Source organism: Vibrio sp. NH-UV-68 (assembly GCF_042940635.1).
Taxonomy (GTDB): Bacteria; Pseudomonadota; Gammaproteobacteria; order Enterobacterales; family Vibrionaceae; genus Vibrio; species Vibrio pacinii.
In genome coordinates this window covers 2,018,505-2,133,847 of record NZ_CP134975.1, presented here as the reverse complement: position 1 = coordinate 2,133,847, position 115,343 = coordinate 2,018,505, and the positions used below count along the sequence as shown (strand labels likewise).

Annotated in this window: 102 protein-coding genes and 1 other RNA gene (2 of these 103 cut by a window edge); 76 read left to right on the top strand and 27 right to left on the bottom strand. The window is 45.4% G+C overall.

Translation table 11 applies throughout. The annotated features are described in order from the left end of the window. The 9 genes from ViNHUV68_RS09640 to pyrF all read left to right on the top strand — a co-directional run. Positions 1 to 263: the 3' portion of an HU family DNA-binding protein gene (locus ViNHUV68_RS09640; RefSeq protein ID WP_038172935.1), read on the top strand. It extends 10 nt beyond the left edge of the window; 263 of the gene's 273 nt are visible here — the last part of the coding sequence; the start codon falls outside the window, past its left edge; its stop codon occupies positions 261 to 263. Between the two features lie 177 nt (positions 264 to 440). Then, on the top strand, positions 441 to 2,297 hold the full coding sequence (gene ppiD, locus ViNHUV68_RS09635; protein WP_391087728.1) for a peptidylprolyl isomerase: 1,857 nt from the start codon (positions 441 to 443) through the stop codon (positions 2,295 to 2,297). A gap of 139 nt (positions 2,298 to 2,436) precedes the next feature. Next, a complete protein-coding gene (locus ViNHUV68_RS09630; RefSeq protein ID WP_391087725.1) occupies positions 2,437 to 2,730 on the top strand; it encodes a helix-hairpin-helix domain-containing protein in 294 nt (97 codons plus the stop codon). Positions 2,731 to 2,871: 141 nt separating this feature from the next. Further along, the gene (gene cmk, locus ViNHUV68_RS09625) at positions 2,872 to 3,552 is read left to right on the top strand and encodes a (d)CMP kinase (RefSeq protein WP_038172932.1); all 681 of its coding nucleotides are present in this window, start codon (positions 2,872 to 2,874) and stop codon (positions 3,550 to 3,552) included. Positions 3,553 to 3,654: 102 nt separating this feature from the next. After that, positions 3,655 to 5,325 (top strand): 30S ribosomal protein S1, encoded by a 1,671-nt coding sequence (gene rpsA, locus ViNHUV68_RS09620; protein ID WP_038172931.1) that lies wholly within the window; start codon positions 3,655 to 3,657, stop codon positions 5,323 to 5,325. Positions 5,326 to 5,536: 211 nt separating this feature from the next. After that, entirely contained in the window at positions 5,537 to 5,818 is a 282-nt protein-coding gene (gene ihfB, locus ViNHUV68_RS09615) for an integration host factor subunit beta (protein WP_038172930.1), read from the top strand. Positions 5,819 to 5,960: 142 nt separating this feature from the next. Next, positions 5,961 to 6,239, top strand: a complete 279-nt coding sequence (locus tag ViNHUV68_RS09610; RefSeq protein WP_100752013.1) for a LapA family protein — start codon at positions 5,961 to 5,963, stop codon at positions 6,237 to 6,239. Between the two features lie 28 nt (positions 6,240 to 6,267). Further along, positions 6,268 to 7,437: a lipopolysaccharide assembly protein LapB gene (lapB, locus tag ViNHUV68_RS09605; protein WP_038172928.1), complete on the top strand. Its 1,170-nt coding sequence runs from the start codon at positions 6,268 to 6,270 to the stop codon at positions 7,435 to 7,437. 87 nt (positions 7,438 to 7,524) lie between these two features. Further along, complete coding sequence (gene pyrF / locus ViNHUV68_RS09600) at positions 7,525 to 8,220, top strand: orotidine-5'-phosphate decarboxylase (RefSeq protein WP_391087720.1); 696 nt, start codon at positions 7,525 to 7,527, stop codon at positions 8,218 to 8,220. A 53-nt stretch (positions 8,221 to 8,273) separates the two neighbouring features. Here pyrF and ViNHUV68_RS09595 read toward each other — a convergent pair whose 3' ends face one another. Together ViNHUV68_RS09595 and ViNHUV68_RS09590 are read right to left on the bottom strand one after the other, a co-directional pair. After that, positions 8,274 to 9,044 carry a tRNA isopentenyl-2-thiomethyl-A-37 hydroxylase MiaE gene (locus tag ViNHUV68_RS09595; RefSeq protein WP_391087717.1) on the bottom strand — a complete coding sequence of 257 codons (771 nt, stop codon included), beginning with the start codon at positions 9,042 to 9,044 and terminating at the stop codon, positions 8,274 to 8,276. Positions 9,045 to 9,119: 75 nt separating this feature from the next. Further along, positions 9,120 to 9,884, bottom strand: a complete 765-nt coding sequence (locus tag ViNHUV68_RS09590) for a hypothetical protein (RefSeq protein WP_038172922.1) — start codon at positions 9,882 to 9,884, stop codon at positions 9,120 to 9,122. A gap of 297 nt (positions 9,885 to 10,181) precedes the next feature. On the opposite strand from ViNHUV68_RS09590, the gene cysB reads away from it, so the two are divergent. The 6 genes from cysB (at position 10,182) to ViNHUV68_RS09560 (ending at position 17,056) form a co-directional block, all read left to right on the top strand. Further along, positions 10,182 to 11,156, top strand: coding sequence for an HTH-type transcriptional regulator CysB (gene cysB / locus ViNHUV68_RS09585; protein WP_038172921.1), 975 nt, complete (start codon positions 10,182 to 10,184; stop codon positions 11,154 to 11,156). 53 nt (positions 11,157 to 11,209) lie between these two features. Beyond that, positions 11,210 to 12,403: a methyltransferase gene (locus ViNHUV68_RS09580; protein ID WP_391087713.1), complete on the top strand. Its 1,194-nt coding sequence runs from the start codon at positions 11,210 to 11,212 to the stop codon at positions 12,401 to 12,403. 295 nt (positions 12,404 to 12,698) lie between these two features. Then, positions 12,699 to 13,664, top strand: a complete 966-nt coding sequence (locus ViNHUV68_RS09575) for an ABC transporter substrate binding protein (protein WP_391087711.1) — start codon at positions 12,699 to 12,701, stop codon at positions 13,662 to 13,664. 65 nt (positions 13,665 to 13,729) lie between these two features. Continuing rightward, a complete protein-coding gene (locus ViNHUV68_RS09570) occupies positions 13,730 to 14,674 on the top strand; it encodes an ABC transporter permease (RefSeq protein ID WP_391087708.1) in 945 nt (314 codons plus the stop codon). Then, on the top strand, positions 14,671 to 15,465 hold the full coding sequence (locus ViNHUV68_RS09565) for an ABC transporter ATP-binding protein (protein WP_038172917.1): 795 nt from the start codon (positions 14,671 to 14,673) through the stop codon (positions 15,463 to 15,465). Before ViNHUV68_RS09570 ends, ViNHUV68_RS09565 begins: the two co-directional genes overlap by 4 nt. Before the next feature lie 127 nt (positions 15,466 to 15,592). Next, a complete protein-coding gene (locus ViNHUV68_RS09560; protein WP_038172916.1) occupies positions 15,593 to 17,056 on the top strand; it encodes a sensor domain-containing diguanylate cyclase in 1,464 nt (487 codons plus the stop codon). Here the strand turns inward: ViNHUV68_RS09560 and dusC are convergent. Beyond that, positions 17,053 to 18,006, bottom strand: coding sequence for a tRNA dihydrouridine(16) synthase DusC (dusC, locus tag ViNHUV68_RS09555; protein WP_391087703.1), 954 nt, complete (start codon positions 18,004 to 18,006; stop codon positions 17,053 to 17,055). The genes ViNHUV68_RS09560 and dusC overlap by 4 nt on opposite strands. A gap of 204 nt (positions 18,007 to 18,210) precedes the next feature. Between dusC and ViNHUV68_RS09550 the strand changes: the two genes are divergently transcribed. From ViNHUV68_RS09550 to ViNHUV68_RS09525, 6 genes are all read left to right on the top strand, one after another. Beyond that, positions 18,211 to 18,825, top strand: a complete 615-nt coding sequence (locus ViNHUV68_RS09550; RefSeq protein WP_038172914.1) for an SEC-C metal-binding domain-containing protein — start codon at positions 18,211 to 18,213, stop codon at positions 18,823 to 18,825. Positions 18,826 to 18,920: 95 nt separating this feature from the next. Beyond that, positions 18,921 to 19,517, top strand: coding sequence for an outer membrane lipoprotein chaperone LolA (gene lolA / locus ViNHUV68_RS09545; RefSeq protein WP_038172913.1), 597 nt, complete (start codon positions 18,921 to 18,923; stop codon positions 19,515 to 19,517). A gap of 2 nt (positions 19,518 to 19,519) precedes the next feature. Next, positions 19,520 to 20,866: an AAA family ATPase gene (locus tag ViNHUV68_RS09540; RefSeq protein ID WP_391087699.1), complete on the top strand. Its 1,347-nt coding sequence runs from the start codon at positions 19,520 to 19,522 to the stop codon at positions 20,864 to 20,866. Positions 20,867 to 21,086: 220 nt separating this feature from the next. Then, positions 21,087 to 22,394, top strand: coding sequence for a serine--tRNA ligase (gene serS / locus ViNHUV68_RS09535; RefSeq protein ID WP_038172911.1), 1,308 nt, complete (start codon positions 21,087 to 21,089; stop codon positions 22,392 to 22,394). Positions 22,395 to 22,599: 205 nt separating this feature from the next. Further along, on the top strand, positions 22,600 to 24,036 hold the full coding sequence (locus ViNHUV68_RS09530; RefSeq protein WP_391087696.1) for a pre-peptidase C-terminal domain-containing protein: 1,437 nt from the start codon (positions 22,600 to 22,602) through the stop codon (positions 24,034 to 24,036). 219 nt (positions 24,037 to 24,255) lie between these two features. Continuing rightward, positions 24,256 to 25,743 carry a M20/M25/M40 family metallo-hydrolase gene (locus ViNHUV68_RS09525; RefSeq protein ID WP_391090307.1) on the top strand — a complete coding sequence of 496 codons (1,488 nt, stop codon included), beginning with the start codon at positions 24,256 to 24,258 and terminating at the stop codon, positions 25,741 to 25,743. A 44-nt stretch (positions 25,744 to 25,787) separates the two neighbouring features. Here the strand turns inward: ViNHUV68_RS09525 and ViNHUV68_RS09520 are convergent, their stop codons facing one another. From ViNHUV68_RS09520 to sppA, 3 genes are all read right to left on the bottom strand, one after another. After that, entirely contained in the window at positions 25,788 to 26,663 is an 876-nt protein-coding gene (locus ViNHUV68_RS09520) for an NAD(P)-dependent oxidoreductase (protein ID WP_038172908.1), read from the bottom strand. Between the two features lie 100 nt (positions 26,664 to 26,763). Continuing rightward, the gene (gene ansA, locus ViNHUV68_RS09515; RefSeq protein WP_038172907.1) at positions 26,764 to 27,780 is read right to left on the bottom strand and encodes an asparaginase; all 1,017 of its coding nucleotides are present in this window, start codon (positions 27,778 to 27,780) and stop codon (positions 26,764 to 26,766) included. A 139-nt stretch (positions 27,781 to 27,919) separates the two neighbouring features. Continuing rightward, positions 27,920 to 29,770, bottom strand: coding sequence for a signal peptide peptidase SppA (sppA, locus tag ViNHUV68_RS09510; protein ID WP_391087692.1), 1,851 nt, complete (start codon positions 29,768 to 29,770; stop codon positions 27,920 to 27,922). A gap of 200 nt (positions 29,771 to 29,970) precedes the next feature. On the opposite strand from sppA, the gene ViNHUV68_RS09505 reads away from it, so the two are divergent. Further along, positions 29,971 to 31,983: an FAD-dependent oxidoreductase gene (locus ViNHUV68_RS09505; RefSeq protein ID WP_391087688.1), complete on the top strand. Its 2,013-nt coding sequence runs from the start codon at positions 29,971 to 29,973 to the stop codon at positions 31,981 to 31,983. Between the two features lie 53 nt (positions 31,984 to 32,036). On the opposite strand, the gene purU is transcribed toward ViNHUV68_RS09505, so the two are convergent. Then, positions 32,037 to 32,870 (bottom strand): formyltetrahydrofolate deformylase, encoded by an 834-nt coding sequence (purU, locus tag ViNHUV68_RS09500; RefSeq protein ID WP_038172904.1) that lies wholly within the window; start codon positions 32,868 to 32,870, stop codon positions 32,037 to 32,039. A 198-nt stretch (positions 32,871 to 33,068) separates the two neighbouring features. Here purU and ViNHUV68_RS09495 point away from each other — a divergent pair, with 198 nt between their 5' ends. The 8 genes from ViNHUV68_RS09495 to rnd all read left to right on the top strand — a co-directional run bounded on the left by ViNHUV68_RS09495 (position 33,069) and on the right by rnd (position 40,797). Next, positions 33,069 to 33,272 (top strand): hypothetical protein, encoded by a 204-nt coding sequence (locus ViNHUV68_RS09495; RefSeq protein ID WP_038172902.1) that lies wholly within the window; start codon positions 33,069 to 33,071, stop codon positions 33,270 to 33,272. Between the two features lie 94 nt (positions 33,273 to 33,366). After that, the gene (locus tag ViNHUV68_RS09490) at positions 33,367 to 35,292 is read left to right on the top strand and encodes an ATP-dependent DNA helicase (RefSeq protein ID WP_038172901.1); all 1,926 of its coding nucleotides are present in this window, start codon (positions 33,367 to 33,369) and stop codon (positions 35,290 to 35,292) included. Positions 35,293 to 35,300: 8 nt separating this feature from the next. Further along, positions 35,301 to 36,002 carry a tRNA (adenosine(37)-N6)-threonylcarbamoyltransferase complex dimerization subunit type 1 TsaB gene (gene tsaB / locus ViNHUV68_RS09485; RefSeq protein ID WP_038172900.1) on the top strand — a complete coding sequence of 234 codons (702 nt, stop codon included), beginning with the start codon at positions 35,301 to 35,303 and terminating at the stop codon, positions 36,000 to 36,002. A gap of 34 nt (positions 36,003 to 36,036) precedes the next feature. After that, complete coding sequence (locus ViNHUV68_RS09480) at positions 36,037 to 36,339, top strand: chromosome partitioning protein ParA (RefSeq protein WP_391087683.1); 303 nt, start codon at positions 36,037 to 36,039, stop codon at positions 36,337 to 36,339. 25 nt (positions 36,340 to 36,364) lie between these two features. Further along, entirely contained in the window at positions 36,365 to 36,919 is a 555-nt protein-coding gene (locus tag ViNHUV68_RS09475) for a Slp family lipoprotein (protein ID WP_038172897.1), read from the top strand. After that, the gene (locus tag ViNHUV68_RS09470) at positions 36,919 to 37,773 is read left to right on the top strand and encodes an alpha/beta fold hydrolase (RefSeq protein WP_391087681.1); all 855 of its coding nucleotides are present in this window, start codon (positions 36,919 to 36,921) and stop codon (positions 37,771 to 37,773) included. The genes ViNHUV68_RS09475 and ViNHUV68_RS09470 overlap by 1 nt, the downstream gene beginning before the upstream one ends. A gap of 112 nt (positions 37,774 to 37,885) precedes the next feature. Then, positions 37,886 to 39,580: a long-chain-fatty-acid--CoA ligase FadD gene (gene fadD / locus ViNHUV68_RS09465; protein ID WP_038172894.1), complete on the top strand. Its 1,695-nt coding sequence runs from the start codon at positions 37,886 to 37,888 to the stop codon at positions 39,578 to 39,580. Positions 39,581 to 39,681: 101 nt separating this feature from the next. Continuing rightward, positions 39,682 to 40,797, top strand: coding sequence for a ribonuclease D (rnd, locus tag ViNHUV68_RS09460; protein WP_038173069.1), 1,116 nt, complete (start codon positions 39,682 to 39,684; stop codon positions 40,795 to 40,797). Positions 40,798 to 40,857: 60 nt separating this feature from the next. Here rnd and ViNHUV68_RS09455 read toward each other — a convergent pair whose 3' ends face one another. After that, positions 40,858 to 42,417 carry a SulP family inorganic anion transporter gene (locus ViNHUV68_RS09455; protein ID WP_391087677.1) on the bottom strand — a complete coding sequence of 520 codons (1,560 nt, stop codon included), beginning with the start codon at positions 42,415 to 42,417 and terminating at the stop codon, positions 40,858 to 40,860. A gap of 309 nt (positions 42,418 to 42,726) precedes the next feature. Next, a complete protein-coding gene (rne, locus tag ViNHUV68_RS09450; RefSeq protein WP_391087674.1) occupies positions 42,727 to 45,762 on the bottom strand; it encodes a ribonuclease E in 3,036 nt (1,011 codons plus the stop codon). A gap of 574 nt (positions 45,763 to 46,336) precedes the next feature. Between rne and rluC the strand changes: the two genes are divergently transcribed. After that, complete coding sequence (rluC, locus tag ViNHUV68_RS09445) at positions 46,337 to 47,281, top strand: 23S rRNA pseudouridine(955/2504/2580) synthase RluC (RefSeq protein WP_038172890.1); 945 nt, start codon at positions 46,337 to 46,339, stop codon at positions 47,279 to 47,281. Positions 47,282 to 47,378: 97 nt separating this feature from the next. Here rluC and ViNHUV68_RS09440 read toward each other — a convergent pair whose 3' ends face one another. After that, entirely contained in the window at positions 47,379 to 47,960 is a 582-nt protein-coding gene (locus ViNHUV68_RS09440; RefSeq protein ID WP_038172888.1) for a nucleoside triphosphate pyrophosphatase, read from the bottom strand. Positions 47,961 to 48,108: 148 nt separating this feature from the next. Between ViNHUV68_RS09440 and yceD the strand changes: the two genes are divergently transcribed. From yceD to ViNHUV68_RS09360, 16 genes are all read left to right on the top strand, one after another. Further along, positions 48,109 to 48,636: a 23S rRNA accumulation protein YceD gene (gene yceD, locus ViNHUV68_RS09435; RefSeq protein ID WP_038172887.1), complete on the top strand. Its 528-nt coding sequence runs from the start codon at positions 48,109 to 48,111 to the stop codon at positions 48,634 to 48,636. A gap of 31 nt (positions 48,637 to 48,667) precedes the next feature. Continuing rightward, a complete protein-coding gene (gene rpmF, locus ViNHUV68_RS09430; protein WP_004414666.1) occupies positions 48,668 to 48,838 on the top strand; it encodes a 50S ribosomal protein L32 in 171 nt (56 codons plus the stop codon). 9 nt (positions 48,839 to 48,847) lie between these two features. Next, entirely contained in the window at positions 48,848 to 49,873 is a 1,026-nt protein-coding gene (gene plsX / locus ViNHUV68_RS09425; RefSeq protein ID WP_038172885.1) for a phosphate acyltransferase PlsX, read from the top strand. Between the two features lie 5 nt (positions 49,874 to 49,878). After that, a complete protein-coding gene (locus tag ViNHUV68_RS09420; protein ID WP_038172884.1) occupies positions 49,879 to 50,829 on the top strand; it encodes a beta-ketoacyl-ACP synthase III in 951 nt (316 codons plus the stop codon). 91 nt (positions 50,830 to 50,920) lie between these two features. Beyond that, positions 50,921 to 51,844 carry an ACP S-malonyltransferase gene (fabD, locus tag ViNHUV68_RS09415; protein ID WP_038172883.1) on the top strand — a complete coding sequence of 308 codons (924 nt, stop codon included), beginning with the start codon at positions 50,921 to 50,923 and terminating at the stop codon, positions 51,842 to 51,844. A 28-nt stretch (positions 51,845 to 51,872) separates the two neighbouring features. Continuing rightward, positions 51,873 to 52,607: a 3-oxoacyl-ACP reductase FabG gene (gene fabG, locus ViNHUV68_RS09410; protein WP_391090305.1), complete on the top strand. Its 735-nt coding sequence runs from the start codon at positions 51,873 to 51,875 to the stop codon at positions 52,605 to 52,607. 304 nt (positions 52,608 to 52,911) lie between these two features. Next, a complete protein-coding gene (acpP, locus tag ViNHUV68_RS09405; protein ID WP_004406112.1) occupies positions 52,912 to 53,145 on the top strand; it encodes an acyl carrier protein in 234 nt (77 codons plus the stop codon). A 90-nt stretch (positions 53,146 to 53,235) separates the two neighbouring features. Beyond that, positions 53,236 to 54,477 carry a beta-ketoacyl-ACP synthase II gene (fabF, locus tag ViNHUV68_RS09400; RefSeq protein ID WP_038172881.1) on the top strand — a complete coding sequence of 414 codons (1,242 nt, stop codon included), beginning with the start codon at positions 53,236 to 53,238 and terminating at the stop codon, positions 54,475 to 54,477. 108 nt (positions 54,478 to 54,585) lie between these two features. Beyond that, positions 54,586 to 55,386: an aminodeoxychorismate lyase gene (gene pabC / locus ViNHUV68_RS09395; RefSeq protein ID WP_391087664.1), complete on the top strand. Its 801-nt coding sequence runs from the start codon at positions 54,586 to 54,588 to the stop codon at positions 55,384 to 55,386. Next, positions 55,383 to 56,399 (top strand): endolytic transglycosylase MltG, encoded by a 1,017-nt coding sequence (mltG, locus tag ViNHUV68_RS09390; RefSeq protein ID WP_391087661.1) that lies wholly within the window; start codon positions 55,383 to 55,385, stop codon positions 56,397 to 56,399. Before pabC ends, mltG begins: the two co-directional genes overlap by 4 nt. Further along, positions 56,396 to 57,025, top strand: coding sequence for a dTMP kinase (tmk, locus tag ViNHUV68_RS09385; protein WP_038172877.1), 630 nt, complete (start codon positions 56,396 to 56,398; stop codon positions 57,023 to 57,025). The genes mltG and tmk overlap by 4 nt, the downstream gene beginning before the upstream one ends. A gap of 3 nt (positions 57,026 to 57,028) precedes the next feature. After that, entirely contained in the window at positions 57,029 to 57,991 is a 963-nt protein-coding gene (locus ViNHUV68_RS09380; protein ID WP_038172876.1) for a DNA polymerase III subunit delta', read from the top strand. Continuing rightward, a complete protein-coding gene (locus tag ViNHUV68_RS09375) occupies positions 57,982 to 58,749 on the top strand; it encodes a YchF/TatD family DNA exonuclease (RefSeq protein ID WP_391087658.1) in 768 nt (255 codons plus the stop codon). The genes ViNHUV68_RS09380 and ViNHUV68_RS09375 overlap by 10 nt, the downstream gene beginning before the upstream one ends. 443 nt (positions 58,750 to 59,192) lie before the next feature. Further along, positions 59,193 to 60,623 carry a PTS glucose transporter subunit IIBC gene (gene ptsG, locus ViNHUV68_RS09370; RefSeq protein ID WP_391087655.1) on the top strand — a complete coding sequence of 477 codons (1,431 nt, stop codon included), beginning with the start codon at positions 59,193 to 59,195 and terminating at the stop codon, positions 60,621 to 60,623. Positions 60,624 to 60,874: 251 nt separating this feature from the next. Then, positions 60,875 to 60,967, top strand: coding sequence for a YnhF family membrane protein (locus ViNHUV68_RS09365; RefSeq protein ID WP_157631111.1), 93 nt, complete (start codon positions 60,875 to 60,877; stop codon positions 60,965 to 60,967). An 8-nt stretch (positions 60,968 to 60,975) separates the two neighbouring features. Further along, positions 60,976 to 62,124, top strand: a complete 1,149-nt coding sequence (locus tag ViNHUV68_RS09360; RefSeq protein WP_391087652.1) for a patatin-like phospholipase family protein — start codon at positions 60,976 to 60,978, stop codon at positions 62,122 to 62,124. Positions 62,125 to 62,191: 67 nt separating this feature from the next. Here the strand turns inward: ViNHUV68_RS09360 and pyk are convergent, their stop codons facing one another. Then, positions 62,192 to 63,634 carry a pyruvate kinase gene (gene pyk, locus ViNHUV68_RS09355; protein WP_038172870.1) on the bottom strand — a complete coding sequence of 481 codons (1,443 nt, stop codon included), beginning with the start codon at positions 63,632 to 63,634 and terminating at the stop codon, positions 62,192 to 62,194. Between the two features lie 342 nt (positions 63,635 to 63,976). Here pyk and ViNHUV68_RS09350 point away from each other — a divergent pair, with 342 nt between their 5' ends. After that, on the top strand, positions 63,977 to 65,194 hold the full coding sequence (locus ViNHUV68_RS09350) for an ROK family protein (protein WP_391087649.1): 1,218 nt from the start codon (positions 63,977 to 63,979) through the stop codon (positions 65,192 to 65,194). Positions 65,195 to 65,324: 130 nt separating this feature from the next. Continuing rightward, complete coding sequence (locus ViNHUV68_RS09345; protein WP_038172867.1) at positions 65,325 to 66,272, top strand: chemotaxis protein CheV; 948 nt, start codon at positions 65,325 to 65,327, stop codon at positions 66,270 to 66,272. A 122-nt stretch (positions 66,273 to 66,394) separates the two neighbouring features. On the opposite strand, the gene ViNHUV68_RS09340 is transcribed toward ViNHUV68_RS09345, so the two are convergent. Beyond that, a complete protein-coding gene (locus tag ViNHUV68_RS09340) occupies positions 66,395 to 67,135 on the bottom strand; it encodes a YciK family oxidoreductase (RefSeq protein WP_038172866.1) in 741 nt (246 codons plus the stop codon). An 87-nt stretch (positions 67,136 to 67,222) separates the two neighbouring features. Here ViNHUV68_RS09340 and sohB point away from each other — a divergent pair, with 87 nt between their 5' ends. Next, positions 67,223 to 68,284 (top strand): protease SohB, encoded by a 1,062-nt coding sequence (gene sohB / locus ViNHUV68_RS09335; RefSeq protein ID WP_391087646.1) that lies wholly within the window; start codon positions 67,223 to 67,225, stop codon positions 68,282 to 68,284. 78 nt (positions 68,285 to 68,362) lie between these two features. Here the strand turns inward: sohB and ViNHUV68_RS09330 are convergent, their stop codons facing one another. Further along, positions 68,363 to 69,760: a DEAD/DEAH box helicase gene (locus tag ViNHUV68_RS09330; RefSeq protein ID WP_391087643.1), complete on the bottom strand. Its 1,398-nt coding sequence runs from the start codon at positions 69,758 to 69,760 to the stop codon at positions 68,363 to 68,365. 102 nt (positions 69,761 to 69,862) lie between these two features. Next, positions 69,863 to 70,429: a rhombosortase gene (rrtA, locus tag ViNHUV68_RS09325; protein WP_391087640.1), complete on the bottom strand. Its 567-nt coding sequence runs from the start codon at positions 70,427 to 70,429 to the stop codon at positions 69,863 to 69,865. Positions 70,430 to 70,432: 3 nt separating this feature from the next. On the opposite strand from rrtA, the gene ViNHUV68_RS09320 reads away from it, so the two are divergent. From ViNHUV68_RS09320 to ViNHUV68_RS09305, 4 genes are all read left to right on the top strand, one after another. After that, positions 70,433 to 71,044 (top strand): DTW domain-containing protein, encoded by a 612-nt coding sequence (locus ViNHUV68_RS09320; protein WP_391087637.1) that lies wholly within the window; start codon positions 70,433 to 70,435, stop codon positions 71,042 to 71,044. Between the two features lie 213 nt (positions 71,045 to 71,257). After that, positions 71,258 to 72,829 carry a ricin-type beta-trefoil lectin domain protein gene (locus tag ViNHUV68_RS09315; RefSeq protein ID WP_391087635.1) on the top strand — a complete coding sequence of 524 codons (1,572 nt, stop codon included), beginning with the start codon at positions 71,258 to 71,260 and terminating at the stop codon, positions 72,827 to 72,829. Between the two features lie 191 nt (positions 72,830 to 73,020). Beyond that, positions 73,021 to 74,034 carry an adenosine deaminase gene (locus ViNHUV68_RS09310; protein ID WP_391087632.1) on the top strand — a complete coding sequence of 338 codons (1,014 nt, stop codon included), beginning with the start codon at positions 73,021 to 73,023 and terminating at the stop codon, positions 74,032 to 74,034. A 117-nt stretch (positions 74,035 to 74,151) separates the two neighbouring features. Beyond that, positions 74,152 to 75,522 carry an HD domain-containing phosphohydrolase gene (locus tag ViNHUV68_RS09305; RefSeq protein ID WP_391087629.1) on the top strand — a complete coding sequence of 457 codons (1,371 nt, stop codon included), beginning with the start codon at positions 74,152 to 74,154 and terminating at the stop codon, positions 75,520 to 75,522. Between the two features lie 13 nt (positions 75,523 to 75,535). Here the strand turns inward: ViNHUV68_RS09305 and ViNHUV68_RS09300 are convergent, their stop codons facing one another. From ViNHUV68_RS09300 to ViNHUV68_RS09290, 3 genes are all read right to left on the bottom strand, one after another. Then, positions 75,536 to 76,852 (bottom strand): anti-phage deoxyguanosine triphosphatase, encoded by a 1,317-nt coding sequence (locus tag ViNHUV68_RS09300; RefSeq protein WP_391087626.1) that lies wholly within the window; start codon positions 76,850 to 76,852, stop codon positions 75,536 to 75,538. A 66-nt stretch (positions 76,853 to 76,918) separates the two neighbouring features. Beyond that, the gene (gene yfbR, locus ViNHUV68_RS09295) at positions 76,919 to 77,518 is read right to left on the bottom strand and encodes a 5'-deoxynucleotidase (protein WP_038172853.1); all 600 of its coding nucleotides are present in this window, start codon (positions 77,516 to 77,518) and stop codon (positions 76,919 to 76,921) included. A 77-nt stretch (positions 77,519 to 77,595) separates the two neighbouring features. Continuing rightward, entirely contained in the window at positions 77,596 to 78,810 is a 1,215-nt protein-coding gene (locus tag ViNHUV68_RS09290; protein ID WP_038172851.1) for a pyridoxal phosphate-dependent aminotransferase, read from the bottom strand. A 219-nt stretch (positions 78,811 to 79,029) separates the two neighbouring features. On the opposite strand from ViNHUV68_RS09290, the gene ViNHUV68_RS09285 reads away from it, so the two are divergent. The 8 genes from ViNHUV68_RS09285 to ViNHUV68_RS09250 all read left to right on the top strand — a co-directional run bounded on the left by ViNHUV68_RS09285 (position 79,030) and on the right by ViNHUV68_RS09250 (position 89,223). Further along, positions 79,030 to 80,337, top strand: a complete 1,308-nt coding sequence (locus tag ViNHUV68_RS09285; protein ID WP_391087623.1) for an isochorismate synthase — start codon at positions 79,030 to 79,032, stop codon at positions 80,335 to 80,337. Next, complete coding sequence (gene menD / locus ViNHUV68_RS09280) at positions 80,338 to 82,062, top strand: 2-succinyl-5-enolpyruvyl-6-hydroxy-3-cyclohexene-1-carboxylic-acid synthase (RefSeq protein WP_391087621.1); 1,725 nt, start codon at positions 80,338 to 80,340, stop codon at positions 82,060 to 82,062. Beyond that, a complete protein-coding gene (gene menH / locus ViNHUV68_RS09275; protein WP_391087618.1) occupies positions 82,052 to 82,840 on the top strand; it encodes a 2-succinyl-6-hydroxy-2,4-cyclohexadiene-1-carboxylate synthase in 789 nt (262 codons plus the stop codon). The genes menD and menH overlap by 11 nt, the downstream gene beginning before the upstream one ends. A 28-nt stretch (positions 82,841 to 82,868) precedes the next feature. Beyond that, positions 82,869 to 83,735 (top strand): 1,4-dihydroxy-2-naphthoyl-CoA synthase, encoded by an 867-nt coding sequence (menB, locus tag ViNHUV68_RS09270; protein ID WP_038172846.1) that lies wholly within the window; start codon positions 82,869 to 82,871, stop codon positions 83,733 to 83,735. A gap of 185 nt (positions 83,736 to 83,920) precedes the next feature. Further along, positions 83,921 to 84,907 (top strand): o-succinylbenzoate synthase, encoded by a 987-nt coding sequence (gene menC, locus ViNHUV68_RS09265; RefSeq protein WP_038172845.1) that lies wholly within the window; start codon positions 83,921 to 83,923, stop codon positions 84,905 to 84,907. Beyond that, positions 84,904 to 86,343, top strand: coding sequence for an o-succinylbenzoate--CoA ligase (menE, locus tag ViNHUV68_RS09260; protein WP_391087614.1), 1,440 nt, complete (start codon positions 84,904 to 84,906; stop codon positions 86,341 to 86,343). Before menC ends, menE begins: the two co-directional genes overlap by 4 nt. Positions 86,344 to 86,477: 134 nt before the next feature. Beyond that, positions 86,478 to 88,952, top strand: a complete 2,475-nt coding sequence (locus ViNHUV68_RS09255) for an EAL domain-containing protein (protein WP_391087611.1) — start codon at positions 86,478 to 86,480, stop codon at positions 88,950 to 88,952. Between the two features lie 94 nt (positions 88,953 to 89,046). Further along, complete coding sequence (locus ViNHUV68_RS09250) at positions 89,047 to 89,223, top strand: hypothetical protein (RefSeq protein WP_169738996.1); 177 nt, start codon at positions 89,047 to 89,049, stop codon at positions 89,221 to 89,223. Here ViNHUV68_RS09250 and ViNHUV68_RS09245 read toward each other — a convergent pair. From ViNHUV68_RS09245 to ViNHUV68_RS09235, 3 genes are all read right to left on the bottom strand, one after another. Next, complete coding sequence (locus ViNHUV68_RS09245; RefSeq protein ID WP_391087609.1) at positions 89,220 to 90,143, bottom strand: putative sulfate exporter family transporter; 924 nt, start codon at positions 90,141 to 90,143, stop codon at positions 89,220 to 89,222. The genes ViNHUV68_RS09250 and ViNHUV68_RS09245 overlap by 4 nt on opposite strands. A gap of 121 nt (positions 90,144 to 90,264) precedes the next feature. Further along, positions 90,265 to 92,136 (bottom strand): MFS transporter, encoded by a 1,872-nt coding sequence (locus tag ViNHUV68_RS09240; protein ID WP_391087606.1) that lies wholly within the window; start codon positions 92,134 to 92,136, stop codon positions 90,265 to 90,267. Positions 92,137 to 92,158: 22 nt separating this feature from the next. Next, positions 92,159 to 92,749: a TetR/AcrR family transcriptional regulator gene (locus ViNHUV68_RS09235; RefSeq protein WP_038172838.1), complete on the bottom strand. Its 591-nt coding sequence runs from the start codon at positions 92,747 to 92,749 to the stop codon at positions 92,159 to 92,161. A 189-nt stretch (positions 92,750 to 92,938) separates the two neighbouring features. Here ViNHUV68_RS09235 and ViNHUV68_RS09230 point away from each other — a divergent pair, with 189 nt between their 5' ends. Then, complete coding sequence (locus tag ViNHUV68_RS09230; protein WP_038172836.1) at positions 92,939 to 93,814, top strand: Tim44 domain-containing protein; 876 nt, start codon at positions 92,939 to 92,941, stop codon at positions 93,812 to 93,814. A gap of 115 nt (positions 93,815 to 93,929) precedes the next feature. Continuing rightward, positions 93,930 to 94,250: a DUF1244 domain-containing protein gene (locus tag ViNHUV68_RS09225; RefSeq protein WP_038172834.1), complete on the top strand. Its 321-nt coding sequence runs from the start codon at positions 93,930 to 93,932 to the stop codon at positions 94,248 to 94,250. Between the two features lie 57 nt (positions 94,251 to 94,307). Here ViNHUV68_RS09225 and ViNHUV68_RS09220 read toward each other — a convergent pair whose 3' ends face one another. Continuing rightward, positions 94,308 to 95,378, bottom strand: coding sequence for a PLP-dependent cysteine synthase family protein (locus ViNHUV68_RS09220; RefSeq protein WP_038172832.1), 1,071 nt, complete (start codon positions 95,376 to 95,378; stop codon positions 94,308 to 94,310). A 116-nt stretch (positions 95,379 to 95,494) separates the two neighbouring features. Here ViNHUV68_RS09220 and ViNHUV68_RS09215 point away from each other — a divergent pair, with 116 nt between their 5' ends. After that, the gene (locus ViNHUV68_RS09215) at positions 95,495 to 95,977 is read left to right on the top strand and encodes an Lrp/AsnC family transcriptional regulator (RefSeq protein WP_211252979.1); all 483 of its coding nucleotides are present in this window, start codon (positions 95,495 to 95,497) and stop codon (positions 95,975 to 95,977) included. Between the two features lie 58 nt (positions 95,978 to 96,035). Here ViNHUV68_RS09215 and tesB read toward each other — a convergent pair whose 3' ends face one another. Further along, entirely contained in the window at positions 96,036 to 96,896 is an 861-nt protein-coding gene (gene tesB, locus ViNHUV68_RS09210; protein WP_038172830.1) for an acyl-CoA thioesterase II, read from the bottom strand. 190 nt (positions 96,897 to 97,086) lie between these two features. Here tesB and ViNHUV68_RS09205 point away from each other — a divergent pair, with 190 nt between their 5' ends. After that, positions 97,087 to 97,515, top strand: coding sequence for a YbaY family lipoprotein (locus ViNHUV68_RS09205; protein WP_038172829.1), 429 nt, complete (start codon positions 97,087 to 97,089; stop codon positions 97,513 to 97,515). Positions 97,516 to 97,535: 20 nt separating this feature from the next. On the opposite strand, the gene ViNHUV68_RS09200 is transcribed toward ViNHUV68_RS09205, so the two are convergent. Beyond that, positions 97,536 to 97,838 (bottom strand): DNA base-flipping protein, encoded by a 303-nt coding sequence (locus ViNHUV68_RS09200; protein ID WP_391087598.1) that lies wholly within the window; start codon positions 97,836 to 97,838, stop codon positions 97,536 to 97,538. A gap of 49 nt (positions 97,839 to 97,887) precedes the next feature. Here ViNHUV68_RS09200 and ViNHUV68_RS09195 point away from each other — a divergent pair, with 49 nt between their 5' ends. The 3 genes from ViNHUV68_RS09195 (at position 97,888) to ffs (ending at position 101,016) form a co-directional block, all read left to right on the top strand. Next, positions 97,888 to 98,628, top strand: coding sequence for a hypothetical protein (locus ViNHUV68_RS09195; protein ID WP_391087596.1), 741 nt, complete (start codon positions 97,888 to 97,890; stop codon positions 98,626 to 98,628). 154 nt (positions 98,629 to 98,782) lie between these two features. Beyond that, positions 98,783 to 100,792 (top strand): diguanylate cyclase domain-containing protein, encoded by a 2,010-nt coding sequence (locus ViNHUV68_RS09190; protein WP_391087594.1) that lies wholly within the window; start codon positions 98,783 to 98,785, stop codon positions 100,790 to 100,792. Positions 100,793 to 100,919: 127 nt separating this feature from the next. Continuing rightward, an RNA gene (gene ffs / locus ViNHUV68_RS09185) (signal recognition particle sRNA small type) lies at positions 100,920 to 101,016 on the top strand. Positions 101,017 to 101,896: 880 nt separating this feature from the next. Here the strand turns inward: ffs and ViNHUV68_RS09180 are convergent. Beyond that, a complete protein-coding gene (locus ViNHUV68_RS09180) occupies positions 101,897 to 103,525 on the bottom strand; it encodes a P-loop NTPase fold protein (RefSeq protein WP_391087592.1) in 1,629 nt (542 codons plus the stop codon). 179 nt (positions 103,526 to 103,704) lie between these two features. Between ViNHUV68_RS09180 and ViNHUV68_RS09175 the strand changes: the two genes are divergently transcribed. From ViNHUV68_RS09175 to ViNHUV68_RS09165, 3 genes are all read left to right on the top strand, one after another. Further along, positions 103,705 to 104,676, top strand: a complete 972-nt coding sequence (locus ViNHUV68_RS09175) for a hypothetical protein (protein ID WP_391087590.1) — start codon at positions 103,705 to 103,707, stop codon at positions 104,674 to 104,676. A 79-nt stretch (positions 104,677 to 104,755) separates the two neighbouring features. Further along, the gene (locus tag ViNHUV68_RS09170; RefSeq protein ID WP_391087587.1) at positions 104,756 to 105,595 is read left to right on the top strand and encodes an REP-associated tyrosine transposase; all 840 of its coding nucleotides are present in this window, start codon (positions 104,756 to 104,758) and stop codon (positions 105,593 to 105,595) included. Between the two features lie 64 nt (positions 105,596 to 105,659). After that, a complete protein-coding gene (locus tag ViNHUV68_RS09165; RefSeq protein WP_391087585.1) occupies positions 105,660 to 105,959 on the top strand; it encodes a Fis family transcriptional regulator in 300 nt (99 codons plus the stop codon). A 154-nt stretch (positions 105,960 to 106,113) separates the two neighbouring features. On the opposite strand, the gene ViNHUV68_RS09160 is transcribed toward ViNHUV68_RS09165, so the two are convergent. The 3 genes from ViNHUV68_RS09160 to ViNHUV68_RS09150 form a co-directional block, all read right to left on the bottom strand. Then, positions 106,114 to 108,846: a nitrate- and nitrite sensing domain-containing protein gene (locus ViNHUV68_RS09160; RefSeq protein ID WP_391087582.1), complete on the bottom strand. Its 2,733-nt coding sequence runs from the start codon at positions 108,844 to 108,846 to the stop codon at positions 106,114 to 106,116. Positions 108,847 to 109,207: 361 nt separating this feature from the next. Continuing rightward, a complete protein-coding gene (locus ViNHUV68_RS09155) occupies positions 109,208 to 110,683 on the bottom strand; it encodes a Na+/H+ antiporter NhaC family protein (RefSeq protein WP_038172815.1) in 1,476 nt (491 codons plus the stop codon). Between the two features lie 18 nt (positions 110,684 to 110,701). After that, the gene (locus ViNHUV68_RS09150) at positions 110,702 to 112,045 is read right to left on the bottom strand and encodes a glutamine synthetase family protein (protein ID WP_391087579.1); all 1,344 of its coding nucleotides are present in this window, start codon (positions 112,043 to 112,045) and stop codon (positions 110,702 to 110,704) included. Positions 112,046 to 112,384: 339 nt separating this feature from the next. On the opposite strand from ViNHUV68_RS09150, the gene ViNHUV68_RS09145 reads away from it, so the two are divergent. The 4 genes in view from ViNHUV68_RS09145 to ViNHUV68_RS09130 are tightly spaced (at most 37 nt apart) and all read left to right on the top strand, a layout consistent with a single transcriptional unit that may run on beyond the window. Beyond that, positions 112,385 to 113,131 carry a gamma-glutamyl-gamma-aminobutyrate hydrolase family protein gene (locus tag ViNHUV68_RS09145; RefSeq protein WP_391087576.1) on the top strand — a complete coding sequence of 249 codons (747 nt, stop codon included), beginning with the start codon at positions 112,385 to 112,387 and terminating at the stop codon, positions 113,129 to 113,131. A 17-nt stretch (positions 113,132 to 113,148) separates the two neighbouring features. Continuing rightward, a complete protein-coding gene (puuR, locus tag ViNHUV68_RS09140; protein WP_038172809.1) occupies positions 113,149 to 113,706 on the top strand; it encodes an HTH-type transcriptional regulator PuuR in 558 nt (185 codons plus the stop codon). A 35-nt stretch (positions 113,707 to 113,741) separates the two neighbouring features. Further along, entirely contained in the window at positions 113,742 to 115,226 is a 1,485-nt protein-coding gene (locus ViNHUV68_RS09135) for an aldehyde dehydrogenase family protein (protein WP_391087572.1), read from the top strand. Between the two features lie 37 nt (positions 115,227 to 115,263). Further along, on the top strand, positions 115,264 to 115,343 hold the start of the coding sequence (locus tag ViNHUV68_RS09130; RefSeq protein WP_038172806.1) for an FAD-binding oxidoreductase. It continues 1,198 nt past the right edge of the window; the window shows 80 of its 1,278 coding nt (coding positions 1-80); it begins with the start codon at positions 115,264 to 115,266; the stop codon falls past the right edge of the window.

Below are 115,343 nucleotides of genomic sequence, written 5' to 3'. Positions count from 1 at the left end.
CACAATTAGTAGAAAAAATCGCAGAAAATGCAGATCTATCTAAAGCTTCTGCAGGTCGTGCTCTAGACGCATTCATCGAAGCAGTTGGCGAAACTCTGCAATCAGGTGACCAAGTTGCTCTAGTTGGCTTTGGTACATTCAGCGTTCGCACTCGTGCTGCACGCACAGGTCGTAATCCAAAGACTGGTGAAGAGATCCAAATCGCTGAAGCAAAAGTACCAGCATTTAAAGCGGGTAAAGCTCTAAAAGATTCTTGCAATTAATCAAAAAATCGTCATTTAGACGTATTTTTTCGAACCTTTTTAAATTATGCGCATCATACTGATGCGCATTTCTTTTTCTGATATTATCGCGCTATCCAGATTTTTAATTTAGTAATGTACGTCGCACTGGCTAAAGCAGCATTTGAGTGCGTTGTATAAGCGGAGAGTAGTTTAAGTATGATGGACCGATTACGCGAAGGCGTTAATAGCATCGCGGTTAAAATTATCTTAGGGCTTATCATCCTGTCTTTTGTGTTCGCGGGAGTTGGTAGCTACATTATCGGTGGCTCTAACAATGCAGCAGCAAAAGTAGGTAATGTTGAGATTGGTCGTGGTGAGTTTGAGCAAGCTTATCAAAATGAACGTAATCGTATGCAGGCTCAGCTTGGTGATTACTTCTCTAACCTGCTTGCCGATCCAAGTTATGTTGAGTCTTTCCGCAAGTCTGTTCTTGATCGTATGGTTGACGATTTGTTGCTAGAACAGCACGCAGAGTCATTAGGTTTACGTGTGAGTGACTCTCAGGTAAGAACGCTGATCTTAGAGATGCCTCAATTCCAAGTCGACGGCCAGTTTGACCAAGACATCTACCAAACCGCGCTGCGTCGTGCTGGGTTCTCTCCTGAGAGCTTTGCTGAGTACCTTCGTCGTGATTTGGTACGCAATCAACTGCTAACGGCTATCCAAGCTAGTGACTTTTCACTGCCTGGCGAAGTGGAAGCGCAAAGTAAATTACTGACTCAAACTCGTGACATTAAGAAAATTACTTTATCACGTGCAGATTTTGCCGCTAAAGCTGAGCTGTCTGAGCAAGAAATTGAACAGTACTATCAACAAAACGCTGAGCGTTATACTCGTCCGGAACAAGCCAAAGTTGCTTACATCGAACTTTCTGCGCAGCAGTTGAAACAAGCGTTCGAAGTGTCTGACGAAGAAGCTAAGCAATACTACCAAGAGCATCTAGACAAATATTCGTCTGAAGAGCAGCGTAGTGTCAGCCATATTCTGATTGAAGGTGATGACCAAGCAAAAGCGCAAGCTATCTTAGATGAGTTAAACGCGGGTGCCGATTTTGCAGCTTTGGCTGAAGAGAAATCCGATGACTTTGGCAGTTCGTCACAAGGTGGATCGCTAGGTTGGATTGAGCGTGATGTCATGGACCCTACGTTTGAAGAGGCCGCATTTGGTCTACAAAATGTTGGTGATACGACGGGCTTGGTTAAATCGAGCTTTGGTTACCACATCATTAAGCTTGACGAGTTGAAAGATTCAGTGGCTAAGCCTTACCAAGACGTAGCCTCAGACATCAAGCAAGAGCTTAAGGATCAGCGCGCTGTTGATAAGTTCTACGAACTGCAAAGTGAACTTGAGCGCATTGCTTTTGAATATCCAGACTCTCTCGACGATGCAGCAATTGCGATTGATGCTAAGATCCAAACGACGGACTTTATCTCTGAATCTGATGCCCCTGAGCTATTGAAAGCGCCAGCGGTTATGCAGGCGATTCTAAGCCCAGAAGTCAAAGAAGATGGATTAAACTCTGAAGTGATTGAAGTTGCACCAGAGCACGTGATCGTCTTGCGTGTAGAAGAGAGTCGTGATGAAACCGTGCTTCCACTCGAAGAGGTTCGTTCACAGGTGACTGAATCACTGGCGAACATCAAAGGTGAACAGGCTGCGATGGAATTAGCGCAAACGGTGATTGAAGACCTTAAGCAAGGTGAGCAGGCTTCTCTTGTTGAGAACGATTTGGTGTTCAGCGAGACTGAAACCCTTGATCGCAGCTCTCCGTTAGCCGATGTTATCTTCTCTATGGCGAAACCTGCAGAGGGACAAGCTGAGTTCGCGTCAGCCAAAGATCTTAATGGTGACATCGTTATCGTTGAGCTAACTAAGGTTGCTGCTGACTTTGATCCGCAGTATAACCAGCAAATTGGCGCTCAGATCACTCAGGTCAACTCTCAGCAAGATTTATCGGGTCTAGTGAGTATTTTACGTAAGACCATCGATATCGAGTACTACGTTGTGAACTGATCGCAACAGATAATGTAATTGATACATCGATAAAAAACGGACTGCTTCGGCAGTCCGTTTTATTTTGTCTCTCAGGCGTGTTGCTTTTTCATCAATCAGGATAGTCTCAACGGACTTCACACCAAAGAGGAATACCCAAATGATGAAAACCGTTTTGCTGGCTTTTGTTTTGTTCTGTGTCAGCCCGTTAAGCTTCTCGCAGCAGCAGGATGTAGACCCAAAATATGATGGTATTGAAATCACGGTCAACATTAATCAAGCCAGTGCGCAAGAGTTAGCGGATCTGTTAAAGGGGATTGGACTGAAAAAAGCGCAAGCGATTATCGACTATCGTCAGCACAATGGTGACTTTACCAGTGCTGATGCACTCACGGCGATAAAAGGGATCGGTCCATCCATTGTTGAAAAAAATCGCGACCGGATTGAGCTATAACTGTTCGTAAGAGCGCGAGGGCGCTCTTTTTTTTAATTCACTTCGATCCTGCCTAGAACCTACACTCGTTTACCTCTATAATTTCACGCCGAACAGGGTCTCAGCATTAAGCTTTGACGCGCAACCAACATGGAGTAAAACATGTCGTCTCATACACCGGTGGTCACCGTTGATGGACCGAGCGGTGCCGGTAAAGGTACGCTTTGTATGCTACTAGCCAAACAGCTAGGTTTTCACTTACTAGATTCTGGTGCGATCTACCGCGTACTTGCGCTTGCAGCCATTCACCATGGTGTCGATTTAGAGTCTGAAGATGCCCTGGTTCCTCTTGCGACCCATTTAGATGTTCAATTCATTGCTGAAGGTGACTTGGTAAAAGTGATCCTTGAAGGTGAAGATGTCTCGGGTGAATTGCGTAAAGAAGTCACCGGTATGGCGGCATCAAAAGTGGCGGCGCTACCACGTGTAAGAGAAGCGCTACTGCGCCGTCAACGAGCGTTTGCTGACGGCAGAGGTTTGGTCGCGGATGGACGCGACATGGGCACGGTGGTTTTTCCACAAGCAGAAGTAAAGATTTTCCTTGATGCGAGTGCGCAAGAGCGCGCGAGTCGTCGCCTTAAACAGTTGCAAGGCAAAGGGTTAGATGTTAGATTTGACGACCTTTTGAGCGAGATCCAAGAGCGTGACGATCGAGATCGTAACCGCCCAGTAGCGCCATTACGCCCTGCTGAGGATGCGCTTTTGCTTGATTCTACTACGATGAGTATCGACGAAGTGGTAGAAAAAGCACTACAATATATCGAATCGAAGCTAGTAGCATAGGCTGCTAGGTAAGAGCGTTGGTCGCAAGGATGATGACTGGCGAATTTAATAACCCCACGCGGTAGGATACCCGTGGACGTTTAATTTATTGAAGATTAAATAATGACTGAATCTTTTGCTCAACTCTTTGAAGAGTTTCTAAACGAAACCGAATTCCAACAAGGCAGTATCGTTAAAGGTACTGTAGTAGCTATCGAGAACGGTTTCGTTCTTGTTGATGCTGGTCTTAAGTCTGAATCTGCTATCCCTGCTGAACAGTTCAAGAACGCTGCTGGCGAACTTGAAGTTGAAGTTGGCGCTGAAGTAGACGTAGCTCTAGACGCTGTTGAAGATGGTTTCGGTGAAACTCAACTTTCTCGTGAGAAAGCGAAGCGTCACGAAGCTTGGATCGTACTTGAGAAAGCTTGTGAAGAAGCTGAAACTGTTGTTGGTATCATCAACGGTAAAGTTAAAGGCGGTTTCACTGTTGAACTAAACGGTATCCGTGCTTTCCTTCCTGGTTCTCTAGTAGACGTTCGCCCAATCCGCGACACTGCTCACCTAGAAAACAAAGAGCTAGAGTTCAAAGTTATCAAACTTGACCAGAAGCGTAACAACGTAGTTGTTTCTCGTCGTGCAGTAATCGAGTCTGAGAACAGTGTTGAGCGTGATGAGCTTCTAGAAACTCTACAAGAAGGCGCAGAAGTTAAAGGTATCGTTAAGAACCTTACTGACTACGGTGCATTCGTAGACCTAGGCGGCGTTGACGGCCTGCTACACATCACTGACATGGCTTGGAAGCGCGTTAAGCACCCTTCTGAGATCGTTAACGTTGGTGACGAGATCCAAGTTAAAGTTCTTAAGTTCGATCGTGAGCGTACTCGCGTATCACTAGGTCTTAAGCAACTAGGCGAAGATCCATGGGTAGCAATCGCTAAGCGTTACCCAGAAGGTCACAAACTATCTGGTCGCGTTACTAACCTAACTGACTACGGCTGTTTCGTTGAAATCGAAGAAGGCGTTGAAGGTCTAGTACACGTTTCTGAAATGGATTGGACTAACAAGAACATTCACCCATCTAAAGTTGTTAATGTTGGCGACGAAGTTGAAGTTATGGTTCTTGAAATCGACGAAGAACGTCGTCGTATCTCTCTAGGTCTGAAACAGTGTAAAGCTAACCCATGGCAGTCATTCGCTGAAGCGCAAGCTAAAGGCGATAAAGTAACTGGTAAGATCAAGTCTATCACTGACTTTGGTATCTTTATCGGTCTAGACGGCGGCATCGATGGTCTAGTTCACCTATCTGACATTTCTTGGAATGTTGCTGGTGAAGAAGCGGTACGTGAGTACAAGAAAGGCGACGAAATCTCTGCAGTTGTTCTAGCAGTAGACGCTGAGCGTGAGCGCATTTCTCTAGGCGTTAAGCAAATGGAAAATGACCCATTCAATGCTTACGTTGCAGACAACAAGAAAGGTGCTCTAGTTAACGGTACTGTTACAGCAGTAGACGCTAAAGGTGCAACTATCGAGCTTGAAGAAGGCGTAGAAGGTTACATCCGCGCTTCTGAAGTTGCTCGTGACCGCATCGAAGACGCTTCTCTAATCTTGAGTGTTGGTGACAGTGTTGAAGCGAAGTTCACAGGTGTAGACCGTAAGAACCGCGTAATCAACCTATCTATCAAAGCTAAAGACGAAGCTGACGAGCAAGAAGCAATGGCTTCACTGAACAAAGCAGATGATGCTTCATTCGGTAACGCTATGGCTGACGCTTTCAAAGCAGCTAAAGGCGAATAATTGTTTCGCTTTTAAGTTAAAGGAGCCGTAAGGCTCCTTTTTTATATTTTAATTTTGAATAGTGGTAATACCAATCTCTACAAGTCGCTCAAGAAAAAGCACTTTTTCTTTGCACACATTGCTCAAATATTGTCTAAAATGTAAGGCAAGTGTTTGTTGGAACTGGTATTGCTTACTATAATAAGTGATAAATTACTCTATGAGGACAACTATGACTAAGTCTGAATTGATCGAAAGACTCTGTGCTGAACAGACGCACCTGTCTGCAAAAGAGATAGAGGATGCTGTAAAAGATATTTTAGAGCATATGGCGTCAACGTTAGAAGCCGGTGACAGAATCGAGATTCGTGGTTTCGGCAGCTTTTCTTTGCATTACCGAGAACCGCGTGTTGGGCGCAATCCGAAAACGGGTGAAAAGGTTGAGTTAGAAGGTAAGTTCGTTCCTCACTTTAAGCCTGGTAAAGAATTGCGTGAACGCGTAAATCTTGATTAAAGAGCAGTAACATACTGATTTGAGAGCGGCATACATAGTGTATGCCGCTTTTTTATCCTTCGAATTAGCAGAGATAACCATGGTTTGTTTGGCGCTTTTCCTGCATAATCGTAACGGCGGAATTTATCTTAGGTGATGGACTATGAAAATTATAAAAATCGTTCTCGTACTGGCCCTATTTTTAATTGCACTGGCACTCGGCTCCCAGAACCAAGTGGTGGTGACTTTTAACTACCTACTTGCACAGGGTGATTTTCATCTTTCAACATTGTTAGGTGTCGTGTTTGTCGTTGGCTTTGCGTTAGCATGGTTGGTCTTTGGTAGCTTACATCTAAAGTCTCAGCTTCAAGTGCGCAAGTTGAGGAAAAAACTCAATAAACTTTCTCCAGCTACAAGTGAACCATCTCAAGGTAAAGCTTAGCAGTCGTATTTAGGTAGGCTATTACTCGATGTTAGAAATTCTCTTCTTGCTATTGCCAATCGCCGCCGCATACGGCTGGTATATGGGCAACCGAAGTGCTCAGCAAGACAAGCAGAAACAATCCCATCAGATTTCTCGACAATATGTAACGGGCTTAAACCTGTTGCTATCGGATCAGTCTGATAAAGCGGTTGATCACTTTATCGAGCTTCTTCAGGTCGACAATGAGACCATCGATACCCATCTCGCTCTCGGCAATCTTTTCCGCTCCCGGGGTGAAGTTGATCGCGCCATCCGTATCCACCAAAACCTTATCTCTCGTTCCGGTTTGACTATCGACCAGAAAAACATCGCGTTACAACAACTAGCAAAAGATTATATGGTTTCCGGCTTTTTGGATCGTGCCGAGAAGATTTTTGAACAGTTAGTTGAAGAGCCTGATCACAAAGAGGCCGCGCTGCAGCAATTAGTCGCTATTTATCAGCAAACGCGTGAATGGAGCAAAGCCATCCATTATGCCAATTTGTTGGTTAAAATGGGTCGTAAGCGCATGCGGACCAGCATTGGTCATTTCTGGTGTGAATTGGCAATGCAAGAGAAGTCTGATGGTAACGACACTATGGCTATTCAGCACTTTAAACGTGCCTTAACGGAAGATCCTAAGTGTGTCCGGGCGAGTATTGCGCTCGGTAAGTTATACCTTGAGTCAGAAGACTATAAAAATACCATCAAGTACATGGAGCGTGTGCTTGAGCAAGACAGTGACTTTATTAGTGAAGTACTACCAACACTGGCTGAGTGTTATCACCACATTGGTCAAGAAGATGAATTACTTGGCTTCTTACGCGAGTGCATCGTCAGCAAAGCGGGGGTTTCGGCAGAGCTAATGCTCGCGCAGCTTGTTGCTCAACATGATGGGGTGGGTGCGGCACAAGAGCTGTTAACTCGACAACTCGTTAAGAACCCAACCATGAAAGGCTTCTATCGTTTGATGGATTATCATTTAGCAGAGGCTGAAGAAGGCCGTGCTAAAGCCAGTCTCGGTACACTGCAAAAACTGGTGGGTGAACAATTAAAAACGAAGCCTCACTATCGCTGTCGTAAATGCGGATTTTCTACCCACTCAATGTACTGGCATTGTCCTTCATGCAAAGGGTGGGGAACCATCAAGCCAATTCGAGGACTTGATGGTGAATAGGCAAATCATTGGGTCTATCCCAGAATAAAATGGCAGTGGTGATCCCGCTGCTTTTTTTCGATTTTTATAAATATGTTAGGAGATGAGATGATCGACCAAAAAGTAATTGTTGCCCTTGATTATGATAACCAAGCCGACGCACTCGCTTTTGTGGATAGAATTGACCCACGCTCGTGCCGCCTTAAAGTGGGCAAAGAGATGTTTACGCTATTTGGTCCTGATTTCGTCAAACAGTTACACCAACGTGGTTTCTCGGTATTTTTGGATCTCAAATTTCACGATATTCCCAATACGTGTTCAAAAGCGGTGCGTGCGGCTGCTGAGATGGGCGTGTGGATGGTTAATGTTCACGCCAGTGGTGGTGAACGTATGATGACGGCTTCACGTGAAATACTCGAGCCATATGGCAAAGATCGCCCGCTATTGATTGGTGTTACAGTCCTGACCAGTATGGAGCAGAGCGACTTGGCAGGAATAGGTTTAGACATTGAACCGCAACAGCAAGTCGTTCGCTTGGCTAACTTGAGTAAAAACGCAGGGCTAGATGGCGTGGTATGCTCAGCGCAAGAAGCGTCAACGTTAAAACAACAGTTAGGCCAAGAATTTAAGCTTGTTACTCCAGGCATTCGACCTGCTGGCGCTGATGTTGGCGATCAGAAACGTATCATGACGCCGTTTGATGCCATTCAAGCCGGGTCGGATTACTTAGTGATTGGCCGCCCGATCACGCAAGCCGTCAACCCTGATCAAGTGCTTGTCGATATCAACGCTTCACTTGCGTGATGTCAAAGTACAGCTTTGGATAAAAAACAAGGTCAGCTCAGGCTGACCTTTTGTTAGGCAGGAATACCACTGTGGAATTTAAAATCCGAATCTGGCGATGAGATGAGCTCTGCTTCTAAGCGGCCAAAGTAGGCGATACGCTCATCAATATTATGACCTGCAATGGCTTCGGCAAGAGCCAAATAGTCTTGATAATGGCGTGCTTCTGAACGCAGTAACGAGATATAAAACTTCGCGATATCCTCATCCATATGCGGTGCCAATTTGGCAAAGCGCTCACACGATCGCGCTTCTATATAAGCACCAATAATGAGTTTATCGATCAAGGTTTGTGGCTCGTGGGTGGTCATATGACTTATTAAGCCTTTGGCATAACGACTTGCTGGAATCGGTTCATAAGCAATATCACGTGCTTGCATAATCTCTAACACTTGGTAAAAATGATGCAACTCTTCTTTAATCAGCAGTACCATCTTATCGATTAAGTCCTGGCTGTATGGCGAGTCAGACTTTGCCATGATGGCTTTGGAGATATGACTTTTGCCTTTTAGAGTTTGCAGACTACCGACTTTGCGATAGGCGAAATCTTCGTAAGGCTTAAACCAATCGAGTAGATTAGACGCACTAGATGTGTCGACGGCATATTTACGGATTAAATACATCGCAGACTGTCCAGCTTTCAGCTCACACAGTAGGTGATCGGTAAGAATCACCTTTAAATTTTCAGCTTTGGCTGCTTCGGTGACCCACTGCTGTGGGGTTGGGCAATAAAGGAAGTCATTTATCGGCGCGAGCAGCGCTTGATATTGGTTCAATTCAATCATCTTGGTCTTACAACTTAAATTAAAAAGAAAAGGTCGCAACAGCGACCTTTTCGAATTTGGTTTGCGGCGATTATATTACCACTTTTTCTTTTCACCAAAGAGGGCGTCCATATCATCGGAGCGCTGGTCTTCTGTATGCTGATGAAGATCTTCGGCGTTCTTAGTTTGACGTTTAGACTCCAACTCATCATACATGGTTTGTAGCCTTTCTCTGGCTTGATTGGAGTAGGCGTCATTTTTGGTACTCAGAGCATCGAGACCTTTTTTCAACAACTGAATTGCGGTTCCAGGTTGACCACGTACGATGGCATCATTTGAGCGCTTAATGACATTTTCTATATTGATACGAATTTGGATTGTTTCTAGACGCGCATTCTCAGCAACATAAGCTTGGGTTTCAAAGCGGCCTTTATTGTGCTCGCTACGAACCGTATCACGTAAACGTTTAACCAGCTTAAGCATGACGATGGCTTGCTTATCACTGCTCGGAACTTTAAATGGAGTACTCTCGGCGCCCTGATGATTTTCGCTAAGATGCTTGATCTGCTGTTTCATGTTCTCAACGCGTTGCTCAAGTTGTTTGTTTCGAGGATCGAGTTCAGACATGTTTTGTAGCGCATCTAAAATGCGGTTATTTAAACATAGCAACAAGTCTTTGCTGTAAGGCATGTGGTGTGCGTGACCGATTAACTCTTCGGTCGCGTCAATAATTTGTAGATAGCGAGAGCTTTCCTGCTTTCGAGCAGTTTCAGCTTTAACTTTATACTGAAGCATAATGTTATAGCCAAGAACCAAGACGAGTAAGATGGCGACTAAAGCTATGATTAACCCAATATTCATAAATTCCGTATCTTAATATTTTCTAATGGTTAGCAGGTTAGCATACACGAATAGTAAAAGTCCCTGCACCTACTTTGTATTATCGCCTAACCAGGCCATTTTATTAATCAAAAACGTCAACCCAACGCTCATTCTGAGTAATTGATTGCAAAACGGGCAGCGAATACCAAAGTGTCTCGCTTTTCTAAGCCTTAAATGCGATTGGGCTACCAATTTGATCACAGAGACGTTATAACTAAATATTATAAACTATGTCTGCTCATTGTGGGGCGCCGATAAGGGATTACGAGGTCAAGAATGAAATTACAACAATTGAAGTATATTGTTGAGGTCGTCAACCATAATTTGAATGTTTCAGCGACGGCAGAGAGTTTGTATACTTCGCAGCCCGGCATTAGTAAACAAGTGCGCCTTCTTGAAGATGAGCTTGGTATTCAAATTTTTGAGCGTAGCGGCAAACACTTGACTCAAGTCACCGGTGCTGGCAAAGATATTATTCGAATTTCTCAAGAAATTCTTGCCCGGGTAGAAAGTATTAAAGCGGTTGCGGGTGAGCATACTCATCCTGAAATGGGTACCTTGAATATATCAACCACCCATACCCAAGCGCGTTATGCATTACCAGATGTAATCAAAGGGTTTACCGCGCGTTACCCTAAAGTATCACTGCATATGCACCAAGGTACTCCATCGCAAATGTCCGAGGCGATTGCCAAAGGCACGGCAAATTTTGCCATTGCGACTGAAGCCCTGCATCTATACCAAGATGCAATTATGTTGCCTTGTTATCATTGGAATCGTTCGATTGTTGTGCCTAAAAATCACCCATTGGCGCAGAAAGAAACAGTGTCGATCCAAGATTTGGCTTCTTACTCCTTGGTCACTTATGTGTTTGGTTTTACTGGGCGCTCTGAGCTCGATACTGCATTTAATAAATACGGACTGACCCCGAGGGTCGTCTTTACTGCCACCGATGCTGACGTGATTAAGACTTACGTACGTATGGGGATTGGTGTTGGTGTTATTGCCAGTATGGCAATTGATCAAGAGTTGGACACTGATCTTGTCGCGATTGATGCCAGCCATATCTTTGGTGCCAGCACGACCAGCATTGGTTTCCGCCGCGGTACTTTCTTGCGTTCATACATGTATGACTTCATGGAACGTTTTGCGCCGCATTTAACTAAGCCAGTGGTCGAACAGGCACTATCGCTTAAATCGAATGCTGAAATCGACGCGATGTTTAAAGATATCGACCTACCTATACGTTAAACGCTATCATCTCTTTTTACTTCCCTCTAAACTACGCTTTCTAGGGGGAAGTCATGCAACACCAATTTCAATCACTTGATCAATTTCTACTCGACAATCAATCGTATTGGCGCTTTGAGCCATTTTTTTCGAGCGTACACCCCTCGCTACCTTGGTTAAAAGAGAACCCTCAGCTTTGTCAATGGCTCAACAATCTTAACGCCTCGGATATTGAGTGGTATAAGCAAAATAGCGTTGAGCTAATAACGGTTATGCAAGCCTTTGTGCCTGCACTTGCAATGCTCAGTCGCACCACGCGGTTAAACCCTAGTAACAAACGTTCATTGTGCTTACCACGTGGCATTGATAGCGGCATTCCCGGTCGAAAGTTAACTCAAATTCGCGCCATAGGCGAAGCCTTGCTGTGTGATCATCATGGTCAGGAGTGGTTAGAATGGTGCTCAGGCAAAGGCTATTTAGGCCGAATCTTGGCCAGTCAAACACAGCAGCCTGTCACCAGTTTTGAGTTTCAGGCCGAGTTATGTGCAACAGGCCAACACGACGCTGATAAGCAAGGCCTACCGATGCGCTTTGTCCAAGGCGATGCGTTTTCTTCGGCGGCAAAAAATGTGTTTAACGCTCGACAGCATGCGGTTGCGCTGCACGCTTGCGGCGATCTCCACGTCACGCTGATTAAACATGCGTCACAGTACCAATTACCAGCCATTACTTTTTCTCCTTGTTGTTACCATCTAATCAACAGTGACCACTATCAGCCGTTGTCTGAGGTGGCGATTGACTCTCAACTGGTACTATCAAAAAATGAATTGAGAATTCCTCTGCAAGAAACGGTCACGGGTGGCGAGCGCGTCAAACGACATCGGATGGAAGAGATGTCCTATCGACTTGGTTTCGATATTTTACTGCGTGAGGAGTTAGGACATTCACAATATGCACCAGTACCTAGCATCAAAAAGTCTCAGTTAGCCGAAGGTTTCGCTGCGTTTTGTTTGTGGGCAAGTGACAAAAAATCGCTGACGTTGCCCAAGCTTGATTTTGACCACTACCATCAGCTCGGCATCGAGCGATACTGGCACATGGAACGTATCAGTCTTGTTCAACAACCGTTTAGGCGTGCACTTGAGCTATGGCTTGTGCTCGATAAAGTACTCTATCTACAACAGGCTGGTTACCGAGTTTCTCTTTCAGAATTCTGCCCACGTGAAGCAACACCGCGAAACATACTGATCCATGCTGTTAAAGAGTAAATACTCACCAGTCTCTCTTTTTGTTATCTTGATGTTAAAACCTGCTTTTCTTTTGTACAGCTTACTGGTAATAATATTTGCTATGTACACGGAATGTGTAGATAAAACGATAAATTAAACACAACATACAATTGCTTATACCAGACCAAGAGTTGCCAGCGCTTTATGCACAACACAGTCGCGCTGTCAGCTCAATGACGTTGCTTGCTTAATCATAAATGTCTACTGAGTTTTTATCATAGGGCGTTGTGACCGGGGCTTCTCAATGGAATGGATATTACATCAAGGAGTTAAGATGAAAGCAGGAAAAGTCATTGCGACCGCTGTACTTGCAGGTGCCGCGTTACTCTCTTCAACCTCTATTATGGCTAAAACAGCCAAGGTAGCGGTGTCACAAATTGTTGAGCATCCGGCGCTAGATGCAACCCGCCAAGGTTTGATCGATGGCCTAAAAGCTAAAGGTTATGAGCAAGGTAAAAATTTAGATTTTGATTTTAAAACCGCGCAAGGAAATCCTGCCATAGCGGTTCAAATCGCGCGTCAATTTGTTGGTGAAAAGCCTGATGTTTTGGTCGGTATTGCAACGCCAACTGCGCAAGCGCTGGTTTCTGCAACGCGTTCAATTCCGGTTGTCTTTACCGCCGTTACGGATCCAGTCGGTGCAAAGTTGGTTAAAACGATGATACAACCAGGCAAGAATGTCACGGGTCTGTCTGACCTATCACCCGTCAATCAACATGTTGCGTTGATTAAAGAGATCATGCCTAACGTCAAGTCCATTGGTGTGGTGTTTAATCCGGGCGAAGCCAATGCGGTTACCTTGGTTGAACTGCTTAAACAAAGTGCGAGTGAGCATGGGATTAAAGTTGTCGAAGCCACGGCACTCAAGAGTGCTGATGTTCAATCGGCGACCCAAGCAATTGTTGCCAAATCAGACGTGATTTACGCACCGACAGACAATACCGTTGCCAGCGCAATCGAAGGCATGATTGTCGCGGCGAACCAAGCTAAAACGCCAGTGTTTGGCGGCGCTACCTCATATGTTGAAAAAGGCGCCATTGCGAGTGTCGGTTTTGATTACTACCAAGTTGGTGTGCAAACCGCCGATTACGTTGCGGCAATTATCGAAGGAGCAGAACCGGGTTCACTGGATGTAAAAGTGGCTAAAGGTTCTGATTTAGTCGTCAGTAGCAGTGTGGCGATGAAACTCGGCATAACCATTCCTCAATCTGTTCTTGACCGCGCAACTAGCGTCAAATAATCCACCGCCCCAAAGGCCAGTTGATGGGATTTGGGGCTGCTTTTTTTAGCACAGAGGGAGTGGATATGTCTGCTTTTGCTTTTTTTGGCGCACTGGAGATCGGGTTGCTTTACGGACTCGTTGCTCTAGGTGTGTATATCACCTTCCGGGTACTTGATTTTCCAGACTTGAGTGTCGATGGCAGTTTTCCTATGGGAGCGGCAGTCGCGGCAACGGCAATTGTGGCAGGCATTAACCCGTGGATTGCAACCATGATGGCGGTGGTCGCTGGCGCAGCAACCGGCTGGGTGACGGCGTTTCTCGCTGTGCGCTGTGGGATCTTACATTTACTGGCTTCAATACTGACTATGATCGCGGCGTTTTCGATCAATATTCGCATTATGGGGCGGCCCAATATGGCATTGCTCGGTGAAGAAACGATTTTAACGCCGTTTGAAACCCTCGGCGATCCGATGCTCGTTCGTCCTTTGATTGTTGGGCTGCTGGTTTTAGTCGCTGCATGGTTAGTCGTGCGTTTATTGAATAGTGACTTTGGACTCGGACTTCGTGCAACCGGCGTGAACGCGCGAATGGTCTCGGCGCAAGGTGCAAGCACGGCTTTTTACACCTATTTTGGCTTGGCGCTCTCGAACGGTTTTGTCGGTTTTTCTGGTGCGTTATTCGCTCAAACCAACAGCTTTGCCGATGTCACATCAGGGGTAGGGACGATAGTAGTTGGTTTAGCCGCCGTTATTTTAGGTCAAACGCTGATTCCTGGCCGCAAAATTTGGGTTGCAGTATTGGCAGTGATCGTCGGGTCTGTGTTGTATCGTTTAGCGGTCGCGTTTGCCCTCAGTACGGGTATGTTTGGTCTGCAAGCCTCTGACCTTAATTTAGTGACTGCGGTTTTGGTTGCTATTGCACTAATAGCCCCCAAGATAAAAGGAAACTTAAAAGCAAAAAAGCGTGATGCTCCTGCTCCAAGTAAAGCAGCGCTAAAGCGAGCCAATGAGTCAGGAGAAACCACATGATCCATTTAGAAGATATTCAAGTGACATTCAATCCCGGTACCATTCTCGAAAACCGCGCCTTGAGAGGCGTGACGTTAGAGGTTCCAGAACACCAATTTTTAACCGTAATTGGTTCCAATGGTGCCGGTAAGTCGACACTGCTTGGCGCCGTAACGGGTGAAACTCCTATGGTGGGTGGCAAGGTGATTATCGACGACCTTGACGTCACTAAGCAGACGGTCGACCAACGAGCAAAGCAGTGTGCTCGAGTGTTCCAAGATCCGTTAGCCGGAACGTGTGGCGATCTCACGATAGAAGAGAACATGGCTTTGGCTTATATGCGCGGTAAATCGCGCGGGTGGAGTCTATCTTTGTCGGCTAAGCGGAGAAAACTGTTTCAAGAGCGAATTAGTATTTTGGGATTGGGTTTAGAGGACCGCTTAGGCGACAGCATTGGTTTGCTCTCGGGTGGGCAACGCCAGGCGGTAAGCTTGGTAATGGCGACATTGTCTGACAGCAAACTGCTGTTACTTGATGAGCATACCGCTGCACTTGATCCACGCATGGCTGCATTTATTATTAGTTTGACCAAAAAAATTGTCGCGGAGTTTAACCTTACCGTGATGATGGTGACTCATTCAATGAAAGACGCCCTCGCATGTGGTGATCGCACGGTTATGCTCCATCAAGGTGAAATTGTTCTTGATGTCGCAGGAGATCAGCGAGCCAATATGCAAGTTCCAGATTTGCTTGAAATGTTCTCTAAAGTGCGTGGCGAAGAGCTTGCTGATGACAGCTTACTGTTAAATTAGTGACTTACTGAGTTATTGTGGCCATACAAACCATATTGGTTTGTGACATAATCAACACAATGACATCGGCTAAACCTATCCATTACAACTACAGTATGGGTAGGTTTATTATTTTTTGAGGAATGGGATGCAAGTTAACAGACAGCGGCACTTTAGTTTAGCGTTCGTTTTTCTTGTGCCTTTGATTGTGCCGTTGGCGATTATCGCATTGACGATTAAAAATTATTACGATTCGGTTAATGGCCAAATTAATGATGAATATCAACGAATACATAGTGCTTTATCACGTGCTACTAAAGTATTGTCGGCGATCGATTACAGCTTCTCAAACTATTCGAAATCAAATTTTATTTGGCTAGTGGATCATAATCGTCAAGTTGTCGATGGTTTATGCCAAATGTGGCCCATTGATGCGTTATTACGGGCGGAAGGTCGCGGCGAAATCCCAGCGATAGACATTAACTATATGTTAGTGGGTGACAAAGTAATGTGTGACCCAAACAGTGCACAGTACAAAAGAGTGTCAGGGCAAGTATCTTTAGCTCCAGTACTCTCTTTTCTACATGATATTGATGACTTCTTACTCGGCATTCATTACATCGATCGCGAGGGCTACATCATGTCTTCGCCCGATACTTACGCCAAAAATATTACCAGTGAGATCATAAACACCATCAAGACGCGACCTTTTTGGCAGGTGACGGCTAGAAACCGAGACTTGATTACTATCTCTGGCCCAGCACCAGTGCTCTCATACAGTCAATTAGTGATGAGTCTATCGATGCCTGTATTCAATCAAGATGTTCATCAAGGAATGCTATCGCTTGATATTGCCTACAACACTTTGCTTAGTTCCCAACAACGTTTAGCGGGTGAATTGGGTTTGTATAATAGTGCCCATCGAGCACTGCCGAATGATGCCGTGAGGATTGAATCTGTCAAGATCGATGGTGTCGCGGTGAATTATACTCTCTACTACCAATATGATTGGAAAGCCGAGATTCGCCACTTAGTTGATCGTCAGCGTTATGGTTTATTATTGGCCGTTTTCACCTATGTTTTTTCCGTGATAGCGTTGTTCTTCATAAATATTCGGGTAGAGCACAATTACTTCAAACAGCTTGCAGCTAGAGACCCGTTGACGGGGTTGTTAAATCGACGTGGATTAGAAGTTTATTTGGCGACAGCGCAACGTGAAAATTATCTAGCTTTAGCGGTGTTTGATATCGACAATTTCAAGTCAATTAATGATACCTTCGGCCATGATGTCGGTGACCAAGTGATCATCTATATGGCTAAAAAAATAACCGCTAATATCCGAAGCCATGATGCAGCGGCCCGTGTTGGAGGTGAGGAGTTTGTCGTTTTCATGACGGGTAACGAAATCGAACCATTGAAAGTGAGTATGCAAAGAGTGCAAAAAGCGGTGCGTGATGGGGCGCAGCAGGTATTATCCGATGGATTTACGATTTCAGGTGGGGTAGAAGTCGTATCTGCTGAGACGGACAGCAGCTTTGAAGTGTTATTCAAAGCTGCCGATACCAAATTGTACCAAGCAAAAACGACGGGTAAAGATAAGTTGGTGTTCTAGTTGGTCGCCATTTCGTCACGATAACGAGTCAGATAATCAACAATAGGCGCGGCTTTGTTGAAGATGCGTATCTCGCGGAAAAGTTCGGCAGCTTGTGGGTATTGCTGACGCAAGTAAGAAAACCATTGTTTAACGCGGTTAGGGTAGTAGAGGCCTTTATCCCCTTTCATCTCATATTGAGAGTAGACTAACAGCAGTTCAACCACCTCAGCCCAAGGCATAACCGAGTGATTGTGTTTGACCACGTTACCTAGGTTTGGCACATTGAACGCGCCGCGACACACCATTAAAGAATCTACGCCAGTCGTTTCAATACACGCTTGGCCGTCTTGATAACTCCATATTTCACCATTGGCAATCAATGGGATCGTGAATTTCTGGCGTATTTGATTGATGTAGTCCCACTTAATTTCACTGGCTTTGTAACCCCCGGTCTTAGTTCGAGCATGGACAGTCAGTTCGTCTGCACCTGCCGATTGAATGGCATCGACGATTTCAAAACAATCCTCTGGATTATCCCAACCGAGACGAATCTTGGCGCTGACGGGCGTTGCTTCGGGTACGGCTTCACGACACGCTTTGACCACATTGTGAATTAGTTCAGGATGCTGAAGCAGCGCGGCGCCGCCCTTACTTTTATTCACTAGCTTCGCTGGGCAGCCAAAGTTGAGATCGATGCCTTGAGCGCCAAGTTGGGCGGCACGACTTGCGTTTTGCGCCATCCAGTGCGGGTCTTGTCCCAATAATTGGACGTGGACGGGGACGCCTGACTGAGTTTTTGAGCCCTGTAATAGTTCTGGGCATAAACGATAGAACACGTGGTCAGGCAATAGCTGATCAACGACGCGTACAAACTCAGTGACACATAAATCGTAGTCATTGATGTCGGTTAAGATCTCACGCATCAAATGGTCTAGCACACCCTCCATCGGGCCCAAAACAACTCGCATAATAAAACGTCTCCAATTCGGGAGGCGTGATTTTAGAAGCTTGAAGGGTAAATGTCATCCTCAATCGTCGATATCATTTAATCACAGGAAAATGCAAGGTAGTTGATGGCGAATTGATGGGAGGTGAATAAAGTCTCGAAGTGACCCGGCGGCATGCATCGGGTTATAATGGCCCCAAGTCCTCGCTAACACTAGAAGTAGATCATGAACTACCGATTACTGACACTTGCCGATACTATTACTGAAGAGTCACCTTTGTACCTTGAGGGCGCGACCCTTGCCGCCAATCTAGCGACCAAACCGCTTGCGCCAGAAACTTGGTTGCCAACCTTATTGGGTGAGCAATCCGGGGCGGCGAAAGCAGACATTGAGAATCATATTAATCAACAGTACGGCTATTTAAAGCGTAACGAATATTCAGTGCTCGCATTACTCGGTGAAGATCGTCAACAAGAACAATTGGCTGATTTTGCCGAAGGCTTTATGACTTTATGGCCAACGATTGAACAGCAGTGGATGGAAACCAGTATTGGTGACGGTACCTTGCGCATGTTGCAAGCGATGTTAACGACATTCATGCTAGCGGTTGATGAAGCGCAAACCCAGGCGCAAATGAAAGCGTCTGGTATTGAACAGCCGCCAGTGCTTAGCGATCTTATGCCACAACTCGACTTAATGATTGCTGAAGTGGCACAAGCGGCTGACGAGGCCATGATTGGCGCTAAATCCCAAAGTGTTAACCCTTATAAAAGCATCGGACGTAATGATCAGTGTCCATGCGGCAGTAGTAAAAAATTCAAGCAGTGCTGCGGTCAATAGTGGTTTATATCGAAAAAAGTTAACCTTTTTCGGTCAAAGCGAATAGCGAAGCAAGCTATAAATAACCGAATAGCGACGAATTTAGGAAAAATGAAATGAAGAGATTGGCGATACTGTTACTGATGAGCTTTACAGCCGTCGCAGCCCCTAAAGATGATTTGAGCCAAAGATTGCAGATAAACGAGGGCTTTAGCGCCGACTTTACTCAGCAATTAGTCAGCCCCGAAGGCGATGTGGTCATGGAAGGTGAAGGGAAAGTAGACATTGCCAGACCGAGCCTGTTTCGTTGGTCAACCACTACGCCGGACGAAAACGTACTGGTATCAGACGGCGAAAGCTTGTGGTATTACAGCCCTTTTATTGAGCAAGTGAGTATTTACTCACAAGAACAAGCAACAGAACAAACTCCCTTTGTATTGTTAACACGTAACCGAGCCAGTGACTGGGATAACTACCGTGTTGAACAGCAAGGGGATGTGTTTACCCTCACACCGACGGCTGTTGACAGTAATCAGGGCCAATTTAAGTTAGAAATTGATACCAAGGGTGCAGTCCAAGGTTTTAGCGTTGTCGAGCAAGATGGTCAGCAGAGCAATTTCACATTTAACAATATCGATCTGACCAAGCCGAGTGCCGAGCGATTTAAGTTTGTCATTCCAGAGGGCGTTGAGGTTGATGACCAAAGGAACTAACTGTGAGTAACTACTCGTTAGACTTTTCCGGTGAAGAAGACTTTCGTCCTTTGGCCGCGAGAATGCGGCCTCAAACGCTAGATCAATACATTGGACAGCAGCATATTCTCGGCCACGGTAAGCCACTGAGGCGCGCTTTAGAGGCCGGTCATATTCACTCGATGATCCTGTGGGGGCCTCCCGGCACCGGAAAAACTACTCTTGCAGAAGTGGCGGCCAACTACGCCAATGCCGAAGTGGAGCGTGTTTCTGCGGTGACATCGGGTGTCAAAGAAATCCGCGCGGCGATTGAAAAAGCTCGTGAAAACAAATTGGCCGGCCGCCGAACTATTTTGTTTGTTGATGAGGTGCATCGTTTCAATAAGTCTCAACAAGATGCGTTTTTGCCCCATATCGAAGATGGAACGGTGACTTTTATTGGCGCCACCACGGAAAATCCATCATTTGAACTTAACAATGCACTCTTATCGCGCGCTCGGGTATACAAGTTAACCTCACTAGCAAAGCAAGATATTCGTTTGGCACTGGACCAAGCGATAGCAGACAAAGATCGTGGGCTTGGCCTTGTGACCGTCGCCTTCATCGACAATGTATTGGATCGCCTAGCCGAGTTGGTCAATGGCGATGCGCGAATGTCACTCAACTACCTTGAGCTTCTTTATGATATGGCCCAAGAAGATGAGCAGGGCATTAAACAAGTGACGTTGCAGTTACTGGCTGAAGTCGCTGGTGAGAAGGTGTCACGCTTTGATAACAAGGGTGATATTTGGTACGACCTGATTTCTGCTGTACACAAATCGATTCGTGGTTCAAACCCAGATGCGGCGCTGTATTGGTCAGCGAGAATGATTGCCGCAGGGTGTGACCCGCTCTATATAGCCAGACGTTTACTGGCGATCGCTTCAGAAGATATTGGCAATGCGGACCCTCGAGCCATGCAAATTGCGCTTTCAGCCTGGGATTGTTTTACTCGTGTTGGGCCGGCAGAAGGTGAGCGAGCCATTGCTCAGGCGATTGTCTACCTCGCTTGTGCGCCAAAGAGTAATGCGGTGTATACTGCGTGGAAACAAGCTTTGGCCGATGCGCATAATTTATCAGAGTATGAAGTTCCGCCTCATTTACGTAATGCGCCAACTCATTTGATGAAAGATCTCGGTTACGGCGCTGAATATCGCTATGCCCATGATGAGCCCGGTGCCTACGCCGCTGGTGAACGTTATCTACCACCTGAAATGGCGGATAAACGTTACTACCAACCGACAAACCGAGGTTTAGAAACTAAAATTGGCGAAAAGTTAGATTACTTGGCTAGTTTAGACGCAAAAAGCCCACAAAAGCGCTATGAATAAGCGTCTATTTTAGATACATTTATCCAATTATCCCTTCATACTTGAAGCCGCAGCTTTGTTAACTGCACAAATTCACCCTAATCACATAGAACTCCTATGCTCATAGGGCTGAATTGGTTTGTTGCCGCGCTGCAACTCCAATTATTTTGGGAAAAATTTTTTAGCGTTTGAGCATGATGTTTGGGCGCGATTTCACAACTAAAAAAGCATAGGATTAACAATGCTGGATTCTAAATTACTTCGTACAGAGCTGGATGAAACAGCTGCAAAACTCGCACGTCGTGGCTTTAAGCTCGATGTAGAAACAATCCGTACACTTGAAGAGCAACGTAAGTCGATTCAAGTCGAAGTTGAAAATTTACAATCCACGCGTAACTCCATCTCCAAGCAAATCGGCCAGAAAATGGCAGCAGGCGATAAAGAAGGCGCAGAAGAGATCAAGAAGCAAATCGGTACTCTTGGTAGCGATTTAGACGCGAAAAAGGTAGAACTTGACGCGGTAATGGCGCAACTTGATGAGATCACTCTGTCTGTTCCTAACCTGCCTGCTGACGATGTGCCAGACGGTAAAGATGAAAACGACAATGTAGAAATCTCTCGTTGGGGTGAGCCAAAAACTTACGACTTCGAACTTAAAGATCACGTTGACCTAGGCGAAATGGGTGGCGGTCTTGATTTCGCAAGTGCAACTAAGATCACTGGTGCACGTTTTATCGTAATGAAGGGCCAATTTGCTCGTCTACACCGTGCCATTGCTCAGTTCATGCTAGATCTTCATACCGAAGAGCACGGCTACACTGAAATGTACGTGCCATACCTTGTGAACTCTGACAGCCTATTTGGTACTGGCCAGTTGCCTAAATTTGGTAAAGACCTATTCCACACTGAGCCGCTTGAAGAGAAAGTGAACGACGAAGAGCCGCGTAAACTGTCGCTTATCCCAACAGCAGAAGTACCAGTGACCAACATGGTCCGTGACACCATTTCTGATGAAGCAGATCTGCCACTTAAGATGACAGCGCATACACCATGTTTCCGCTCTGAAGCGGGTTCTTATGGTCGCGATACTCGCGGTCTCATTCGTATGCACCAATTTGATAAAGTTGAGCTAGTACAAATCACTAAGCCAGAAGATTCAATGGATGCGCTCGAAGAGCTAACTGGCCACGCTGAGAAAGTGCTTAAGTTGTTAGAACTGCCTTATCGTAAAGTTGTACTGTGTACAGGTGACATGGGCTTTGGTTCTCGTAAAACCTACGATCTTGAAGTGTGGGTTCCAGCTCAAGAGACTTACCGCGAAATCTCATCATGTTCAAACATGTGGGACTTCCAAGCTCGTCGTATGCAAGCGCGTTTTCGTCGTAAAGGTGAGAAGAAGCCTGAGCTTGTTCATACACTCAATGGTTCTGGTCTTGCCGTTGGTCGTACTATGGTTGCAATTCTCGAAAATAATCAACAAGCCGATGGTCGCATCGAAATCCCAACAGTGCTTCAGAAGTACATGGGTGGCGTGACGCACATCGGTTAAGTTAAGGTTGAAACAATGCAAAGCGGCTCAGTGAGCCGCTTTTTTTGTACCTTAATTTTGTAGTAAGAAATATAAACAATTGATTTTTATAATTTAAATTTTAACGTCAACAATAGTTTACTCAAACGATAATAGGCAACTGGTTGCTTATTATCGTTTAGCGATTATGTTTGTAGTGAAACCACAACACTGAAAGGGAACATCAATGAACAACATAATACGCAATGTCACTCTGGCTTACTCTTGTCTCATTTCTTCGCTGGCGTACGCGCAAACAGAATTACCTGTGATTGCAGAAGAAATACCGTTGGCGTTATCTTCTCATCAATCAGAATCGACGGTCATGGAAATACAACATCATGGTGCAGAGTTCATAAAAATTCACTTCAAGAATTTGATATTACCTCGGGGCAGTTTGATTCGATTAATGTCCAGTGATGGCTCGGAAACGGTTGAATATACCGAAAGTCAACAAGAGTGGTTTGCGCAATCACTATTTGGTGATTCGGTGAAGATTGAATTAGTGCCTAATGCCGAAGGACAACTGGGGCAGTATGATATTGATTATTTTATGGCAGGTAATGAAAAGGCGATAGCTTTCGAGCCGAGCAGTACTATGCTATCGACGTGTGGAGTGAATGAACGCAAAGACGTTGCTTGTTGGCAAGATACGCATCCAGAGCAAGTGGCATGGTCTAATCCTGTAGCACGGCTGCTGATCAATGGCCGTAGCCTTTGTACGGCTTGGCGGGTTGGGCCAGATAATAAACTCTTTACCAATAACCATTGTGTTGGCAGTGAGTCTGAGCTTAGAAACACCGAGGTATGGTTTAACTATCAACGTAATACATGTGGTGGAGCATTGTCGACAACGGTAAAAGTGATGGGTAACGAGCTATTTAGTACCGATTATACCTTGGACTATACCTTGTTCTCTGTTGATGATTTTAGCAAGATTGAATCATTTGGTTACTTAGGCTTAGATGCGTCTGAACCAGTATATGGCAACGGTATCTATATTCCTCAGCATGGTGCCGGAAACCCCAAAGAGCTTGCAATAGAAAGTGATCAAAATGGCTCGGGTTTATGCCAAGTCGATATTGCTTCTACCAACGGGCGTGGTGCGGGGACAGATACTGGCTACTTCTGCGACACGATCGGTGGTTCATCCGGCTCTCCAGTGTTGAACTCTTCAGACAATAAAGCGATTGCACTTCATCACTTTGGTGGTTGTGAAAACCAAGGGGTCAAGATCAGCAAAATTTGGCCTAAGGTCGCGACATTCTTTAATAATACCTTACCTGAAGGCTCTGTTGGTCAATCGGTGCCTAGCGTTGAAGAGCTTATTCCAGGCACACCCATTTCAGCAATAGCCTTGTCGAAAGGGGAACAACGTATGTTGGTCGTTAAGGCCAAAAATAGAACCTCGCCACTGACTATTAGTATCAGTTCAGGTACAGGAGACGCCGATTTGTATGTGCGTTCAGGTAGCGAACCTACCACTGGTGCTTACGATTGTAGACCGTATCGATCTGGCAATAATGAAACGTGTTCTGTTTCATCGTCTGATGAGGATCTCTATATCATGCTAAAAGCATTCAACAGTTTTTCTGGTGTTGTATTACGCGCAACTGAAAACTAGTGTTTCGGAGCTAGGGAGAGAGTGTCGGCTCTCTAGCTCAATTGTTTTTAAGTTTATGATTTATAATAATATTTATCTTTATTGATGATTCAGTGACAAACCTAGCTTACACCTTAAGAGAAAACGAACAGTTCTCGTTACTAGTATAATTACCCTAACTTTAAAGGGCTTTAAAAATCCATGGAGAGGATAATGAAATACACAAAAACGTTGTTGGCAATGGCTTTAATGTCGGCATATTGCAATGCCTATGCTGAAGATAAAGTATGGATCTCGATTGGCGCAGATGCTGCAGATACCGTCATGCACTCGGGGGCTCAATCACTGTTGCCACATTCACTCGCAAGCAGTGGAAAGGTTTGGGTTGGTGAAGTGGCCACCGAAGAGTTAGCCGAGTTATCGCACAATATGCATGAAGAGCATAACCGTTGCGGTGGTTACATGGTGCATGCATCCGCGCAAAGTGCGATGGCTGCAAGCGCGATGCCGCAAACCTTGGCGAATTTTGTTGTGCCTACACCATCACAGCAAACCACAGTCAATGCTTGGTTACCCCAGATAAGTGCCAGTCAAATAACCAATACCATTAGTTCGTTAACCAGCTTCAATAACCGTTTCTATACCACCACATCAGGTGCGCAAGCGTCCGATTGGATTGCTAGTGAATGGCGTGCGTTGACCTCGCAGCTCTCTAGTGTCAATGTCGAGCAAGTCACTCATTCAGGATACAATCAAAAATCGGTGGTGTTAACTATCCTAGGTAGCGAAACTCCCGATGAATGGATCGTGGTCGGTGGGCATTTAGATTCAACCGTAGGCGCCCGTACCAACGAGCAATCTATCGCCCCAGGAGCCGATGATGATGCGTCGGGTATCGCCAGTGTCAGTGAAATCATTCGTGTACTCAGTGAGAACAACTTCCAACCGAAGCGTTCAGTCGCCTTTATGGCGTATGCGGCGGAAGAAGTGGGGCTAAGAGGGTCTCAGGATATTGCCAATGCATATAAGGCTCAGGGAAAGAACGTCGTTTCTGTACTGCAATTGGATATGACGAACTATCAAGGGTCTCAACAAGATATTGTTTTTATCACTGACTACACCGATAGTAATTTGACCCAATTTCTTGCCAACTTGATTGATGAATATATCCCTAGTCTAACCTATGGCTACGATCGTTGTGGTTATGCATGTTCAGATCATGCTTCTTGGACGAATGTCGGTTATTCTGCCGCAATGCCGTTTGAGTCGAAGTTTAATGATTACAATCCCAAGATTCACACCGCACAAGACACGCTAGCCAACTCAGATCCAACAGGAGAGCATGCAGAAAAGTTCGCTAAACTGGGTTTATCGTATATTGTCGAAATGGCTAATGCCGACTCAAAACCGCAACCCGATGACACTGTGCTAATCGATGGCGTAGAAAAAACTAACCTGAGCGGCTCGCGCTCAAGTCAAAAGCGCTACACCTTTGAGCTAAAGGGGCAGCAGAGTCTAAACATTCAAACTACAGGGGGCACGGGTGATGTTGATTTATACGTTAACTATGACTCTGAGGTATCGACGTCGAATTGGGATTGTCGCCCTTATCGTAGTGGCAACCAAGAAACGTGTACGTTTACCCAAGCTCAACCGGGTGCGTACCATGTGATGTTAGACGGTTACAGAGCTTACAGCGGCGTATCACTCAAGGCATCCACTCAATAAGCACCAATCACAGAGGCGAGTAATTCGCCTCTGTGGCTTGCTGATTATTTGTTTTGATACGCCTTAATAAGTACCGATGTATCCATTCGTCCCAATCCTTGTGCTTGCAGTGATTGATACATTGCATCGACTTGTTGAGTCATAGTCAAATCTAGATTGTTTTTCTCGGCTTCATTGAGACATATCCCTAAGTCTTTACGCATCCAATCAATCGCAAAGCCAAAATCAAACTCGCCACGTGACATAGTCACGGCGCGGTTTTCCATCTGCCAAGAACCAGCAGCACCATGTTTAAGCACGTTAACAACCTGCTCTACATCAAGATTTGCTGATTGAGCAAGTTGAAGTGCTTCGCTCAAACCCTGTAAGATCCCGGCAATGCAGATTTGATTGACCATTTTGCAGCGTTGACCTTGGCCATTAGCACCAAGCAGCACCGCTTGTTTGCCATAAGCATCGAAGAGTGAAGAGAGGGCTGCAAATACGCTAGGTTCGCCACCGCACATAATGGTTAGCGCACCATTTTCGGCGCCCGCTTGACCGCCAGAGACAGGAGCATCGACAAAATGAACCCCTTTCTCTGCACAAGCTTGCGCGATCTCTTGCGCCAGTTCGGCAGAGGTGGTGGTATGATCAACAAGGATTGAACCTGCTTTCATCCCCGCAAGAACGCCCTCTTGGCCGAAAACAACGCTACGAACATCGTCGTCATTGCCAACGCAGATAGCAACCGCATCGCACTCCTTTGCTGCCGCATGTGGGGTGTTTGCAGACTTACCACCGAATTCATTTGTCCATTGAATTGCTTTGGACTCAGTGCGGTTATAAACGCGAGTATCAAATCCCGCTTTCGCTAAGTGGCCCGCCATTGGGTACCCCATAACACCTAAGCCAATAAAAGCGACATTGTTAATTTCCATCATTGCTCTCCCTAAATAATGATTGCCAATCCTCTGATCAACAACCTTTTACGTCAAGTGTAAAAAAACCGGCCTGAGCCGGTTTGTATATCATTGTCTGTTAAATTGTCATCTCGCCGCGCAGCACTTGCTGCATTTTGACTTTGACTTGCTCGTAGCTTAGACCTTGACTCAATAGGTAGTGAAGTTTCGCCAGTGCCGCTTCTGGCGTCATATCATAGCCACTGATCACTCCGGCTTCAGCCAACGCACAACCTGTCGCGTAGCCACCCATATTGACTTTTCCTGCGAGACATTGAGTTAAGTTAACCACGATAACACCGCGCTGTGAGGCATCTTTAAGGTGCGCCAGCAGTTCTGGGTTTTGCGGTGCATTACCGACACCAAAGGTGAGTAAAATCATGGCGTTAACCGGTTGAAGTAGAGTGTTACGAATCACTTCATGGGAAATGCCTGGATACATGGTGATCACACCGATTGGCTGTGGCGTGATGTCATGCACGGTAAAGTCACCATCGGGTTTTGCATCCACTTTAATATCATTGCTGATTTGAATGTTAATCCCGGCTTCCAGCAACGGCGGCAAGTTTGGAGAAGTGAAAGCATTAAAACCATCGGCGTGCGATTTGGTGCTGCGGTTACCGCGCATTAGCTTATTATTGAAAAACAGAGTGACTTCATTGATTGGGTAATTCGCGGCGATATGCAAAGCATTAAGTAAGTTGGCTTGGCCGTCAGAGCGCAGTTCCGCAAGGGGAATTTGCGAGCCAGTGACAATAACTGGTTTCGCGAGGTTCTCTAACATAAATGATAAAGCAGAGGCGGTGTACGCCATGGTGTCGGTACCATGCAAAATTACAAAGCCATCGTATTTATCGTAGTTATGACGAATATCATCAGCGATTTGCTGCCAATCTGCCGGAGTCATGTCAGATGAATCAATCAGCGGTTCGTACTCGTGAATAGTGAACTCTGGCATTTCAGGGCGATGAAACTCAGGCATGCTTGCGAGTTGTTTTTCCATGAAGCCTGCTACTGGCACATAGCCGTGGTCATGGGATTTTTGCATGCCAATGGTACCGCCAGTGTAAGCGATATAAATATGTTTTCTAGCCATTGCTTGAAACCGGTTATTTTGTAGGGGAACAGAGCGACGAATTATAACGTAATCGAGGCCAATAAAAAGGGGGATTTCGCACAGGAATCCCCCTTAATTATTGACTGCTCAGCAGTGCAGTGATGTTTGTCGACTAGTGTTATTGAATCTGACAGTTAAGGCAGAATGCGTAGTGACCTTTAGGGTCATTGAAGCTTTGTAGCATATCGGCATCTTGTAACACTTGAGTGGCGATCGGCTGTAGCGCTGCTGGTAGATAGCTATTTACATCAAAACCAAATTTAACCTGAACTTGATTGATGAAGTCTTGGATAAACTGCTGTGCGGGTGACAGAGGCTCTTCAACCCAGTACAGGTTGTATTGTTCAACATCGGCAAGTTGAGCGGCTAACGCAACCGCATCATCAAAATCACCGATTTTATCGATTAAGCCTAATTTAAGCGCATCTTGGCCAGTCCATACACGACCTTGCGCGATATCGTCTACTTGTTGCAGCGGGATGTCTCGTGATTGACTCACTAAGCCAATAAAGCGGCTGTAGCCATGCTCGATGCCCATTTGGAAAGCCTCGGCTGCCCCTGCAGATAATCCGGTGGTAATACCGACATCTGAGAATGGAGAGGTGCCGATACCATCAGTATAGATACCGAGTTTGTTTAAGCCTTTTTCAAAGGTAGTGATAACACTGAAGATACCAATCGAGCCAGTCAATGTTGTTGGTTGAGCGACAATGCTGTCTGCACTCATGGAAATCCAGTAACCGCCCGATGCCGCGAGACTAGACATTGACACCACAACCGGTTTTCCGGCCTCTTTTAATGCATCGACTTCGTTACGTATTACCTCTGAAGCAAAAGCGCTCCCGCCCGGGCTATCAACGCGCAATACCACGGCTTTGACTTTGTCATCCGTACGAGCTTGGCGTAGCAGTGCCGCGACAGTATCTCCACCAACCGTACCACGTGGTTGAGAGCCATCCATGATCGCGCCACTTGCCACCACCACTGCAATATCATCGTTGGCGAGGTTAAAATCAGGTGTCATTGTGGTGAGGTATTGGTAGTAATCGACATGGTTATAGCTGTCTTCACCATTGCTACCAAACACTTCCATTAGCGCTTTACGAACTTGTTGGCGAGTGGCAAGGGTATCGACCAATCCTACGTTCAGCGACAGAGCAGCTAAATCTCCGTTGTTTTGCTTGAGTAAGGCTAAAAATTTGTCCATGTCAGGAGTTAAGGCGTCAGGGGCAAGTTGACGGTTAGAAGCGACATCATCAATGTAGGAACCCCACAGTTGACCTAACCAATTAGAAGCGGACTCTTTGGCCGCTTCTGACATGTTATCGCGCACAAAAGGTTCAATTGCCGACTTGTAGGTGCCAACTCGGAAAACGTGAGTGTTAACGTCGAGGTTCTCTAACAAGGTTTTGTAATACATCGAATAGGCGCTGTAACCTTTAAGCATGACCGCGCCATCGGGTGCCAGGTAGATCTTATCAGCGTAACTGGCCAAATAATATTGGCTCTGATTATACATATCCCCAACCGCGTAAATCGGTTTGCCAGAGGCTTTGAACTCGTTCAGTGCTTTAGCAATGTAGCGCAGTTTGGTTAAATTCGTTTCTGGCATGTCGCTCAGTGCTAATACGATGCCGCTGACCTTATTGTCATCTTTGGCGTGGCGAATCGTATCGACTATCTCGAACAGCACATTCTCTCTAGGTAGGTCTTGACCGAACAAAGAGCCAGTTACAGAGTCCATTGGGTTAACATAACTTGATTGTTCAACAATCGGCCCAGAAATATTAAGAATCAACGCTGATTTAGTCGGTACGGTAGGAACCGGCGTTTCAGCGCTAGTGTAAAGGAAATAGATAGCGCCGATACTGGCTAGGAAAACCAGATTGACGAGAGCAATACGTACAAAGGAGAGTAGTTTCCACACCCCTTTAAAAAGCATGCCAATAAACTTAAAAATATTTTTCATTATGTCTCCGCTGCGTATTGCGCAGTTTAAGGCTTATTCGCTGTAAGACCTTATAAAATCAGATAAGTTACATCCTACTCAAACTCGTATAGCCAAACAACTGTTAGATTGATCGGTGTTACAAAAATGTAAACGAATGTTTGATTTTTAATTACGATGATTTTATTGTGGTCAGACCACAATAAGAAAAGAGTTAAGTGATGTCTGCCATGTACCCAAATCTACTTAAGCCATTAGACCTTGGATTTACTCAACTACGTAATCGAGTGCTGATGGGCTCAATGCACACTGGTCTCGAAGAGCACAAAGAGGGGCTAGGTAAGCTGGCTGCTTTCTATGCAGAGCGCGCGAAAGGCGGCGTTGGCCTTATTGTTACTGGTGGTTTTTCACCTAATTTACGTGGGCGACTGCATCCGTTCAGCGCTGAGTTCAGTAAACCAAAGCATGCTAAGGCACATAAGGTAGTCACTCAAGCTGTGCACGAGCACGGTGGCAAAATCGCATTGCAATTACTGCATGCTGGTCGTTATGCGATGCACCCTTTCGCCCAAAGCGCTTCTGCGATTAAAGCGCCGATTGCCCGTTTTGCGCCAAGCGAAATGAGCAGTCGTCAAATTAGGAGTACGATTGACGCTTTTGCTAACAGCGCTTCGCTCGCTCAGTTGGCCGGTTACGATGGCGTCGAAGTCATGGGCTCAGAAGGCTACTTGCTCAACCAGTTTATCTGTAAACGCACCAACATGCGTTACGACGATTGGGGCGGCAGCTATGAAAATCGCATCCGCTTTCCACTCGAAGTGGTCAAAGCCATTCGTCAGGCGGCTGGCGATGACTTTATCATCATCTTCCGCCTCTCTATGCTAGATTTAGTCGAAGAGGGCAGTACATTTGATGAAGTCGTTACACTGGCAAAAGAGTTAGAAAAAGCAGGTGTTACCATCATTAATACCGGCATTGGTTGGCATGAAGCACGTATTCCTACTATTGCCACTCAAGTTCCGCGCGGTGCGTTTACTTGGGTAACAGAAAAAGTGCGACCACATGTTAAGGTGCCGATTGTGACCTGTAATCGAATCAATACGCCAGAAGAGGCTGAAAACATTCTGGCCAGCGGTCATGCCGATATGGTATCGATGGCGCGTCCGTTCCTAGCTGATCCACATTTTGTCATCAAAGCTGAACAGAACCAATCGCCACTGATCAACACCTGTATTGGTTGTAACCAAGCGTGTCTTGATAATGTCTTCAAAGGCAAACGAGCAGGGTGTTTAGTCAATCCGTTGGCTTGTCGAGAGACGGAACTTGTCGTCACCGAGGCCGCGACCAAGAAAAATATTGCCGTTGTAGGCGCAGGTCCAGCGGGGCTAGCCTGCGCGACCACGTTAGCCGAGCGTGGCCATCAGGTCGATTTGTTTGAGCGCAATGACCGTATCGGAGGCCAATTCCGTTTGGCAATGCAAATTCCAGGTAAAGAAGAATTCAGAGAAACGATTCGCTATTTTGCCAATCGTATTGACCAAACCGGAGTTAAATTGCACCTTGAAACCGAAGCGGATTATGACCTACTGGCAGAGTATGATGAAGTGGTGATGGCGTCTGGGGTTGAGCCGCGTAAAGTCAATATTCAAGGTTTAGATACCCCGGATAAAGTGGTTGATTATCAAACGCTGATCAAAGAGAAAACCTTTGTCGGTAACAAGGTTGCGATTGTTGGCGCTGGTGGAATTGGTGTTGATGTCGCGACAATGTTGACTGAGCCAGTCGGGCATAATTTGGACGATTGGCTGCACGACTGGGGAATCGACAAAGAGATAGCTTACCCAGGAGGACTTTACCCTTACCCAGATTCAGTCAGCGAAAAAACCGTCTGGGTGCTGCAGCGTCGTAAAGGGCGTGTCGGTAAAGGGCCAGGCAAAACCACAGGCTGGATCCACAAACGTACGTTGGAAAAACGCGGCGTCAACCTATTGGGTGGCGTGAGCTATGACCAAATAGACGAGCAGGGACTGCATATTACTATTGATGATAAGCCACAACTGCTTGATGCCGATAAAGTGGTTATTTGTGCAGGGCAAGAATCTGTGCGCCCATTTGAAAGTCAATGGCCCCTGCTAGGTGATAAGTTACACGTGATTGGCGGTGCCGATTATGCGGGTGAATTAGACGCGGTGCGCGCGATCAAGCAAGGCGTTGAACTCGCAGTTAAACTGTAATTGCAAATCAATGACAAAGGCTTCCGAGCGGAAGCCTTTGTTTTTTGGAGGCGTTACAAAATGACGGTTTTATTGCCGTAGACAAAGACATGGTCATTAAGCACTTTATTGAGTGCTTTACTTAGGACATTTTTTTCGACGTCACGGCCTGCTTGGGCCATATCTTGAGCGCTAAAGTTATGATCGACCGGAATGACGTCTTGTTTGATGATCGGGCCTTCATCAAGATCATTGGTCACGAAGTGCGCGGTTGCACCAATGATCTTTACGCCACGCTCATACGCTTGTTGATAAGGTTTCGCCCCGATAAACGCAGGTAAAAAGCTGTGGTGAATGTTGATGATTTTATGATGATACTTTTCAACAAAAGAGGGGGTGAGGACACGCATATACTTGGCCAAGACTAAGTAATTCGGTTGATACTGTTCAACCACTGCCAGCAGTTTCTTCTCGTGCTCTTCACGATTTAAGCCTTGATGCGAAACATGATGGTAAGGAATGTCGAAGCGCTCAGTGAGGCTCTGTAATTTGTCGTAGTTGCCGACGACTGCCGCGATTTCTACATCAAGGCTCCCATCGTAATTCTTCATTAAAATATCACCTAAGCAGTGTGCTTCTTTGGTGACGAGAATAACGATGCGTTTACGGTCTGAACCAATCAGTTGACGCTTAGTTCCTTGTGGCAGTGCTTGATCAAGATCGGCCAGAAAGGTGGTATCGTTAAAATAGCCTTCAAGCTCAGTGCGCATGAAAAAGTGCCCACTGGTATTATCGACAAATTCGTTGTTGTGTACGATATTGAGTTGGTGTTTGTAACAGATATTGGTGATCTTAGCGATAAGACCGGGCGCGTCTGTACAGTGCGTCAGTAGTGTTTTCTTTTCCATTTGGTCAGAACTTCCGTGAATTATTTTTTTCGACTTGTGAATTTTTACAGGGGACTCGAACGGTGAGCTCTCCCTCATTATTGAAGCTACAATTAAACTAATATCGAAAAGGTTTCAACAAATAATCTAAGTTAACCGTTTGGCTTAGTGTTTTGTTTGAATTTTTTGCTCTGTTTAGCGTGTTTCTAGGTGGTATTTATGGATAAAGAGCTATTAGCCCGTAAGCTTTATTCTGAGCGTGTCAGTGCTCTAACTGGCGGAAAAGAATTAGACGAAGAAATTCTCGATCAAATGTGGGAAAATAAAACATCCCCAAGTGAGGCGGCACGCGCAATGACAGAAGTAGAGCCAGGTGGCTTTTCTGGTCCTGCGTGGCTAAGTCGTTACCTTAATAAACGTTAACCTTGTCAAATTGCTCGGGCGTGAAAATCTCATTCGCGCCTTGGTATGAAAGCTGCCATAATTACCCACCTCTTGTTCAACCTCATACTGTTTCATGATTTCAAAGACCTTCTCGGCGCAGGGAGCGCTAGGTAAAGCGATTCCGGGCTTTCAACCGCGTCAGGCGCAAGTCGATATGGCCGAATCGGTTGCCAAGGCGATTAAAGAGCAGACCCAAGTGGTGGTCGAAGCTGGAACAGGTACAGGCAAAACCTTTGCTTATGTGGTTCCTGCATTGCTGAGTGGCAAGAAAGTCATTATCAGTACAGGTTCGAAAAATCTCCAAGAGCAACTTTTCCATCGTGACTTGCCGTTAATGATCGACGCATTAGGCTTTTATGGCCAAGTGGCGTTATTAAAAGGGCGTGCGAACTACTTGTGTCTTGATCGTTTAAGTCGCCAGATGGTCGAAAGTCACAATCAAACCTCCGATCCAACATTGCTTAGCCAGTTGGTCAAAGTTCGCAGTTGGGTCTCAGAAACCAAAAGTGGCGATTTGGGTGATTGCGATGCGATTGCTGAAGATAGCCCAATTATTCCCACCATTACCTCAACTAACGATAATTGCTTAGGTAAAGAGTGCCCAAGTTACCAAGATTGCTTTGTGCTTAAAGCGCGCAAACGGGCGTTAGACGCCGACGTGGTTGTGGTCAATCACCACCTGTTTTTGGCCGATTTGGCGATCAAGGAAACGGGTTTTGGTGAACTGATCCCTGAAGCAGAAGTGTTTATCTTTGATGAAGCCCATCAGTTACCTGATATTGCCAGCCATTACTTTGGTCAATCCTTGTCGAGTCGTCAAATTCAAGATCTGAGTAAAGATATCGAAATTGCGTATCGTACTGAAGCTAAGGATATGCGTCAGTTACAGAAGGCGGGTGAAAAACTGTTGCAAACCGCCATGGACTTAAGAATTGTATTGGGTGAACCGGGTTTTCGTGGTAACTGGCGTGAAGCACTGGCTTCACCCTCGATCGGCCGCGAGTTAAGGCGGTTGGAAGAGACGCTAGAGTTTGTCATCGAAGTGCTTAAATTAGCGCTCGGTCGCAGCCAATTACTCGATAGTGCCTTTGAACGTGCTAATACAATTAAGGCACGTCTTGACCGAGTTTGTGACGTATCGATTACCGGTTACTCATATTGGTATGACACCACCCCTCGGCATTTCAGTTTACACATTACGCCGCTCAGTGTGGCCGATAAGTTTCATGAACAGATCGAGATGAAACAAGGCGCGTGGATTTTTACTTCAGCGACATTGGCGGTTAATAATGATTTTGGCCATTTTACTTCCCGGTTAGGTTTGAAACCTCAAGCGCAGATGTCATTACCAAGCCCATTTGATTACCAAAGTCAGGCGCGCTTGTGTGTTCCTCGCTATCTACCTGAGCCCAATAGTCCTGGAATGGCTGAAAAGTTAGTGACGATGTTGAGCCCGGTGATTGAACAAAACCAAGGACGATGTTTTTTCTTATGTACCTCTCACAGTATGATGAAAGAGCTGGGAGAACGCTTTAGGCAAACCTTGACTGTGCCGGTGCTGATGCAAGGCGAAACCAGTAAACAGAAAACCCTCGCTGAGTTTATGGAGCTTGGTAATGCGTTACTGGTCGCCACAGGTGCATTTTGGGAGGGGATCGATGTTAGAGGTGATGCCCTTAGCTGTGTTATCATCGACAAATTGCCGTTTACCGCCCCCGACGATCCTTTGCTTAAAGCACGTATCGAAGATTGCCAATTAAAAGGCGGTGACCCTTTTGCTCAAGTTCAGATCCCCGATGCGGTGATCACTTTAAAGCAAGGGGTTGGACGACTGATACGCGACAAAAAAGATAAAGGCGCGCTGATTATTTGCGATAATCGCTTAGTCACTCGCGACTACGGTGGAGTATTTATTGCGAGCCTACCGCCGATACCACGCACAAGAGATTTGGCTGTGGTACAAGACTTTCTTGAACATCAATCACACATCAATAATTAGAGATATCAATGAGTGTAAAGATCCTTGCTCTAGATACAGCAACTGAAAACTGTTCGGTTGCTCTTTTAGTCGACGACAAAGTATATGTGCGCAGTGAAATTGCACCGCGCGATCATACAAAGAAAATCCTACCTATGGTCGATGAGGTGCTGAAAGAAGCCGGTTTGACCTTGACTGATCTCGATGCATTGGCATTTGGACGTGGACCTGGCAGCTTCACTGGAGTACGGATTGGCATTGGTATTGCACAAGGTTTATCATTTGGCGCTGATTTACCCATGATAGGTATTTCAACGTTAGCAGCTATGGCACAAGGCGCTTACCGTAAACATGGCGCAGAGCAGGTTGCAACAGCGATTGATGCGCGCATGAGTGAAGTGTATTGGGCACGCTATCTTCGTCAAGAAGATGGCACTTGGTTGGCAGTGGATGAAGAGGCTGTGCTCCCGCCTCAGTTAGTGGCACAAAACAGTCACTCTGATGAGCATCAATGGTATAGCGCAGGAACAGGTTGGCAGGCATACTCAGAGGTACTTGGCCAAGTCAAGTTTGCCACTCAACAGAGCGAGGTGCTGTTTCCTGATGCGGAAGATATTGTTCAACTGGCAAAGTTTGAGCTAGCGAAAGGCAATACCATCGATGCAGAGCAGGCGAGCCCAGTTTATCTTCGTGATACTGTTGCATGGAAGAAGTTGCCTGGCAGAGAGTAACTGAGTCATACGACTCTTAAGATAAGCGGATAGTATGGTATTAATTAACGGATTACCTCCTTCGATTCCTGGCCCCAACCGAGCGAATAAGGCCAACAAAAAGAATGAGGCAAATAAGTCGCAAAACCAGTCACCAGTTAGTCAACCTAGTAAGGTGGCAAACGCGGTGGCCCATTCTATCCGTCACGTTAACGAGTCTGATATTCATAAAGCGCAAGTACAATATGATCTGCCTGAAGGGCGAGGTCGCAAAGCCATGCAAGAGTACCTTAACGTGTTGAATCAGAACAAGCGCGAGGAACTTTCTCAGATGCTTGGTGTCGATATTTATATCTAAACCGCTACGTAAGTTTAAGTTTTCGATGAATAAATACACATCCCAGCTACTGATCGCCTTTTTGGGCCTGTTTACCCTCAGTGCCTGCAGTACGCTTCCAGATAGCCTTAAATCAGATAACCCTAATATCATCTCTGACTACCAAACTTGGCAAGCGAACCCTGACTCATCAAGTCAAGTGCGCTTGGGTGGTGTCATTGCCAAAGTGACTAACCTTGAGCAGAAAACTCGAATTGAAGTCGTCAACCTACCAATAAGTTCTGCGGGCAAGCCGGATATTAATCAAGAGCCGCAAGGGCGTTTTGTGGCCTATGTTGAAGGTTTTGCTGATCCTGTTACCTTGTCAGAAGGTCGTCTCATCTCGCTGATTGGTGAGAGCAAAGGGCGCGAAAAAGGCTTGGTTGGAGAGTATCAATATGACTTTCCAGTGATGAAAGTCAATGGTCTCCATCTTTGGCGAGTGGAAGAACGGGTTATAGTTCATGAGATAAACAGCTATTTAGATCCCTGTTTTGGTCTCTACTGTCGAGACTCAAATTTTAGCAGCGGATATGGCAAAGTGATCAAAGAAGTGAAGTAATGCGGGTAGAAAGATGTCACAGCATCGATGCCGTGCAGATAGCAACGATAGAATATGGCGAGAGCTCTAACGCGGATGTTTCGTTGCTATTCATCCATGGCTGGTTAGATAACGCCGCCAGTTTTGAGACAGTGATGTCTGAGTTACATGCACTTCAACCCTCATTGCATCTTTGCGCAATCGATTTACCTGGGCACGGCCTGTCGAGCCACAAAGATAGCCACAATTTCTACCCATTTCATGACTATATAGATGATGTTTACCGACTATTGGCTAAGTTATCACCAAACAGACTGGTGTTAGTAGGTCATTCTCTTGGTGCTTTGATTGCAAGTTGCTATAGTGCCGCCTTTCCTGAGCAAATTAGCGGATTAGTTCAGATAGAAGGAAATGGGCCTTTAGCCGAAGAACCTCATTTAAGCGTGTCACGTCTACGCGATGGGGTACTGAGCCGACAACGAATTCGTCGTAAACCCGTTCGCACTTTAACATCGCCGCAACAAGCGATACAAAGACGAGCGAGAGTGAATGACATCGACAGCGATTTAATTGCCCCTGTTGTGTATCGCGGTATACGTCAATGTGATTCTGGTTGGCAGTGGCGGCACGATAGTAAGCTGCAAAGTCAGTCACTGTATCGAATGTCATTCCAACACGCTGACACCTTTCGTCAGCATGTCTTGTGCTCACAATTGATTATTCTCGGTGAGCAGGGTTTTGAATCTTTGCAATCAATATCAATCGATGCTCGCGCCTCCACGCAAATAGAGTGGATTCACGGCGGCCATCATTGTCATCTGCAAGCTCCTTCTAGAGTAGCTAGTCTAATTTTTGGCTTAGTTAACAAAATTTAAACAAGTGTTTGAGTGTTTCGTGCCCAAACCGCCGCCCTGTGCTGTAATAGTCGAGTTTGAAAATAGAGCTTTTCACATTGATGACAGCCAGTTAATTTCGAGGAGTTTTACCGTGGATAAACCTTGGTTATCGCGTTATCCAAGTGATGTGCCAGAGCACATCAACCCAGATCAATACCCATCTTTAGTCGAGATGTTTGAACAGTCAGTACAAAAGTTCGCTGACCAGCCTGCATTTATGAATATGGGCTCGGTAATGACTTTCCGTAAGTTAGAAGAGCGCAGCCGTGCCTTTGCAGCCTACTTGCAAAATGATCTTAAATTAAAGAAAGGTGACCGTGTTGCCTTGATGATGCCCAACCTGCTCCAGTACCCAGTGGCGCTGTTTGGTGTGCTGCGCGCTGGCCTGATCGCGGTCAATGTCAACCCACTTTATACGCCTCGAGAGCTAGAACATCAGCTTAATGATGCGGGGGCAACGACTATAGTGATCGTATCAAACTTTGCCAATACGTTAGAGCAAATCGTTGATAAAACACCCGTTAAACATGTTGTCCTGACCAGTCTTGGTCAAATGTTACCCCGAGCGAAAGGTACGTTAGTCGATTTCGTGGTTAAGTACGTCAAAGGCATGGTGCCAAAATATGACTTGCCGGGTGCAATCTCAATGCGTCAGGCGCTGCATAAAGGGCGTCGTCTCCAGTACGTTAAGCCGTTTATGTCGGGCGAAGATATCGCTTTCCTACAATATACTGGCGGAACGACCGGTGTTGCCAAGGGAGCGATTCTTACTCACCGTAATATGATTGCGAACGTTTTACAGGCTAAAGGCGCTTATGGTCCGGTGTTGTCTGAAGGGCGTGAACTGGTTGTGACGGCACTGCCGCTTTATCACGTGTTTGCACTAACGGTGAACTGCTTACTGTTTATTGAAATGGGTGGACAAAACTTACTGATCACCAACCCACGTGATATCCCAGGTTTTGTTAAAGAGCTACAGAAATATCCGTTTACCGCGATTACTGGTGTCAACACGCTATTTAATGCCTTGGTCAACAACGAAGACTTCCATGAACTTAACTTTAGCAAACTCAAGCTAGCGGTAGGTGGCGGTATGGCGGTTCAGCGAGCAGTTGCAGAGCAGTGGAAGAAAACCACAGGTATTCACCTACTAGAAGGTTATGGTCTGACAGAGTGTTCGCCATTAGTTGCTGGCAACCCTTACGATCTTGTCGACTACACTGGCGCGATTGGTTTGCCAGTGCCATCAACAGAAGTGCGTATTGTCGATGATGAAGGTAATCCGCTGGCGATGACAGAAGTGGGTGAGTTGCAAGTCCGTGGTCCTCAGGTGATGCAAGGTTACTGGCAGCGCCCTGAAGCGACTAAGGAAGTGATCAATACTGAAGGTTGGTTGTCTACTGGCGATATCGTTAAATTCGATGACGAAGGGTTGCTGTACATCGTCGACCGCAAAAAGGACATGATTCTTGTCTCTGGCTTCAATGTTTATCCAAATGAGATAGAAGATGTGATCGCTCTACATGGCAAAGTGCTTGAAGTTGCGGCGATTGGTCAGCCTCATGAGGTCTCAGGCGAATTGGTTAAAGTTTATGTGGTCAAGCGCGATCCGAGTTTAACCAAAGAAGAGATCATTGCGCACTGTCGTCAGCATTTAACCGGTTATAAAATACCGAAATTAGTTGAGTTCAGAGAAGACTTACCAAAAACCAATGTAGGTAAGATTCTACGCCGCGTACTGCGTGAAGAAAACGATGCTAAGCTTGCTCAATCTTCCCAAGAGTAACTCAGTTACCTGAGCAAGATAATCTGTTTGATGGTAGAATGCCGACTCATGTAGTCGGCATTTTTTGTTCGCCGCCAAAGACCGCTAATAGTGAGAAGTTAGTGAAATATCAGATTATTACCAAATCCGAACACCTCGACATCGTGATTAATCGTGCACGCGAAGCTGATGTCGTGATGCTAGATACCGAGTTTGTCCGTACCCGCACTTATTATCCGCAATTAGGCTTAATACAGCTGTTTGATGGTCAAGAGCTATCCTTGATAGATCCGACTGTTATCGATGATATGAGCGCTTTTATTCAACTGTTGCAAGATACCTCTGTGTTGAAAGTTCTCCATGCGTGTGGGGAAGATTTGGAAGTGTTTCACAATAGCTTTGGCTGTTTGCCATACCCAATGGTAGACACTCAATTGATGGCTGCTTTCTTAGGCCATGGCTTATCGACAGGCTTTGCCGCACTAGTCGCCGAGTACTTAAACGTTGACCTTGATAAAAGCGAGTCTCGAACGGATTGGCTTGCCAGACCTCTAACCCAGAAGCAATTAGAGTATGCAGCCGCTGACGTCTACTACCTTGAGCCACTATATCAACAACTGTTTGAGAAAATTACCCAAGCAGGCTGGTGGCAAGCGGTGCAGCAAGAAAGCGACTTACTCGCCAGTAAGCGCATTAAGAACCCGAATCCAGAGATGGCCTATCTCGATATCAAAGGGGCGTGGCAGTTAAAGCCGAGTGAGTTAGCGGTGTTGAAGCCATTAGCAACTTGGCGGCTAACCGAAGCGATTCGCCGCGATTTAGCGCTCAACTTTGTCTTTAAAGAAAACGATTTGCTGACCATTGCTCGAAAAGGCGTTCAAAGTCGCCAATTGATGGAGCAAGAGGGGATGGATATGCGCGCTGTGCAGCGTCATAGTGCACGTCTAATCTCATTAGTTAAATCAGCTAAGATGACAACGGCCGATGACTACCCAGAGCCAATAGAGCGCCTGATGGATGCTCAAGGCTATAAACAGACGTTCAAAATCCTTAAAGATGAAGTGAAGAAAGCTTCTCAAACCAGTGGATTGGCGACCGAGTTTTTAGCGTCAAAGAAACAGCTTAATCAGTTCATTAGTTGGGTATGGAAACAAGAACGTAATCCAGCGAAACTGCCTGATGTGATGCAAGGTTGGCGTCTTGAACTCTTTGGTAACAAGCTTAATAAATTGCTTTAAGCGACAGTAACTTGATACAAAAAGGGCTTCCAACTGGAAGCCCTTTTTTAGGTCTAGTGGTTAGCCTGCCAGTACGTCAGTGGCAACCTTGTAACTTGGATCTTCTTTCACGTTGATCTCGACTAAGCTGCCAGCTTTATCGAGTAGCTTACGACAGTCTTGACTCAAGTGACGTAAATGCAACGTTTTACCTTGCGCTGTGTAACGTTCAGCCAATGTCTCAATCGCTTCTATAGCCGAGTGATCGGTCACGCGCGAGTCAGCGAAGTCAACAATAACGTCTGCGGGGTCGCCGTGCGCATCAAAGATTTCGAGGAAGTTTGCCACTGAACCGAAGAAAACAGGGCCGTGGATTTTATACTCTTTCGAGCCTTCTTGGTTAATATGCGTATCGGCGTAGATATGCTTAGCATGTTGCCAAGCAAACATTAGTGCTGACACTATCACACCGACAAAGACGGCGATGGCAAGATCGGTCAGGACCGTAACCACAGTAACAAGAATGATAACGAAAAAATCTTGTTTTGGTACGCGACGTGCCAGTTTAAAGGTTGCCCACTCAAAGGTACCGATCACCACCATAAACATCACACCTACTAGCGCTGCAAGTGGGATCATTTCAATAAGAGATGATGCAAACAAGATGAAGAACAGTAGCGCTAATGCAGCAACGATACCAGATAGACGACCACGGCCACCAGAGTTTACATTGATCATCGATTGGCCAATCATTGCACAACCACCCATGGCACCGAACACTGAACAGGTCATGTTTGCCATACCCTGACCGATACACTCACGGTTAGATTGGCCACGACTATTGGTCATTTCATCAAGTACAGTCAACGTCAGTAGTGATTCAATCAGGCCGATAGCGGCAAGAATGATCGCATATGGCAGAATGATTTGTAGTGTTTCTAACGTAAATGGCACCATTGGAATTGAGAACGTTGGTAGGGAACCTGCAAGCGTTGCCGCTTCATCACCTGACATGGCACGCAAGAAGTCAACCACAGTGCGAGTTTCCAGATCTAAGCCAACAACCAGTGCCGTCACAGTGACAATCGCAGCCAATGATGACGGTATTGCCGTGGTGAACTTAGGTAAGAAATGAATGATTGCCATGGTCAAAGCGACTAAGCCGAGCATCAGAATCATTTGATCTTGTGGTAACCAAGTTAACAGGCCGTTGATGTCTGGCGCTTTGAATTGGCCAAGCTGAGCCAAAAAGATAACGATGGCCAAACCATTAACAAAACCGATCATCACTGGGTGAGGAACGATACGGATGAATTTACCAAGTTTGAATAAGCCTGCAGCAACCTGAAGGATACCTGCAAACATAACGGCGGCGAACAGGTATTGCACACCATGCGTGGCAACCAGTGACACCATGACGACAGCCATCGCGCCAGTCGCACCAGAGATCATGCCTGGACGGCCACCAAAAATAGAGGTGATAAGGCCGACGATAAAAGCGGCGTAGAGGCCGACCATAGGGTCAACACCAGCAACGAAGGCAAAAGCAACAGCTTCAGGAACCAAAGCGAGGGCAACGGTTAGGCCTGATAAAACATCATTCTTTACAGAGTGTTTAGAAAATTGAGGAAATTCGAACATATTTACTCAGTTTGGCTAAGTGTTTAGAAGTATTCTGAATTGCAACTTGTTGCCACTGGGTAAAAGTGCAATGTAAAAGAGCAGGTGAGCAATAAAACAATTCAGATCGAGTGGGCGCATGCTACAGAAAAGTGTGATTAAGTTCAAGATTGATACAAAGTTTGAGCAATATTTGTGACAAATAGATGTCGCACTTTATATAAGCTTTGTCGGCAATAGACGCTGTGATTGGAATGGGTAATAACGGTGTGACAAATAAAAAAACAGCCTCTTGTTTAAGAGGCTGTTTAATCGGGTTTACTCAGAGATTTAGTACTGAGGTTTGGTCATTGCTGCGCCCGCTTGACTACGCGCAACTTGACTACCTGCACCACGAGCGTCGTAACGCTCACCTTTAAGCGGTGCTGCCACAACAGTGACCTCTTTGACTTCAGTGTTACCTGAGGCTTTCGCCATCGGTGCTGAAGCGTGACCTTTAAGGTTCGGTGGTAGTACAATTTCTGTTTTCTCAGGCTTGCTAACTTCAACTTTCGTTTCGGCTTGCACTGGCTCAATTTCAACAGAAGCTTGCTCTGTTTCTACCGTTGTTTCTACTGTCACTGCTTCTACTACTGGCTGTACGGTTTCAATCGCAGCTTGTACGGTTTCGACCACAGGTTCAGTTGTTTCAACGGCTTCAACCGGAGCTTCAACGATTGGAGTGATTGGCGCAGTATCAACTACTGGCTCAACAATCGTGTCTTCACGGCGAACAATAACTTTACCCATTGCCATTTCAGGGCACGCGAATCCACCTAACGTTGGGCTCGTCATTTCAGCGTTATCGGCTGCAACTACAGGCTCAGTTTTTGGCTTCTGCTTTGGCGCTGGTTTGGTAATACCGTAACTTGGCATCACTTTACCCATTGCCATCTCAGGAGAAGCAACACCACCTTTGCGAAGGCGGAATGGGTTAGGGCGGCGATCGCGTCCGCGACGGCGGCGCTGGCCACTTGCACGCAGATGACGTGGTGAGCGACGGTTACGACGTTGTTTAGGTTGCTCTTCTGATTCAGCATCTTGTGCTGCTAGCGTTTTCTCTTCAACAGTATCCGCTTTTGCTTCAACTGCGATTTGTTTCGCTTTTTGCTCTGATTCAGCTTGCGCTACCTGATCTTTAACTCGAACTTGCTTCGTCATCTTACGACGTTGGCGACGCTCTTTAATTTTGACCGTTTTCTCTTCAACACGCTCTTTGCGTACTTCAGGTTGGTCACTTTGTTGAGCGTCGGTGGCAAGTTTCAGACCTTCTTCAGCGACTTTGCTTGCTTTAGCATCATCACGCTTATTGCGCGGTTCTTGCTTCGGCTTACGGTTTTGCTGTTTGTTGCGGTCGTTACCTTTCACTTCATCTGGTGTGTCGTCGCGAGGCGACGTTTTACGCTTGTTGTCGCGTTTCTCATCCGGTTTTTCGTTGCGAGTATCGCGGTTGTTACGACGACGATTATCGTTACGAGGACGACGATTGCGATTGTTGCGGTTACCTTCGCGACGCTCTTCTTTTTCTTTAGGTTGCTGTTCTTCCGGCTGTTTCTCTTCTTCTTTGGCAGAGCCAGACAAGAAGCCGCCTAACGCTTTCAAAAAGCGTGTTACTAGGCCTGGCTGTGATTCTTGCTCTGCAACAGTCGCCGCTTTTTTCTCTGGCGCTTTTTCTGGTGCTTTTGGCGCTATCGCTGTTGGCGCAGGAGCAGATTGACTTGGCGAGGCAAAACCTTTTAACGCTGGTTCTTCCAGACGCTTTGGTCTCGCTTCGCTTTCAACTGGCTCTTTACCTTCCGCTTCCTTCATCGCATCAATCTTTTGCGGTAGAAGATAAGACAGAAGATCGAACTCTTCGCCATCACGAACACGGACCACATCAAAATGCGGTGTTTCCATGTCAGAGTTTGGAACAACGGTAATCTTAACTTCTTGAATGCGTTCAATATGGTTAACTGAACGGCGTTTTTCGTTAAGTAAGTAAGAAGCGATAGGGACAGGAACAACCGCCAATACTTGGGTTGTGTTGTCTTTGAGTGCTTCTTCTTCGATAAGACGAAGTACAGACAGAGCTAGTGATTCATTGTCGCGAACGACACCGGTACCGGTACAGCGCGGACAGATATGATGACTCGCTTCTGCCAGTGATGGACTAAGGCGTTGACGTGACATTTCAAGTAGACCAAAACGAGAAATTCGGCCAATTTGAACACGAGCGCGGTCCATTCTTACTGAGTCGCGAAGACGGTTTTCAACTTCACGTTGGTGACGGACGGGTGTCATATCGATGAAATCGATAACAACAAGACCACCTAAGTCACGAAGGCGAAGCTGACGAGCAATTTCTTCTGCGGCTTCAAGGTTTGTGTTTAATGCTGTCTCTTCGATATCACCGCCTTTTGTTGCACGAGCAGAGTTGATATCAATAGAGGTTAAGGCTTCCGTTGGGTCAATAACTATTGAACCGCCAGAAGGCAAGCGCACTTCGCGTTGGAAAGCCGACTCGATTTGGCTTTCGATTTGGTAGTGGCTAAATAGTGGTACTTCGCCATCGTATTTCTTCACTCGACTCACGAAGTCAGGGCGAATTAGACGAATATGCTCAAGCGCACGTTCATAAATCGTGTTGCTATCGATCAGGATTTCGCCAATATCGCGACGTAAATAATCACGAATAGCGCGAACAATAACGTTACTTTCTTGGTGGATTAAGAAAGGTGCTGCATTGGTATCGGAGGCTTGTTTAATCGCGCCCCAATGGTTAAGCAACACGTTAAGATCCCATTCAAGTTCTTCAGCGCTTTTACCCACACCAGCAGTACGTACAATCAGGCCCATGCCTTGCGGCAGTTCCAGAGTGCTCAATGCTGCTTTGAGTTGAGTACGTTCATCGCCTTCGATACGGCGAGAAATACCGCCAGCTCGAGGGTTATTTGGCATCAGAACAAGATAGCTACCTGCAAGAGAAACGAAAGTAGTAAGAGCTGCGCCCTTGCTGCCACGTTCTTCTTTTTCGACTTGTACGATTACTTCTTGGCCTTCTTTAAGCACTTCTTTAATGCTTGGACGACCTTGATAAGTGTAACCTTCAGGGAAATATTCGCGGGCAATTTCTTTTAGAGGGAGGAAACCGTGTCTTTCTGCACCGTAGTCAACGAAAGCCGCTTCAAGGCTTGGTTCGATGCGTGTGATACGTCCTTTGTAGATATTTGCTTTTTTTGATTCATGTCCAGGGCTTTCGATATCCAAATCGTACAAGCGCTGACCATCAACCAAAGCAACACGCAACTCTTCTTTTTGAGTTGCGTTAATTAACATTCTTTTCATTGATAGATCTCGTTGTCATTCTTCGTTTTGTGTTCTTATCGTTGCTATCACTATCACGGTGCCTGATCCCATGGCTTAATCAGTGCAGCCTCCCGGCTGGAGGGATGCTCTCGGGCACGTCAGTCTCACAAGCATTTCTCGTACAGCTTGTGAGCCACATTTGTGGCGTTAAAACACTCAACATGATGAGTGATGAGTAGGACGATAAGGTGTTAATTCCAAAAATGTCTTACGCCGTGTGCTGCATTTTGGTAGATTAACGGGCTACTCGATTTTTTGCTCAAATATGAGTTGGTTTGTTTAAAATGCAACCAAATCATAGTTTGCAGGTGTGAACTATAGCAGTACCCACTAAACTCAGCAATCTGCTTTATAATAAAACGCTAAAAAATTCGTTTTTATCATTTATAAGCAACTGTTTTTTCGAGTTAATCGGGCTTCATCTTGATATTTGTAAGAAAATTGATGAATTTCTGTTCGTAGCGGATTTGCAAGCCATTCTTAGTCCGCCAATTTTCCAATATGTTGCGTAGAAAATGTGATTTTGCGCAACTTTGAGTGTTAGAATAAACCCATGAGTGAAATTAGAACGAAAGTCCAGTTCGTCGATATTGACGATGATATGGCGGGTCAGCGTATTGATAACTTCCTACGCAACCAATTGAAAAGTATCCCCAAAAGCATGGTTTACCGAATCGTGCGCAAAGGTGAGGTTCGCGTCAACAAAAAACGCGTTAAAGCTGAGTACAAACTCAAAGCGGGCGATTTGGTCAGAATTCCACCGGTGACGATTGAGGAACAAGCCGATGAGGTTGCTCCGAGCACTAAGCTTAATAAGGTGGCAGAGCTTGAGCATATGATCATTCATGAAGATGATCACATGCTCATTCTTAACAAGCCGTCTGGTACCGCGGTGCACGGAGGAAGTGGACTAAAGTTTGGCGCGATAGAGGCACTGCGAGCATTGCGTCCTGAAGCTCGGTTTTTGGAACTAGTGCATCGTATTGATCGCGATACTTCTGGCATTTTGCTGGTTGCAAAAAAACGTTCGGCGCTTCGTCATCTGCAAGCTCAATTTCGTGAGAAAACAGTCAAGAAATTCTACTTTGCACTGGTTATGGGCGAATGGAAAAGCAGTTGTAAAGTCGTCAATGCGCCATTACTGAAACATGAAGTGAACAGTATTGTGCGAGTCCACCCTAATGGTAAAGCGTCGGAAACACGCTTCAAGATCCTTGAAAAATTTGCTCAAGCGACGCTCGTTCAAGCGAGTCCAATTACAGGCAGAACGCACCAGATTCGTGTCCATAGCCAATATGCAGGTCATCCGATTGCGTGGGATGATCGTTACGGGGACCGACGTTTCGATGCGTACACCAGTAAAGTTGGTTTAGACCGTTTGTTCCTTCATGCGGCTAATATTAAGTTTCAACACCCATCGAATGATGAGTGGATGGAGATCAATGCCCCAATGGAGCCCAAGCTAGAGCAAGCATTAGCTGGATTACGTAAACTTTAACAACGTAAATCGTTGCCTGTAGCGGTGGCAATGACCATCGTCACTAAACTGTGAGTAACGGTTGACGCAAAAACGTCAACCGTTACTCACTGCCTCGCTAAAGCACTTCAAACCCTTGCGATTGCAGCATATCTATCAAGTCGATCAGAGGCAGACCAACTAATGTGTTCGGATCTTTGCCTTCCAAACGCTCAAATAGGGCAATACCTAACCCTTCACTCTTAAAACTGCCAGCGCAGTAGAAAGGTTGTTCTTTATCAACGTAGTGCTCGATCTGTTGTGGACTCAGTGATCGGAAGTGAACCGTAAAGGTATCCATTTTTACCTGAGTTTGTCCGGTGACGCTGTTGTGTAGTGCTAACCCCGTGTAGAACTGAATCGACTGTCCGCTTTGCTGAGTCAGTTGATCAATTGCTTTATCGCGAGTAAGTGGCTTACCGATGATATTACCGTTAATAACGCACACTTGGTCACTGCCAATGACAAGGCTCGCGCCCTCGGTTAGGCAAGATTGGGCTTTTTCCTGAGCTAAACGCTGGACCAGTTCGATAGGAGATTCACCACTAAGTGGTGTTTCATCGCAATCTGGTGACGCAGTAACAAAGGGAATTGCTAGTTTATTGAGCAATTGCTGACGATATGGTGACGTAGAAGCTAAAACTAGTTGGTAATTTTGCATTTTAATTTACAATCGAATCATGAGTTAGAACGAGATTGATCGATATTATCGCTTTGATACTAACTCCGAAACTGATAAGGAAAAAAAGTCTAACTTTTTCCCCTTTTTCTTTGACTCTAAACGATTTGGAAGATAGAATTCGCGCCCTATGCAAAAGGTAAAAATACCGCGTACGATAGATCCTACACGCGCTGCTCAAAAGCGACTTGATGTTGAAGGTATTATTCAAGTCAGTCTCTTTAAGCGTTTAGAGGAATCAGTCGAAGGCGTTAAACGCGACGCCCAAGTGTCACTGTCATTTGACTTAGATGAGCAGCGACTCGTTGTTATCTCTGGTAAAGCTAACATCGTAGTCGACTTAGAGTGTCAACGCTGTAATGAGGTTTTCGCACATCAGTGCGATGTCCAATTCACTTATACACCGTATCACGGTGAAAAGACTGATGAGGAAGCACCGGAAGAGTACGATTTGGTAGATCTGAACGAGTACGGTGAGTTAGACCTAATTGAGTTAGTTGAAGACGAGTTCATTTTAAATTTGCCTCAAATAGCAATGCACGATGAAGCGGACTGTAGCGTTAATCCAGATAATATGGTGTTTGGTGATATTCCAGAAGAGATTGTGGAAGAGCAGAAACCGAATCCATTTGACGTTTTAAAAAGCTTAAAGAAGTAATTCTTTAAGAACTTACATAGGAGTAGGGTCAATGGCCGTACAAAAGAGCAAGAAATCACGTTCAATGCGTGGTATGCGTCGTTCACACGATGCCCTAACTACAGCAGCACTTTCTGTAGACGCAACTTCAGGTGAAACTCACCTACGTCACAACGTAACTGCAGAAGGTTACTACCGTGGCAAAAAGGTTATCAACAAGTAAGGTTGACCTTTGCACAATATAACCGTTGCACTTGATGCAATGGGCGGGGATTTCGGTCCTCGCGTCACAGTGCCTGCCGCCGTGCAGGCACTGTCGCATTTCCCAGAGCTAAAAGTGACCCTAATTGGTGATCAAGCTTCGATCACATCTCAATTATCTTCTCTTGGTTATCAGTCTGATACTCGTTTGAGTATTGAGCATACTGACCGAGTGATTTCCAACTCAGAAAAACCTTCCCTCGCGCTTAGAAATAGTCATGGTAGCTCTATGGGCACCGCAATTGACTTGGTCGCTGCCAATCAAGCTGATGCTTGCGTAAGTTGTGGCAACACTGGCGCATTGATGGCGTTATCCCGTTTTAAATTGAAACTGCTCCCTGGTATTGAACGCCCTGCGCTTACCACTGCTTTGCCGACGGCATCGGGCAACCGAACTTGGATGTTAGACTTAGGTGCTAACGTTTCTAGTGACGCCGATTCGCTGTTTCAATTTGCCGTCATGGGCAGTGCATTAGCTGAGCAATACCTGCAAAGACCGCCGAGAGTGGCAATTTTGAATATTGGCGCAGAAGAAATCAAAGGCAATGATCTTGTCAAGCGCTGCGCAGAAATGTTATCTCAAACTCAATCGGTCAATTTTGTTGGCTATATTGAAGGTAATCAGTTACTCCACGATGCCGCAGACGTTGTTGTTTGTGATGGTTTTGTGGGCAATGTGTGCCTTAAAACATGTGAAGGTACTGCTCAGCTCTTTATTGACAAGCTAAAATCAAGCATGATGGCTTCATCGATAAAGGGTTGGATTGCAAGAAAATTATTTTCTGAGCTATTTAACGAGCTAAAAACATTGAACCCCGACCAGTATAATGGCGCAAGTTTGCTAGGATTGCGCGGCATTGTCATAAAAAGCCACGGAAGTGCTGATGTAGACGCAGTCATCAACGCGATTGGTGAAGCACTGCATGAGGTCAAACGACAAGTACCCACCCGTATTAGTGATCGTTTGGAAGCGGTTTTACTCGAGAGGCATTATTAGTCTTCATGTATAGCAAAATTTTAGGTACTGGCAGCTACCTGCCATCTCAGGTGCGTACTAACGCAGATCTAGAGAAAATGGTAGATACCAGTGATGAGTGGATTGTCGCTCGCACAGGTATTAAAGAGCGTCGTATTGCTGCTGAAAACGAGACAGTTGCCGACATGGGTTATATCGCTGCAAAAAATGCTATCGAAATGGCAGGTATTGATAAGAATGCGATTGATTTGATTATTGTCGCAACAACCAGTAGCAGCCACACGTTTCCCTCTTCTGCATGTCAAGTTCAAGCCAAACTTGATATTCAAGGGTGTCCTGCATTTGATCTGGCAGCTGCGTGTTCAGGGTTTGTTTATGCCTTGTCTGTTGCCGATCAACATATCAAATCGGGTATGTGCAAAAATGTGCTAGTTATCGGCGCAGATGCTTTGTCTAAAACTTGTGATCCTACCGATCGCTCAACCATTATTCTGTTTGGTGATGGTGCGGGTGCGGTGGTGGTTGGTCAAAGTGAAGAGCCAGGTATCATCTCAACTCACATTTATTCAGATGGTCGATTTGGCGAATTGCTTAGCCTACCTGTGCCTATTCGCGGTCAAGATGCGAATAAATGGTTACATATGGCGGGTAATGAAGTCTTTAAAGTGGCGGTTACTCAATTGTCGCGACTGGTAAAAGATACGCTGGCTGCCAATGGTATGCATAAGTCTGAATTAGATTGGCTGGTTCCACACCAAGCGAACTATCGCATTATCTCAGCGACAGCCAAAAAGCTTTCAATGTCGCTTGACCAAGTGGTTATCACGCTACATAAACACGGCAACACTTCAGCGGCGACAGTACCAACGGCACTCGATGAAGCCGTGCGTGATGGTCGAATTCAGCGCGGGCAAACTTTGTTGCTTGAAGCATTCGGTGGCGGATTTACTTGGGGTTCAGCATTGGTTAAGTTCTAACCTGCAGCAGAATAATTACAATTAAAGGTGCCAGTATTGGCATCTTTTCTTTGTTCTCTTTTATGAAAGAAAATGGTTTAAGGAATAGATAATGAGCAAGTTTGCTATCGTATTTCCAGGTCAAGGTTCTCAAGCAGTTGGCATGCTAGCGGAGCTTGGCGAACAGTATGACGTAGTTAAACAAACATTTGCTGAAGCGTCTGACGCTCTTGGCTATGACCTTTGGGCTTTGGTTCAAAATGGTCCTGCTGAGGATCTTAATCAAACGCATCGTACTCAGCCAGCATTACTAGCATCATCTGTTGCTATCTGGCGCGTTTGGCAAGATCTTGGTCTAGAACAACCGGCTAACCTAGCGGGCCACAGTTTAGGCGAGTACTCAGCACTAGTGTGTGCTGGTGTGATTGACTTTAAACAAGCGATCAAACTGGTTGAACTGCGCGGTCAGTTAATGCAAGAAGCGGTACCTGCAGGTACTGGTGCCATGTATGCCATCATCGGTCTTGACGACAGTGCGATTGCTAAAGCGTGTGAAGACGCAGCTCAAGGCGATGTTGTTTCGCCAGTCAACTTTAACTCACCAGGTCAGGTGGTGATTGCGGGTAGTAAAGCCGCCGTCGAACGCGCGGGTGCATTGTGTAAAGAAGCGGGTGCAAAACGTGCTTTACCGTTGCCAGTTTCTGTTCCTTCCCACTGCGCATTAATGAAACCTGCGGCAGATAAGCTTGCCGTGGCGCTTGAAGAGATTGAATTTAATGCCCCTCAGTTGCCTGTCATCAATAACGTTGATGTGATTGCAGAGACGGAACCTGCGAAAATTAAAGATGCGCTTGTTCGTCAGCTATACAACCCAGTACGTTGGACTGAAAGCGTACAGCTAATGAGTGATCAAGGCGTAGAAAAACTATTAGAGTTGGGCCCAGGTAAAGTTCTGACAGGCCTGACTAAACGTATCGTGAAGACACTGAGTGGCGCTGCTGTGAACGACATCGCTTCGTTAGACGCTGCAAAGTAACTTACAGATCATAGGAAAGAAGAACATGATGAATCTAGAAGGCAAAATTGCTCTAGTGACGGGTGCTAGTCGCGGAATTGGCCGTGCTATCGCTGAACTGTTGGTTGAGCGCGGTGCGACGGTAATCGGTACTGCGACTTCTGAAGGCGGCGCAGCTGCGATCAGTGAATACCTTGGTGATAATGGCAAAGGTATGGCGCTTAACGTGACGGATGTGACATCCATCGAAGCAACACTGAAAGCGATCAATGAAGAGTTTGGCGTGATTGATATCCTAGTGAACAACGCGGGCATCACTCGTGATAATCTACTGATGCGAATGAAAGACGATGAGTGGAACGACATCATCGATACAAACCTAACGCCTATCTTCCGTATGTCAAAAGCAGTATTGCGTGGCATGATGAAAAAACGTGCAGGTCGTATTATCAACGTCGGTTCTGTTGTGGGTACTATGGGTAACGCAGGTCAAACTAACTACGCTGCTGCTAAAGCAGGCGTGATAGGTTTCACTAAATCGATGGCACGTGAAGTGGCGTCTCGTGGTATCACTGTCAACACGGTTGCGCCTGGTTTTATTGAAACCGATATGACGAAAGCACTAAACGATGAGCAGCGTGCAACGACGCTTACTAATGTACCAGCAGGTCGTTTAGGTGATCCGCGTGAAATCGCTTCAGCCGTTGTCTTTCTTGCTTCACCGGAAGCGGCGTATATTACAGGCGAAACTTTGCATGTAAATGGCGGTATGTACATGGTGTAAATCGCTTTCCTGCAGAATTGAGGAATTTTTTCATTAATTTTCACTCAAATTTCTGCAACGACAGTGAATTTGTCCATAATGTCGCCAACTAGGCTACTTATTGTCATTAAAATAGCCTATAGTTTGTGATAATTGACATAGATGTGCGCAACATTTGTGCATGATTTAAGTCAAAAATGTATTGAATTTCGGTTAAAATCGCTAAAATTGTGGTTTGACCAGCAAGGTCCCTCTTGCAACTTTCAGTAGTTCTAATAAACTACGGAATCATCGCATTGAGCGAAATCTGTAAAGGAAAAGAAAAATGAGCAACATCGAAGAACGCGTAAAGAAAATCATTGTTGAACAGCTAGGTGTAGACGAAGCTGAAGTTAAAAACGAAGCTTCATTCGTTGACGATCTAGGTGCTGATTCTCTAGACACTGTTGAACTAGTAATGGCTCTAGAAGAAGAATTCGACACTGAGATTCCAGACGAAGAAGCTGAGAAAATCACTACTGTTCAAGCTGCAATCGACTACGTAAACAGCGCTCAGTAATATCTCTCCCAGGCGGCCTTCTGGCCGCCTGTGTTCTTTTAAACACTTCTATCCTTCCATAGAATCATTTCAATTCCGGAGAATAAAATCGTGTCCAAGCGTCGTGTTGTTGTCACTGGCATGGGTATGTTGTCACCGGTAGGCAACAGCGTAGAATCATCTTGGAAAGCCCTGCTAGCTGGTCAAAGTGGTATCGGTAATATCGACCATTTTGATACCGAAAATTACTCAACTCGCTTTGCGGGCTTAGTGAAAGATTTCGACTGCACAGAATACATGTCGAAGAAAGATGCTCGTAAAATGGATCTTTTCATCCAGTACGGTATTGCAGCGGGTATACAAGCTTTAGATGACTCTGGTTTACAAATTAACGAAGAAAACGCGGCACGTGTTGGCGTAGCGATCGGTTCAGGCATTGGTGGCCTAGAGTTGATTGAAACAGGTCACACCGCACTAGTTGAAAAAGGCCCACGTAAAGTTAGCCCGTTCTTCGTTCCATCAACCATCGTTAACATGGTTGCAGGTAACTTATCTATTATGCGTGGTCTACGTGGTCCGAATCTCGCGATCTCGACGGCGTGTACAACCGGTCTTCATAACATTGGTCATGCGGCTCGTATGATTGCATACGGCGATGCAGACGCGATGGTTGCAGGCGGATCGGAAAAAGCATCTACACCGCTTGGTATGGCTGGTTTTGGTGCTGCTAAAGCACTGTCGACTCGTAATGACGAACCACAAAAAGCGTCTCGTCCATGGGATAAAGATCGTGATGGCTTCGTCTTAGGTGACGGTGCAGGTGTGATTGTGCTTGAAGAGTACGAACATGCTAAAGCGCGCGGTGCAAAGATTTATGCAGAGCTTGTTGGCTTCGGTATGTCTGGCGATGCTTACCACATGACTTCACCAAGTGAAGATGGTTCAGGTGGTGCATTGGCAATGGAAGCGGCAATGCGTGATGCAGGTATCACTGGTACTCAAGTCGGTTATGTTAATGCTCACGGTACGTCTACGCCAGCAGGCGACGTTGCCGAAATTAAAGGCGTTAAACGTGCTCTAGGCCAAGAAGGGGCGAAACAAGTTAAAGTTTCTTCGACCAAGTCTATGACAGGCCATTTATTGGGTGCTGCCGGCTCCGTTGAAGCGATTATTACCGTGATGTCTTTGGTGGACCAAATTGTTCCACCAACCATCAACCTAGATAATCCTGAAGACGATCTCGATATCGATCTCGTTCCACATACAGCGCAAAAAGTGTCGATGGATTACGCCATCTGTAACTCATTTGGCTTTGGTGGTACGAACGGCTCGCTTGTGTTCAAGAAGATTTAATTAGACTTCGCAAACTCAATAAAAACGGCTTACTGCTTTGGCATTAAGCCGTTTTGTTATTTAATAGCCTCTAATAGTCAGTTTGTTGTGTGTTCATAAGGAAATGATATGTTGCTTAATGGTATTCGCGCTGAGTCAATTGCATTGACCGATCGCTCATTCCAATACGGTGACGGCTGTTTTACCACCATGCTCACCCGTGATGGTGCTATTCAGCACTGGTCCCTTCATGTTCAGCGCATGAACGATTGTTTGGATGCACTGTACATTCCCCATCCTGATTGGCTGTTGGTCGAAAAATGGCTGAGTAGTGTGATGCGCGATGATCACAAGGCCGGATTAAAGTTACATATCAGTCGCGGCGAAGGCGGACGTGGATATAGCCCTACTCAAGTCACCTCACCAAATGTTACTATTAACGACTTTATTTATCCCTCTCACTATGAACAATGGTGCCAAGAGGGGGTGCCGCTAGGTGTATGTGAAACACGATTGGGTCACAACCCTGTGCTAGCTGGTCATAAACATAACAACCGCCTCGAGCAAGTCTTGCTTAAAGGTGAGATGGACCGCCGCGGGTTTGCCGATGGCGTTGCGTTGGATATAAAAGGCAACGTGGTCGAAACGACCATGGCGAATCTTTTTTGGTGGCAAAATAACACCCTGTTTAGCCCTGATTTATCCCTTTGTGGTGTTTCCGGTGTGATGCGTCGTGTCGTTCTGGATTGGGCACAAAAGGAGGCGATTAAGGTTGAGGTAGGCCAGTTTCCTCTCTCGGACTTAACCCAGGCACAAGAGGTGTTTATCTGCAACTCTTTGCTTGGCGTTGCACCTGTTCGTCAAATAGGGTCACAACGCTTTGATATTGGAATCATAACTACACGAATTCAGGAGATGGTCGAGTCGTGATTAAAAAAATCGCTCTCTTGTTGCTCTTTGTCGCTGTTTTTCTAACGGCGGGTTACTCATACGTGACCAAACAAGTCGAGCAGTACATTACCCAGCCGCTTCAACTTAAAGAAGCACAAATTTTTACCATTGAACCAGGAACCAGCTTTAACCGCGTTCTCATCAATCTTACCCAAGTTGATCTAATCAATCCAAGTGATTGGGTGAAGTTAGTTCGTCGTTTTTACCCGCAACTAACTCAATTGAAAGCGGGTACATACTTACTTGAACCTAACTTAACGTTAGCTGAAGCCTTAGCGGAATTTAAGCAGGGTAAAGAGCACCAGTTTGCGATTACTTTTATTGAAGGATCGACTTTTAAACAGTGGCTTGAGATTTTGCGTAGCGCGCCGTATTTAGAGCACGAACTGCAAGGGCTTAGTGAAGCTCAAATTGGGCAGAAGCTTGGATTAGAACATAGCAAACTCGAGGGGTTGTTCTTAGCGGAGACTTATCATTACACGTTTGGTGCGTCTGATTTTGATATTCTTAAACGCGCTGCGGATAAGTTACAAATCGTGTTAGACCAGCACTGGGCACAGCGTCAAGAAAAGTTACCACTAAAATCAGCCTACGAGGCCTTAATACTGGCTTCTATTATTGAGAAAGAGACCGCCATCGACTCAGAGCGAGAACGGGTGGCGTCAGTGTTTATCAATCGACTTAATAAACGGATGCGATTGCAGACAGATCCGACAGTTATTTATGGTATGGGTGATAAATACGATGGCAACATTCGTAAAAAAGATTTGCGCACGCCGACGCCATATAACACCTATACGATCGCGGGGTTGCCACCGACGCCGATTGCGATGCCGGGAGAAGCCTCTATCGCTGCTGCTCTCAACCCAGAGCAAAGTGACTACCTCTATTTTGTCGCCAGTGGTAACGGTGGGCACGTGTTTTCTAAAACACTTGTCGAGCATAACCGCGCGGTTCGCGCTTATTTAAAACAATTAAGAAGTAACCAATGAAAAACGCACAATTCATCGTCATCGAAGGCCTAGAAGGGGCGGGGAAAAGTACCGCAATTAATGCTGTTCTAGACACGCTGAAACAAGCGGGGGTTGATCGCATCCGCAATACCCGTGAACCTGGTGGAACTGCTTTGGCCGAAAAGTTACGCACTTTGGTCAAACAAGAGCATGAAGGCGAAGAGTTGCAAGATATGACAGAGCTGCTGCTGATGTACGCCGCTCGCGTTCAGTTGGTCGAAAATGTTATCAAGCCTGCTCTAGCTGATGGTGTGTGGGTGGTGGGTGACCGCCACGACATGTCTTCTCAAGCTTATCAAGGGGGCGGTCGTCAGATCCCAAGTGAGACGATGGCTGCACTTAAGCAAACTACGTTAGGTAACTTTAAGCCTGACTTAACCCTCTATTTGGATCTTGACCCGCGAATTGGCCTTGAACGTGCCCGTGGACGTGGTGAGTTAGATCGCATCGAGAAGATGGATATGAGCTTTTTTGACCGTACCCGTGCGCGTTATCTAGAGCTAGCGGAAAATGATGATACGGTTGTCGTGGTTAACGCCGAACAGTCGATTGAACAAGTGGCGAAGGATATTCGCCTCGTTATCACTAACTGGTTAAATACATAGTCTATGAATGAGCTTTATCCTTGGTTAACTCACCTGTGGAGTGAGTGGCAGACAAACTTGCAAACGGATCGCTTTTCAAATGCAGCACTGTTGCTTGCCGAGCAAGGGATGGGGGCTGAACAGTTAGTTGATCAGTTTAGCCGTGCAGTAATGTGCCAAAACTACCCAGCAGAGGCGTGTGGGTTTTGTCATAGCTGTCAGTTGATGAATTCTCAAAGTCATCCCGACTTTCACATCATCAAGCCTGAAAAAGAGGGTAAAGCGATTACGGTCGACCAAATTCGTCAATGTAACCGCTTAGCGCACGAATCTTCGCAGTTGTCTGGTTTGCGTTTGTTTGTCATTGAACCTGCTGAGGCGATGAATGAATCCGCGGCCAATGCATTATTGAAAACGTTGGAAGAGCCCTCTAAAACCTGTCTGTTTTTATTGGTCAGTCACCGTTCAAGTGCCTTATTACCGACCATTACTAGCCGTTGTCAACAATGGCACTTAACGGCGCCTGAATCACAGTTGGTTGCCCAATGGTTGAGTCAACAGTTTAGCGGTACGGTTCCTGAATATGCGGCGCATATCAATGGCAATGCGCCCATTACGACGCTCGCGTTTATTGAACAAGATAAAATGAGTCGTTACTTGGCTTTAGAAGCTCAATTGACTGCTTGGTGCCAGCGCTCCGGTGATGTGGTTAAGTTGGCCAAAGAACTTGCCACAGAGCCACACGAGCAACTCAATTGGATGTGGTATCTCTTGTCTGATGCTCAAAAAGTGCATTATGGTTTAAACATGGCATTTTTTACGCCGGGGTCTCAAGCACTTGCCAACGTGGTTGCTTATCAGCAGCTATACTCACAATCACAAGCTTTACTGGCTTTGATGGAACAACTCCGCCAGCATTCAGGGCTTAATGCTGAACTGCTTATCTTGGATTGGTTATTTAAATTTAACGAGGAAACATGTTCGTAGACTCTCACTGTCATTTAGACAAACTCGATTATCAAGATCTTCACCAAGGCATTGAAGATGTAATAGATAAAGCCAACGCCGCAAATGTCCGAGAACTATTGTCCGTTGGGGTTACGCTTGATTCGTTTCCAAATATGCTCGCGATGATCGAACCTTATGAAAACGTCTATGCTTCTTGTGGCGTACATCCACTTGATGTTGAAAGTGACTTTGCTTTAGATACGTTGCACGAATATGCGTCACACCCACGTGTTGTCGCTATTGGTGAAACGGGGTTAGATTATCACTATCAACCCGAAACGGCGCAATTGCAAAAACTGCGATTTGAACAGCAAGTAGAGTTGGCCGTTAAGTTAGACAAGCCGCTCATCATCCATACCCGCAATGCCAGAGAAGATACGCTCGACATTTTGCGCAAAGGCAATGCGGATAAATGCGGCGGAGTGATCCACTGCTTTACCGAAGATCTTGCTTTTGCCAAGGCGGCAATAGAACTCGGTTTTTATATCTCAATTTCAGGTATTGTAACGTTCAAGCAAGCGACTGAACTGAAGCAAGTTGTTCAAGCTTTGCCGTTAGAGTGCCTATTGATTGAAACCGATTCGCCCTATCTTGCCCCTGTTCCTCACCGAGGGAAACAGAACCAACCAGCTTATGTTGTTGAAGTCGCCGCGTACATCGCACAGCTAAAAGGCTGTTCGTTACACGAAGTTGGACAGAAAACTAGCGAAAACTTCAAAAATCTTTTTTTGAGATAGAAAATGAGTTTTGAACAAAAAAGGAGCGATGGCTCCTTTTTTTTGTGCGAACAGTCACGATAAGTTTAAAATTGGCTATTGTTTACTAAATTTGTTGAAGTTGAGAGCAGCTAAAGTCGTCTTGTAAATTTGTTACAGAAAATAACAACCTCGTCTATTTTATTTACCCATCAAAATTAATCAGGTCTGTCACTAAATACAATTAAATCAATAGGTTAATTCTTTGCAATCCATTTCAATTTGAGGTGTGGATTGTGATCTATCTATTAGTTTGAAACTAAATTTCGTAACTAACTAGAAAGTTTGATTACACGCAATATATATTTAGAGGCAGAAAATATACTGTCATATGTGGTTACATTTTCTTAGGGTGCTAACATTATAGGCTACGGGGGTGTGCCGTTAGAGCCCAATAATTCTTATAATTTATCAGGAGCATAAACATGTTTAAGAACCTTTTTGCAAACCTGCAGAAGGTAGGTAAGTCTCTGATGCTTCCAGTATCAGTACTTCCTGTTGCGGGTATACTACTAGGTGTCGGTGCTGCCGACCTTGGTTTCATTCCAGAAATCGTTTCTAATCTAATGGAACAGGCTGGTGGTTCAGTCTTCGGTCAAATGGCACTGCTATTTGCTGTAGGTGTTGCACTAGGCTTTACAAATAACGACGGTGTAGCAGGTCTTGCTGCTATCGTTGGTTACGGCATTATGACCGCAACACTTAGCGTAATGGCTGGTGTTATGGGCGTAGAAAAAATCGACACAGGTGTACTAGGTGGTATCCTAGTCGGTGGTGTTGCTGCTTGGGCATTCAACCGTTTCTTCAAAATCCAACTTCCAGAATACCTTGGCTTCTTCGCTGGTAAGCGTGCTGTACCAATCATTACTGGTTTCGCTGCTATCGCACTTGGCTTCGTACTTTCTGTCGTATGGCCACCAATTGGTGCAGCCATTGGTTCTTTCTCGCATTGGGCTGCAGATCAAAACCCTCAACTAGCGTTCGGTATTTACGGTATCGTTGAGCGTTCTCTAATCCCATTCGGTCTACACCACGTTTGGAACGTACCATTCTTCTTCGAAGCAGGTAAATGTATTAACGCGGCGGGTGAAGCTCAGAACGGTGTTCTAACTTGTTACCTAGTTGCTGATGAAGCATCTCGTGCTGCTGGTAATGGCTTCGGTCAGCTAGCGGGTGGTTACATGTTCAAGATGTTCGGTCTACCAGCGGCGGCGATTGCTATCGCTCATTCTGCTAAGCCTGAAAACCGTGCGAAAGTAATGGGTATCATGGCATCTGCGGCATTGACCTCATTCCTAACTGGTATCACAGAGCCAATCGAATTCTCGTTCCTATTCGTTGCGCCATTACTGTACGGAATCCACGCTCTACTTGCAGGTTCTGCTTACGTTGTTGCTAACACGCTAGGCTTTGTACACGGTACTTCATTCTCACACGGTCTGATCGACTTCCTAGTTCTTTCGGGTAACGCTCAGAAAATGGGTCTGATGGTTGCTGTTGGTCTTGTATACGCTGCAATCTACTACGTAGTTTTCCGCGCAGTTATCAAAGCGATGGACCTTAAGACTCCTGGTCGTGAAGATGAATCTGAAGACGTTGCTATGACTTCTGGTTCTGACTTAGCGGGTGAACTTGTTGCCGCATTTGGTGGTAAAGCGAACATCACAGGTCTTGATGCGTGTATCACTCGTCTACGTGTTGCGGTTGCTGATACAGAATCAGTTAACCAAGAGAAACTAAAACAACTTGGCGCCGCAGGTGTAGTTGTTGTAGCAGGTGGTGTTCAGGCAATTTTCGGTACTAAGTCTGACAACCTGAAAACAGAAATGGATGAGTGGATCCGTAACAACGGTTAATCCCCACTAACTCATCATTGATAAAAGGAGGCTTCGGCCTCCTTTTTTACGTTTGTTAAGCGTCAAGTTGATGCTAGTAGTGACGGTTTGTTTGATTTTCCTTTGTCGCGCTCTTTACTGGGTGATGACATAGTGGTCAATAATGCTTGGATAGTGTGACGCTAACACCATAATTTTGCGCGAAAAAAGCGTATTTATTGAAGATATATCAGGTTGATGTTATTACTTTGTTACACAATCAGGAGGTGTTTATGGAACACGATCTTAAATTAGCTCTACTGATCACCGCGTGCGCTTTTGCGATGATACTCGGCTTTGCTATTACTGCTGTAACATCAGCGTAGGGCTCAGTATGAAAAACTGCGGTGTTATTACCAACGCTGCTGTACATCTCGATAGTGAACGACTCAAGCGGTACACTGGTGGTAAAAATGCTCTGGTTGCTCAAGGTGGCGGCCAGCGAGGTATTTTTACTGCTGGTGTTTTAGACGCCTTTCTTCTTTCCAACTTTGATCCTTTCCACTCTTTTTATGGCACGTCAGCGGGTGCGCTGAATCTGTGTGGGTTCTTATGTCGCCAACGTGGAATAGGGCGTTCCTTTATCTTAGACCTAACCACTGATCCTGAATTTTTTCAACTGTTCCGTTATATCCGCCGCAAGCAGTTTCTTGGCCTTGATTGGGCATTAGATAAAATCAGTGCTTACCCCTATCGGCTTGATATCGATATGGGGCGTAAAATGCTGCAGGGACGAGAGGCTTTTGCTGCGGTTACAGATACAACGCGTTTACATGATCACTACTTACCCATGCTACAAGACGATTGGCGACAAGTGTTAATAGCAACTTGTGCAATCCCTCGTCTTTATCATCAGCCAGTGCAATTTCCACATGGAGAGTATGTTGATGGTGGAGTGTCGGCATCAATACCCGTACAAGAAGCCTGGCGTCGAGAGGCGCGTTGTATTGTTGTGATTCGTACCGAGGGGCATGATTTAGCAACAGGCACCGTAGAGGTCAATCAGGAGCCTCAGGTTACATGGTTGAAAGATTCATTTAATGTGATCCAAGGGCAATGGCAAGAGAAGCTAGGCCAGTGGAAGCAAGATTGGAGTGCTTTTTTTAATTATCAAATGCAACGTGCGGTTCAACAAAATAGTCTTGATGGTAAAACCGAATCACTTAATGGCGGTCGTTGGTTGTTTGGTGCAGATGAAGTCTACCGTTTGAGCCATCTAATCGGCGATAAGTTTGACTCGAGCTTAGCGGACATGCTGATGGTTCACTATCAAACTTACTCGCTAACCCAAGACTTCTTAAATTCGCCACCCGATGATTGCTTTATTATTCAGATTCGACCTGAACAGCCACTGAAATCGAATTCATTGATGAGCGAGAAAGAGGAGTTACTCCATGACTATCAGCTCGGGTTAGATGCCGGCTATCGTTTTGTGGAGCTATTTTCTCAATGTGCCGCGCCGCCTATTTCTATGACCAATTAAAAGTAACACCAACAGAGCCCAGGCTCCCTTGATGTTACTTGATGATTACCTTTATTTGATGAAAGGGTTAAGCGGCTAAAATCCGTAGACAGTTCGTTGAACCGATTACATCCATCACATCACCTTGAGTAATGATAACTAAATCACCATCGTCGAGTAGGCCGCGTTGTTTTAGAGTTGCCACTGCTGCTTGCGCTGTGGCGAGTCCTGTATCTGACTTATCGTGGAAATAGACTGGGAACACGCCGCGATAGAGTGCGGAAAGATTCAGAGTACGTTCGTTGCGTGACAGAGCGAAAATGGGTAAGCCCGAACTCAGACGAGACATCATAAGAGCCGTGCGACCAGATTCGGTTAATGTCACAATGCCTTTCACTCCTCGCATGTGATTGGCGGCGTACATAGTCGACATCGCAATGGTTTCTTCACCACTGTCAAATACCGACTCCATACGATAACTTGAGCGGTTAATGGCGGCCATTTTTTCCGCGCCTAAGCACACTTCTGCCATTGAACGTACGGTTTCTATTGGGTATTTACCTGCTGCTGTTTCACCGGATAACATCACAGCATCGGTACCGTCGAGCACGGCGTTAGCGACGTCCATCACTTCTGCACGGGTTGGCATCGGGTTTTCCATCATCGATTCCATCATCTGGGTTGCGGTAATTACAGTACGATTGAGTGCACGGGCGCGTCGAATGAGCTGTTTTTGTACCCCGATTAATTCAGGGTCGCCTATTTCTACCCCAAGATCACCACGCGCGACCATAACGGTGTCAGACGCAAGGATGATGTCATCAATGTTCTCTTCTGTTGCAACGGTCTCTGCGCGTTCGACTTTTGCAACCAGTCGTGCTTGAAGTCCAGCATCGGTAGCAAGTCTACGAGCATAATGCATGTCTTCGCCATTACGTGGGAAAGAGACGGCGAGATAATCGACGTTGATTTCCGCCGCAAGTAAGATGTCTTTCTTGTCTTTTTCGGTAAGGGCATCTGCCGACAATCCACCGCCTTTTTTATTGATCCCTTTATTGTTTGATAGCGGGCCACCAATCGTGACTTTGGTTCGTACTTGAGTCTCGTTAACACTGATCACTTGCAGTTGTACACGCCCATCATCAAGCAACAAAATATCACCGGTTGAAACATCATCTGGCAGAGCTTTGTAGTCAAGGCCGACAGCGTCTTCGTTCCCTTCACCAGCTGGAAGCGTACTATCTAGGGTGAAAATATCGCCAATATTGAGCTGGATTTTACCTTGCTTAAACGTTGAAACACGAATTTTAGGTCCTTGCAGGTCACCTAATATTGCCACGTGAGTGCCTAATTTAGCCGCAATATTACGGACGCGTGTTGCCCGCTCACGATGATCATCTGCGCTACCGTGAGAGAAGTTCATTCGTACTACGTTGACACCCGCTTCGAGAATAGATTCAAGTACACCAGGTTGATCGGTTGAAGGTCCAAGGGTTGAAACAATTTTGGTTCTTCTTTGGATTGCAGTCATTCGGTTCTCCTTGAGTTGAATCTGCCAAGTCCACACTCTAAAAGGCGAGCACGGATCTTTCTACTTAATCATTATTACTGTTAAGGTTAAGTATATACCCGCGGTGCCATCGTGTTTTGAAATCGCCACTTGGCGGTGATTAAAGCGATGCAAGTATGATTATAGACATAATTATTAACGCAAAAAAAATCAATCTGGACTGTGATTAATAGTTCGCTATTTGATTCACAACACAAACAAAAATGTTTATACGTGACCCTTGTCACGGCGATTCATCAAAGCTCTTCACAATTACTTCGCAAAGTAAAAAAATTACTAGGTTATTGATATTCGGAGCACTCTATGTACATGGCTCAACCAGGCCATATTGATCACATCAAGCAGGTCAATGCTGGCCGTGTATATAAACTCATTGATCAAAAAGGTCCTATTTCTCGAATAGATCTCTCGAAAAAAAGTGCGCTTGCACCAGCGAGCATCACCAAAATTACCCGAGAGCTTATCGAGGCGCATCTGATCCATGAAACCACGGTCCAAGAAGCGACCAGTCGCGGTCGACCGGCTGTTGGCTTACAAGTCAATAACGAGGGTTGGCAGTTTCTGTCTATGCGCCTTGGTCGCGGTTATTTGACCATCGCGCTGCACGAGTTGGGTGGAGATGTACTCATCGACACCAAAATTGACATACATGAAGTTGATCAAGATGACGTACTAGCCCGTTTACTGCATGAAATTGATGAGTTTTTTCAAACTTATGCCGACCAACTCGATCGTGTTACCAGTATTGCGATTACTTTGCCAGGTCTTGTCAATTCGGAACAAGGTATTGTGCTGCAAATGCCGCACTACAATGTTGAAAATCTGCCGCTTGGCCCTGAGATTTATAAAGCGACGGGCTTACCTGTGTTTGTTGCAAATGATACTCGCGCTTGGGCTTTGGCTGAAAAACTGTTTGGCCACTCTCAAGATAATGAAAATTCGGTGTTGATTTCTATCCACCATGGCTTGGGGGCGGGCATCATATTGGATGGACGCGTGCTGCAAGGGCGCCATGGTAATATCGGTGAGCTAGGCCATATTCAAATCGATCCAAGTGGAAAACAGTGCCACTGTGGTAATCGAGGCTGCCTTGAAACAGTGGCGAGTTCTCAAGCGATTCGCAATGAAGTCAGCGAACGTATTGCACGAGGCGAAGAGTCGTCACTGTCTGCTATCGAAGAAGTTTCAGTTGAAGAAATTTGTGAAGCAGCGGCCAACGGCGATCCATTGGCAGTTGATGTGATTGAGAAGCTCGGCCGTTACTTAGGCTCGGCGATAGCGATCGTTATCAACCTATTCAACCCAGAAAAGGTGCTGATTGGCGGCGTCATCAATCAAGCAAAAGACGTGCTCTATCCTGCAATTCAGACCTGTATTGAAGAGCAGAGTCTGCCCGTTTACCACCAAGATTTAGAGTTGGTGGAATCACGCTTTTACAAACAAGCCACTATGCCTGGTGCTGCGTTGGTTAAGCAAGCGCTCTACGATGGCCTTTTATTGATGAAGGTTATAGAAGGGTAGCGTTTCTGAGCTTTAGCTCTCCTTTATATTTGAGGTAAACCCATATAATCTGAAATGATATGTGGGTTTATTTTTATCTTAGTCTTGCTATAGACTACCTTTGTTATATACACACCGGTTGAGAATGAGTATGTCTGGAGTTTTAAATACCGTTGACCAACGAACAAACCTTGTCGGCGAAAACCGCCTTGAGTTGTTGTTATTTAGTTTAAACAGCAGACAGTTATTCGCGATTAACGTGTTTAAAGTCCGCGAAGTGATTAAAGTGCCACCGATGACGAAAATGCCCGGTTCGCACCATCATATTACAGGGGTTGCGTCACTTCGTGGCGTATCGGTGCCTGTGATCGATCTTAGAGCTGCGATTGGCTTTCCGCCATCACGCCTTGAAAATCAAGAAGAGAACCTGATCATTACCGAGTATAACCGTAGTATTCAAGGCTTCTTAGTCGGTCAGGTGCGTAATATTATCAATACCGCATGGACAGAGATTCAGCCACCGCCGAAAACCGCAGGTCGTTCAACTTACTTGACTGCAATTACTCATGTTAAAGAGGATAAGCGACAGGAGATTGTCGAAATTATTGATGTGGAAAAAGTACTCGCTCAGATCATCGATTACGATATTTCAATTTCTGAAGGGGTGCTTGATCAGGAGCTGGTCAATGAAATGGTCGGTCGCAAGGTCTTAATTGTTGACGATTCATCGACAGCCCGTGCTCAAGTGCGCGGTACGCTTTCTCAGCTAGGGTTAAATATTATTGAATGCCGTGATGGTCTTGAAGCTCTTAATCTACTGAAATCTTGGTGTGATGAGGGTAAAAACGTTGTTGAAGAGTTATTGCTGATGATCACCGACGCAGAAATGCCAGAGATGGATGGTTATAAGCTCACGCATGAAGTGCGTAGTGATCCACGTATGAAAGACCTTTACGTCACTTTGAACACATCGTTAAGTGGCAGCTTTAACGATGCGATGGTTAAGAAAGTTGGCTGTGATCGATTTATTTCTAAGTTTCAGCCGGATCTTCTGGTTGAGGTTGCACAAGACAGATTAAGGCAAGTTCTTAATCGCTAGATCAATTGAACGATCTTGCCAATAAGGCTTTGTTGAGTCGTTAGGCCGGAAAGCAAAACGCCTTGCGTGTTACTGAAGTAGACGCAAGGCGTTGGTATGTTTGGAAATCAAGGGATTACGAGTTATTTCGGCTGAGCATCAATACATTGGCCATTGACGCATTTACTCTCAGGTGCCATCAGGTAGAGATAAAGTGGCATGATGTCTTGAGGTGTTTTAAGCAGATCCGTATCTTCAGCAGGATATGCTTTTGCTCGCATTGCAGTTCGTGTTGCCCCTGGGTTGATGGCATTAACTCGAATGGTGCTGTCGCTTAGCTCATCGGCTAAGACTTGCATCATACCTTCGGTAGCAAATTTAGAGATGGCGTAGGTGCCCCAGAATGCACGACCACTATGGCCTACGGTCGATGAAGTAAAGACAATGCGCCCATCTTGTGATTTATGCAGTAATGGCAGTAGTGCTTGAGTCATCAAGAACTGCGCCTTGACGTTGACCTGCATAATATCGTCGTAAGTATCTTCACCAATTTGGTCAAACGGGCTGATAACACCCAATAGACTAGCATTATGCAATATACCGTCTAAACGACCGAACTGGCTCTCAATCGTATCGGCCATGTCGACATAATTCTGTTTGGTTGCGCCTTTCATATCGAGAGGGATGATCGCAGGTGTCGGGTAGCCTGCCGCTTCAATTTCATCATAAGTCTGTTCAAGCTTGTTTACAGTTCGCCCCAGTAGAATCACGGTTGCACCATGCTGAGCGTAAGAGAGTGCGGCTTGTTTACCGATACCAGCGCCAGCGCCAGTAACCAGAATAATTTTCCCTTTTAGGGCATCTGAAGAAACAGCATATTCCACGATGTTTATCCTTTTGTAATGATCTGCTTTATGAATACATAACTTGGTGGTTACAATACACCAATTCGCATATGAGGGGATATCACATTGGAATTTTTGTTGGATTACGGGCTGTTTTTGGCCAAGATTGTGACTGTCGTGGTTGCCATTATGGCGATTTTAGTTATCGCCAAAGCGTTGGGCGGTAAGAGCGGAGCGGCGAAAGGTGAGTTAGAAATCACTGACTTAACTGAGCAACACAAGCGAACGGTTGAACAGCTAGAGCATCATTTGCACGACAATACTTTTCTTAAGGCGCGCGATAAAGCGGAGAAAAAACTCGATAAAGAGAAGAGTAAAGCGCGTGAGAAAGTGATCAAAAAGGCCTCAAAAGAAGGGGATCTTGATAGCAAACGTGAACCACACCTATTTGTACTCGACTTTAAAGGCAGTATTGATGCCAAAGAGGTTGCGTCATTGCGCGAAGAGGTCACTGCGATTCTGGCGGTGGCACGTGAAGGTGATGAAGTCTTACTGCGTCTTGAGTCTGGCGGCGGCATGGTGCACGGCTACGGCTTAGCCTCATCGCAACTGGATCGCATTAAGTCAGCTGGGTTGCCTTTAACTATTGCGGTAGACAAAGTGGCAGCCAGTGGCGGTTATATGATGGCTTGTATTGCCGATAAGGTCGTGTCAGCGCCGTTTGCTATTGTTGGCTCGATTGGGGTGATTGCTCAATTACCTAACTTCCATAAGGTATTGAAAAAATATGATATTGAGTATGAACAGCTGACGGCGGGCGAGTATAAGCGCACCTTAACCATGTTTGGTGAGAACACGGATAAAGCGCGTGAGAAGTTCAAACAAGAGCTTGAAGAAACCCATGGTCTGTTTAAAGACTTTATCCGTGAACGTCGCCCGCAACTTGACCTTGATAAAGTGGCGACAGGTGAGCATTGGTTTGGCACGACAGCCTTTGATCTTGGCTTAGTCGATGAGATCACAACGTCAGATGACTTGGTCGTGGCAGCATGTAAAGAGAAAACCGTGCTAGCGATTCACTACGTCGAAAAGAAAAAACTGACCTCTAAGCTGGCTGGTCTGGCTGGTGAAGCGGCAGATAATGTACTGATGAAACTTATCGATCGTGGCCAGCGCCCGATTGTTTAAGTCAAATAAAAAAGCGCTCATCAAATGATGGGCGCTTTTTTTATGCTTGATGTGGCGAGCTTAACTTCTCTACGAGACTTAGCTGCGAGCCGCTTGCGGTTTACTTGGTCGACGGCGAGCCGGCTTGCTTGCCGCAGGTTTATTGCTGTCGCTTCGTTGGCCGTTGGCGCCTCGGCTTTCGCCGTTTGGCTTGTTACCACCGAAGTGACGTTTGTTCTTACCTGCCGGTTTATTGCCGCGTGCATTATCACCTGAGCGCTGACCGTCTTGGTGTCCTACTTTTGGCTTCTTCGGTTTCTTTGGTTTCATTGGGCGTGTATCTAGCCTTGATTCTGGTAGCTCGTTAACGGGTTTAAAACCTTCAAGCTCCATACGCGGCAAGATTTGTTGAATCAAACGTTCAATACCAAATAGGTCGATGGCTTCATCTGCCTCAACCAGGGAGATCGCTTTACCCACTTCACCTGCGCGGCCAGTACGACCGATACGGTGAACATAATCTTCAGAGACATTGGGTAACTCGAAGTTAACCACTTGTGGTAGCTGAGGAATATCAATACCACGCGCAGCAATATCGGTGGCGACTAAGACGCGAACATCGCCCGATTTAAAATCAGCCAATGCACGAGTTCGAGCGCCTTGGCTCTTGTTACCATGAATCGGTGCTGCGGTAATCCCTTGCTCATTAAGGTAATGCGACAGACGGTTGGCACCATGTTTAGTACGAGAAAAGACCAGTACTTGTCTCCAGTTACCATCGTTGATCAATTTCACCAGCATCGGCGCTTTTTTGCGTTTGTCAGCTGGGTAGATGCACTGTTCAATCGTTACGGCTGTCGAATTTTCAGTATTGACCGACACTTCAACTGGGTCGTTCACTAAGCCTTTCGCCAATTGACGAATTTCAGCCGAGAACGTCGCAGAGAAGAGTAGGTTTTGGCGTTTTGCTGGCAACAAGTTAAGAATTTTTCTGATGTCGCGGATAAAGCCCATATCGAGCATACGGTCAGCTTCGTCCAGAACCAATACTTCGAGTTGGTCAAATTTAAGCGCGTTTTGCTGATAAAGATCGAGAAGTCGACCTGGTGTCGCCACCAATACATCACACCCTTGGCGCAGCTTAAGCATCTGTGGGTTGATTTTAACGCCGCCGAAGACTACTTGAGACGTCAGGCGTTGGTAGCGGCTGTACTTGAAAACATTCTCTTGTACTTGCGCTGCAAGCTCACGAGTGGGTGTTAGAACTAAAGCGCGAATGTGGTTGCCTTTCACGCGCTGGCCATTGTCTAAACGTTCTAAGATAGGCAAAGTGAAACCAGCCGTTTTACCGGTACCTGTCTGCGCAGCCGCCATGACATCTTTACCTGCTAAAACGGCAGGAATTGCTTGCTCCTGAATAGGAGAGGGAGTGTCATAGCCTTGCTCTTCAATTGCTTTAAGAATCGGAGCAGAAAGGCCCAAGGAGGTAAAACCCATAGTATGTTCTCTAGATGGTAAAATCGGACAAATCGCGAGCAAATTGAAACTACGCGAAAAAGGGCGCCATTCTGCGCCCTTTAACGAGGAACATCAACCAAATTATGACGAAGCGGGCTGATGTCTTGCTTTATATTGGCGTATGTAAAGTGCCATTGCGAGAACGATACCTGACAGAGCGCCATAAAGATGAGCGTCAACAGCGACTTGAGCATTGATCAGATCTTGAGTCGACTGTGATGCGCCCATGGTCAATTCCCAGGCAACTTTCGCACAGACTCCGATCACCAGTAACCAACTGCTCTTACGCCCATTCAGCGCTTCTTGGAGGGCAAAATAAGCAAATAAGCCGTGCAAGGTCCCTGATAGGCCAACATAACTATTCATACTGCTAAGGAAATTGAGTACGCCGATGGCAGCGCTGGTCACTAATAGGCAAAATAGCAACGCTTTGTCACTCGGTTTAAAAATCAAACCGATCATCCAAAGTCCGCCTAAGTTCATGGCTAAATGGGGAAAGTTGGTATGGGTGAAGTTTCCTGTTAGGATTCGCCACCATTGGCCGTCCAAAATAAGGTAACGCTGCCAATTAACTAAAGAGGCCTGCGGCTCGAACTGTAAGCCGATGCAAACTAAGCTAATAGCGATTAACAGAAAAAATACACGCACTTTATGTCCCGATACTGTTCTCAATGTAAAAAATCACTCAAAGCTTGTATCTGTGAGTGGATACAAAGCCTAACATCGAATGTTGAGTTGGTCATCCTCCAGCATCATAGCGAAACAAACAAGCCGATGGGGACGGCGAGAATCTTGCAACTCTCATTAGCGAACTGCCACTGTTTAGTCGGGGAGGACTTCAGTGACAACACGCAGCTCAACGCGTTGCTCAGCGATCCGCACTATTGCCATTTTGTGCTCTATCCAGGAGAGTCTGCCCTTGCCCACGGCGAAGTCGGAAAACGGCGCCAGGACAAAAAAGTCCGTGTTATTTTGCTCGATGGCACTTGGAAGAAAGCGTATAAAATGTGGCAGCTTTCAAGCAACTTGCACGCTTTGCCTCTGATCCGTTTACCCGATGATCTGCAAGGCAATTATCGTATTCGTAAAGCGCCAGATGACAATAGCTTGTCAACGGTTGAAGCTGGTTATCATATTCTTTCGCTACTCGAACCAGAGCAAGACTTCTCAGCGTTGATTCACACGTTTAATCAGATGATTGAGTTTCAAATCAAGCAAATGCCGCCGGGTGTGTTTGAGAGTAACTATCTGCGTTCCACTTGAAGGTTCAGGTTTGAGGCCTGAAAACTATCTGTAATTCTTGATGCCAGCGGGTGGATTTATTTCGTCTTCACTTTCTCATTTTAGTTTTAGAACACTTTGTTTTATTAATAACTATATCATTAGTGCTATGGTTTAACTGTAATAAAGCGGTTGTTTAAAATATGTCAATATAAATAAATATAAAGAAATTAATTCTATATGGGGATGAATTCAATGAGTGTTAAAAATACTGCACAGCTATATATATATACATTTTTTCTTGCTTGGAGTACTTACTCATATTCTGACAATGATATGAGATTAAATATTCAAGAAGAAAGTAACTTAAATACATTAAATGCAGAAAAACGAGGCGCATTAACGCGATTTTTATTTACCGCTGACCCTCAGTTTTATACAGGTCGCTCAGATATTAATGACCCTACTTTGGATAAGTTGGCTGGTATTATTTATGACTTAACATACAGTAGAAATACTCCTAATCCTATATTTGGTTTACTTGTAGGAGGCGATATGACCCAGACCGCTCACAACAACAGTATTTTTGGGAAGGAGTTTCAACATTGGAAAAATATCATTAAATATTATAACGTCATGGATAAGTCATATGAAACTATAGGGAACCATGATGAAACGACTGGTGGAGTTTCTAGACATGGAAAAATTGAGAGTTTTATCGATCGAAACAGAGAATACGCTCGTCAAAGTTATCGACGAAGTGGGGCTCTATACTCGTGGGATGTGGAGGAGATACATTTTGTTGCGCTTGGAACTGGCGTGTTCTCTTCTGAACGCCCCACCAAATATGAGGATGTAAAAAATTATCGTCAACTTGATTTCTTACAAAATGACCTAGACATCAATGTCGGTAATAGTGGCAAGAAAGTGGTGTTGATGTTTCATATTCCGGCTAATCATCATGATTGGAAAGAAGCTGATAGAAAACGTTTTCTTAATCTAATTCAAGAGTACAATGTCGTACTTTTACTGGCTGGGCATACCCATGCTTGGGGAGGGGAGCAATATATCACACTCCCTAATGGTCGAAGAATAGCTCAAGTCGTTGCACCAACAATACGTAATGACCAACGCCCTATTGGGCAATATGCCGATATTAAATTGGAAAATAATTCGACGCGAATGCAAGTTGAATTAAAACATAATGACGGAATAGAAAACTATAAAGGAAAAATAACGTTGGACCTTAAAATAGACCAACTTTGGTATCCACAAACTGCAACTGTTAAGGCTCCAATCTATATGGAGAAAAGTGGTAGTTTCAACGAAAGAAAATATGTTTATAAAGATGTCCATTATTACACGATGCAATCTAGAAATGGAACAGGGCGTTGTATTGGTTATGATGGCAATACAACATCTGATAAATTACTTATTCAGGTGACGTGTGATGCATCAGATCCAAGACAAAACTGGTTCTGGTCTGCACAAACCCAACAAATACATTCTAAAATGGATTGGAATTATTGTTGGCGATACGATTCAAACTTCGCTGGCAGCCCGATCAGGTTAGCCAAGTGTAATGCAAATGATCCTAACATGCGTTGGCAATACAGTAAGTATAATAAAGACCAAGATTGGCTACGAAAAATTAAACCTGCTAACTCCCCCAACCTACAAGTCGATGGATATAAAGAAAGCAATGAAGTTAACCTTTACAGCGCTCATTCGAGTAGCACTCAACTTTGGGGAGTCAGCCACCAAAGATACCCTGCTAACCAAATGTCACTAAGTGCTCACGGACTTAAGCATACTCATCTAGAATGATAAAGCGCCGTATTGTTCAGATTTAAAAGCGAATACACCTTTGAGTGACTTTGTTGATGATTTTAGTATAATTAAATCAATGAATTATGAACAAGAGTAAAGCGCACAGCGCTTTTCTCTTTGTATGACTTACGCTTTTCAGAGAAAAGGGCTTGTTGAAAACTCATCATATTGAATGGAGAGACGTAAGCGTGAATCACACTACTTTTATTCAGCAACTGCCTAAAGTCGAATTACATCTGCATATTGAAGGCACCCTTGAGCCTGACATGATGTTTCAACTGGCCCAGCGTAATCAAATTGCTTTGCCTTTTTCTACGCCTCAACAAGTGAAAGAGGCTTATCAGTTCAGCAATCTCCAGTCATTTCTTGATATCTATTATCAAGGTGCCAACGTTCTCATTCATCAACAAGATTTCTATGACCTGACGTGGGCTTATCTTATCCGTTGCTATGAGGACAATGTCATTCATACCGAAATCTTTTTTGATCCACAAACTCATACCGAGCGTGGGATTGAATTTGATACGGTGATCAATGGTATTTATCAAGCACTGCAAGAGGGTTATAGACAACTTGGTATTAGCAGCCAAATCATCATGTGTTTCTTACGTCATCTTGATGAAGAGAGTGCTTTTGCCACCTTGTCTCAAGCATTGCCCCATAAAGATAAAATTGTTGCTGTTGGACTTGACTCATCAGAGCTAGGTCACCCTCCAGAAAAGTTTGCCCGAGTGTTTGCAAAGGCAATAGACGAGGGATTTTTGACGGTAGCTCATGCCGGTGAAGAAGGGCCGGTGAGCAATATCTATGACAGCCTAGAATTACTTAAAGTGAGCCGAGTCGATCATGGGGTTCGCTGCGCCGATGATGATGCGTTAGTCAATGTACTTGAGCAAAGTCAAATGCCGTTGACGGTTTGTCCACTTTCAAATACTAAGTTAAAAGTGTTTGCAACCATGAGTGAACACAATATTGTCGAGCTGTTACGCCGAGGCTTATGTGTGACGATTAACTCTGACGACCCGGCATATTTTGGCGGTTACATGACTGATAACTTTATCGCGGTGGCCGATAGCCATGCGATCAGCCAGCAAGAGTTGGCGCAGTTTACCCGTAATGCTATCAACGCTAGTTTTATTAATGATATAGAAAAAAGCCGTTTACACAGTCAGTTAGAATCATTTCTCGCAGATGACGAGTGATTTTATCGCAATGAGCCACTAAACTAGAAGTTCGATTGTTGCGTATTAATGGGTGGTGATAAGGACAATCATCATTAGGCGCTTGCTACATTTTTTCTGTGCTCGATAAGGACTTTTATGCAACCTCACGTCAATCAAACCATTCCGTTATCTGAGCTAATGCTCTCGCTAACCACAGCGTTAGATATGACAGAAGGTCAACCGCCTGAACACTGTATTCGCTGTTGTTGGATCGGTATGCACCTTGGTGATGCAATGCAACTTGGCGACGAACAGCTGTATGATCTATTTTTCACACTGCTGCTCAAAGATGCCGGGTGTAGTAGCAATGCTGCACGTATTTGTGAACTCTATATGACCGATGATCGTTCCTTTAAGCGCAACTACAAAACTGTTGGCACGAGTCTGTCTAGTGCGATTAACTTTGTGGTGAAAAATACCGGGATCGGCCAGAGCTGGGTCACTCGGATCTCAGCCACCATCGATATTCTCAAAAATGGTAATGATTACGCTCAAGAGCTGATTGAAACCCGTTGTACTCGTGGTGCGGAGGTGGCCCGAGAGCTGCGATTTAATGAGCTGGTGGCAAGAGGTGTACACAGTTTAGATGAGCACTGGGATGGAACGGGGCGCCCGGAGCAACTCAAACACGATCAGATTCCGTTGTTTTCTCGCATTGCTTTGCTCGCTCAGGTGGTTGACGTGTTCCAATTTGAGCATGACTTAGACAGCGCGATTGCTGAAATTGAGGCCCGTAGTGGCAGTTGGTTTGACCCACAGTTAGTGGCGCACTTGGTCGATATATCACAACGAGCGAGCTTTGTTGAGGGGCTTAATGCGGCGGATATCGCTGAACGTGTGATGAGCCTCGCGCCCGCTCATGCCAGTGTCATTGTTGATGAAGAGTACCTCGATTGTATCGTTAGTGCGTTTGGTAAAATTGTCGACTCGAAGAGCCCTTATACTGCAGGTCATAGTGAACGTGTTGCCGTCTATACCGACTTAATTGCACAGGAACTCGGGATTGAGTTTGCTGAAAGGCAGTGGTTAAAACGCGCCGCCTTGCTGCATGATCTTGGCAAACTTGGTGTGAGCAATGCCATCTTAGATAAACCGGGTAAACTCGACGAACAAGAGTGGGAGGCCGTTAAATCACACGCAGCACTGACCGAACAAATTCTCAATTATTTAAAACCGTTTAAAGAGATGGCGTGGATCGCAGGCGCGCATCATGAAAAGCTCGATGGTACTGGTTACCCAAAACAACTTAGTGCCGAACAAATTCCACTCTCAACCCGGATCATTACTACCGCGGATATTTTTGATGCCATCACGGCCGAAAGACCATACCGTGGTGCGGTGCCCGTACCTAAGACCTTACTCATTATGCAAGAGAACCTACATACCGCGATTGATGAACGCTGTTTCAACGCATTGAAAGCAGCGATTACCAAGTTGCCTAGCCATTATTTTGCAGAATCTGAATAGCCTAACCACGGACTTAGTGAGAAGAGAACAGTTGTTGGTGCAATCTTTGAGCGTGCCCGTCAGTCATGGATGAAATGTAATCGGCTATCACGCGAAAACCTGCGCTATTGTTGTCGCACGCTGACCATTTCTGCCGTACGTTGACTGGCAGCAAGCGTTCAGGATCGGCGCTTAGGGCTTCAAAAATATCCATAATGATTTGTTGGCCTTTGTATTCAACGACTTGAACGTGCGGGACTTGAATAACATAGTCACTAACGAAGCGTTTCAAGATGTTGAGCGCTTTATCCATGGTCGGTTCGAGTACGGCGTTGAATGCGAGCAGTTCACAATCAAATTGCGCCTCAACGGGTTTTATCGAAATACTGGTCAGTAGTGCATTAACCATGCCTCCGATGGCATCCTTACGTTGATAGTGTGTGCCAGAAAAAAGCATTTCTGTAATCGAATCAATATGTTTTTCAAACCATACATCGCCACACTCGGCAAGTTGACTGGCGGCTCCCTCAATCCATTGATGGCGATTGACCATACCGAGTACTAAGGCATCTTCAAGGTCGTGAACGCCGTAGGCAATATCATCAGAAAGCTCCATAATCGAACAATCAATTGACTTAAAGCGTGTTTTTTTATGCTGGTACTCAGATAGCGGTTGATCACGCATCAGACTAAACAGGGTTTTGTCTTGCTCGCTCAATGGCGCTAACACCCAATCGAACAAAGCTTTATCGCAATCATATAAGCCTTTCGCTGGCGCCCAATCGCGAGCGCGCAGTTGACGTTGATGTGAGACACTTGCAGGGATGACGGCAGCGCGAGTATGGCTAATTAACGCAGGGTATTTGATCAAACCTAATAAGGTGCGGCGCGCGAGGTTCATACCGAACAGCTCAGTATAGGGCTCTAACTTGGTCACAATACGAAAAGTTTGTGCATTGCCCTCGAAGCCGCCGTGTTCACGCATCATGTAGTTGAGAGCGACTTCTCCACCGTGACCATAAGGGGGATGGCCGATATCGTGGGCAAGGCAGATTGAGTCGATTAAGCTATCACTCGGCAGCAAGTCGCGAAATTGAGGTTGTTTCTTTTTAAGTTGCGCGACAATGCCAGTGCCCAATTGAGCCGCTTCCAACGAGTGGGTTAAACGGGTACGGTGAAAGTCATCAAAACTGTTGCCATGAACTTGGGTTTTCGCTTGCAGACGGCGAAAGGCCGCCGAATGGAGAATGCGTGCGCGGTCTCGCTGGTATGGGCTTCGATGATCATCACGACGAATTTTATGTTCATCATCGTGACGGTCGTGCCATAAATCGCTGATTGGAATACCCATCGTCAACCTCTGTATGCTCACTCTTAGGTTAAAATTTATGATTTGAAAGTTACTCTATACTGAATGTTAGCTGATCTCATCAAGAGAAAGCTCAAAGCTGGGCGCGAAGGTATTAAGGAAATAGTCCATCTCTTCGGTGTAACGTTCTTTCAGTGTCACGTCCAAGCGCTTTTTAGCCAATGCATATTCATGGTTGCCCGCACTGAGCTCTTCAAGGCATTTTAAATAGGCGCAGATGGTATCCGCTTGCTTCACAATGGCTGCATCTTGAGGATGCGCTGACTGAGAAACCAAGTAAGGAGCAAAGTCATCGCGAAACTCTTCAGGCAGCATAGAAAGCAACTTTTGTTCTGCTGCCGCTTCAATCTTTTTGTACTCTTTGGCAATGTCAGGATTGTAGTATTTTACCGGAGTCGGCAAATCTCCAGTCAACACTTCGCTGGTATCGTGATACATGCCTAAAATAGCAATGCGTTCTGGGTTGAGATCGCCACCAAACTTTTTGTTTTTGATCACGGCCAAGGCATGGGCTACAAACGCCACCTGTAGACTATGCTCAGAGATATTTTCAGTCGACACTGAGCGCATCAAAGGCCAACGCTGGATGAGTTTCATGCGAGCAAGGTGGGCAAAAAAATGGCTTTCCTTTGGGTTGGTATTGGGCATGGATGACTCCTAAGCGTTAAAAATAAAAGGGTGCTCGATGAGCACCCTTTAAGCATATGAAAAATAGCGTCTAATTACTACTGACTGTATGTCGATAAGAAACGTTCAAAACGACCAATCGCCATTTCTAAATCTTCAACATGTGGCAGCGTAACAATACGGAAGTGATCCGGTTTCGGCCAGTTGAAGCCAGTGCCTTGAACCAACAACACTTTCTCTTGAATCAAGAAGTCGAGCACCATTTTCTGATCGTCTTTGATGTTATACCGTTTCGTGTCGATTTTTGGGAACAAGTACATCGCTCCTTTCGGCTTAACACACGAGACCCCGGGGATCTGATTGATAAGCTCAAAGGCGCGGTCACGCTGTTCAAGCAGACGCCCGCCAGGTAACAGCAGCTCATTAATACTTTGATAACCGCCCAGAGCGGTTTGAATGGCATGTTGCATCGGTACATTGGCGCACAAGCGCATTGACGACAGCATGTCGAGTCCGTTGATGTAGCCTTGTGCTTGGTGTTTTGGTCCGGTTAAGAACATCCAACCGCCACGAAAACCACAAACACGGTACGCTTTCGACAGGCCGTTAAAGGTCACGACTAAGACATCTTCAGTGAGTGTGGCAACGGACGTATGGGTGGCGCCGTCGTAGAGCACTTTGTCGTAGATCTCATCAGCAAAAATAATCAGTTTGTGCTGACGAGCGATTTCGATCACTTCGAGTAAAAAGTCACGACTGTAAACCGCGCCCGTTGGGTTGTTTGGGTTGATCAACACAATACCACGTGTTTTAGGCGTGATTTTTTTCTTAATATCGTCGAGATCTGGATACCAGTCGGCCTGTTCATCACACAAGTAATGCACGGCTTTGCCACCAGAGAGTGCGACCGAAGCCGTCCACAACGGGTAGTCGGGCGCTGGGACCAACATTTCGTCGCCGTTATTGAGTAAAGCTTGCATTGCCATGACGATCAATTCAGAGGCGCCGTTACCGATGTAGACATCTTCAACATCAAGTGAACGTATTCCTTTACGTTGGTAATGTTGCACCACGGCTTTACGTGCTGAGTAGATACCTTTCGAGTCACAATACCCTTGTGAAGTCGGTAGGTTACGAATCACGTCGACCAGAATTTCGTCAGGGGCGTCAAAGCCAAATGGTGCGGGGTTACCAATGTTTAGCTTTAGTATTTTATGCCCCTCTTCCTCCATGCGCTTAGCATGTTTAAGTACAGGACCCCTAATGTCATAGCAGACATTGTCGAGTTTTGACGACATCCCGATATTTTGCATTGAATAAAACCTGAATTTATTGACATTCCTTTATTAAAGTAACTTAAAATGAGGTTACTTAGAATAAAAATCTGAGCCAATGGCGATAATTCCTGCTTTGTAGCACGCCCGTTATCACAGGAATATACAAAACATTACTGACATCCTTGATTTGAGTAAGGTCTATAAATAGAGTAGCGAGGTAAAATAATTAATAACTCCTATGCATACGAGGCTGATTTGTCTGACTTTCATCAAGCCGTTTCTGAACTGATTGAACGCGCTAAGGAAGCGCAACAGGGTGTAAACCGTCTGGTTCAAGTTCTTGAAAAAAAACCGGACTTTGCATTTATCGACTGGTTGGACGCTCAACCAGTGTTCCCAAAGTTTTATTGGCAGTCTCGTGATACTCGTGAAGAAGTGGTCGCCTTAGGCCAATTGCACACCTTTGTCGACCCCGCTCCTGCCTATACTATTTTGGCTGATGATCAACGTGTTTGGGGTGGGCGTTCGTTTGACGGACAAACGGATAAAAACCGCCGCTGCATGTCGTCATTTTTTTTCCTCCCGCAAATTGAGCTGATTCGCTTTGATGACCAATGGTCACTTGCGATCAACTTGAATAGCGAGAAGCAGCGTACTCTAGCGAGCTTGTCTAAACTTCAGTTTGATGTTGCACCACTGCGTGCCATTTCATCGCATATTGAATCAATTCAACATATTCCTGAGCAACACCAATGGTCTGATTTGGTCAACAAAGTGTTGCAAGGTATCGAAAAAGAACAGTTTAAAAAAGTGGTCTTGGCACGTAAAACGACCCTAATTTTAGATAAGCCCCTATGTGCGGCACAACTGCTAAAGTCGAGCTATCTGCAAAATCATCACAGCTTTCATTTTTTGCTCGCCTTAGATAAAAAACACTGTTTTATCGGTTCCACACCTGAGCGACTTTATGCTCGTCAAGGGCAAGAGCTCAACACAGAGGCGCTGGCTGGCACCATTGGGCGTGGCCAAAATGCCGCTCAGGATATGGCGCTGGCCAATTGGCTCGCGAGTGATAGCAAAAATCTCAACGAAAACCAGTATGTTGTCGATGATATTATTAACAGGCTGTCACCACATTCAGATCAGGTGTCAGTAGAACAAGACACAAGATTAGTTCGATTGCGTAAAGTGCAACATCTCAAACGCAACATTCGTGCCCATCTGCATAAAGGCACTAACGGTGTTCAATTGCTTGAGGCGTTACAGCCGACGGCGGCTGTAGCGGGTTTGCCACGTAAAGCATCGATGGCGTTTATCCAGCAGCATGAGCCGTTTGCACGCGGCTGGTATGCAGGTTCAATGGGGTTCATTAGCCATCAGCGCGCAGAGTTCTGTGTCGCGATTCGCAGTGCCTTGGTAGTGGATGATCAGGTTCAGCTGTTCGCTGGCGCGGGCATTGTGCCGGGGTCGATAGCCGAACACGAGTGGCAAGAGCTGGATAAAAAAATGTCGACGCTGCTGTCACTGATTTCAGACCATCCTTCTTTGGGAGTGGCTTCATAGATGATGACCAAGGCAATAGAACAGGCGGTGATCAATCGTATTTGGTGCCAAACCTTGCTTGAAGAGCTGACCCGTTTCGGTGTCAGCGATATTTGTATCGCTCCTGGTTCACGTTCGACACCTTTAACTTTGGAAGCGGACGAGAATCAAAAGCTCACCCTGCACACTCATTTTGATGAGAGAGGTTTAGGCTTTCTTGCGTTAGGGTTGGCCAAAGCAAGCAATAAACCGGTCGCCATTGTCGTTACTTCAGGTACCGCCGTAGCCAATTTGCTTCCGGCGATCGCAGAAGCCAAACTTACCAGTGAGAAACTCGTGGTATTAACCGCAGATAGACCACTTGAGTTGGTCGGTTGCGGTGCCAATCAGGCCATTGTTCAGTCGGGGATATTTTCTCACCATGTAACCGCAGCGCTTGATCTGCCAAGTCCAAATTTACTCACACCCCTTAAATGGTTACTGACCTCGATTGATCAGTTGCTGATTCAACAGAACAAGCAGGGCAGTGCGGTACATATTAACTGCCCCTTCCCTGAACCGCTTTATAGTGAACAGCCAAAAGCGTTTTATCAAGACTACCTTGATGAAGTGGCTCGATGGCAGCAAAGTGAGCGCCCTTATTGTCAGCAGTGGTCTACCGATCGCCAGGCGACTGTACCGACCGCAAGCTTTGTCGATAAGAAAGGCGTCATCGTGCTGGGTAGTGTGACCGTTAGTGAAGCTAAAAAAGCGCAGCAATTGGCACACAAACTGGGTTGGCCGCTATTGTGCGATCCTCAATCTGGTGTTTGTTCTGATTGGGCGCACTATGACTTGTGGCTGCAACACCACCAACGAGCCGAGGTCATTAATCAATGTCAACTGGTGCTGCAAGTGGGCGCGCGAATTGTCTCTAAGCGGCTAAATCAATGGTTAACCGAACAAGTTGAACGGCGCGATGCTGATTATCATTACCTTTCGCCTAATGGAGCGAGAAACAATCAAGCGCATTTGATGCAGATTCATCACCAGTGTGAGATTGGCTGTTTTTTTGACTCATTACTGGCGACATGGCCAACCATAGGCCACACCACAACCGGGTGGGCTGATAGCTTGACTGAAGTTGCGGAACAGGTAGCGTTGCTGGCTCTGACCCATTTAAATCGTAACGCTAATGTCGATGAAATTTCATTGGCATTGACGGTCGACAAACTTCCTAAATCAAGCCAGATCTTTTTCGGTAACAGTTTATTTGTTCGTCTGGTTGATATGTTTGGTCGCCTTGATGGTTATGAGGTTTACTCGAATCGAGGCGCGTCAGGAATTGATGGCATCATTGCCACTGCCGCGGGTGTAATGCGGGTGACAAATCGCCCGACAACGCTATTCATTGGTGATACTTCAGCGTTGTACGATATTAATTCGCTCGCCCTGCTGACCAAACAAACGACCCCTATGGTTATTGTGGTCACCAATAACGACGGCGGCGCTATATTTGACTTGTTGCCAGTACCAGAGCAGCAGAAGCAAACGTTGTATCAGATGCCACATGGTTATGACTTTGAATTTGCGGCGAAACAATTCAAATTAGGTTATACGCGGCCACAAACCTTGGCAGAGTATCAACATGCCGTTGAGGTGCATTTGAGTAGCGGTAAAGGGGCGTTGTTAGTCGAGATCCAAACGCCAGCCAATCAAGCGTCAAACCAACTTAAAGAGTTTGTGCGTCAAGTTCATGCTTTATAGTCGCGCCAGTGCCAACATTAATACCACTAACCAAGCCGTGTTGGTGTTTTTGCACGGATTATTGGGTTCAGGACAAGATTGGCATTCAGTGACCGAGCACTTAAGCCCACGGCCATATATTTGTCTTGACCTACCGGGTCATGGCGTGAGCGCTCTTGACGCTTGTCGTCATTTTGGTGATTGTTGCAAGCAAATTTCTGACACACTCCTTACCCATATTATGCCGCACAGGCCTATAGTGCTGGTGGGCTATTCACTGGGTGGTCGGATTGCGATGTCAGGGATTGCAAATGGCGATTTTGCCCAGCTCAATGTGCAGATGTTGATCGTCGAAGGAGGAAACTTTGGCCTTTCGCACCGAGATGCAAAGCAAGCCCGATGGCTTAGTGATAGTCACTGGGCGGCGCGGTTTAGAAATGAGCCGATTGAACAGGTGTTAAGCGATTGGTATCAACAGCCAGTATTTAGTTCGCTAAACCATGAGCAAAGACAACAACTGATAACGAAACGCAGTGCTAATCTTGGCCCGTCGGTGGCGAATATGCTCGAGGCGACCTCGCTCGCTAAACAAGATGACTTACTCGATGGACTAAAACGCACACGAGTAAAAACACATTACATTTGTGGTGAAAAAGATCATAAATTTAGTCAGTTGGCTAAGCTAAGCGGTTTGTCTTTTAGCCAGGTAGTCAATGCTGGGCACAATGTTCATTTAGAGCAGCCAAAAGCATTCGCAGACATAATCAATGCTCAGTTGAAGCTTAATGGTTTGAGCTGAGTCACTAAGTAACAGAATAGGAATCACCATGGCAAAAACAGTCGGTATCTCAGAAGAAGAACTTTATGCACCCGTAAACTGGAATGACTGCAGCGGTGAATATGAAGATATTCAGTACCACAAATCGGCAGATGGTATTGCCAAGATCACCATCGCTCGTCCGCAAGTTCACAATGCATTTCGGCCACAAACTGTCAAAGAGATGATTAATGCGTTAGCGGATGCTCGTTATGATGAAGGAGTGGGCGTTATTATCCTGACGGGGCTTGGAGAGAAAGCATTTTGCTCTGGTGGCGATCAGAAAATCCGTGGTGACTACGGCGGTTACCAAGACGATTCAGGTACCCACCACCTCAATGTGCTCGACTTTCAACGTCAAATTCGTACCTGCCCTAAACCCGTGATTGCTGCGGTAGCAGGTTGGGCTGTGGGTGGTGGTCATGTATTACACATGATGTGTGATCTGACCATCGCTGCAGAGAACGCCCAGTTTGGCCAAACTGGGCCAAAAGTAGGCTCGTTTGACGGCGGTTGGGGAGCGTCGTACATGGCGCGTATTGTCGGCCAGAAAAAAGCGCGTGAAATTTGGTTCCTATGTCGCTTTTATGACGCCCAAGAGGCGTTAGATATGGGGCTGGTTAACACGGTTGTGCCAATTGAGTCGTTAGAGAAAGAGACCGTACGCTGGTGTCGAGAGACCTTGCAACATAGCCCAATGGCGCTGCGTTGTCTTAAAGCGGCGCTCAATGCTGACTGTGATGGTCAAGCGGGTTTGCAAGAGCTAGCGGGCAATGCGACGATGATGTTCTACATGACAGAAGAGGGGCAAGAAGGCCGCAATGCGTTTAACGAAAAACGTCGCCCTGACTTCAACAAGTTTCCACGTAATCCTTAATACTTGTCAATCTAACTAAATCTGCTTTACGCGCCAACCAGACTGGCGCGTAATCGTAATAGTGATACTTGAATATCGAGTATCATTGATTGGCATTGGGTGGAAACAAAATCAATCATCATCAATCTAACTGCTAAGGTTAGAGGGTGATAACAATGATAAAAGAATGAATAAAGGATTAAGCTATGAGATCAGCCAAACTCTATCGCTATGAATTGCCGATGGACAGTGGGGTGATTCTTCGAGAGCAACGCTTAACGGTGCGAGAAGGGTTTATTGTTGAACTGGCACTGGATGACAAAATAGGTCGTGGTGAAATTGCGCCGTTGCCGGGTTTTAGCCTCGAGAGCCTAGAGGAAACTTACGCTCAACTGGTTGAGCAACTTGCTCTGTGGTCACAAGGTGTTGAACTTGATTTAGAGCCATTGTTTCCTTCCGTCGCATTTGGTTTGTCGATGGCGCAACTTGAGCTCGATGACATTCTGCCTGAGCAAGGCTGTTATCAAGCGGCGCCGTTATGCTCAGGTGATCCTGATGAACTGCTGCCAAAACTCAATGCGATGAGCGGAGAAAAAGTCGCCAAGATTAAAGTTGGCCTTTACGAGCCGATTCGTGATGGCATGCTTGTTAGTCTATTTTTGGAGTCGATTCCGGATTTGACATTGCGCTTAGATGCCAATCGCGCATGGACGTCAGAAAAAGCGCTGCAGTTCGCTAAGAAAATCGCCCCATCACTGCGTCAACGTATTGCGTTTATTGAAGAGCCTTGTCAGTCGCCGGGCGAAAGCTTTTCATTTGCCATCGCGACTGGTATTGCCATCGCCTGGGATGAAACGTTGCAACATTCTGTACGCAAAGATGACTTTAAACTGCAAGATTACAATGGTGCTAAAGCGATCATTATTAAACCGACTTTGATTGGCTCAATTGAGCGTTGCGCCGAGTTAATCGCCACTGCTAAATCGCTAGGAATTAAAGTCATCATTAGTTCGAGTATTGAGTCGAGTCTAGGCTTAACTCAGCTTGCACGGTTTGCTGCATGGCAATTACCGCAAGAGACCCCAGGATTAGACACGATAGGGTTGTTTGCTCAGCAGTTGGAAGTCGAGTGGCCAGGCTGTGAGCTTCCTGTTGTGCCACTTAACCAACAAGCGCTTATCTGGCAGTCATGAGTTCCTTGCTTAAACACTGGGCTCATCAGAGCCCTTTATTGCCTGCTTTAATCACACCAACACATCAATACACTTGGCGTGAGCTAGCCGATAAGGTTGATCAAGTGGCTGCAGGGTTAACACAGCAGGGGATCCAAGCTGGACATGTGATCACCAGTGTTGGCAAGAATAGCGTTGAGCAATTGCTGGTTTACTTAGCGTGTCTTGAATTAGGCGCGATTAATGCGTTGACCATGCCGCAGACAAAAAGCGAACTTGACGTTAAATTAGCGACACTCTATCAAGATCCGCGCGAGTCCCATGTTTGGTTTACTCAGCCATTATCACCTGCGCCTTGTACGGCCACTATTACTCTTGAAACCGAGCATATTTTTCAGACCGATTATACTTATAAAACCGATTGCACCTATCAAACAGATCATGCGCCGATGTCGTTACACCCTGATGCGCAAAGCCGTTATGATCAAGATGCATTAGCCTCGATTGTCTTTACCTCTGGCTCGACTGGAACGCCGAAAGCGGTGGCGCACTGTTCTCGTCAGCATCTTGCTTCTGCGCAGGGGCTATTGGCCGTTTTCCCGTTCAAGCAAGGCGACTGTTGGTTGCTCAGTTTGCCGCTTTATCACGTGTCGGGATTGGCGATTGTCTATCGTTGGCTATTGAGTGGTGCAGGCCTTAAAGTGGGTAGTGGCGAGTTAAGTCAAGATATTCAAGGTGTCACACACGCCTCGTTAGTGGCGACTCAATTGCGAAGACTGCTCGACAGTGCGCAGCCGTTACAATTAAAGCAAGTGTTGCTTGGTGGTGGCCATGTTGATCATGGGTTAAGTCAGCAAGCGGCGCAGCGAGGGATCGAGACCTGGCTGGGTTATGGCTTAACCGAAGCCGCCTCTACGGTGACGGCTAAGCGAGTGGATAGCACGTACAGTGCAGGTCGTCTGCTAGCAAAACGGCGTTTAAAGCTAGAGGGACAAAGCATCTACATTGGAGGTGAAACCTTAGCGTCGGGTTACTATCAATGTGGACAGTTAACACCGTTAACCGTCAATGGTTGGTTTGATACTAAGGATTTGGGTGAGTGGGTAGGAGACGAATTAAGAATTATTGGTCGAGCTGACAATCAGTTTATCTCTGGCGGTGAAAACATTCATTGTGAAGAGATTGAGCAAGTATTAAATCGGCATCCTATGATTGATTTCGCCATCGTCGTGCCAGTTGAAGATCTCGAGTTTGGTCATCGTCCGGTGGCGGTCATAATAACGTCCGATGGTTTTGATAGTGGCATCATGCCTGAGTATCTTGACAGTCAACTAAGCCGATTTAAGTGGCCCACCGCCTACTATACGATGCCAGCGGGTTTAAGCGAGAATGGCATTAAAATATCACGCCACGCCGTAAAGCAGTGGTTGAAATTGAATTATCCAACTCAGGGATAATACGGTGTGATCGAAAATGTGTTGTGGCTGCATAATTATTGCTTAAAGTCACATGCTGAGTGACGGTTTTTGCATTCGATCGTCGTTCAGCGAGATAATCACCGGGTGTAATTAGCTAGGGTCGCCTTTGTCGTATGGATAGCACTTCTATCACTTTTTCCAATCAACAGGAACTGGATATCCTGCTTGAATCGGTTAATCACCACTACTCAAACCCACTTGTACAACTATTCTCAAACCAAGCACAAGGTGAAGTTCGGGGTTATTGCTTATCACTGCGTATCAAGTGGCCAAGCGCTGTTGTGATTGGCAGTAGTGCTGAGCATAAAATAGACCAAGGTAAAATCACGCGCCAGCAGACAGTCGCCGTTATTAGTCAATTTGAACAAGTACGATTGACGAGCGCAGTGGCTCATTTTTCACCGACAGAGCGTCATGCTACGCATCAATTACGTCAAGAGCTGGCGATCACCGATGAGACAAAAGCGATCCTCTGTTTTGCTGACCGTTTAAGCGCCAACGATGAAGACCTTTTTCAAGCATTTCGTCATGACACGGTTCCAATCGCTGGTGGCGCAACGACGGTAACGGATCATGGCCGTTGGGCGATGCTCAATGGTGAGTTCTATCATAACGCTTTAGTCGCTGTCGCGCTTCACTCAGCCACACTGCATGTTTGGCAAAAATCCTACAACGAGTGGAACCCGATTGGTCAAACATTTGTCGTGACCAAAGCGCAAGGGAATCGGGTATTTGAACTCAACCATCAAGCGATTGGCCATATTTATCGTCGTTACCTAGCCGATGGCGAACACTTTGCACCGGAGTTATTGATTGGCTTTCCGATGATGAAAGGTGATCAGCAAGATCAAGAACTTGCCACGCCAGTCGCGGTGTTAGAAGACTTGAGTATTGAATTTGATCAGCCTTTAGAGCAAGGGGATAAAGTTCGTTTCTGTTATGACCACCCTGAGCTGACCATACAGCAGGTCAAGCAGGGCGCCTTTCATCTTGCCCACCTGCAACCGGATGCTATTTTTGTTTATAACTGTACATCGCGCCTCGATTTTATTGAGGGCAATGCGGAACTAGAGCCCTTACAGTCGGTCGCAGATTGCTATGGCTTCTACTGCATGGGAGAGCTGTACAAAGAGCAGCAACAACAAAGGGTGCTGCATCATAGTCTGACGTTACTGGCGATGCGCGAAGGGCAGGCGAAACAAGATATAGTACTACCTAACGTCGATGCGTCTTCGACTATGTCGCCACTGTTTTCAATGATTCGCAACTCATTTTCAGATCTAGAAAACTACAATCAAATCATGCAAGACAAGATTGAAAGTCAGGCGAATGCGCTGGTCTCAAGTTATCGCACTGATCGTCGCACTGGGCTTCCCAATCGAGCGGTGTTGCTCGAAAATATCGCTGAGATGGGGCTAGATGACAGCTTACTCAATGTAAAAATTAATAACCTAACCGATATCAATGAGAAATATGGTTACTCGGTTGGCGACAATCTTTTGGTGATGTTAACTTCATTTTTCGCCCAGTTGGTCAGTGACCACTTACCTCAAGGAGCAAAGCTTTACAGCATCGGAATTGGGGAGTGGGCGACGGTGTTCAGCAACCCGTTGCCAATGCACGAGGTAAGGCGTCGATTTGAGCGGCTACTTGAGCAAGTCGAATCTGTCGACTTTAAAGGATTCTCGTTTTTAGATAGTACCCATCTTGCTGTATCGATCAGTGCTGGTATTGTGCAGAAAAAGGCGTTTATGTCGTGTTCTGATGACGCACTGTTGTTTAAGTCAATTGAAGCACGCCGTCACGCTAACAAGACCAATCAGTCTTTTGTTGATGCCAATGATTTAATTCAGCAAGAGGAGCAACGTCGCGACCGTCTCGAAAAGCTCTCTATCACTAACCATGCGATTGCCCAGCGCAATATCGAGCCCTATGTGCAACCCATTTTTGATGCGACTACCCGAATGCTCAGCAACTATGAATGCTTGGCGCGCTTAACTCATGGGTCAAAAGTTCTGCCGCCGGGTTACTTTTTACCTTTGATTCAAGGTACACGGTTATACAACAAAATGAGCCAACTGATGATCAACCATAGTTTTGAGTTGATGCAGCCTCGTAATGAGAAGTTTTCGCTCAACCTTTCCCATCAAGATATCGTTAACGATACAACCTTAGAGTTGCTTGAGTCGAATATACTGTCCCTGCAAGACCCAACTCGAGTCGGTATCGAAATTGTTGAATCTGAACAAATTCACGACTTTGAGCGGATGAGCGAAGTCTGTAATCATTTTAGAAGGATGGGGGTGACAATTATTGTTGATGACTTTGGTTCAGGTTATTCGAACCTCGATGAAATCATCAAAATTGAGCCGGATATTATTAAGCTTGATGGCAGCTTAATTCGCTATATTGATGTTGACTCTAAACAGCGTAAAGTCGCCTCTCAATTAGTAAGACTATGCAATGTGTTTGGCGCTAAAACGGTGGCGGAATTTGTTCATAACCAAGCGGTATGTGACATCGCAACTGAGTTGGGCGTCGATTACTTGCAAGGTTTCTACCTAGGAGAGCCGACAAAACTCACTTAGTTAATTTGGTAATTTCATAGTGCCAATACGAATTTAATAATCATATAACCCTGATTCATAATAAAGCCAATATAAAAGGAATTAGGGTATAACGATGTTAAGAGTCGGGTTGATCGCCGCGATTATAGTGCAAATTATCATCGCGATTAATAGTGACGGTTTGATTCGTTCATTAATGGAGTTGTCTGCGTTTGTTTCAACCCTAGTGTTAGTGCGAAATATCAAGCTTGCTAGCCGAGCAAAAAGTGTCCGCCAAGCCAGAGAGCATTAATGCAGCGTTAACCACGCCAGCGAACTGGCCGAAATTAATCCCCACAAGATCACACCAAACAGCAAGGGTTTTGGCCCGGCGATTTTTAGCTTCTCGAACGAAATACCACAGCCAATCAAAAACAGACACACCACCAATGCACGTTTTGCGATGTCGAAGATCGCTTGGTACACCAACTCAAACTGTGGTAGAAAATCACTCACTGCAATTGCCGCGCAATAAAAGAAAATAAAGTAAGGTATGGTTATTTTCTTCGAATCATTGCGAAACAAAAAAGCGCTGAACAGAGCCACTGGAATGATCCACAATGCACGAGCCAATTTTAACGTGGTTGCGGTAGTCAGCGCTTGCTCACCGTAGGCAGACGCAGCACCAACAACCGAAGACGTATCGTGAATTGCAATCGCAGCCCAAGTGCCGAAGGTGATTTGGTCTAGCTCGAGTGCATGGCCGATGACCGGAAACACAAACAAGGCAATAGAGTTAAGAACAAACACCGTTGCCAGTGCTAATCCTACTTGGTCATCTTTGGCTTGAATCGCGGGAGCAACTGCGGCAATCGCACTGCCGCCACAAATCGCTGTTCCTGACGAGATCAAATAGCTTGTTTCCCGGTTCAATCCGAGTAACTTTGCTAACCACCACCCCACCAATAATGTGCCCATGATCGTCGCAATAATCAGACCTATGCCGTCTGAAGTCACGGCAAGGGCTTGTTGAAACTGGATGCCAAACCCTAAACCTACAATCGAATACGCAAGCAGCTTTTTGGTGATCTTGGCAAGGTTAACGGTGGTAGGGACTAGACCTAATGAGGCAAGCAAGAAACCGATCACTAACGCCGTTGGTGATGAAATAAGTGGCGTTAAACAGATTGCTGCGGCAATCCAGAAGGGTGATGACTTAGAAAGTGAGTTCATAATCAGTAAGATATTTTATGTGAGGACGCAGTGTATCGAAAGCATCGTGATAAAGAGAGCCGATTGTATTGAACAAGCGTTAAGAAAAACTTAACGCTTGTGGTTAGCAGACCGTCGAGGGCTAACGCCAATCGCCGCGCAGTTGTGCAACTTTTTGTTGCATCATGGCAGTCGATGCCAACTCGGGTGGTACAGGTTCGCCCACTTCTATCTCAATACGAGACCAGTAACGTGTTGGCAGCCCCTGACACGCCTTGCCTTTGTGTCGACTAAAATAGCTTCCCCACATCCCTTTTAATGCAACTGGAATGACAGGTACTGGGCTGCGTTTCAAAATGATGTCCATGCCGCGCAGAAAAGGGTGGATTTCGCCGTCAGGGGTCAGGCGGCCTTCTGGAAAAATACACACGATATGGCCTTGTTCAAGGGCATGTTCAACTTGATTGAAAGCGCGAATGATAGAGCGGCGGTTGGTGGCCGAAATAGGAATTACCCCCGCGCGGCTAAGAAACTTTTTCAGCACTGGTGTATTGGCATACTCTTCTTCCATGACAAAACGAATCAAGCGTGGACAGACAGCGCTAAGCAACAGGGCATCCATATAACTGACGTGGTTACAAACCAGTAATGCGCCTTGTTTTTCTGGTAAGTGGTGCAAGTTCTTGTGCGATACACGGTACATAGTATGGGTCAGCACCCACAGCAGAAAGCGTACAACAAAGATCGGCACTTGAATAAACAAATAACTCGCAACAAGGAAGTTCAATATTGCCAGTAATAGGAATAGTTGAGGAATCGTCAGTTCTAAAAGTGATAAACAGACGATACCCAGAACCGCACTGCCAACCATAAACAGTGAATTGAAAATGTTGAGTGCGGCAATTACTTGAGCGCGTTGTGTTACTTTAGCGCGTTGTTGCATGAGGGCGTAAAGAGGCACAATGAACACGCCACCAGAGGCGCCAAGTAGCAATAGGTAAGCAAACAGTGGCCAAAGTGGTGAGTAGTGAATCAATTCACTGAAGCTGGTTATGTTCGGCATCGTCTCCGGTACAGAGGTCGCCATTAAAGCGCCAAAGACGGTAATGCCTAAGCTACCCAAGGGAACGATGCCCACTTCGATACGATGATTGGATAATTTGTCGCAAGCAAGCGACCCTAATGCAATTCCGATAGAAAACAGGGCCAACAGAAAGGAGACCGCACTTTCACTGCCGTTGAGGTGTAGCTTGGTAAAGTTTGGGAATTGAGTTAAGTACGCCGCGCCCAGAAACCAAAACCAGCTAATCGCCATCAGTGCTTTAAATATAGTAGGGTCAGCCTTGGCAATGGCAATGGTTTGTTTGGTCTGCTTAATCGGCTGCCAGCGAAACTTGAGGCTAGGGTTGCTTGCTGGCGCGCAAGGGATCGAACGGCTTGAAATATAGCCCAGAAGAGCAAACACAATGACGCACGCGGCTGCAACATATTTAGCATCATCGGCTGAAGCAATCACTCCGGCGCCCAGTGTGCCAAGAAGAATCGCTAAGAAGGTTCCTGTCTCGACTAACGCATTACCTGGTACTAATTCATTGGCTTTTAATTGTTGGGGCAACAGGGCGTACTTGACCGGGCCAAAGAAGGCGGATTGTGTGCCCATTAAGAACAGTAATATCAGCAGAATAATGTAGCTTTCAGTGATAAAGCCGATAGCGCCAAGGCACATGATGGCAATTTCAGCCAATTTAACCTTACGGATAAACCAGGATTTTTCGTATTTATCTGCTAATACCCCAGCCGATGCCGAAAAAAGAAAAAAGGGTAAAATGAACAGCCCAGCGGCGAGGTTGATAAATAGATTGCTTGAGACAGGTAAAGCGCCGACACCTGCGAAAGCCACAAACAACAACAAAACATTTTTAAAGATGTTGTCATTAAATGCGCCAAAAAACTGGGTGATGAAGTATGGTAGAAAGCGCTTTTGCTTCATCAAAGAAGCTTGATTTTGTGGCATTGTTTAGCCTTAGTCGGTGAATTTACCAGTTGCTTAAGTAATGGGACAAAAGATTGCTAATCAATTCTTTACCGTCGATAGGTTCAGCGGCAAAAAATTTATCGTCGACGCTTAAGAGCGTAATACCATGTACGCCAGACCACAGAACACGGCTCGCTCTAAGCACATCAGCGGCGCTGCGCTGTGGCGCGAGTGTTTGAAGTAGGCCCTCTAGCATGTTGGTCATGGCGTTAATTCTTTGCGCCTGCCAATCTGGTAGTGGATCGCCATTCATGTTGTGCTCGAAAATTAATTGCCAGCGATGAGGATGACGCAGCGCAAAATCGTGATAGCAGTAAGCTAAATCATACAGTGCAGCCTCAGCATCTTGGCTGCGCTTGACTACGGTGTTTGCCTCGGCTGAAAGTTCATCCAAAGTTTGGGCAACGGTGTGCAATAAGAGTAGGTTATAGCTGCCGAAGACATTGACTAAAGTACTTGGGACATAACCAATCATATTCGCAATTTTTCTCAAGCTTAACTCATGATAAGAGTGGGTTGCCAAAAACTTTTTGACAGTATTAAGCGTGAGCGCCACCAGTTCTTCTCGAGTATGATCGTTTCTTCTAGCCATGATAAAAATCTGTAATGAACAACGTTCAATATTTTATGAGCGAAGGGAGAGAGCGTCAACGTTGCCGATCATTATTTGCAATATTCTGATACATCAAACTGCAATGTTTTAGTTGAAACTGGTGAGCTGGACGTTACTATGGTGTGATAAATAAAAGACTTAATCCGATTAAGAACCTTAAGGAAGAACATGAAACGACTCTTTTCCCTTGTTGCACTGCTTATGGTCTCAGTCGCGATCACCCCGATCGCTGAGGCTAAAAAGTTCGGTGGCGGCAAATCTTTTGGCAAAAGCTTTAAAACAGCGCCTGCGCCAAAACAGCAACAACAGAACACCAATACGCTAGGCAAAGACCAAACCACAAAAACTCAATCCAGCAAGAAGGGGTTAATGGGCGGGTTAATGGGCGGCCTACTTGCAGGCGGTCTACTTGCGGCTTTCTTTGGTGGCGCTTTTGAGGGTATCCAATTTATGGATATCTTGATCATGGGCTTGATTGCTTTTGTTATCTTCAAGTTGATGCGTAGCATGCTTGGCGCTAAGCAGGGCAGTATGAACCAACATCGTCAGCAACCTGCGTTTGGCGGTTCTGCGTCTAAGTTTGAGCAACCGAACATGCATAACTTTGAGCAACCGCAAGCAGGCGCTAATCAAGGTGGCTTTGGTTTTGGTGCTCAAACGGATGTTCCGCACCGTTACCCTGAAGGATTTGATCAAACTGCCTTTATCAACGGTTCTCGTGAGCACTACCGAATTTTGCAAGGTGCGTGGAATCACAACCAGCTTGAGACGATTGAAGAATACGTGTCACCAAGCTTGTTTGCCGACCTACAAGCGGAGCGAGCTAAGCTTGAAGGTGAGCAGCATACTGACGTCATGTATGTCGATGCAGAAATTGTTCGTGCTGATTGCGATGCCAGCAAAGCACAGTTGAGCCTACAGTTCAGTGGTCGTTACCGCGACTCAGTTGAAGGTATTGAAGAGAACATCGAAGATATCTGGCACTTAGAGCGCGACCTAACGGTACCGAATGCACCGTGGTTGATTGTTGGCATTCAAGGTTAATCACCATCGATTTAAACAACGCCCGAGCTCTTAGCTTGGGCGTTTTTGTATTGAGTAAATAATAGTGAGGCTGTTACACTTTACCCACTAAAACAATAATCGAAAGGTAAGTAAAGTGGCTGAATTTAAATACAAAAATTTATCTCAACAAGAGCAAGACAAACTCGATGCAGCGGTATTTCGCCGTTTGCTAACTCATCTAGATGACAACAAAGACGTGCAAAACATCGACTTGATGATCTTGGCCGGTTTCTGTCGTAACTGTTTTAGTAAATGGTATAAAGCAGAGGCTGACAGTCAAGGCGTAGCGCTCGAGATTGACGATGCACGTGAGCGTGTTTATGGCATGACTTACGACGAGTGGAAACAAAACCACCAACCGAAAGCAACATCAGAGCAATTGGCGGCTTTTGAGGCACGTCAAAATAAACAATAAATAAAAACGCCATTGAGGATAACTCAGTGGCGTTTTTTCTATCGAGTCTTAAAATGCTTATGCGCTCAGCTCACCTGTGGCTTCAAAGGTTTCAAGTTTTGCCAGATAAGGTTGCAGATCGCCAATATTGTCTTTGATCCACTGCTGGTTGTAATAAGTATCCAAATAACGCTCACCGCTGTCACACAGCAGTGTCACAATCGAGCCCTTTTCACCACGTAATTTCATTTCACTGGCGAGTTGTAAAACGCCATATAAATTGGTGCCCGTGGAGGCCCCCACTTTACGTCCTAATATTTTCTCTAGCCAGTGCGCCGTGGCCACCGAGGCCGCATCTGCGATAGTGCGCATTTCATCGACTACACCAGGAATAAAACTTGGCTCGACACGAGGGCGACCAATCCCTTCAATTTTGCTGCCACATTCGCCGATGAGATTTTTGTTGCCAGTGCGAAAGTAGTCGTGAAACACTGAATTCTCAGGGTCAACAACGCATAGCTTCGTGTCGTGCATTTGATAACGAATAAAGCGGCCAATGGTTGCTGATGTACCGCCAGTTCCTGGGCTCATGACCACCCACGCTGGAATAGGGTGATCTTCTAATTCCATTTGGCTAAAAATAGAGTTAGCAATATTGTTGTTACCGCGCCAGTCGGTGGCACGTTCTGCGTAAGTGAACTGATCCATGTAGTGGCCGTTGAGCTCTTTCGCAAGGCGACGCGACTCGGCGTAGATTTGATCTGAGCGGTCAACTAAATGTGCCTGACCACCATAAAATTCAATCTGTTCGATTTTTTTACGTGCGGTACATTTGGGCATCACTGCAATAAACGGCAGCCCGAGAAGTCGTGCGAAGTAGGCCTCAGAGACGGCAGTACTGCCAGATGATGATTCAATAATCGTGGTTTCTGGCCCGACCCAACCATTACAGATGGCATAGAGAAACAGTGAACGTGCCAGACGATGTTTGAGCGAACCGGTTGGATGTGTACTTTCATCTTTAAGATAGATATCAATGCCGGCAACACTGGGTAAATCAAGCTTAATTAAGTGAGTATCAGCGCTACGCTGGTAATCGGCTTCAATTTTACGTACCGCGTTGTTAATCCAGTCATGATCAGTACACATAGGTTTTCTCCTTAGAATCGTTATAGAACTAATTTATCGATTGTTGCAGAGAAAAACTTTGCTTTTTTTGCTTCCATTTGCTTTATTTGGAGAATTATTTTCTCTTTTGTGTCTGTATGGAAATTGAATTAGATAAGATTGATCGAAAAATACTCGATCTATTACAAAACGATGCCACCTTGTCATTAAACGATCTCGCGGAGGCGGTCAATCTAACCACGACACCGTGTTGGAAACGGCTCAAAAAGCTTGAAGAGGCGGGGGTGATTCAAAAGCGTGTCGCTTTGCTCAATCCAGAGAAATTGGGTCTGTCTTTCACCGCTTTTGTACTGGTCAAAACCAGTGACCATTCCCATGAGTGGTATCGTCAATTTGTTTCTACCGCGTGCGAGTTTCCTGAGGTGATGGAGTTTTACCGCATGGCCGGTGAGTATGACTACATGTTGAAGGTGTTAGTCAAAGATATGCACTGTTTCGACCGTTTCTACAAAAAATTGGTTAATTCTGTCGCTGGTCTGTCGAATGTCACGTCTACTTTTGCTATGGAGCCGCTGAAGTATACGACCGCGCTACCGATTAGTAGCGAAGGCTCACAGTAACCACATTGAATCGCTTATCACCACTGCGCCCACGACAATGAGCGCAGCGGTATTGATGCTATTGGTTAAAACGCATAACGCCTTCTTGCACTGCTGAGGCGACTAAGTCACCAGCACGATTATAAATCTCTCCTCGTACTAAACCGCGCGTGTTCGATGCGGTCGGGCTCTCGATCACATACAGTAACCATTCATCCATCTTGAATGGGCGATGGAACCAAATCGAGTGGTCAATAGTGGCAACCTGGAACTTAGGCGTCATTAGCGAAACACCGTGCGGAAGCAGCGCCGTGACTAAAAACCCCCAGTCAGATGCATAACCGAGCAAATATTGGTGAATTAACTGATCATCAGGTACTTCACCATTCGCCTTGATCCACAGATATTGTTTTGGCTCTACTTTTTCTGGTTTGAGTGGGTTAACCACTGTCACTGGGCGCATTTCAATCGGCTTCTCACCGCAGAACGTCTTCTTCATTTTTTCTGGTAAGAACGCCTCGATTTGAGCGGCTAACTGTGATTCTGAGGCAAAGTTTTCCGGCCCGGGGATATCTGGCATGGTGTTTTGATGCTCAAAACCCGGGGCTTCACCATGGTATGAGGCAGTGAGATAGAAAATTGGCCGACCATTTTGAATCGCTTTGACACGTCTGGTACTAAAACTGCGTCCGTCACGCAGGTTTTCAACATCATAAATAATGGGCTTTTCTGGATCGCCAGGGTAGAGGAAGTAGCTGTGAAACGAATGTACCGTGCGATCGGCATCAACGCTATAACGAGCAGCCGAAAGCGCTTGGCCAATGACTTGCCCACCATAAACTTGAGGCAGACCCAAGTTTTCACTTTGACCTCTGAAGAGGCCCTCTTCGAGCTTTTCTAATTGCAGTAAGTCTAATAACTCATTGAGAGGTTTACTCATTATTGAACCCTTGATTTGATATTATGCAGATATTCTACGCCTATTAGTGACAATTAAAACAGCGGCTGCGACGAGATTGTCATCGTGGCGTAATTTGGGTCAGAGTCTTGTTAATTCACCGTCACTACCATGACATTAGTATAGCGACTACCTATAATTAATTATAATTTAATAAGTTAAGTGAGGTTTTATGAAAAAGTCATTAGGCTTGATTCTAGCCGTTGTGTTCGGGGGCGTATTGGTTGGCTGCCAAAACTCAGAGCAGGAAGCGCCGCAAGCGAAGATCGATCATGTTACTGGTATTGTTGCTTATCGTGAGCGCATTGCATTACCTGATGACGCCGTGATTACCATCAAACTAGAAGATGTCTCACTTGCCGATGCTCCGTCTAAAGTGATTGCTAAGCACCGGTTTGAAAGTAACGGCGCCCAAGTCCCATTCGAGTTTGACCTTGCTTACGACACCAGTAAAATTGAAGCACGCCATCGTTATAGTGTGAGTGCGCGAATTGAAGTTGATGGTCAACTGCGCTTTATCACCGATACCTCATACCCAGTCATTACGGACGCTAACCATACTGAAAGTGTTAACTTACGCTTGGTAGGCGTCGGTAACTAACGCGATTACAATGGCAGCGCTTACGGCTGCCATTGGTATTGCCGCAGCGCGATTTTTCCATCCGGTGACACGGCTACTCCCTCTGCCATCAAGGCTTGCCGCTGCCGATCAAGATCTTGTCCTTGCAAAGAAATACGTCCTTGGCTGTTAATGACCCGAAACCAAGGCAGTTTGCTGCCATTGGGTAAGTGACTTAATGCTTTACCAACATGACGGGCGTAACCAGGGTAACCTGCCATTTTCGCCACTTCACCGTAGGTTGTTACTTTACCAAACGGAATTTGGTGAATTACAGCAAAGATTTGGATTAAAAACTGATCCATAATGAAAGTGTCCTAGTTCAAGTTTCCAAGGAATGGATAAGGAGAGGGCATGATATTTTCAACATTTCAATTCGTTATTACTACACTGCTTGCCATCGTATGTGCACGCGCTATCAGTATAAGTGCAGGTGATATTCCTGTCTTGGCTCTGATTATCCCTGCGTTATGGATTTTACCACAAGGCGGCGTCATCGGCCTGACGCTTCTCGCCGCCATGACTAGCTATGGTTTAACTTTACCTCATCAACCCTTCACGTTATCGGTTAGCTTATGGATTCTATTTCCTTTACTGATGGTGGCATTCTCAAAACGCAGTAGTATCACTGTAATTTTAACCAGCCTGCTGATTGTTAGCACGCTCTTGGTCGGGATCATGGTGACACAGTCAGCGGGCAAGTTAAGTGGTGAGCCGATAGTCACCATTATTCAAACCTTAGCCATTGCCGTTGTATGGTGGTCTGCCTCTCGCTGGCAACCTTCACGCAAACACAGTTGGTGGGCGTTGGGTTTAATACTGCCACTTTGGATGGCTGATTTACCCTATGCGGCGTTAATTGCATTATGTGTAACGGGTATGATTGCCTCAATGGAAAGCTTGTCACGCCTGAAAACATTCCGCTGGAGTAAGTTATTGTGTTGGACCTTGCCTACGGTGGGGTTTGCAGCTTTGGTTGTGACGCCGGGTATTGAAGTGCCTAATCCGGTATTCGTGGTCTGGTTATGTTTGCTCGCGACCGCGTGGATGACCGATTACATCATACGCAGCGTTGAAGAGCAGCAAGACATTTAAATCATCAATAACAATGCCTATTATATTGGCTTGGCATATGAGTGCTGTTGTGTCAGAATTGGCCGAATTTTGCGCGTTATTGAGTAAAGGAACACTGGCAGTAATAATACGCAGAAACAGGGCTAAATAATTATTCAAACAGGACGACAGTACGATGGCTCTTTTTTGGCGGACGATTGGGTTTCTTCTCTCCTTTATCCTGCTTCCTTGCTCTTACGCAAGCATGACTTACAAAGTAGGGATAGAGGCTGACGATATCGTCACGCGGATTCTGTTTGATGAGGTGGCTGAACATTTTGATCTGAATGTTGAGTACATCTACTATCCAAGTTTTGATGCGATCTTAAATGCAGTTGAACGTGGAGAAACTGATTTTGCCGCTAACGTCACTTATACAGACCAACGTGCTACGCGCTTTGATTTTTCTAGCCCGACTAACATTGAATATACCTACCTATATAGTGTGACCGAAGCAACGCTTGACACAGCGCATGTTATTGGTGTGCCGAAAGGGACTATTTACGCCGATTTGGTTAAAGCTAATTTCCCCCATATTAAGCAAATAGAATATAGCGGTCATCAACAAGCCAGAGACTTGATTGAATCAAGAATGGTAGACGGTGTCATTGATGCCATAAACCAGCTTAAGCCGATGTTGATGGCAGGGTTTGATGCTCAGTTACTCAATCATCAACTGTCGATAAAGCCAGTTTCTATCATTGTGCCAAAGCACCAACATCAAGCGTTACTGACGAATATTGTTGAATACGTGCACAGTGCCGAAATGCAAAAAATGTTGCGTGAATCTGTTAAAGCGTATCAGTTTGAGATCCGGCAACAAGCGTTGAGACAGTCGGTCATCGACAGTGAGCTTAATATTAACCGTCAGTATCGAGTCAAACTGCATAATGTTGGTCAATATGCCGAGTATCAAAGTAATGGTGAGATTAAAGGCATTAGCGCCGATGTGGTTCTGCAAGCCTGTGACATTCTACTTCTCAACTGTGACATTGTAAGTACTGCCGACGAAACTTGGGAAAGTATGTACAGTGATCTAATTGAAAAGCGTATCGACATTCTTGGCCCAATCGTTATTTCTGAGCAGCGAAAAGCATTAATCGAGTTTAGTAACCCTTACTACTTCCCCAAAGCGATCATGATTAAGCGCGAAGGCTATAAGAATGGCGTGTACAGTAATGTGTCAGAATTGATCGTTGAACAGATCGGGGTGATGAAAGATGACTTTTTTGAAGCACTATTGTCGCAGCTATTACCTAATAAACAACTTAAGTCTTATTCCAGTACTGCGCAAATGTACAATGCGCTACTTAGCGGTGAAATCAGTTATATGGCGATCAGTCGCGCCAACTTCAATAAAATGATGCGTGAATCAGGCGACATCATTCCACTTGAAGAAGATGTGTCGATTGGTCACTTTTACCAGTCAAATATTGCGATTGGCTTTGCTAAAAACCGTGTTGGAGAAGCTTTGGCACCCCTGTTTAGTCGCGCGATAAAAATTATCGATACCGAGCAAATTATTGATAGGTACGATTATCATCCCAATTGGAAAGCAACCTTACAAGCGGAGCAAGCCTTCTCACGCCAACGCCAAATTCTATTTATGCTAGTGCTCGGGTTTTTGATTGTGGTCGCGATGTATTTGCATAGTCAGTCCAATACTGATCCGCTGACGCGAATGAAAAATCGTCGCTCAATGCATCAAAAATACCGTAGTGGCGTGAACGCTGATGACACGGTGATCTATCTTGATGTGAATCGTTTCAAGCATATCAACGATACCTATGGCCATGAGATTGGTGACCAAGTGCTTAAAAGTGTTGCGACTTACATTGAGCGTGTGTGGCACGGACATAGCTTTAGGATCGGTGGCGATGAATTTATTTTAATTGGCAAAGTCAACCAAACTCGAGCCAATGACTTATCCAGCAAGCTACAGTTAATTCCTTTTGCTTCAGACGATGGTCAGCTTTGTTTCAATATCTCGATTGCGATAGGTGTTTCTATGCCGAGGGCCAGTTTTATGAGCTTGCAAGAAGTTTTGAATGAAGCGGATGAAGCGATGTATCGACATAAACAAGACTCAAGAGGGGAGCCGCTCGCGATGTCAGGTGATGAGAAAATCGTCCATTACCTACGATAACGGTTATTGACTAAGCAGTTGAATAGAAAAGGTAGACTTTATTGCTTTGAGGGCTTGAAATAGAGCCGAGTATGGCTGATAATCCCCACACTTCTTAGCCATGCTAAGAAAACAGAATCTATGGAGGCCCTGGTCCTCCCGCAACAATAACTCGTGAACTCGGTCAGGTCCGGAAGGAAGCAGCCGCAGCGAGTGACTTGTGTGCCGGGATGTGGCTGGGGCTTCCACCCATTTGAAAGCCTGCAATATATGTTCGCATAAATTGCAGGCTTTCTTCATTTTTGCAGCATAACTCTTCATGGCCTAATCCCAAACCCTGTTGTTCGACTTACTGTTCTTAATATTTAGAACTCTAACTATGTGGCTATGCTTAGTCGTTCACGACAGGTCCCACACTGTAAGGTTTCAGGTGTTAACGGGAACCAACGGGGTCAGGTCTTGCCTTTTGCTTTTTGAAGAGAATGATCTAGCTTTTTTAGCTAGGCCATTTTTATTTAGGGAAGAAAATGAGTAGACCACTACGGATAGAACATGCAGGTGCTTTGTATCATGTCACCTCACGAGGTAATGTCAGACAGCCGATTTATTTAGATGTGCAAGACTTTGCGTTGTTTATTTAAGTCTTAGGTCAGGTGTGCGAACGATTCAATTGAGTCATACACAGCTATTGTTTGATGACCCCGTATTTGCTCATTAATTGGCTTCTTTCAAGAACGTAGAGAGAATTGCCTAGTACTCAGAAGACTTGTTGGCCATGAGAATGGCAGCATTACTGATGATGTCTATGGTGGTGACGTCCCAATCAAGTTGCTAAAAGAAAAGATCGACCAGTATGACGTGAGTGATGTTTTGGCGGGTGTACTACCGTTCAAGGTAGCAACCAATTAGTTGCTGTTATTTGATCGTCCACTTTTCTGAGTAGAGTAGAGGAGGTCGTTGGTGTAGGAGTCTCGTTTAACACGCCTTTGGCCAGAACCTTTTCAGTGGCTTTACCTATTGGATGTGCCAAAGCCTAAAAGAAGTCTTGTATTCAAACGGGCATGTGCTAAACGGGGAGTTTGTTATCCCCAAGCAGAATGTTGGGGATATACCGAGGTTGGAAGGTTAATCATCTTCGGCTAATTCAATGGAATCCAATGCGGATGATAAATCAACGAGATCTTTGTAAAAATCGAAACTTTGCCCACCTTCATTATGCAGTGCCATATACTCAATGGATACCCATAAATGGCCGGAGGTTAGTGACATATTATTTTGTCTTTGCTGATTTGCTGCGGCTTGTATTTTCTGGTCAGAATGGGAATCATTCGAAGAAGTTAAAAATGAATTTATTTCAATAAGATAAGATTTGAGCGAACAAGTATATCTACCGTCTTTCCAACGATTAGACGTTGTCGTCATCGGTGAAAATGAGAAGTATTGATGTAATACGCTTGGTTGGAAATATAAAGTAATTAGTTTTTCGTTAAACTTACGTTTTCCTATGAAATCATTAATTTCAGTTCTTCCTGTAGGCAGGTGGTGAGGGGTTGAACACATTTCTTTATACAGGTGTGTATGTTTTTCTTTTAAGGACAGTAAGAAAGTCAGATAAATAATATCAACTACAACATTGGCGCTGAGATTATCAATAATAGCGATGAGTCTGTTTGTAATTTGTATGCTTTGCCTTGGTGATAAGGACATTGCCTCAAAAACTGCCGTGACAATTTGGAAATTTGCATTTTCCTCTTTTCTACGAATAGATATAGGGTAAACAGTTAAATTGAGTGCATTAAAGTGTTCGCTCTGAAGTTTAAGAACATCGCAATGGGTTTCCAGTAAATTCGCGAAACTGGGTTCTTGCAAGGTGCACCTACTGTTAAAAAATCGACCTAGATACGTTCTTGCATCAAACCCTTCACCATAGATAGCTTTTACTGCATGTTGCAGTTGTTCCGTATCTGTACCTACAACAAATACTACACCGGGAATATCAAAGATATGCTTGATGGTTTCGAGCATTTCCACCGCATAGCTAGGGCGACAGCGGTCAAGTTCGTCAATAAAGATAAATGCTGGATAGCCAATCATTTTCTTAGATTGAGCTGCTTCAATCCATTGTCCTACTGACTTTTTCAGGCTTGCAATGGCATCACTTTTGGCATCGTGCTCATCAAGCAGGTATTGCACAAGCTTTGAAGCTGCTGCACCCATATCGATATCGTTACCGTCAGCATCTTTAATTGTTTCACCAACAACACCTTCATCGGCCGCTTCCATTATTGCCACTGGGTCGATACCCATATAACGTTTTGCCAATACGCCAGCAGCGCTTGGGAGAGCAGCTTTAAGTAAACCTAGCGCTTTTCTCGGCGCTTTGAACAACAGATCATCTTCTGCTTTCCCAGCCTGTTCCCTAAGTTGCTTAGTCATTGATGAAATCACCGTCATTAACGGGTCATCAGAATAATCCTGCTTCCATGCGTCAACGTAAACGACTGGGTAGTAAGGCTTTAAATTTTCGTACCAACGTTTAAGAAAGTAGGTTTTACCAGAACCCCATTCAGAGTTTAGGTTCAGGACGTAGTTCTGTTTTTGCTCGTCTTTTTCTTTCGTTGCATCAAAACCTTGGTCAGCAAGAAAGTTCGTTAAGAATTGTGCGTATTTAGCACGGTCGAGTTTATCTGCGGGGCATTGTTCACCAAGTACTGTGACGTCTTCTTTCCATTCGATTTTAAGTGTTTTATCCATAAACTGATGCTGTCCTTAGTGTGTGATCCGCTCTGTTTAAATTTGGTTAGGTATTGTGCAATGATATGAGTATTATGTTGTTAATGTTAATAAATTTAGATAGCTAGCTATGAATAGTTTCCTTTCTTCGGTGTATATCGAGGTCATGCCATGAGCTATCCACCAATAGAGGTTGCGCTATGAAAGCCATTATCGATTCTTTATCGTCTGAAGCCGTCTATCGGTTGAAGTCCCCATTGATAGGTAGCTTTATTTTCGCGTGGTGTATCATTAACTATAAGTTTTTACTGGCATTTGTCCTTTCAGAAAATGCAGCTCGTTTGGAATTAATCAATGATTTACCAATTGGGTGGGTTAACGGAATTATCTATCCAATAATGTTCGCAATAGGGTACATGTTTTTTGTGCCATTGTTCCAATGGCGCCTTGATATTGTTAAGTATCAACTAATTGATAAGCGTCGTACTGAGACCCTAAACAAACAGCTGTTAGACAAATACCAAGGACAGTCTTCTGTAGCCAAAGAAAAAAGTCGCACAACAGCAGAATACTGGTCGGAGTTGCACCGAAACCATGTAGAAAGCGCGGGCAAGAAAATTGTCGATTTAAAGGCTGAGATAGCTAGGCTTTCAAGGTTATTGTCTGAACAAGAAAGTCAGTTGACTGCAGAGAAGACTAACTATGAAAAGCTGTTTAACAGCGATCAGACCAATGCACAATTGTTACAGGATACAAAGAAAGAGGTAGAAGAGTTAAACGATAAAATTGATTCTATGCGTAAAGATTCATCTACATTGAGGAAAGCAGTAGACTCTGCTTTGGCAGAAATTGAAAATTCAGATGATGAGCTTCTTCCCACTAATTTCTTTAACTCAGAGTATGAAGCAGTAGTTATCCGAATGAATAATTTGACGAAACGTTTGTTGACTGACAACCATTTCAATAATAGCCAATCTCTACAAAAGAAGTTGCTTGGGGTAATGCATGAACAAAATAGTGAGTTGAACAGCACATTTGAGGCTATAGAGGATAGAGTTGAAAAATCTACGCAGGCATATAATAAGGCTTTGAATATATTAATTGCTAACCGACACGGGATACCTAACGTCAAGTTTAGTCCTGAATTGTTTGTACAAAAGTTCAAAAGTTAATGGGGTCAGGTCTTGCCTTTTGCTTTTTGAAGAGAATGGTCTAGCTTTTAGCTAGGCTATTTTTGTTTAGGGAAGAAAAGTGAGTAGACCACTACGGATAGAATATGCAGGTGCTTTGTATCATGTCACCTCACGAGGTAATGCGAGACAGCCGATTTATTTAGCTCAGCAAGACTTTGCGTTGTTTATTGAAGTCTTAGGAAAGGTGTGCGAACGATTCAACTGGGTCATACACAGCTATTGTTTGATGACTAATCACTATCACTTGTTGGTAGAAACGCCCGATGGCAACTTAAGCAAAGGGATGAGGCAACTGAATGGCGTATATACCCAAAAATTTAATCGCAAACACCAGCGTGTCGGGCACTTGTATCAAGGGAGATACAAAGCCATCTTGGTCGACAAAAACTCTTACTTGCTTGAAGTGGGGAGATATATAGTGTTAAACCCCGTTCGCGCTCATATGGTGGATTGCCCCTCGGAATATGAATGGAGCAGTTGGCCTTTTTTAATGGGCTCTAAAGAGGCACCAACTTGGCTTTCAGTTGAGCAAACACTGTTGTTATTTGGTAAGCAAAAGAAGTCCGCTAGGCTAAAGTACCAAGAGTTTGTTCTGTCTGGGATTGATAAACCGTTATGGGATAACTTGCGCCAACAAGTATTTTTGGGCAATGACGATTTTATTAGTGAGCGTCTGAATAAATCGAACATAGATGAAGGTGATATAAAAGAAATTCCAGCCAATCAAAGAAGACCAAAACCACTCCCCCTAGATCAATACTTAATGCGCTATGAGACACGCAATGAAGCTATAGAAGCTGCCTTTAGTAGTGGTGGGTACACCCAAAAGCAATTGGGTCAGTATTTTGGCTTGCACTATTCAAGAATCAGCCGGATAGTGTCAAAAGGCAAGACCTGACCCCATGAGTGGGCAATGTTGACCGAAAATCTTTATTAAAGGTGTTAAATAGGGAGTTTGCTTGATGCGTAAATCAGATAAGAAGACCGAAAATCAAATTAGAGAAGTGTTAACCGAAGTTTGTGAAGATACGTTAAAAGGCTACGATGGTTTCCTTTGGGTGACTCATACGGTCAAATACTCTTCTTTTCCACAGAGCTTGAAAATTGTCTGTGTATTCGACACGAATCAAGATAGAGCAAACTTTTTAGTGGGAGAAGGGCCGCAGCATGTCTCAACAACTATCCAAATGGCGTTTAATAAGGTTGGGGTCCAATTTAAGAACGTAGACAAGCAAATCAGTTACGATACTCAGCTCGATTAAATTCACCAATTGTTGTTGTGGCTATCAAACAGCGCAGCTACGCCTTGCTCAAACTCGTCGCTGATGGTTTGCACAAACACAAGTATACCTTGAGGAGCATCGCCAAATGCCTTTAGCATTGCAGAGCGACTTAACTCTTTTCAATCAGTTTGAACTATCTATCGTTTGCATTAGATACCTGAGACTCTTCAAGTTGCACCGAATCGTCAATTGCACGACAAAAATTGTCAAAGTTATCCATTAACGCATCTTTGAAACTTTGTTCTTGCAGCGGCTTAGTTAACACTGCATTGGCCCCTGCTTGCAAAAAGTCTCGGTGCGGCTCGTCAAATACATCTGCGGTATACGCGAAAATGACCACATCGCTGTGTAACTTTTCTCGAATCAAGCGCGTGGCTTCGATACCGCTGATCTCTGGCATATGGTTGTCCATTAATACCAGATCGAAGGTTTTTTTCTCCAACATATCGATCGCGATTGTGCCGTTTTCAGCAAGCTCTACATGAAAACCAAACTTCTCACAGAAGCTCTTGGCCACAATACCGTTTACCCGGTTGTCGTCGACGATCAACACATCCAGGTCGGTTAAACACTCGACACTGTCGTGTTTGACAGAGTCGACGTCAGAGTTGCCCTTGACGGACTCCCACTTAACGGGCACGGTCACAGTGAATGTTGAACCATTCTCTTCGCTACTCTTAAGAAAGACTTGGCCATGCATTAAGCCAACCAGTCTACTCACAATGGCCAAGCCCAAGCCTGTTCCTCCAAATCGCCTAGTGGTAGAGGAGTCTGCTTGCTCAAATGAGTTAAAAATAAATGCTTGTTTATCTTCGGGAATACCGATCCCGGTATCGATCACGGAGAGCACCAGATGGTTCATCGCGAAATTCAACTGAACATAAACCTTTACGCTGCCTTGTGAGGTAAACTTGACCGCGTTGCCAGTCAAGTTATACAGGATTTGGGTCAGTCTTGATTTATCTGCCCAAACCCTGACATCTGACGGGACATTATTGATGGTTTCTAAGTCGATTTTCTTGTCCGTGGTAAGTTGCGATAACGGCACGATCACAGGCTGTAACATCTGCTCGACATTAAACCATTCGGGCGAGATACCGAGTTTATTCTCTTCTATCTTCGAGTAGTCGAGTACATCATTTAGCAAAGAGAGTAGGTGCTGACCAGATTCTAATATGATGTTGGCGTGCTCTTGAATTTTAGGCTCTAAGGTTTCTTGCTGAATGATTTTCGCCAATCCAAGCACCCCATTCATCGGCGTTCGTATTTCATGACTCATTGTAGAAAGGAAATTGGCTTTGGCGCGCACGGCGGCTTCGGCTTTTTCTACATTTTGCGTCAATCGATTTGCTAATTCGACACTCTCCGAAATATCATGTTCTACGACAATAAACCCGTCTAGGCTTCGAGCATGATCGTAAATTGGTACGATAGAGATTTCGCTCCAGGTAGGAGGGTCGGACTGCTCGTCTCTGAGTAGTTTAATACGTTGGTATTGCTTCGTGTTGATGGCAGCGTGTAATTGTTCGATGGTTTGTTGTTGTTGCGGCCCAATGGTATCAATGTAGTTCTGGCTAACCAGTTCCTTGTGTGTGCGGTTCACACGCTGCTCAAATGCTCGGTTGACCCAGGTAATATTGAGGCGCTCGTCAGTGAACAGCACAGAATCTCGGATGTGTTTGGCAACTTGTGCAAGCAGTCGGTTTTCGGTTTCCTTTCCTAACAGTTGCTGCTGTGAAGTTTGCAACTCTTCCAACAGATCATTAAGTTGTTTCGCAATGCTGCCTAGCTCATCTGAGCTCACTACCTCACAACGCGCCGATAGGTCATTGCTTGCGGCTTTGGTGATGGTGTCATGGACAGATGCCACTTGTCTGTTGATAGTATTAAGTAGACGAACACTCACAAAGAAGGTGACTGAGACCACCACCACCACCACCAAAACCAGCAGCCATAAACTACGCTGGGCATCTGTTATCATACTTTGTGACAGGCTGAGCAACTTATTGATGTTTAGCAACTCCTCCTCGTGGAGAAGATCAATCCTGACCGTCGCGGCGTCAAACCAGTCTCTGGAATTTTTTTCCAAGCGCCCTGACAACGCGCTTTGTCGATACTGCTCGACCATCTGCGATGCCTGCGATAGCAGAATAATGTCGAAGCGGCGATTGGCATCAGGGCTTGCGTAGTTCTGAAATGTCGCGAAGTGGGTAGCTTGCTGGCTCAATAAGCTGAGGAAATGTTCGTATCTGCCCAAAGAAAACGCGCCTTGAGCGAAGGTATTACTTAACACTGCTCGCTCGATCCCTGCATGCTCTTTACCTTGCATAAAATACAGTAGGGCTGCCAACATTCGGTTTACCTGGGCATCACTTGATTGTTTCGCGGTAATCGTAGGTACCGTCAGTAGCAGACTATTAAGTTCGGTATAAAAGTCTAAGGTTTGCGTTAAAGATAGCTCGCGATTTAGCAACTGTTTGCGCACATTGACAATGGCTAAAGAGGCGAGCTCAAACGATCTCAACGCCACGCCAATTTCTGGAAACTGACTAAACTCGCTGTCGCGATCGCTCACAAAGCGTTTTAGTACTGCTAATTTCTCATCAGTCAGACGATACTGGGACGCAAGGCGATCTTGAAACTCGCCCGTACTGGAGCCTAAAAAGCCTGCCGAAAGCCCACGCTCTTTTTGAATTTCGTGTATAAGATCACTGCTGGATGCGGTCAACTCAACCAGAGAAGCAACCGTTTCTGCATTGCGAATCGATTGTAAGACATCTTTAGAAACACTTGCTGCAAACAATAACACCACAACAACAACGTTCAGCACAATAAGAGATATTTTGGAGCGGATTGTTTTATACATTCATAAGTCACTGGAAAACCATCTACCCAAAAAGTATAGGGGAAAATTAGTACTTTACCTGTATGTCGAAGCTACTCCGACTGCCTCAAAAAAATAAGTTTAATCTCAAAAGGCGGCACAAAAAGGCTCAGGTCTTGTATTTTGCTTTGTGGTGGAAACGGTTTAGCGTCCTAGATTTTTATTAAGAGAAGAAAAGGGAGTAGAGCATTACTGCCTAGTTTGCTGGTTGACCTGAACTCGGGATAAGAATAAAAGGGAACTAAAAAGTGGTTTATTGCAAGTAGAGGTGAAGTGCATAAAGCCACAATAGTTACTTGTGGCTTTATGCATTTAAACTTATTTAGTCGTTACCGTTTTTCGCCTAAGCTACTGCTAGGAAGAAAATAACAGTCGCCACAATACCAATAAGAGCATAAGGGAACTGGGTTGTTGCGTGTTGCATTGAAGTACAACCAGAACCTTGTGCGGACAGAACGGTCGAGTCACTAAAGAAGCAAGAGTGGCTGCCTGCAGCAGATGCCGATAGTAGAGCGGCTATCGTTAGATGCAGCGGCACACCAAGTTGTTCGCCTAGTGGTAAAACAATTGGCATCGCAACCGCAAATGTTCCCCAAGAAGATGCCGTAGCAAATACCAGTGCTCCAGTAATCATAAAGATAATTGCAGGGAAGTAAGATACCGATAGGTAAGGGCTAACGGTTTCAATCACGTACTGAGTCACACCCAATGAGTCATTGACGGATTTCAACATAAAGCCACCGATAACTGTTGCCAAAGGTAGCAGCATGACTTTAATGCCATCGTAAACCGCTTCGAACATATCGTTCATTGAAATCAGTTTTTGCGCGCCGTAGAAGCAGATGGTAAAGATCAGTGCAACAAAAACACCAGCAAGTAGGTCGATACCGAAGTACCAACTGGCGGCAACAAGCACAATCATTGGTAATAGGAAGTTGATAAGTCCCATCATTGGATTGGTGTGGGTTGATATATCAGCGCTGAAATCGACATCAGTTGCACCGTCTGGACGTACTTGACCATTCTTCGCGCGCTGTTCAGCCTGTTTCATCGCCCCCAAGTCTGGAATCTTTTCCATCGCAACCAACAGTACAATCACCAAAGTCACCCAACCATAGGCCATGTACGGAATCGCTTCAATGTAGGTTTTGATACCTTCCCCTGCTTCTGCCACGCCATTTGACTCTAGCAATGAGCTAAAGAAAATTGCCCAAGTAGAGATTGGTACAAGGATACAGATAGGCGCAGCCGTTGAGTCGACTAAGTAAGAGAGTTTTTCACGAGAGATTTGGTAGCCGTCTGTCACTTTCTTCATTGAAGATGAAATAGCGATGGCGTTAAGGTAATCATCAATAAAGATCAGAATACCCAAAGCAAACGTCATCAACATGGATTGCTTACGGCTTTTTACTTTAGTCACCAGCATGTCGGAGAAGCTTAAGATACTGCCGCCTTTCTCCAACACGGCAATCAAGCCACCCATCAAACCGCACACTAGGATGATCCAAGCGATAGTTTCGTCCATCATTACGCTCATTGAAATATCAACGATTTGCTCTACTGCCTCGGTTGGATTGAGAAGTAGAACCCCCGCAATGGCGCCGCTAAACAGTGCTTCTACCGTGCGGTGTGTCGTTAGAGCAAAAATGAGCACCAGCGCAGTAGGTAGAAGGCCGATCCAGCCATAAGCTTGCCCCTCTTGGTGGTTCAGCCCGATAGTCGTAAAAAATACGAACGTTGCGACCGAGATAAGAGAGATAATAATGTGTTTAGTGTTGATCTTAAGCGGCGCATCCATCGCCTTTGTTTGCGTAGTCATAAAGTACATTTCCTTTGTTTATGCTGAGTACAACATCCAGTCGATTTCCAGAGGAGTAATCGCTCGCTCAAATTCTGCGAGTTCGCTGTGCTTGCAAGCTAGATACAAATCGATAAAGTCCCTTGAGATGTATTGAGCTAATTCACTGTGCTCCAGTCGCTCGAGAGCTTCTGACATACGCAGTGGCAAGTCAATTGCATTATCGCTGAGAGTTGGTGGACATTGATCTTTGGTGTAGTTTTCACTCGCTAATACTGCGGAAAGTACTACTGCAGCGAGAATGTAAGGGTTAACGTCAGCGCCTGCAATACGGTGTTCTATACGACGATTTTTGCTGTCGCTGATAGGCACACGTAATGCAACACCACGATGGTTCTCGCCCCAATCGGCTTTGGTCGGAACGTAAGCACCAGGAACAAAGCGACGATAAGAGTTGACGTTAGGACAAATCAACGCCATGGCATCCGATGTTTGTTCAAGCATCGCTGCCATAGTTTGATAGAAGAGGGGGCTTGCTTGGCCGTCTTGTTGACTAAAGTGGTTGTTACCCTCTTTATCTACCAAGCTAAGGTGAATGTGCATGCCATTGCCAGATTGTTCGCCAAACGGTTTTGCCATGAATGTGGCGTCAAAACCATGTTGATGCGCAATTTGTCTAATCAAGCGCTTGGCGATGATGATCTCATCACATGCTCTGAGTACATCCTGTGAATGATTAAAATTGATCTCGAATTGGCCCGGTGCCGATTCCGACAGGGCACCAGATGTGTTTAATCCTTGTTCTAGTGCGACTCGATTCAGAGAGGTTAAGAAATCTTCATAGTCATCTAAGCCATCTAAATCATAGACTTCAGTATCTTTTTCGCGTGTTTTCTTGATTGGATTAATCGCGGTTAATGGTTCTCCACTGTTGCCACGCTTTTTATCAACTAAGTAAAACTCTAGCTCAAGGGCAACACATGGATATTGGTCTTTCGCGTGCAGGGTTTGCAGCATTTCGGCGAGTATATTACGAATGAACAATGGGTTTGGTTTCTCACCACTGTCGTCCATCATACTCAATAACACTTGGCCTACTTGCTCTTTTGCAGTTGGCATTAAGGTGCCACTGACGGGAAAGCATAGGTTATCTGGCTCCCCTAGGTCTTCTCCAAGTCCAGCTGACTCGACCACGTTGCCTTTAGTATCGAGGGTAATAGTAGAGAGAGGTAACGCAACACCCTTACTGAGCTTATCCAACGCGTTTATGGGGATTCTTTTTCCTCTAGGGGTTGCGTTGATGTCGGTAAAGACAAGGTCGATAAACTCGATATTAGGCCATTTCTGTTTAAAATTTTGTACTTCCTGTAGATACGATTCCATTTAATTCTCCAATTAGCCTGACGAGTTAAAACTAGAGATAAATAAATTAACAATAGATTTACACGCTATTGGTGTGGGTGTGGTTTGTTTATTTATATTTAGTTTAAACAAAAGCTTATATTGTGTTTTTTGGTTTTAGTGGGTTTGTTTTGTGTTTTTCTGTTAACTATTTTGTAACAGTCGATTTCGTTTTGTTCAATATAATGAGCATAAATATCGCTTTTAATGACCAAAAAAGTAGCAGGCGTCACGTTTTTGTTACATTTTTAAATATCCGCGTTGATAATTTTGTACATGGTTTGTAGTTTAAGTGTTAAATAAATCGAACACGGAAATGTCATGACAGGAATACGCAAACCCATCATTGGCGTTGTTAGCTGCACTAAAGAGTTGGGTGGCTATCAAATACAAGCGGTCAATGACTTTTATCTTCGCGCCATTAAAGACTTTGACGGCCTACCGATTATGCTGGCTCCGGATATGTCGAGTGATGAGGTCGAGGCAATTTTAGAGATGTGCGATGGCTTCTTATTCCCAGGTAGTCATTCAAACGTTGCACCGCATCGTTACAACGCGACTCATACAGAGAATAAGAAAGACGAAGCTCGTGACGAGCTGTCGTTGACCTTAATTCGTCATGCGATTGACAGAAACATTCCTTGCCTTGGAATTTGTCGTGGCTTTCAAGAAATGAACGTTGCACTTGGCGGCACGCTTAATCCTGTCGTTCATGAGTCTGGTTTCAATGACCACCGCGAATTGCCGATTGAAGATTTCGAACAAAAATACGCCCCTGCGCATCTTGTACTGGTTCAAAAACAGAGCTTGTTTGAGCAATGGTTGGTACAGAATCACTGGGAAAGCGCTGCCTTTTTTGAAGTGAATTCGCTGCACAACCAAGGCGTCGATCAGTTGGCGCCACAATTACAAGTTGAAGCCAAGGCGCCAGATGGTCTCATTGAAGCGTTTAGCCTGCCACAGCAAAAATTTTTCGTAGGTGTTCAGTGGCACCCAGAATGGAAAGCAAAAACCAATCATTTCGCACAAATATTATTTAAAGAGTTTATTATGGCAGCCTCACGTTAACGTCTGGAGCTGTATGAATGGACAATCAAGAAATTGGTAAAAATATTGTTCAGTTACGAAAAAAACATGGATTGTCACAAAGGGAATTAGCAGAACGAGCGGGTATCACTCATAGCGCTATTTCTTCAATTGAAAATGGCAAAGTGAGCCCATCTGTAAGCTCGCTGCAAAAAATCGTCAATGTGTTTTCTTTATCACTATCAGAGTTTTTCATGTTTGAACAAACCCTGAGCGATGAAAAGAAAGTAGTCGTGCTACCAACCGAACTCGTTGAGATGGGCAGTGAATCAGTTTCGATGAAACTAGTGACAAATGGTAGTAAAGATCAAGTTATCGGATTCTTGATTGAAGAGTACGCACCTCACGGAACAACTGGTGCGGCAGGGATTGAACACGAAGGCGAAGAGATTGGAACGGTATTAGAGGGTGAAATTACTCTGGAATACAACGGACAGTCTCATGTCATCAAAGCCGGCGAGTCGTACGTTATTGATACGACGCAGCCACACAAATTTACCAATCACACAGACAAGGCTTGTCGAATGATAAGTGCGCATACGCCAACTACATTCTAAGTGGTGCTTGCCCTGTGTGGTCACAAGGAGAGCGTATGAAAACCCAAGAACAATGGATTGAGCTAAAAAACAATCTCAACATCGAAAACAGAGCGTACATTAACGGCGAATACAGTGCTGCACTAAGTGGGCAAACGATTGCAGTCGTTAATCCTGCGACAGACGAAATATTTACCGAAATCGCCCGCTGTCAAACTGAAGATGTCGACCTTGCGGTATCGTACGCTCGTCAGGCATTTCAATCTGGCCAGTGGAGTGAAAGTAGCCCGGCTCATCGCAAAGCAGTACTCAAACAGTTTGCAGACCTAATTGACCAAAATCGAGAAGAGTTAGCACTACTGGAAACGCTTGATACTGGAAAACCTATCTCTCATAGCTTCTCTACTGATATTCCTGGCGCAGCAAGCACGTTGCGCTGGTACGCAGAATCGATCGATAAAGTGTATGGCGAAGTTGCCCCAACAGAAAAAGATGTACACGCCTTTATTTCTCATCAACCGATTGGTGTTGTTGCAGCGGTTGTGCCGTGGAACTTTCCACTTTGGCTTGCGTGTTGGAAGCTTGGTCCAGCTTTAGCGACTGGTAACAGTGTGATTATCAAACCGTCAGAGAAGTCGTCACTGACGGCGATCTTCTTAGGCCAACTTGCGGCTCAAGCAGGTTTGCCAACGGGTGTTTTCCAAGTCGTTACCGGCTTTGGCCATGAAGCAGGTGACGCGCTGGCTAAACACCAAGACGTAGATTGCATTGCGTTTACTGGCTCTACACGTATTGCGGGTCAATTGATGGTTCGCTCTGGTGAAAGCAACTTAAAGCGTGTCTTCGCAGAAGCGGGTGGTAAGAACGCAAATATCGTCTTTGAAGATTGCGATGACTTAGACCGAGCGGCAGCCGAAACTGCCGCCGGGTGTTTTTACAACCAAGGTGAAGTGTGTGTCGCGGCAACTCGCCTGCTTGTGCACGAAAGCATTAAAGATCTATTCATTGAAAAGGTGATTGAAGCGTCAAAAGCGTTCACACCAAAAGATCCTATGGACCCAAGTTCATCAATGGGCGCCCTTATCGACCAAAATCATAAATCCACCGTGCTGGAATACATCTTACTAGGTGAATCTGAAGGTGCAAACGTACGTTGCGGCGGTGATGTTGATGGTCAAGGCGCGTTTGTTTCGCCCACCATCTTAGACAACGTTGATAACAAGATGCGTGTCGCCCAAGAAGAAATTTTTGGCCCAGTTCTTTGTGTGATTGGATTTAAAGATGAAGCGCATGCGATTGAGATCGCCAACGATTCAAAATACGGCCTAGGCGCTGCACTTTGGAGCAGCAACATTAACCGCGTTCATCGCGTAGCGAAACTACTGCAAGCAGGTTCAGTTTGGGTGAATAACTACAACGAAGGGGATATGACCGTCCCATTCGGTGGGTTCAAAATGAGCGGGAATGGTCGAGACAAATCTCTCCACGCGATTGAAAAGTTTACTGAAACAAAAACCACTTGGATTCGCATCCACTCTTAAGCCTGCTGACGATTATGATAAACAAAGGAATAGCTCTATGAACAAGCATACGGATTCGTTCTACGCGCACTCTGTGCCAAACATGGCGGAACACCCGCAATTGCAAGACAATATCGA

Bases quoted from the DNA above. Each gene is read 5' to 3' on its own strand.
- ViNHUV68_RS09630 (WP_391087725.1), top strand. From the start codon at position 2,437: ATGATGAAAACCGTTTTGCTGGCTTTTGTTTTGTTCTGTGTCAGCCCG.
- ViNHUV68_RS09590 (WP_038172922.1), bottom strand. From the start codon at position 9,884: ATGAATATTGGGTTAATCATAGCTTTAGTCGCCATCTTACTCGTCTTG.
- lolA (WP_038172913.1), top strand. From the start codon at position 18,921: ATGAAGAGATTGGCGATACTGTTACTGATGAGCTTTACAGCCGTCGCA.
- serS (WP_038172911.1), top strand. From the start codon at position 21,087: ATGCTGGATTCTAAATTACTTCGTACAGAGCTGGATGAAACAGCTGCA.
- ViNHUV68_RS09375 (WP_391087658.1), top strand. From the start codon at position 57,982: ATGTTCGTAGACTCTCACTGTCATTTAGACAAACTCGATTATCAAGAT.
- purU (WP_038172904.1), bottom strand. From the start codon at position 32,870: ATGGAAAAGAAAACACTACTGACGCACTGTACAGACGCGCCCGGTCTT.
- ViNHUV68_RS09440 (WP_038172888.1), bottom strand. From the start codon at position 47,960: ATGCAAAATTACCAACTAGTTTTAGCTTCTACGTCACCATATCGTCAG.
- ViNHUV68_RS09240 (WP_391087606.1), bottom strand. From the start codon at position 92,136: ATGCCACAAAATCAAGCTTCTTTGATGAAGCAAAAGCGCTTTCTACCA.
- ViNHUV68_RS09610 (WP_100752013.1), top strand. From the start codon at position 5,961: ATGAAAATTATAAAAATCGTTCTCGTACTGGCCCTATTTTTAATTGCA.
- rne (WP_391087674.1), bottom strand. From the start codon at position 45,762: ATGAAAAGAATGTTAATTAACGCAACTCAAAAAGAAGAGTTGCGTGTT.
- ViNHUV68_RS09330 (WP_391087643.1), bottom strand. From the start codon at position 69,760: ATGGGTTTTACCTCCTTGGGCCTTTCTGCTCCGATTCTTAAAGCAATT.
- menE (WP_391087614.1), top strand. From the start codon at position 84,904: ATGAGTTCCTTGCTTAAACACTGGGCTCATCAGAGCCCTTTATTGCCT.
- ViNHUV68_RS09560 (WP_038172916.1), top strand. From the start codon at position 15,593: ATGCAAGTTAACAGACAGCGGCACTTTAGTTTAGCGTTCGTTTTTCTT.
- ViNHUV68_RS09350 (WP_391087649.1), top strand. From the start codon at position 63,977: ATGTACATGGCTCAACCAGGCCATATTGATCACATCAAGCAGGTCAAT.
- rpmF (WP_004414666.1), top strand. From the start codon at position 48,668: ATGGCCGTACAAAAGAGCAAGAAATCACGTTCAATGCGTGGTATGCGT.
- pyrF (WP_391087720.1), top strand. From the start codon at position 7,525: ATGATCGACCAAAAAGTAATTGTTGCCCTTGATTATGATAACCAAGCC.
- ViNHUV68_RS09315 (WP_391087635.1), top strand. From the start codon at position 71,258: ATGAGTGTTAAAAATACTGCACAGCTATATATATATACATTTTTTCTT.
- menC (WP_038172845.1), top strand. From the start codon at position 83,921: ATGAGATCAGCCAAACTCTATCGCTATGAATTGCCGATGGACAGTGGG.
- ViNHUV68_RS09550 (WP_038172914.1), top strand. From the start codon at position 18,211: ATGAACTACCGATTACTGACACTTGCCGATACTATTACTGAAGAGTCA.
- dusC (WP_391087703.1), bottom strand. From the start codon at position 18,006: ATGCGAGTTGTTTTGGGCCCGATGGAGGGTGTGCTAGACCATTTGATG.
- ViNHUV68_RS09455 (WP_391087677.1), bottom strand. From the start codon at position 42,417: ATGTTCGAATTTCCTCAATTTTCTAAACACTCTGTAAAGAATGATGTT.
- ptsG (WP_391087655.1), top strand. From the start codon at position 59,193: ATGTTTAAGAACCTTTTTGCAAACCTGCAGAAGGTAGGTAAGTCTCTG.
- ViNHUV68_RS09580 (WP_391087713.1), top strand. From the start codon at position 11,210: ATGCAACACCAATTTCAATCACTTGATCAATTTCTACTCGACAATCAA.
- rpsA (WP_038172931.1), top strand. From the start codon at position 3,655: ATGACTGAATCTTTTGCTCAACTCTTTGAAGAGTTTCTAAACGAAACC.
- ViNHUV68_RS09365 (WP_157631111.1), top strand. From the start codon at position 60,875: ATGGAACACGATCTTAAATTAGCTCTACTGATCACCGCGTGCGCTTTT.
- ViNHUV68_RS09595 (WP_391087717.1), bottom strand. From the start codon at position 9,044: ATGATTGAATTGAACCAATATCAAGCGCTGCTCGCGCCGATAAATGAC.
- ppiD (WP_391087728.1), top strand. From the start codon at position 441: ATGATGGACCGATTACGCGAAGGCGTTAATAGCATCGCGGTTAAAATT.
- pyk (WP_038172870.1), bottom strand. From the start codon at position 63,634: ATGACTGCAATCCAAAGAAGAACCAAAATTGTTTCAACCCTTGGACCT.
- ViNHUV68_RS09470 (WP_391087681.1), top strand. From the start codon at position 36,919: ATGCGGGTAGAAAGATGTCACAGCATCGATGCCGTGCAGATAGCAACG.
- ViNHUV68_RS09570 (WP_391087708.1), top strand. From the start codon at position 13,730: ATGTCTGCTTTTGCTTTTTTTGGCGCACTGGAGATCGGGTTGCTTTAC.
- ViNHUV68_RS09495 (WP_038172902.1), top strand. From the start codon at position 33,069: ATGGATAAAGAGCTATTAGCCCGTAAGCTTTATTCTGAGCGTGTCAGT.
- ViNHUV68_RS09230 (WP_038172836.1), top strand. From the start codon at position 92,939: ATGAAACGACTCTTTTCCCTTGTTGCACTGCTTATGGTCTCAGTCGCG.
- ViNHUV68_RS09490 (WP_038172901.1), top strand. From the start codon at position 33,367: ATGATTTCAAAGACCTTCTCGGCGCAGGGAGCGCTAGGTAAAGCGATT.
- sppA (WP_391087692.1), bottom strand. From the start codon at position 29,770: ATGAAAAATATTTTTAAGTTTATTGGCATGCTTTTTAAAGGGGTGTGG.
- ViNHUV68_RS09530 (WP_391087696.1), top strand. From the start codon at position 22,600: ATGAACAACATAATACGCAATGTCACTCTGGCTTACTCTTGTCTCATT.
- ViNHUV68_RS09360 (WP_391087652.1), top strand. From the start codon at position 60,976: ATGAAAAACTGCGGTGTTATTACCAACGCTGCTGTACATCTCGATAGT.
- ViNHUV68_RS09305 (WP_391087629.1), top strand. From the start codon at position 74,152: ATGCAACCTCACGTCAATCAAACCATTCCGTTATCTGAGCTAATGCTC.
- ViNHUV68_RS09520 (WP_038172908.1), bottom strand. From the start codon at position 26,663: ATGGAAATTAACAATGTCGCTTTTATTGGCTTAGGTGTTATGGGGTAC.
- ViNHUV68_RS09200 (WP_391087598.1), bottom strand. From the start codon at position 97,838: ATGGATCAGTTTTTAATCCAAATCTTTGCTGTAATTCACCAAATTCCG.
- ViNHUV68_RS09575 (WP_391087711.1), top strand. From the start codon at position 12,699: ATGAAAGCAGGAAAAGTCATTGCGACCGCTGTACTTGCAGGTGCCGCG.
- ViNHUV68_RS09300 (WP_391087626.1), bottom strand. From the start codon at position 76,852: ATGGGTATTCCAATCAGCGATTTATGGCACGACCGTCACGATGATGAA.
- yceD (WP_038172887.1), top strand. From the start codon at position 48,109: ATGCAAAAGGTAAAAATACCGCGTACGATAGATCCTACACGCGCTGCT.
- ViNHUV68_RS09150 (WP_391087579.1), bottom strand. From the start codon at position 112,045: ATGGAATCGTATCTACAGGAAGTACAAAATTTTAAACAGAAATGGCCT.
- ViNHUV68_RS09205 (WP_038172829.1), top strand. From the start codon at position 97,087: ATGAAAAAGTCATTAGGCTTGATTCTAGCCGTTGTGTTCGGGGGCGTA.
- ViNHUV68_RS09420 (WP_038172884.1), top strand. From the start codon at position 49,879: ATGTATAGCAAAATTTTAGGTACTGGCAGCTACCTGCCATCTCAGGTG.
- fabD (WP_038172883.1), top strand. From the start codon at position 50,921: ATGAGCAAGTTTGCTATCGTATTTCCAGGTCAAGGTTCTCAAGCAGTT.
- ViNHUV68_RS09165 (WP_391087585.1), top strand. From the start codon at position 105,660: ATGCGTAAATCAGATAAGAAGACCGAAAATCAAATTAGAGAAGTGTTA.
- tesB (WP_038172830.1), bottom strand. From the start codon at position 96,896: ATGAGTAAACCTCTCAATGAGTTATTAGACTTACTGCAATTAGAAAAG.
- ViNHUV68_RS09250 (WP_169738996.1), top strand. From the start codon at position 89,047: ATGTTAAGAGTCGGGTTGATCGCCGCGATTATAGTGCAAATTATCATC.
- menD (WP_391087621.1), top strand. From the start codon at position 80,338: ATGATGACCAAGGCAATAGAACAGGCGGTGATCAATCGTATTTGGTGC.
- ViNHUV68_RS09215 (WP_211252979.1), top strand. From the start codon at position 95,495: ATGGAAATTGAATTAGATAAGATTGATCGAAAAATACTCGATCTATTA.
- ViNHUV68_RS09235 (WP_038172838.1), bottom strand. From the start codon at position 92,749: ATGGCTAGAAGAAACGATCATACTCGAGAAGAACTGGTGGCGCTCACG.
- ViNHUV68_RS09565 (WP_038172917.1), top strand. From the start codon at position 14,671: ATGATCCATTTAGAAGATATTCAAGTGACATTCAATCCCGGTACCATT.
- fabG (WP_391090305.1), top strand. From the start codon at position 51,873: ATGAATCTAGAAGGCAAAATTGCTCTAGTGACGGGTGCTAGTCGCGGA.
- ViNHUV68_RS09505 (WP_391087688.1), top strand. From the start codon at position 29,971: ATGTCTGCCATGTACCCAAATCTACTTAAGCCATTAGACCTTGGATTT.
- rluC (WP_038172890.1), top strand. From the start codon at position 46,337: ATGAGTGAAATTAGAACGAAAGTCCAGTTCGTCGATATTGACGATGAT.
- ViNHUV68_RS09290 (WP_038172851.1), bottom strand. From the start codon at position 78,810: ATGCAAAATATCGGGATGTCGTCAAAACTCGACAATGTCTGCTATGAC.
- ViNHUV68_RS09175 (WP_391087590.1), top strand. From the start codon at position 103,705: ATGAAAGCCATTATCGATTCTTTATCGTCTGAAGCCGTCTATCGGTTG.
- cysB (WP_038172921.1), top strand. From the start codon at position 10,182: ATGAAATTACAACAATTGAAGTATATTGTTGAGGTCGTCAACCATAAT.
- ViNHUV68_RS09345 (WP_038172867.1), top strand. From the start codon at position 65,325: ATGTCTGGAGTTTTAAATACCGTTGACCAACGAACAAACCTTGTCGGC.
- tsaB (WP_038172900.1), top strand. From the start codon at position 35,301: ATGAGTGTAAAGATCCTTGCTCTAGATACAGCAACTGAAAACTGTTCG.
- cmk (WP_038172932.1), top strand. From the start codon at position 2,872: ATGTCGTCTCATACACCGGTGGTCACCGTTGATGGACCGAGCGGTGCC.
- ViNHUV68_RS09190 (WP_391087594.1), top strand. From the start codon at position 98,783: ATGGCTCTTTTTTGGCGGACGATTGGGTTTCTTCTCTCCTTTATCCTG.
- ViNHUV68_RS09160 (WP_391087582.1), bottom strand. From the start codon at position 108,846: ATGTATAAAACAATCCGCTCCAAAATATCTCTTATTGTGCTGAACGTT.
- ViNHUV68_RS09145 (WP_391087576.1), top strand. From the start codon at position 112,385: ATGACAGGAATACGCAAACCCATCATTGGCGTTGTTAGCTGCACTAAA.
- menH (WP_391087618.1), top strand. From the start codon at position 82,052: ATGCTTTATAGTCGCGCCAGTGCCAACATTAATACCACTAACCAAGCC.
- ViNHUV68_RS09220 (WP_038172832.1), bottom strand. From the start codon at position 95,378: ATGTGTACTGATCATGACTGGATTAACAACGCGGTACGTAAAATTGAA.
- acpP (WP_004406112.1), top strand. From the start codon at position 52,912: ATGAGCAACATCGAAGAACGCGTAAAGAAAATCATTGTTGAACAGCTA.
- ViNHUV68_RS09475 (WP_038172897.1), top strand. From the start codon at position 36,365: ATGAATAAATACACATCCCAGCTACTGATCGCCTTTTTGGGCCTGTTT.
- lapB (WP_038172928.1), top strand. From the start codon at position 6,268: ATGTTAGAAATTCTCTTCTTGCTATTGCCAATCGCCGCCGCATACGGC.
- ihfB (WP_038172930.1), top strand. From the start codon at position 5,537: ATGACTAAGTCTGAATTGATCGAAAGACTCTGTGCTGAACAGACGCAC.
- puuR (WP_038172809.1), top strand. From the start codon at position 113,149: ATGGACAATCAAGAAATTGGTAAAAATATTGTTCAGTTACGAAAAAAA.
- ViNHUV68_RS09195 (WP_391087596.1), top strand. From the start codon at position 97,888: ATGATATTTTCAACATTTCAATTCGTTATTACTACACTGCTTGCCATC.
- ViNHUV68_RS09380 (WP_038172876.1), top strand. From the start codon at position 57,029: ATGAATGAGCTTTATCCTTGGTTAACTCACCTGTGGAGTGAGTGGCAG.
- ViNHUV68_RS09320 (WP_391087637.1), top strand. From the start codon at position 70,433: ATGTCCCGATACTGTTCTCAATGTAAAAAATCACTCAAAGCTTGTATC.
- ViNHUV68_RS09255 (WP_391087611.1), top strand. From the start codon at position 86,478: ATGGATAGCACTTCTATCACTTTTTCCAATCAACAGGAACTGGATATC.
- menB (WP_038172846.1), top strand. From the start codon at position 82,869: ATGGCAAAAACAGTCGGTATCTCAGAAGAAGAACTTTATGCACCCGTA.
- ansA (WP_038172907.1), bottom strand. From the start codon at position 27,780: ATGGCTAGAAAACATATTTATATCGCTTACACTGGCGGTACCATTGGC.
- ViNHUV68_RS09525 (WP_391090307.1), top strand. From the start codon at position 24,256: ATGGCTTTAATGTCGGCATATTGCAATGCCTATGCTGAAGATAAAGTA.
- ViNHUV68_RS09480 (WP_391087683.1), top strand. From the start codon at position 36,037: ATGGTATTAATTAACGGATTACCTCCTTCGATTCCTGGCCCCAACCGA.
- ViNHUV68_RS09135 (WP_391087572.1), top strand. From the start codon at position 113,742: ATGAAAACCCAAGAACAATGGATTGAGCTAAAAAACAATCTCAACATC.
- tmk (WP_038172877.1), top strand. From the start codon at position 56,396: ATGAAAAACGCACAATTCATCGTCATCGAAGGCCTAGAAGGGGCGGGG.
- yfbR (WP_038172853.1), bottom strand. From the start codon at position 77,518: ATGCCCAATACCAACCCAAAGGAAAGCCATTTTTTTGCCCACCTTGCT.
- ViNHUV68_RS09180 (WP_391087592.1), bottom strand. From the start codon at position 103,525: ATGGATAAAACACTTAAAATCGAATGGAAAGAAGACGTCACAGTACTT.
- ViNHUV68_RS09245 (WP_391087609.1), bottom strand. From the start codon at position 90,143: ATGAACTCACTTTCTAAGTCATCACCCTTCTGGATTGCCGCAGCAATC.
- pabC (WP_391087664.1), top strand. From the start codon at position 54,586: ATGTTGCTTAATGGTATTCGCGCTGAGTCAATTGCATTGACCGATCGC.
- ViNHUV68_RS09155 (WP_038172815.1), bottom strand. From the start codon at position 110,683: ATGACTACGCAAACAAAGGCGATGGATGCGCCGCTTAAGATCAACACT.